This window comes from Rhizobium sp. TAL182 (genome assembly GCF_002117725.1).
GTDB lineage: Bacteria > Pseudomonadota > Alphaproteobacteria > Rhizobiales > Rhizobiaceae > Rhizobium > Rhizobium esperanzae.
In genome coordinates, this window is the sequence record NZ_CP021024.1 from 176913 (window position 1) to 290179 (window position 113267).

Annotated in this window: 111 protein-coding genes, 2 tRNA genes and 1 pseudogene (2 of these 114 cut by a window edge); 44 read left to right on the top strand and 70 right to left on the bottom strand. The window is 61.8% G+C overall.

Annotated features, from left to right (window positions below; all coding sequences use genetic code 11):
* The 4 genes from dnaK to Tal182_RS00910 all read right to left on the bottom strand — a co-directional run.
* Positions 1-317, bottom strand: partial view of a molecular chaperone DnaK gene (gene dnaK / locus Tal182_RS00895; RefSeq protein ID WP_064800244.1) — the 5' end (the start) only. The gene continues 1600 nt to the left of window position 1, outside the view; 317 of the gene's 1917 nt are visible here — the first part of the coding sequence; the start codon lies at positions 315-317; its stop codon lies beyond the left edge, outside the window.
* Between the two features lie 280 nt (positions 318-597).
* Positions 598-2925 carry a transglycosylase domain-containing protein gene (locus tag Tal182_RS00900; RefSeq protein WP_085857777.1) on the bottom strand — a complete coding sequence of 776 codons (2328 nt, stop codon included), beginning with the start codon at positions 2923-2925 and terminating at the stop codon, positions 598-600.
* A 530-nt stretch (positions 2926-3455) separates the two neighbouring features.
* Positions 3456-4142, bottom strand: coding sequence for an SH3 domain-containing protein (locus Tal182_RS00905; RefSeq protein WP_064800246.1), 687 nt, complete (start codon positions 4140-4142; stop codon positions 3456-3458).
* Between the two features lie 399 nt (positions 4143-4541).
* Entirely contained in the window at positions 4542-5930 is a 1389-nt protein-coding gene (locus tag Tal182_RS00910; protein ID WP_085857778.1) for a dipeptidase, read from the bottom strand.
* 210 nt (positions 5931-6140) lie between these two features.
* On the opposite strand from Tal182_RS00910, the gene Tal182_RS00915 reads away from it, so the two are divergent.
* A complete protein-coding gene (locus Tal182_RS00915; RefSeq protein WP_085857779.1) occupies positions 6141-8528 on the top strand; it encodes an EAL domain-containing protein in 2388 nt (795 codons plus the stop codon).
* A 6-nt stretch (positions 8529-8534) separates the two neighbouring features.
* Here Tal182_RS00915 and Tal182_RS00920 read toward each other — a convergent pair whose 3' ends face one another.
* Positions 8535-8951, bottom strand: coding sequence for a MarR family transcriptional regulator (locus tag Tal182_RS00920; RefSeq protein WP_011423544.1), 417 nt, complete (start codon positions 8949-8951; stop codon positions 8535-8537).
* 407 nt (positions 8952-9358) lie between these two features.
* Between Tal182_RS00920 and polA the strand changes: the two genes are divergently transcribed.
* Positions 9359-12358 (top strand): DNA polymerase I, encoded by a 3000-nt coding sequence (polA, locus tag Tal182_RS00925; RefSeq protein WP_085857780.1) that lies wholly within the window; start codon positions 9359-9361, stop codon positions 12356-12358.
* A gap of 170 nt (positions 12359-12528) precedes the next feature.
* Positions 12529-14877, top strand: a complete 2349-nt coding sequence (locus Tal182_RS00930) for a DNA translocase FtsK (protein WP_085857781.1) — start codon at positions 12529-12531, stop codon at positions 14875-14877.
* 36 nt (positions 14878-14913) lie between these two features.
* Here Tal182_RS00930 and Tal182_RS00935 read toward each other — a convergent pair whose 3' ends face one another.
* The 15 genes from Tal182_RS00935 to phnG form a co-directional block, all read right to left on the bottom strand.
* Positions 14914-15363, bottom strand: a complete 450-nt coding sequence (locus Tal182_RS00935; protein WP_245344849.1) for a GrpB family protein — start codon at positions 15361-15363, stop codon at positions 14914-14916.
* Positions 15364-15438: 75 nt separating this feature from the next.
* On the bottom strand, positions 15439-16035 hold the full coding sequence (gene phnN, locus Tal182_RS00940; protein ID WP_064800251.1) for a phosphonate metabolism protein/1,5-bisphosphokinase (PRPP-forming) PhnN: 597 nt from the start codon (positions 16033-16035) through the stop codon (positions 15439-15441).
* Positions 16032-17171, bottom strand: a complete 1140-nt coding sequence (locus Tal182_RS00945; protein ID WP_085857782.1) for an alpha-D-ribose 1-methylphosphonate 5-triphosphate diphosphatase — start codon at positions 17169-17171, stop codon at positions 16032-16034. The genes phnN and Tal182_RS00945 overlap by 4 nt, the downstream gene beginning before the upstream one ends.
* Before the next feature lie 13 nt (positions 17172-17184).
* Positions 17185-17880 (bottom strand): DUF1045 domain-containing protein, encoded by a 696-nt coding sequence (locus tag Tal182_RS00950; RefSeq protein WP_064805822.1) that lies wholly within the window; start codon positions 17878-17880, stop codon positions 17185-17187.
* A gap of 141 nt (positions 17881-18021) precedes the next feature.
* Positions 18022-19365 (bottom strand): phosphonate ABC transporter, permease protein PhnE, encoded by a 1344-nt coding sequence (gene phnE, locus Tal182_RS00955; RefSeq protein WP_085857783.1) that lies wholly within the window; start codon positions 19363-19365, stop codon positions 18022-18024.
* 7 nt (positions 19366-19372) lie between these two features.
* On the bottom strand, positions 19373-20332 hold the full coding sequence (gene phnE, locus Tal182_RS00960; RefSeq protein ID WP_085857784.1) for a phosphonate ABC transporter, permease protein PhnE: 960 nt from the start codon (positions 20330-20332) through the stop codon (positions 19373-19375).
* A 172-nt stretch (positions 20333-20504) separates the two neighbouring features.
* The gene (gene phnD / locus Tal182_RS00965; RefSeq protein WP_064800255.1) at positions 20505-21410 is read right to left on the bottom strand and encodes a phosphonate ABC transporter substrate-binding protein; all 906 of its coding nucleotides are present in this window, start codon (positions 21408-21410) and stop codon (positions 20505-20507) included.
* A gap of 88 nt (positions 21411-21498) precedes the next feature.
* Entirely contained in the window at positions 21499-22344 is an 846-nt protein-coding gene (phnC, locus tag Tal182_RS00970; protein WP_170965916.1) for a phosphonate ABC transporter ATP-binding protein, read from the bottom strand.
* Between the two features lie 117 nt (positions 22345-22461).
* Positions 22462-23079 carry an acetyltransferase gene (locus tag Tal182_RS00975; protein ID WP_085857786.1) on the bottom strand — a complete coding sequence of 206 codons (618 nt, stop codon included), beginning with the start codon at positions 23077-23079 and terminating at the stop codon, positions 22462-22464.
* Positions 23076-23783, bottom strand: coding sequence for a phosphonate C-P lyase system protein PhnL (phnL, locus tag Tal182_RS00980; RefSeq protein ID WP_064800258.1), 708 nt, complete (start codon positions 23781-23783; stop codon positions 23076-23078). Before phnL ends, Tal182_RS00975 begins: the two co-directional genes overlap by 4 nt.
* A 27-nt stretch (positions 23784-23810) precedes the next feature.
* A complete protein-coding gene (gene phnK, locus Tal182_RS00985; protein ID WP_085857787.1) occupies positions 23811-24587 on the bottom strand; it encodes a phosphonate C-P lyase system protein PhnK in 777 nt (258 codons plus the stop codon).
* Complete coding sequence (locus Tal182_RS00990; RefSeq protein WP_085857788.1) at positions 24584-25459, bottom strand: alpha-D-ribose 1-methylphosphonate 5-phosphate C-P-lyase PhnJ; 876 nt, start codon at positions 25457-25459, stop codon at positions 24584-24586. Before Tal182_RS00990 ends, phnK begins: the two co-directional genes overlap by 4 nt.
* Positions 25456-26562: a carbon-phosphorus lyase complex subunit PhnI gene (locus Tal182_RS00995; RefSeq protein ID WP_085857789.1), complete on the bottom strand. Its 1107-nt coding sequence runs from the start codon at positions 26560-26562 to the stop codon at positions 25456-25458. Before Tal182_RS00995 ends, Tal182_RS00990 begins: the two co-directional genes overlap by 4 nt.
* A gap of 4 nt (positions 26563-26566) precedes the next feature.
* Entirely contained in the window at positions 26567-27175 is a 609-nt protein-coding gene (gene phnH / locus Tal182_RS01000; RefSeq protein ID WP_085857790.1) for a phosphonate C-P lyase system protein PhnH, read from the bottom strand.
* Positions 27175-27651: a phosphonate C-P lyase system protein PhnG gene (gene phnG, locus Tal182_RS01005; RefSeq protein WP_085857791.1), complete on the bottom strand. Its 477-nt coding sequence runs from the start codon at positions 27649-27651 to the stop codon at positions 27175-27177. The genes phnH and phnG overlap by 1 nt, the downstream gene beginning before the upstream one ends.
* A gap of 110 nt (positions 27652-27761) precedes the next feature.
* Between phnG and phnF the strand changes: the two genes are divergently transcribed.
* Positions 27762-28499, top strand: coding sequence for a phosphonate metabolism transcriptional regulator PhnF (gene phnF / locus Tal182_RS01010; RefSeq protein ID WP_085857792.1), 738 nt, complete (start codon positions 27762-27764; stop codon positions 28497-28499).
* Positions 28500-28559: 60 nt separating this feature from the next.
* On the opposite strand, the gene Tal182_RS01015 is transcribed toward phnF, so the two are convergent.
* The 6 genes from Tal182_RS01015 to mepA form a co-directional block, all read right to left on the bottom strand.
* Positions 28560-29195 carry a 2,3-bisphosphoglycerate-dependent phosphoglycerate mutase gene (locus Tal182_RS01015; RefSeq protein WP_085857793.1) on the bottom strand — a complete coding sequence of 212 codons (636 nt, stop codon included), beginning with the start codon at positions 29193-29195 and terminating at the stop codon, positions 28560-28562.
* A 21-nt stretch (positions 29196-29216) separates the two neighbouring features.
* Positions 29217-30041, bottom strand: a complete 825-nt coding sequence (dapB, locus tag Tal182_RS01020; RefSeq protein ID WP_085857794.1) for a 4-hydroxy-tetrahydrodipicolinate reductase — start codon at positions 30039-30041, stop codon at positions 29217-29219.
* A gap of 15 nt (positions 30042-30056) precedes the next feature.
* Positions 30057-31844: an ABC transporter ATP-binding protein gene (locus tag Tal182_RS01025; RefSeq protein ID WP_085857795.1), complete on the bottom strand. Its 1788-nt coding sequence runs from the start codon at positions 31842-31844 to the stop codon at positions 30057-30059.
* 123 nt (positions 31845-31967) lie between these two features.
* A complete protein-coding gene (locus tag Tal182_RS01030) occupies positions 31968-32993 on the bottom strand; it encodes a glucokinase (RefSeq protein ID WP_064809259.1) in 1026 nt (341 codons plus the stop codon).
* Positions 32994-33010: 17 nt separating this feature from the next.
* On the bottom strand, positions 33011-33391 hold the full coding sequence (locus Tal182_RS01035; RefSeq protein WP_064707596.1) for a methylglyoxal synthase: 381 nt from the start codon (positions 33389-33391) through the stop codon (positions 33011-33013).
* 86 nt (positions 33392-33477) lie between these two features.
* The gene (gene mepA / locus Tal182_RS01040; RefSeq protein ID WP_085857796.1) at positions 33478-34551 is read right to left on the bottom strand and encodes a penicillin-insensitive murein endopeptidase; all 1074 of its coding nucleotides are present in this window, start codon (positions 34549-34551) and stop codon (positions 33478-33480) included.
* Between the two features lie 273 nt (positions 34552-34824).
* On the opposite strand from mepA, the gene Tal182_RS01045 reads away from it, so the two are divergent.
* The 7 genes from Tal182_RS01045 to pncB all read left to right on the top strand — a co-directional run bounded on the left by Tal182_RS01045 (position 34825) and on the right by pncB (position 43623).
* Positions 34825-36657, top strand: a complete 1833-nt coding sequence (locus Tal182_RS01045) for an extracellular solute-binding protein (protein WP_064800270.1) — start codon at positions 34825-34827, stop codon at positions 36655-36657.
* 150 nt (positions 36658-36807) lie between these two features.
* On the top strand, positions 36808-37896 hold the full coding sequence (locus tag Tal182_RS01050) for a microcin C ABC transporter permease YejB (protein WP_064800271.1): 1089 nt from the start codon (positions 36808-36810) through the stop codon (positions 37894-37896).
* Positions 37896-39044, top strand: a complete 1149-nt coding sequence (locus tag Tal182_RS01055; RefSeq protein ID WP_085857797.1) for an ABC transporter permease — start codon at positions 37896-37898, stop codon at positions 39042-39044. Before Tal182_RS01050 ends, Tal182_RS01055 begins: the two co-directional genes overlap by 1 nt.
* Positions 39041-40678 (top strand): ABC transporter ATP-binding protein, encoded by a 1638-nt coding sequence (locus Tal182_RS01060; RefSeq protein WP_064800273.1) that lies wholly within the window; start codon positions 39041-39043, stop codon positions 40676-40678. Before Tal182_RS01055 ends, Tal182_RS01060 begins: the two co-directional genes overlap by 4 nt.
* An 8-nt stretch (positions 40679-40686) precedes the next feature.
* Entirely contained in the window at positions 40687-41646 is a 960-nt protein-coding gene (locus tag Tal182_RS01065) for a glyoxylate/hydroxypyruvate reductase A (protein ID WP_064809264.1), read from the top strand.
* A 149-nt stretch (positions 41647-41795) separates the two neighbouring features.
* Positions 41796-42149 (top strand): hypothetical protein, encoded by a 354-nt coding sequence (locus Tal182_RS01070; protein ID WP_085857798.1) that lies wholly within the window; start codon positions 41796-41798, stop codon positions 42147-42149.
* 169 nt (positions 42150-42318) lie between these two features.
* Positions 42319-43623 (top strand): nicotinate phosphoribosyltransferase, encoded by a 1305-nt coding sequence (pncB, locus tag Tal182_RS01075; protein WP_085857799.1) that lies wholly within the window; start codon positions 42319-42321, stop codon positions 43621-43623.
* Here pncB and Tal182_RS01080 read toward each other — a convergent pair.
* Positions 43605-43844 (bottom strand): CrpP-related protein, encoded by a 240-nt coding sequence (locus Tal182_RS01080; protein WP_085860763.1) that lies wholly within the window; start codon positions 43842-43844, stop codon positions 43605-43607. The two genes, pncB and Tal182_RS01080, sit on opposite strands and share 19 nt — an antisense overlap.
* 360 nt (positions 43845-44204) lie before the next feature.
* Positions 44205-44414: a KTSC domain-containing protein gene (locus Tal182_RS01085; RefSeq protein WP_085857800.1), complete on the bottom strand. Its 210-nt coding sequence runs from the start codon at positions 44412-44414 to the stop codon at positions 44205-44207.
* Between the two features lie 150 nt (positions 44415-44564).
* On the opposite strand from Tal182_RS01085, the pseudogene Tal182_RS01090 reads away from it, so the two are divergent.
* Positions 44565-44772: pseudogene (locus Tal182_RS01090) on the top strand (type II toxin-antitoxin system RelE/ParE family toxin); the annotation flags it as partial.
* Between the two features lie 31 nt (positions 44773-44803).
* Here Tal182_RS01090 and Tal182_RS01095 read toward each other — a convergent pair.
* A tRNA-Ser gene (locus Tal182_RS01095) sits at positions 44804-44893 on the bottom strand.
* Between the two features lie 227 nt (positions 44894-45120).
* Here Tal182_RS01095 and Tal182_RS01100 point away from each other — a divergent pair.
* From Tal182_RS01100 to deoA, 9 genes are all read left to right on the top strand, one after another.
* A complete protein-coding gene (locus Tal182_RS01100) occupies positions 45121-45438 on the top strand; it encodes a hypothetical protein (protein WP_064800276.1) in 318 nt (105 codons plus the stop codon).
* A 309-nt stretch (positions 45439-45747) separates the two neighbouring features.
* On the top strand, positions 45748-46740 hold the full coding sequence (locus tag Tal182_RS01105; protein ID WP_064800277.1) for a BMP family ABC transporter substrate-binding protein: 993 nt from the start codon (positions 45748-45750) through the stop codon (positions 46738-46740).
* Between the two features lie 88 nt (positions 46741-46828).
* Entirely contained in the window at positions 46829-48340 is a 1512-nt protein-coding gene (locus Tal182_RS01110) for an ABC transporter ATP-binding protein (RefSeq protein ID WP_064800278.1), read from the top strand.
* A 7-nt stretch (positions 48341-48347) separates the two neighbouring features.
* Positions 48348-49451 carry an ABC transporter permease gene (locus tag Tal182_RS01115; protein ID WP_064800279.1) on the top strand — a complete coding sequence of 368 codons (1104 nt, stop codon included), beginning with the start codon at positions 48348-48350 and terminating at the stop codon, positions 49449-49451.
* 10 nt (positions 49452-49461) lie between these two features.
* Positions 49462-50433, top strand: coding sequence for an ABC transporter permease (locus Tal182_RS01120; RefSeq protein WP_064800280.1), 972 nt, complete (start codon positions 49462-49464; stop codon positions 50431-50433).
* A gap of 2 nt (positions 50434-50435) precedes the next feature.
* Positions 50436-50825: a cytidine deaminase gene (locus Tal182_RS01125; protein ID WP_085857801.1), complete on the top strand. Its 390-nt coding sequence runs from the start codon at positions 50436-50438 to the stop codon at positions 50823-50825.
* Entirely contained in the window at positions 50822-51628 is an 807-nt protein-coding gene (locus Tal182_RS01130; RefSeq protein WP_085857802.1) for a purine-nucleoside phosphorylase, read from the top strand. The genes Tal182_RS01125 and Tal182_RS01130 overlap by 4 nt, the downstream gene beginning before the upstream one ends.
* Positions 51625-52401 (top strand): deoxyribose-phosphate aldolase, encoded by a 777-nt coding sequence (gene deoC / locus Tal182_RS01135; protein ID WP_064800283.1) that lies wholly within the window; start codon positions 51625-51627, stop codon positions 52399-52401. Before Tal182_RS01130 ends, deoC begins: the two co-directional genes overlap by 4 nt.
* A 1-nt stretch (position 52402) precedes the next feature.
* Complete coding sequence (deoA, locus tag Tal182_RS01140) at positions 52403-53710, top strand: thymidine phosphorylase (protein ID WP_064800284.1); 1308 nt, start codon at positions 52403-52405, stop codon at positions 53708-53710.
* A gap of 6 nt (positions 53711-53716) precedes the next feature.
* On the opposite strand, the gene Tal182_RS01145 is transcribed toward deoA, so the two are convergent.
* The 7 genes from Tal182_RS01145 to Tal182_RS01175 form a co-directional block, all read right to left on the bottom strand.
* Positions 53717-54250, bottom strand: a complete 534-nt coding sequence (locus tag Tal182_RS01145; protein ID WP_085857803.1) for a TIGR02281 family clan AA aspartic protease — start codon at positions 54248-54250, stop codon at positions 53717-53719.
* A 163-nt stretch (positions 54251-54413) separates the two neighbouring features.
* Complete coding sequence (upp, locus tag Tal182_RS01150) at positions 54414-55043, bottom strand: uracil phosphoribosyltransferase (RefSeq protein ID WP_020920114.1); 630 nt, start codon at positions 55041-55043, stop codon at positions 54414-54416.
* Between the two features lie 131 nt (positions 55044-55174).
* A complete protein-coding gene (locus tag Tal182_RS01155) occupies positions 55175-56143 on the bottom strand; it encodes an adenosine deaminase (RefSeq protein ID WP_085857804.1) in 969 nt (322 codons plus the stop codon).
* Positions 56140-57360, bottom strand: a complete 1221-nt coding sequence (locus tag Tal182_RS01160) for a phosphopentomutase (RefSeq protein WP_085857805.1) — start codon at positions 57358-57360, stop codon at positions 56140-56142. Before Tal182_RS01160 ends, Tal182_RS01155 begins: the two co-directional genes overlap by 4 nt.
* Before the next feature lie 103 nt (positions 57361-57463).
* Positions 57464-58045, bottom strand: a complete 582-nt coding sequence (locus Tal182_RS01165) for a TadE/TadG family type IV pilus assembly protein (RefSeq protein ID WP_064800288.1) — start codon at positions 58043-58045, stop codon at positions 57464-57466.
* Positions 58045-58680, bottom strand: coding sequence for a TadE/TadG family type IV pilus assembly protein (locus tag Tal182_RS01170; RefSeq protein WP_064800289.1), 636 nt, complete (start codon positions 58678-58680; stop codon positions 58045-58047). Before Tal182_RS01170 ends, Tal182_RS01165 begins: the two co-directional genes overlap by 1 nt.
* Before the next feature lie 113 nt (positions 58681-58793).
* Positions 58794-59204: a pilus assembly protein N-terminal domain-containing protein gene (locus Tal182_RS01175; RefSeq protein ID WP_064809269.1), complete on the bottom strand. Its 411-nt coding sequence runs from the start codon at positions 59202-59204 to the stop codon at positions 58794-58796.
* 380 nt (positions 59205-59584) lie between these two features.
* Here Tal182_RS01175 and Tal182_RS01180 point away from each other — a divergent pair, with 380 nt between their 5' ends.
* From Tal182_RS01180 to Tal182_RS01225, 10 genes are all read left to right on the top strand, one after another.
* The gene (locus Tal182_RS01180; protein WP_085857806.1) at positions 59585-59770 is read left to right on the top strand and encodes a Flp family type IVb pilin; all 186 of its coding nucleotides are present in this window, start codon (positions 59585-59587) and stop codon (positions 59768-59770) included.
* 124 nt (positions 59771-59894) lie between these two features.
* A complete protein-coding gene (locus tag Tal182_RS01185; RefSeq protein WP_085857807.1) occupies positions 59895-60407 on the top strand; it encodes a prepilin peptidase in 513 nt (170 codons plus the stop codon).
* A gap of 109 nt (positions 60408-60516) precedes the next feature.
* Positions 60517-61332: a Flp pilus assembly protein CpaB gene (gene cpaB, locus Tal182_RS01190; RefSeq protein ID WP_064800292.1), complete on the top strand. Its 816-nt coding sequence runs from the start codon at positions 60517-60519 to the stop codon at positions 61330-61332.
* A 12-nt stretch (positions 61333-61344) separates the two neighbouring features.
* Positions 61345-62841, top strand: a complete 1497-nt coding sequence (locus Tal182_RS01195) for a type II and III secretion system protein family protein (RefSeq protein WP_085857808.1) — start codon at positions 61345-61347, stop codon at positions 62839-62841.
* Complete coding sequence (locus tag Tal182_RS01200; protein ID WP_085857809.1) at positions 62838-63596, top strand: CpaD family pilus assembly lipoprotein; 759 nt, start codon at positions 62838-62840, stop codon at positions 63594-63596. The genes Tal182_RS01195 and Tal182_RS01200 overlap by 4 nt, the downstream gene beginning before the upstream one ends.
* 14 nt (positions 63597-63610) lie before the next feature.
* Positions 63611-64888, top strand: coding sequence for a CpaE family protein (locus Tal182_RS01205; RefSeq protein ID WP_085857810.1), 1278 nt, complete (start codon positions 63611-63613; stop codon positions 64886-64888).
* 32 nt (positions 64889-64920) lie between these two features.
* Positions 64921-66396, top strand: coding sequence for a CpaF family protein (locus Tal182_RS01210; RefSeq protein WP_064800296.1), 1476 nt, complete (start codon positions 64921-64923; stop codon positions 66394-66396).
* A gap of 4 nt (positions 66397-66400) precedes the next feature.
* Positions 66401-67408 (top strand): type II secretion system F family protein, encoded by a 1008-nt coding sequence (locus Tal182_RS01215; RefSeq protein WP_011423602.1) that lies wholly within the window; start codon positions 66401-66403, stop codon positions 67406-67408.
* A 15-nt stretch (positions 67409-67423) separates the two neighbouring features.
* Positions 67424-68410 (top strand): type II secretion system F family protein, encoded by a 987-nt coding sequence (locus Tal182_RS01220; RefSeq protein ID WP_085857811.1) that lies wholly within the window; start codon positions 67424-67426, stop codon positions 68408-68410.
* A 126-nt stretch (positions 68411-68536) separates the two neighbouring features.
* Entirely contained in the window at positions 68537-69169 is a 633-nt protein-coding gene (locus Tal182_RS01225; RefSeq protein WP_085857812.1) for a LysE family translocator, read from the top strand.
* Positions 69170-69210: 41 nt separating this feature from the next.
* Here the strand turns inward: Tal182_RS01225 and Tal182_RS01230 are convergent, their stop codons facing one another.
* The gene (locus Tal182_RS01230; RefSeq protein WP_064809274.1) at positions 69211-70050 is read right to left on the bottom strand and encodes a tetratricopeptide repeat protein; all 840 of its coding nucleotides are present in this window, start codon (positions 70048-70050) and stop codon (positions 69211-69213) included.
* A gap of 141 nt (positions 70051-70191) precedes the next feature.
* On the opposite strand from Tal182_RS01230, the gene Tal182_RS01235 reads away from it, so the two are divergent.
* The 3 genes from Tal182_RS01235 (at position 70192) to Tal182_RS01245 (ending at position 72962) form a co-directional block, all read left to right on the top strand.
* A complete protein-coding gene (locus tag Tal182_RS01235; protein WP_085857813.1) occupies positions 70192-71583 on the top strand; it encodes a M17 family metallopeptidase in 1392 nt (463 codons plus the stop codon).
* 159 nt (positions 71584-71742) lie between these two features.
* The gene (locus tag Tal182_RS01240; protein WP_011423607.1) at positions 71743-72093 is read left to right on the top strand and encodes a MarR family winged helix-turn-helix transcriptional regulator; all 351 of its coding nucleotides are present in this window, start codon (positions 71743-71745) and stop codon (positions 72091-72093) included.
* Positions 72094-72104: 11 nt separating this feature from the next.
* Positions 72105-72962 (top strand): NlpC/P60 family protein, encoded by an 858-nt coding sequence (locus tag Tal182_RS01245; RefSeq protein ID WP_085857814.1) that lies wholly within the window; start codon positions 72105-72107, stop codon positions 72960-72962.
* Here Tal182_RS01245 and Tal182_RS01250 read toward each other — a convergent pair.
* The 11 genes from Tal182_RS01250 to Tal182_RS01300 form a co-directional block, all read right to left on the bottom strand.
* Positions 72959-74350, bottom strand: coding sequence for an amidase (locus Tal182_RS01250; protein ID WP_085860764.1), 1392 nt, complete (start codon positions 74348-74350; stop codon positions 72959-72961). The genes Tal182_RS01245 and Tal182_RS01250 overlap by 4 nt on opposite strands.
* Before the next feature lie 23 nt (positions 74351-74373).
* Positions 74374-75234: an ABC transporter permease gene (locus tag Tal182_RS01255; protein WP_085857815.1), complete on the bottom strand. Its 861-nt coding sequence runs from the start codon at positions 75232-75234 to the stop codon at positions 74374-74376.
* Between the two features lie 3 nt (positions 75235-75237).
* Entirely contained in the window at positions 75238-76185 is a 948-nt protein-coding gene (locus Tal182_RS01260; RefSeq protein ID WP_085857816.1) for an ABC transporter permease, read from the bottom strand.
* Positions 76186-76543: 358 nt separating this feature from the next.
* Positions 76544-78073: an ABC transporter substrate-binding protein gene (locus Tal182_RS01265; protein ID WP_170965928.1), complete on the bottom strand. Its 1530-nt coding sequence runs from the start codon at positions 78071-78073 to the stop codon at positions 76544-76546.
* Between the two features lie 110 nt (positions 78074-78183).
* A complete protein-coding gene (locus tag Tal182_RS01270; RefSeq protein WP_085860765.1) occupies positions 78184-79179 on the bottom strand; it encodes a P1 family peptidase in 996 nt (331 codons plus the stop codon).
* A 126-nt stretch (positions 79180-79305) separates the two neighbouring features.
* The gene (locus Tal182_RS01275; RefSeq protein WP_003544544.1) at positions 79306-79500 is read right to left on the bottom strand and encodes a hypothetical protein; all 195 of its coding nucleotides are present in this window, start codon (positions 79498-79500) and stop codon (positions 79306-79308) included.
* Positions 79501-80021: 521 nt separating this feature from the next.
* The gene (locus Tal182_RS01280) at positions 80022-82949 is read right to left on the bottom strand and encodes an aminotransferase (RefSeq protein WP_085857818.1); all 2928 of its coding nucleotides are present in this window, start codon (positions 82947-82949) and stop codon (positions 80022-80024) included.
* A gap of 119 nt (positions 82950-83068) precedes the next feature.
* A complete protein-coding gene (gene purU, locus Tal182_RS01285; RefSeq protein WP_085857819.1) occupies positions 83069-83953 on the bottom strand; it encodes a formyltetrahydrofolate deformylase in 885 nt (294 codons plus the stop codon).
* Positions 83954-84261: 308 nt separating this feature from the next.
* Positions 84262-85278, bottom strand: coding sequence for an acyltransferase (locus tag Tal182_RS01290; RefSeq protein WP_085857820.1), 1017 nt, complete (start codon positions 85276-85278; stop codon positions 84262-84264).
* 53 nt (positions 85279-85331) lie between these two features.
* Positions 85332-86612, bottom strand: a complete 1281-nt coding sequence (locus Tal182_RS01295) for a hypothetical protein (RefSeq protein ID WP_085857821.1) — start codon at positions 86610-86612, stop codon at positions 85332-85334.
* A 2-nt stretch (positions 86613-86614) separates the two neighbouring features.
* Complete coding sequence (locus tag Tal182_RS01300) at positions 86615-87664, bottom strand: glycoside hydrolase family 5 protein (RefSeq protein ID WP_085857822.1); 1050 nt, start codon at positions 87662-87664, stop codon at positions 86615-86617.
* A 136-nt stretch (positions 87665-87800) separates the two neighbouring features.
* Here Tal182_RS01300 and Tal182_RS01305 point away from each other — a divergent pair, with 136 nt between their 5' ends.
* Positions 87801-89465 carry a GumC family protein gene (locus Tal182_RS01305; RefSeq protein WP_085857823.1) on the top strand — a complete coding sequence of 555 codons (1665 nt, stop codon included), beginning with the start codon at positions 87801-87803 and terminating at the stop codon, positions 89463-89465.
* 60 nt (positions 89466-89525) lie between these two features.
* Positions 89526-89858, top strand: a complete 333-nt coding sequence (locus Tal182_RS01310; RefSeq protein ID WP_085857824.1) for a hypothetical protein — start codon at positions 89526-89528, stop codon at positions 89856-89858.
* A gap of 35 nt (positions 89859-89893) precedes the next feature.
* Here the strand turns inward: Tal182_RS01310 and Tal182_RS01315 are convergent, their stop codons facing one another.
* The 14 genes from Tal182_RS01315 to Tal182_RS01380 form a co-directional block, all read right to left on the bottom strand.
* Positions 89894-91009 carry a DegT/DnrJ/EryC1/StrS family aminotransferase gene (locus tag Tal182_RS01315; protein WP_085857825.1) on the bottom strand — a complete coding sequence of 372 codons (1116 nt, stop codon included), beginning with the start codon at positions 91007-91009 and terminating at the stop codon, positions 89894-89896.
* Between the two features lie 81 nt (positions 91010-91090).
* On the bottom strand, positions 91091-92329 hold the full coding sequence (locus Tal182_RS01320; RefSeq protein WP_085857826.1) for a glycosyltransferase family 2 protein: 1239 nt from the start codon (positions 92327-92329) through the stop codon (positions 91091-91093).
* Positions 92326-92868 (bottom strand): dTDP-4-dehydrorhamnose 3,5-epimerase family protein, encoded by a 543-nt coding sequence (locus Tal182_RS01325; RefSeq protein ID WP_064800314.1) that lies wholly within the window; start codon positions 92866-92868, stop codon positions 92326-92328. Before Tal182_RS01325 ends, Tal182_RS01320 begins: the two co-directional genes overlap by 4 nt.
* A complete protein-coding gene (locus Tal182_RS01330) occupies positions 92865-94100 on the bottom strand; it encodes a class I SAM-dependent methyltransferase (protein WP_064800315.1) in 1236 nt (411 codons plus the stop codon). The genes Tal182_RS01325 and Tal182_RS01330 overlap by 4 nt, the downstream gene beginning before the upstream one ends.
* A complete protein-coding gene (gene rfbG / locus Tal182_RS01335) occupies positions 94097-95161 on the bottom strand; it encodes a CDP-glucose 4,6-dehydratase (RefSeq protein WP_085857827.1) in 1065 nt (354 codons plus the stop codon). The genes Tal182_RS01330 and rfbG overlap by 4 nt, the downstream gene beginning before the upstream one ends.
* On the bottom strand, positions 95152-95925 hold the full coding sequence (gene rfbF, locus Tal182_RS01340; RefSeq protein ID WP_064800317.1) for a glucose-1-phosphate cytidylyltransferase: 774 nt from the start codon (positions 95923-95925) through the stop codon (positions 95152-95154). Before rfbF ends, rfbG begins: the two co-directional genes overlap by 10 nt.
* A 150-nt stretch (positions 95926-96075) precedes the next feature.
* Positions 96076-96714 (bottom strand): GNAT family N-acetyltransferase, encoded by a 639-nt coding sequence (locus Tal182_RS01345; RefSeq protein ID WP_064800318.1) that lies wholly within the window; start codon positions 96712-96714, stop codon positions 96076-96078.
* A gap of 15 nt (positions 96715-96729) precedes the next feature.
* A complete protein-coding gene (locus tag Tal182_RS01350) occupies positions 96730-97761 on the bottom strand; it encodes an N-acetylneuraminate synthase family protein (protein ID WP_085857828.1) in 1032 nt (343 codons plus the stop codon).
* An 11-nt stretch (positions 97762-97772) separates the two neighbouring features.
* Positions 97773-99533: a thiamine pyrophosphate-binding protein gene (locus tag Tal182_RS01355; RefSeq protein WP_206426543.1), complete on the bottom strand. Its 1761-nt coding sequence runs from the start codon at positions 99531-99533 to the stop codon at positions 97773-97775.
* A 33-nt stretch (positions 99534-99566) separates the two neighbouring features.
* Positions 99567-100046, bottom strand: coding sequence for a 3-hydroxyacyl-ACP dehydratase FabZ family protein (locus tag Tal182_RS01360; RefSeq protein WP_064800321.1), 480 nt, complete (start codon positions 100044-100046; stop codon positions 99567-99569).
* The gene (locus tag Tal182_RS01365; protein ID WP_064800322.1) at positions 100043-100291 is read right to left on the bottom strand and encodes an acyl carrier protein; all 249 of its coding nucleotides are present in this window, start codon (positions 100289-100291) and stop codon (positions 100043-100045) included. Before Tal182_RS01365 ends, Tal182_RS01360 begins: the two co-directional genes overlap by 4 nt.
* 91 nt (positions 100292-100382) lie before the next feature.
* Positions 100383-101591, bottom strand: a complete 1209-nt coding sequence (locus Tal182_RS01370) for an acyl-CoA reductase (protein ID WP_164517752.1) — start codon at positions 101589-101591, stop codon at positions 100383-100385.
* Entirely contained in the window at positions 101575-102663 is a 1089-nt protein-coding gene (locus tag Tal182_RS01375; protein ID WP_085857830.1) for an acyl-protein synthetase, read from the bottom strand. The genes Tal182_RS01370 and Tal182_RS01375 overlap by 17 nt, the downstream gene beginning before the upstream one ends.
* Complete coding sequence (locus Tal182_RS01380) at positions 102660-104114, bottom strand: AMP-binding protein (protein WP_085857831.1); 1455 nt, start codon at positions 104112-104114, stop codon at positions 102660-102662. The genes Tal182_RS01375 and Tal182_RS01380 overlap by 4 nt, the downstream gene beginning before the upstream one ends.
* Before the next feature lie 310 nt (positions 104115-104424).
* On the opposite strand from Tal182_RS01380, the gene Tal182_RS01385 reads away from it, so the two are divergent.
* Positions 104425-104715: a DUF982 domain-containing protein gene (locus Tal182_RS01385; RefSeq protein WP_064800326.1), complete on the top strand. Its 291-nt coding sequence runs from the start codon at positions 104425-104427 to the stop codon at positions 104713-104715.
* A 129-nt stretch (positions 104716-104844) separates the two neighbouring features.
* On the opposite strand, the gene Tal182_RS01390 is transcribed toward Tal182_RS01385, so the two are convergent.
* Positions 104845-104929, bottom strand: a tRNA-Leu gene (locus Tal182_RS01390).
* Positions 104930-105097: 168 nt separating this feature from the next.
* On the opposite strand from Tal182_RS01390, the gene Tal182_RS01395 reads away from it, so the two are divergent.
* Positions 105098-105505 (top strand): BA14K family protein, encoded by a 408-nt coding sequence (locus Tal182_RS01395; protein ID WP_085857832.1) that lies wholly within the window; start codon positions 105098-105100, stop codon positions 105503-105505.
* Positions 105506-105515: 10 nt separating this feature from the next.
* Here the strand turns inward: Tal182_RS01395 and Tal182_RS01400 are convergent, their stop codons facing one another.
* Positions 105516-105809, bottom strand: coding sequence for a SelT/SelW/SelH family protein (locus tag Tal182_RS01400; protein WP_011423629.1), 294 nt, complete (start codon positions 105807-105809; stop codon positions 105516-105518).
* 125 nt (positions 105810-105934) lie between these two features.
* On the opposite strand from Tal182_RS01400, the gene Tal182_RS01405 reads away from it, so the two are divergent.
* From Tal182_RS01405 to Tal182_RS01415, 3 genes are all read left to right on the top strand, one after another.
* A complete protein-coding gene (locus Tal182_RS01405) occupies positions 105935-106672 on the top strand; it encodes a type 1 glutamine amidotransferase (RefSeq protein WP_085857833.1) in 738 nt (245 codons plus the stop codon).
* Between the two features lie 11 nt (positions 106673-106683).
* Positions 106684-107241 carry a sugar O-acetyltransferase gene (locus Tal182_RS01410; protein WP_085860766.1) on the top strand — a complete coding sequence of 186 codons (558 nt, stop codon included), beginning with the start codon at positions 106684-106686 and terminating at the stop codon, positions 107239-107241.
* Between the two features lie 73 nt (positions 107242-107314).
* Positions 107315-107767, top strand: a complete 453-nt coding sequence (locus tag Tal182_RS01415; protein ID WP_064800329.1) for a GFA family protein — start codon at positions 107315-107317, stop codon at positions 107765-107767.
* 4 nt (positions 107768-107771) lie between these two features.
* On the opposite strand, the gene Tal182_RS01420 is transcribed toward Tal182_RS01415, so the two are convergent.
* The 4 genes from Tal182_RS01420 to tenA form a co-directional block, all read right to left on the bottom strand.
* A complete protein-coding gene (locus tag Tal182_RS01420; protein WP_064800330.1) occupies positions 107772-108071 on the bottom strand; it encodes a CcdB family protein in 300 nt (99 codons plus the stop codon).
* Entirely contained in the window at positions 108071-108301 is a 231-nt protein-coding gene (locus Tal182_RS01425; protein WP_085857834.1) for a type II toxin-antitoxin system CcdA family antitoxin, read from the bottom strand. The genes Tal182_RS01420 and Tal182_RS01425 overlap by 1 nt, the downstream gene beginning before the upstream one ends.
* A gap of 57 nt (positions 108302-108358) precedes the next feature.
* Positions 108359-110191 carry a translation elongation factor 4 gene (gene lepA / locus Tal182_RS01430; RefSeq protein ID WP_064800332.1) on the bottom strand — a complete coding sequence of 611 codons (1833 nt, stop codon included), beginning with the start codon at positions 110189-110191 and terminating at the stop codon, positions 108359-108361.
* 77 nt (positions 110192-110268) lie between these two features.
* Complete coding sequence (tenA, locus tag Tal182_RS01435) at positions 110269-110967, bottom strand: thiaminase II (protein WP_085857835.1); 699 nt, start codon at positions 110965-110967, stop codon at positions 110269-110271.
* Between the two features lie 137 nt (positions 110968-111104).
* Between tenA and Tal182_RS01440 the strand changes: the two genes are divergently transcribed.
* Together Tal182_RS01440 and Tal182_RS01445 are read left to right on the top strand one after the other, a co-directional pair.
* Positions 111105-111674 carry an XRE family transcriptional regulator gene (locus Tal182_RS01440; RefSeq protein WP_085857836.1) on the top strand — a complete coding sequence of 190 codons (570 nt, stop codon included), beginning with the start codon at positions 111105-111107 and terminating at the stop codon, positions 111672-111674.
* A 24-nt stretch (positions 111675-111698) separates the two neighbouring features.
* Positions 111699-112217, top strand: coding sequence for a GNAT family N-acetyltransferase (locus tag Tal182_RS01445; RefSeq protein WP_064800335.1), 519 nt, complete (start codon positions 111699-111701; stop codon positions 112215-112217).
* Positions 112218-112232: 15 nt separating this feature from the next.
* Here the strand turns inward: Tal182_RS01445 and Tal182_RS01450 are convergent, their stop codons facing one another.
* Both Tal182_RS01450 and Tal182_RS32065 read right to left on the bottom strand, forming a co-directional pair.
* Positions 112233-112844 (bottom strand): HAD-IA family hydrolase, encoded by a 612-nt coding sequence (locus tag Tal182_RS01450; RefSeq protein WP_085857837.1) that lies wholly within the window; start codon positions 112842-112844, stop codon positions 112233-112235.
* A complete protein-coding gene (locus Tal182_RS32065; protein ID WP_164517753.1) occupies positions 112841-113002 on the bottom strand; it encodes a hypothetical protein in 162 nt (53 codons plus the stop codon). The genes Tal182_RS01450 and Tal182_RS32065 overlap by 4 nt, the downstream gene beginning before the upstream one ends.
* Here Tal182_RS32065 and Tal182_RS01455 point away from each other — a divergent pair.
* Positions 112992-113267 carry the 5' end (the start) of a histone deacetylase family protein gene (locus tag Tal182_RS01455; protein ID WP_085857838.1) on the top strand. 750 nt of this gene lie beyond the right edge of the window, so only the first 276 of its 1026 coding nucleotides appear in the window; the start codon lies at positions 112992-112994; its stop codon lies off the right edge, out of view. The genes Tal182_RS32065 and Tal182_RS01455 overlap by 11 nt on opposite strands.

The following is a 113267-nucleotide window of genomic DNA, read 5'->3' on the forward strand; positions in this document are numbered from 1 at the left end:
TTGGCTTCGACCCAGGCGTCGCCATTGTCGCCCTTGACGATGGTGAAGGGAACGAGATGCTTGTCCTTCTCGACGGTCGGATCTTCGTAACGGCGGCCGATCAGGCGCTTGACCGCAAAGAGCGTGTTCGTCGGGTTGGTGACCGCCTGGCGCTTGGCCGGCTGGCCGACGAGGCGTTCGCCGTCATCGGAAAAGGCCACCATGGAAGGGGTCGTGCGCGCACCTTCCGCATTCTCGATGACCTTTGCGTCCTTGCCGTCCATGACTGCGACGCAGGAATTCGTCGTTCCGAGGTCGATACCAATTACTTTTGCCATGTTATTCTCTCCTTGAAGCAAGCTGTCGGAACCCCCAGAAGGCATTTCCCTGACAGCCCCTTACGGGATGGGTCTACGTGATTACGCAATCGTGATTGCGGTGATGCGGCGTATATAAGGAGCGGTTTTCTCGACTGCAAGGCGGGAAATAGCCCGGAATCCAGCAAAACGAATGTGTTGCCTTCAATTTTCGCAGCAGCCCGGAAAGAGGTCGCCCGATCCCCGGAAAGCGTGCGATTTCTAGGATATATGGCTTGCGCCGGGCATGCAGCACGGAATCTCATTGACCCATGATCAGGTCGAGCAGGGTCGTGCGCCGAGGCTGCACCGAAGAGGTCGTCTGCGGCCCACCGACATCGCCGGGCGGCACGACGCCGTCGTAGCCTGAACCGCCGCCTTCGGCAACGTCTGCAGGCGGAACAGGGCCGTTTCCGGGGCTTGCCCGCTGTTGCCGGACAGGCGCCTGCGGATAACGCTCGGCATTCTCGCTGCCGCCGAAGACGCCTGATATGATGCCGCCGATCGTCGTCGGTGGCGGCACTTCGGCCGTGACCGGCTGCCCGCCGTCGGGCGCTGCCTGCGCCATCGGCTGACCGCTGTTCGGATTGTCGATCAGCTGGCCGTTGCCGAAGAGCGGCGCCGGCGAAAGGCCCTTGTGGGCGGCGATCATGAATTCCTTCCAGGCCTTGGCTGGAAGACCGCCGCCGGTCACCTTCTTCATCGGCTTGCCGTCGTCATTGCCGAACCAGACGCCTGTCGTGAGGTTGCTGGTGAAGCCGACGAACAGCGCGTCGCGCGAATTCTGCGTCGTGCCGGTCTTGCCCGCCGCCTGCCAGCCGGGAATCTTGGCACTCTTGCCGGTGCCGTTTTCGATGACGCCCATCATCATCGTATCCATCTGCGCGGCGATCTGCTCGGAAAGCACGCGCGGCGGACTGTCATAGGTATTTTCGTAGAGAACCTTGCCCTCGGCGGTCGTCACCCGGCGGATGACGTGCGGCGTCGCCTTGTAGCCACCGTTCATGAAGGCGGCATAGGAGGCGGTCAGTTCCATCAGCGACACCTCGGACGTCCCGAGCGCAATCGAGGCGTTCGGCTGCAGCTCGCTTTCGATCCCGAGCCGGTGGGCGAGTTTGATCACCTGATCCGGGCCGTCATACATCACCAGCTGCGCGGCCACAGTGTTCAGCGACTTGGCGAGCGCAGTGGCGAGCGTCACTTCGCCATTGTATTTCTTCTCGTAATTCTCCGGCGTCCAGTCGCCGATGCGGATCGGCGCGTCGTTGAACACCGAAAAAGGCGTCAGCCCTTTTTCCAGCGCCGCGGTATAGACGAAGGGTTTGAACGAAGATCCCGGCTGGCGCTTGGCCTTGACGGCGCGGTTGAACTGGCTCGTCGCATAGTCCCTGCCGCCGACGAGTGCCCGGATCGCCCCGGTGCCGTCGATCGAGACCAGCGCCGCCTGCGAGGCGTCGAGCTTGCCGCCCTCCTTGTCGAGCACGTCGACCAGCGACTGCTCGGCCTTCTTCTCCAGCGATTTGTCGATCGTCGTATCGACGACGATATCTTCCTTGACGTCGCCGATCAGGCCCGGCAATTCGTCCATGACCATATCGGCCACATAATGCCCGGCGCCTGACCAGTAGCTCTTGGCCGAAGCCGGGGTCTGCGACATCGCTGTTTTGACCTCGGAATCGGTGATGAAACCCTGCTCGCGCATCGCCGCGAGCACGAGCTGGGCGCGCGCATTCGCCGCTTCCGCGTCGCGGGCCGGCGAAAGCCGCGACGGCGCCTTGAGCAGGCCGGCCAGCACCGCGGCCTCGCCAAGGTTCACATCCCGCGCCGATTTGTTGAAATAGCGGCGTGAGGCCGCCTCGACGCCATAGGCGTTCGATCCAAAAAACACCCGGTTGAGATACATCGCAAGGATCTGGTCCTTGGTGTATTTCTGCTCCAGCCAGAGCGCCAGCAGCACCTCCTGCACCTTGCGTTCCAGCGTTCTCTCGGGAGAGAGGAAGAGATTCTTGGCAAGCTGTTGCGTCAGCGTCGAACCGCCCTGCACCATATGGCCGGCCGTAAAATTGGTGACGATCGCCCGCCCGAGGCCGAGCGGATCGACGCCGAAATGCGAATAAAAACGCCGGTCTTCGATGGCGATGACGGCTTCGGGAATATAGGGCGACATGTTTTCGAGCGACAGGGCCTCGCCGCCGGTGGCGCCGCGATTGGCAATGACGCTGCCGTCGACGGCGGTGATCTTGACGTTCGGCGGCCGCTCGGGGATCGCCCATGTGCTGGCGCTCGGCATGCGCGAGCCGTAATAGAGGACAAGCCCTGCAACGCCGATGCCGGCCCAGATGAAAAGCACGACGCACCAGTAGACCACGCCGCGCAGGAAGCCGAAAAGGCCGCCGCCTTCACGCTCCCGCGGCTCACGCCGCCGCTGGCGGGCGGCACGCTGCGGCGGGGGCTTGGAGCCGCCACGCCGCGCGGATCTGCTTCCGATGACGCGGTCATCGGCGTCGAGCGAAAATTCATCATCGTCGCGGACCGGGCGGCCGCTGAAGGACGGTTCGATTCTGTCGCCTGATTTGCCTCTGCCTGCCATCGCGGACCGGTCGCATCCCCTGTTCGATCGCGAAACCCACTTCGCATAACGGCGTCCTATAGCGCCGGGTGTCTCTTCAGACGCGCGAAGGACGCTGTAGCACCTTTGAAGTGCTGCATAATTTTGTCCTTAAACTGATTTCCATTTAAGGAACTATGCAGCGGGCGACGTGATCATCCGACTGAACTGTAATTGCGGCGATTTAACGGGGTGTTAAAGGACAACGAGTGAGGTGGGTCGCGCTGTCGAGCCGCGCAGGTCATGACCACAGACCCCGGAGGCGTTGCAGCAATCAAATAGAATGCTGATTTAAAGAATTATGCAGCGAGCGGAACCAATAGGCTCGACGGCTGTTTACGGAGAAGCGGGACAGCCCCTCACGTCCCGCGAATGATCGGCCGTCTCCCCTCAACGCGTGCCGATCGACATCAGGCCCGGTGCATCCCCCCAAGGAGCGCCGGGCTTTTTCGTGGCTCTGCTTTCCAGCGATTCTGTGCAGAAAGGGCGGCACTGCCGCCGCCCACGATATTTCAGTCGCCGCAGGAGGGATCGCCCGGGCGGCAGACGAAAGGCGAAGCCCTTGGATCCGGATGATTGTAGGTGTCGGCCTTCCCGCCTCTGAACTGCGGCAGATCGCGGAAATCCGAACTCCTGTTGCCGTCATCCCTGCGGACCTCTCTGCGGCGTTCCTCCCTTCGGGCGTCGTCGCGCCGGTCGCGGTCACGATCCCGGTACTCGCGGACCTGATAATCCCGATCCCGATACTCCCGCCGGTAATCCCGATCCCGGTAGTCCCGGTCGCGATAATAATAGTCCGGGCCGCGGCTCCAGCGGTCACGCTCGCGATAGAAATCGCGGCCGCGGTAGTAGCGGTCCCAATAATTGCCGACGCTGAAGGTAACCATGGGAATGCCGAGCGGACGGTAATATTGCGGACCGACATAGACACGGCGTTGCTGGTAGACGGCCTGCACGTACTGGCCGGAGACCCAGCCGCGGCCGCCGTAGAATTCGACGTCGCACCAGTTGACGTTGGAAAGGCATCCACGGATTTCGACGGACGAACCGGCGGGTATGACGGCGACGGCCGGGTACCGGGTGCTTGGACCCGCGCGCATGTTGACGTTGGCCGTCGAGTATCCCTCGGCGGCCTGCGCTATTGCCGGAGCCAGCACAAGCAGCGCGGCCGCGGCTATTTTGACGATGAGGTTTCTCACGCTTCTCACTCCTCGTTGGCGTGTTTTTCAGGCAGCGCTCGGCTGCGTTTCCTTGGCATATGCCATCTGGAACAAAAGATAGAGCGATCGCCGGCATTTGTTAGGGCGTCATCATTCGCTTTGTCTTTCAACATCTTATAGATCGAGCGCGATGAACGCAGCTTGAACGGGGGGAGATTTGTGCGCCACATTCGGGTGCGCGCTCTCATGGTCCATCGAGAGTACCTCATGAGAGCACCGTTAACCGCCTGTTAACCTTCGGGCGGCAATCTGACGGCATACCCGCTTTGCTCCTTGACCACGGATGAACTGGCACCGAGCCGAGCGGATGACGAAAGGCCGGGCGACCGGCCTTTTGTTTTAATTTTGACGGGCCGGCCACAAGGCCTGCCATCGCGTTTAGCCGGCGAGCGCCCGAAGGATCCGCACCCAGGAGCGGATGCCCTTGTGGTAGGAGACAAGCTCGTACTTCTCGTTCGGCGAATGGATACGGTCATCGGCGAGGCCGAAGCCGACGAGCAGCGATTCCATGCCGAGCATCTTCTGGAAATCTCCGACAATCGGGATCGAGCCGCCCATGCCGATGACGATGGCAGGTTTCGGCCACTCGTCGGAAAGCGCCGTCTTCGCCTTGGTCAGAACAGGCGAATCATAGGAGAGATGAATCGCCGGCGAGCCGCCATGCGGATGGAATTCCACCGAGCAGTCGGCCGGAATTTTCGACCTGACATAGCTGCGGAAAGCCTCGCGGATAGCGGCCGGGTCCTGGGTACCGACGAGCCGGAACGAAACCTTGGCCGAGGCCTTGGCAGCGATGACCGTCTTGAAGCCTTCGCCCGTATATCCGCCCCAGATGCCGTTGATTTCGGCCGTCGGCCGCGCCCAGGTGAGTTCCAGCACCGACCGGCCCTTTTCGCCGGAGGGAATGGAAAGGCCGACTTCACCGAGGAAGCTCTCGGCCGTTTTGCCGAGCGTCTCCCATGACGCCTTGATGTTGTCGGGCGTTTCCTCGACGCCGTCGTAAAAGCCCTCGAGCGTGATGCGCCCGGTCTCGTCATGCAGGCCGGCAAGCGCCTCGACGAGAATATGGATCGGATTGGCCGCAGCACCGCCGAAGAGGCCGGAATGCAAGTCGCGGTCGGCCGCCGTCACGACCACCTCCTCGCCGACGAGGCCGCGGAGTGCCGCGGCGATTGCCGGCGTGTCGCGGTCCCACATGCCGGTATCGCAGACAAGCGCATAATCGGCCTTGAGTTCGGCGGCGTTGGCTTCGAGGAAAGGCTTCAGGGACGGTGAGCCCGATTCCTCCTCGCCCTCGAACAGAATGGTGATGCGGCAGGGAAGTGCGCCGTTGATCTCCTTATAGGCGCGGCAGGCTTCGACGAAGGTCATCAGCTGGCCCTTGTCGTCGGAGGTGCCGCGCCCGGTCAGGATCTTGCGGCCATCACCGACATGCTTGATCGATGGCTCGAAGGGATCGTTTTCCCAGAGCTCGATCGGGTCGACCGGCTGCACGTCGTAATGGCCGTAGAAAAGCACATGGGGCGCGTCGGCGGAAGCGCCGGCGTGGTGGGCGACCACCATCGGGTGGCCCGGTGTGTCACGCACCGAGGCGGTAAAGCCGAGGCCTTCGAGATAGGCGACCAGCCATTCGGCCGCCTTCCGGCATTCGGTCTTGTAGACGGGATCAGTGGAAATCGACTGGATGCGCAGAAGCTCGAACAGCTTGTCGAGGCTTGAGGAAAGGTTCTGATCCGCGCGCGCAAGCACCTGTTGTAGATCCGTCATTTTCGACTCCTTTTTGAAATTTGGCCGGACGATAGACCAAACGAGGAAGGCAGGCGAGGCGGAAAAGCAAAATGGGCGGCGCGAAAGTGGCCATATCCAGATCGGGTGCAAGAAGATTGCCGGATAATATAGAAGAAGCTTCTAATTCAATTTACAGTTATTTAGTACAACCTAAATAACCTGACAGAATTCAGCTGTTCGGGGGGACGGATGTTTTCGGTCATTACATGTATTCGGGAAGATCACGATTGGCGGCTGGTGCTGGCAGCGGCGGCGGTTTGCCTGGTCGGCGCGATGGCAGCGATGCTGCCGCTTTCGCGCGCTCAAGGATGCGATGCCGGGCGCCGCAAGCTCTGGATCGGCGCCTCGGCTTTCGCCTTCGGCACAGGCGTATGGGCAACGCACTTCATCGCGATGCTGGCCTATGACGGCGGCATGCCGATCAGCTACCAACTGGGGCTGACGGCGCTTTCCTTCCTCCTGTCGGTTGTCGGTTCGTGGGCGGCGATCGTCGTCGCGTCGGAGAGCCGCGGCAGGTTTTCGCGCATCCGCGGCGGCGTCCTGATGGCGCTCGGCATCGCCTCGATGCACCTGACCGGTATGCAGGCGATCGAGACACAGGCGGTCATCGTTTACGATCCCTACATGACGCTGAGTGCGGTTCTGGCGGGAGCGCTGCTGTCGAGCGCTGCCTTCTACGCTTTCTTCCAATGGAGCGGCCTGAGGCGGCTCCTCACCTCGTCCGTCATCTTCGTTCTTGCAATCTGCGCTCTCCACTTCATTTCGATGGCAAGCATCACGCTTGTGCCGGATCCCGGCAAAGAGGTCCCGGCGATGGTGCTCGATACCAGCCTGCTGGCAGCGATCGTCGTGGTAGCGGCGACAGCTCTCATTCTGACCGCTATCGCGGTAGTCTTTATCGACAGCCATCTGACGGATCTGAGAGGGCTCGCCAATGCCTCGCAGGAAGGGCTGCTGATCCTGCGCGAAGGCAGGGTCATCGATGCCAATGAACGGTTCCAAACTCTTTTCGGCTGGAAGCTTGCCGATCTTGTCGGCAAGGCGCCGTCCGCTGCTTTGACCGCCATCCAGGGGCAGAACAGGCCCGGCGAGACCTTGCTCAGTACCAGCAGCGGCAAGGAGATCGCCGTCGAAGTGAACACGAGCAGGATCGTCTATCGCGGGCACAATTGTGACGTGCTGGCGGTGCGCGATCTGACGGAGCGCAGGCAGGCCGAGGAGATGATCGAACATCTCGCCCACCACGATGTTCTGACCGATCTTCCGAACCGGTCGTTGTTCGATACGCGCGTCCGCCAGGCACTGCAGATGGCCGAACGAAAGAACAGCAAGATGGCCCTCTTCTATATCGATCTCGATCGGTTCAAGAGCGTCAACGATATTTTCGGCCATGCCGAGGGCGACCGAATTCTTCGCAAGGTTGCCTCGATTCTCCGGCGGGTCGCCGATGAAAGCGATACGATCGCCCGTCTCGGTGGCGATGAATTTGCCATCATTCAGCCCGCCGGACAGCAACCGGCGGCCGCGCAGAAGCTCGCAGCCGCGATCCTCGACGAATTCGCCGCCGAGATGGATACGGCACGCGACCCCACGGCCGTCGGCGTCAGCCTCGGCATTGCCCTTTATCCGGCCGACGGACGAGATGTGGACGAGATCTGCAACAATGCCGATATCGCACTTTATCGGGTCAAGCACGGCGGCCGCGGCAAGGCCTGTTTCTTCGATGCGGAAATGGACGAGGCCACGCGAGCCCGCCGCCAGATCGAAAGCGAACTGCGCCACGCCATCACCCGCAATCAGATCCATGTCAGCTATCAGCCGATTTACGGTGCACTTAGTGGCGAGGTCAGCGGTTACGAGGCCTTGATGCGCTGGAACCGGCCGGGGCACGGCATCAGCGAGCCGGATGTCTTCATTCCGATCGCCGAGGAAAGCGGGTCGATCGTCCAGCTCGGCGAATGGGTGCTGCGCGAGGCCTGTACAGAGGCTGCGCGCTGGCCGCATCCGCTGACGATCGCCGTCAATGTCTCGCCGGTGCAGTTCATGCTGCCGAACCTTTGCGAGCGGATCGAGGCAATCCTCGAGGAAACAGGGCTCGCGCCCGACCGGCTGGAAATCGAAATCACCGAGGCCGCTCTCATCCGTGACCGCGATCGGGTGATGGCCACGCTGCAGCGCCTGCGCAGTCTGGGTGTTCACATCGTCATGGACGACTTCGGCACCGGCTTTTCCTCGCTTTCCAACCTGCGAACCTTCCCGTTCGACAAGATCAAGGTCGACCGCAGCTTCACCGGCATGCTGGAACATGACGCAGCGTCACGTTCGATCGTGCGCGCGATCATCGGCCTCGGCCACAGCCTCGGCATGCCTGTCGTGACGGAGGGCGTCGAAACCGAGACGCAGCGCCAGATCGTCGTCGAAGAAGGCTGCGCCCAGGTACAGGGCTTTTTGCTCGGCAAGCCGGATATCGAACCGAGCATCAAGCTCGCCGCCCGTAAAGACCTCTTGTCCTCAACGGCTGACGCCGACGCACTGCCGATAGCGCGGCGGCGACCGACGCGTCTTGCCTGGGAGTAGGCTCGGTCAGAGCGCCTTGGCGTTTTCCAGCAGCCGGCGGATATATTCGAGCGTCAGCTCGCGCTCGAATCCGCGAAAGCCTTTGAACAGCGCCAGATCCGCCTCACGCGCGGTCTCGATCGCCTCAGCCTCCATGGCACGGGCCTTCGGCGTCAGGAAAATCAGCTGCGCCCGCTTGTCGGACGGATGCGGCCGGCGTTCGATCAGCCCGTCGCGGACCATGCGCGAAAGCGTATTGGCCATGGTCGCCTGCTCGATAGCGACTCGGTCGAGAAGCTGTTTCTGGGTCAGGCCATCCTCGGCCCAGAGTTCCAGCAGGATGGGAAACTGGCCTGGAGAGAAACCAAGCCCTACCGCGCGCTGGTGCAGCGAGCGGGCAAAACCCTTCGCCAGCTGGCTGGCAAGGTAAGCTCCCGAATCCATGCGGTTAAATCCCATGATTGCAAGTTAGGCTCAAAACCGTGCCGGAGACAATGCAGCAAATCGCAGAGGATGCCCCAAAAAATGCAAGCCGCGATCGGAACTGCGCAGACCTGGAAAACAAAAGTCGCCATGACCTGGAGGTTGGCCATGGCGACTTTAAAATGGGGACAAAGGCCCGGAGAGGGGGATAAGGCCTTTGTCCAAGCCTGATGCGGCGGGGGACAAGCCGGTAATCAGACCCGCGACGCAATCAACAGCGCCGGTGACATCGATTTGTAGCTACGAATGTGGTTTTTCAAGGGTCACGGTACGTTACAAATCGGTAACAGTTTGGTGAGCAGAAATCCTTCCGCTCTTGGCCGAACTTTATATGGACCTGGTTTCCTGCCCGCGCTATCCATGCGCACATGAAAAAAGGCGATCACCTCTTCCTAGTCGATGGTTCCGGCTTCATCTTTCGGGCCTTTCACGCACTGCCGCCGCTGACGCGCAAATCGGACGGCCTGCCGGTCGGCGCCGTTTCCGGTTTCTGCAACATGCTGTGGAAGCTCTTGCGGGATGCGCGCAACACCGATGTCGGGGTAACGCCGACCCATCTCGCCGTCATATTCGATTATTCCGCCAAGACCTTTCGTAAGGATCTCTACGACGCCTATAAGGCGAATCGTTCGGCCCCGCCCGAAGAGCTCATTCCCCAATTCGGCCTCATCAGAGAGGCGACCCGCGCCTTCAACCTGCCCTGCATCGAGACCGAAGGCTTCGAGGCCGACGACATCATCGCCACCTATGCCCGCCAGGCCGAGGCGGCAGGTGCCGACGTCACCATCGTCTCCTCCGACAAGGATCTGATGCAGCTCGTCACTCCCAATGTCCACATGTACGACAGCATGAAGGACAAGCAGATCGGCATTCCCGACGTTGTCGAGAAATGGGGCGTGCCGCCGGAAAAGATGATCGACCTGCAGGCGATGACCGGCGATTCTGTCGACAACGTTCCAGGCATTCCCGGCATCGGCCCTAAAACGGCTGCCCAGCTGCTTGAGGAATACGGCGACCTCGACACGCTGCTCGAACGCGCCACCGAGATCAAGCAGGTCAAGCGCCGCGAGACGATCCTTGCCAATATCGAGATGGCGCGGCTTTCGCGCGAACTCGTGCGGCTGCGCACCGACGTGCCGCTTGATCTCGATCTCGACGCGCTGGTGCTGGAACCGCAGAACGGCCCGAAGCTCGTCGGTTTCCTGAAGACGATGGAATTCACATCGCTGACCCGACGCGTCGCCGAAGTCTGCGATTGCGATGCGAGCGCCATCGAACCGGCGGTCGTCGCTATCGAATGGGGCAAGGCGGCCCATGGTCCCGATCTGGACGCGGCCGAGCCCGAAGCCGTCGCCGGCGGCATCCCAGACGTTTCGGGCGAAGCGGTGCCCGTGCCGCCTCGCGCGAAGGCGAAGGCCGGCGTCGAAGGCGCTTTTTCGCCGGCCGATCTCGCCAAAGCGCGGGCCGAGGCTTTTGCGGCGCTGCCTTTCGATCATTCGACCTATGTGACGATCCGCGATCTGGCGACGCTCGACAGATGGATCGCTGATGCCCGCGACACCGGCCTCGTGGCTTTCGATACCGAGACCACGTCGTTGGATGCGATGCAGGCCGAGCTTGTCGGCTTTGCGATGGCGATCGCCGACAATGTCAGCGATCCCACCGGCACGAAGATCCGTGCCGCCTATGTGCCGCTCGCCCATAAGAACGGCGTCGGCGATCTGCTCGGCGGCGGCCTTGCTGAAAACCAGATCCCCATGCGCGATGCCTTGCCGCGGCTGAAGGCATTGCTGGAGGACGAATCGGTTCTCAAGGTCGCCCAGAACCTGAAATACGACTACCTCCTGATGAAGCGCTACGGCATCGAGACGAAGAGTTTCGACGACACGATGCTGATCTCCTACGTGCTCGACGCCGGCACCGGAGCGCACGGCATGGACCCGCTCTCGGAAAAATTCCTCGGCCATACGCCGATCCCCTACAAGGATGTGGCGGGCAGCGGCAAGGCGAACGTCACCTTCGACCTCGTCGATATCGACCGCGCCACCCATTATGCCGCCGAAGACGCCGACGTGACACTGCGCCTCTGGCTGGTGCTGAAGCCGCGACTGGCGGCGGCGGGGCTGACCAGCGTCTACGAGCGGCTGGAGCGGCCGCTGCTGCCGGTGCTGGCGCATATGGAAGCGCGCGGCATCACCGTCGACCGGCAGATCCTGTCGCGGCTGTCCGGCGAACTGGCGCAGGGTGCGGCGCGCCTGGAAGACGAGATCTACCAGCTCGCCGGCGAGCGTTTCAACATCGGTTCGCCGAAGCAGCTGGGCGACATCCTGTTCGGCAAGATGGGCCTTGCCGGCGGCAGCAAGACGAAGACCGGACAATGGTCGACCTCCGCCTCGGTGCTCGAGGATCTCGCCGCAGCCGGTTTCGAGCTGCCGCGCAAGATCGTCGACTGGCGCCAAGTCACCAAGCTGAAATCCACCTATACCGACGCGCTTCCGGGCTATGTCCATCCGGAGACCAGGCGGGTCCACACCTCCTATTCGCTGGCTTCGACGACCACGGGGCGCCTGTCCTCGTCAGAACCGAACCTGCAGAATATTCCGGTGCGCACCGCAGAAGGCCGCAAGATCCGCACCGCCTTCATCTCGACGCCGGGTCACAAGCTGATCTCCGCCGACTACAGCCAGATCGAACTGCGGGTGCTTGCCCATGTGGCCGAGATCCCGCAGCTGACCAAGGCCTTCGAGGACGGCGTCGACATTCACGCCATGACCGCGTCGGAAATGTTCGGCGTGCCGGTCGAAGGCATGCCGGGCGAGGTGCGCCGCCGGGCCAAGGCGATCAATTTCGGCATCATCTACGGCATCTCCGCCTTCGGCCTCGCCAACCAGCTTTCGATCGAGCGTTCGGAAGCCGGCGACTACATCAAGAAATATTTCGAACGCTTCCCCGGGATCCGCGACTATATGGAGAGCCGCAAGGCGATGGCCCGCGACAAGGGTTATGTCGAAACGATCTTCGGCCGCCGCATCAACTATCCGGAAATCCGCTCCTCCAACCCTTCGGTGCGCGCCTTCAACGAACGGGCGGCGATCAACGCGCCGATCCAGGGCTCTGCGGCCGACGTCATCCGCCGGGCGATGATCAAGATGGAGCCGGCGCTCGCCGAAGCCGGTCTTGCCGAGCGCGTGCGCATGCTGCTGCAGGTGCATGACGAGCTGATTTTCGAGGTCGAGGACGAGGACGTCGAAAAGGCGATGCCGGTCATCGTCTCGGTCATGGAAAACGCTACGATGCCGGCGCTCGAAATGCGCGTGCCGCTCAAGGTCGATGCCCGCGCCGCCACCAATTGGGACGAGGCGCATTAACCGCCTCCCCAAAACGAAAAAGATTTTTCCGCCTTCCCTAACCCACTGAATTCACGACGATGTGCCGCCCTGGGCCGTATCGGAACGATACGGCTGGAAGGAACTTATTAACCTTCCTTTTCTATCCCGGTAGGGTCGTAATTTGTTAGGCATGAGTGAGTAGCGGACGCATGCGTTTTCCCAGAACCAATTTGACGGATGCCGCAGATTTTTCCAGCGGCATTGAAACGGAGCTTCCGGAGGAAAATCCAGGCGAGAGGCCGCCGGCGCCGATCTGGCAGAGCAACTTCTCGCTCGCGCCGAATGTTCGCTTCACCCGCACGCCCGAAACGCTGATCAGCCGCCGCCGCCCATCGAACGAGCCCGTTCGCTGCGAATCGGAAGCGGAGCAGCAGGCGATACGGATAGAACCGGTGGCGGTCGACGTGCCCTTCGATATCTACCTGCCGGAGCCCGCTGAACCTGCCGTAGCGCAGGCGGAGATCGAGGCGCTGCAGCCGCCGGCCGCCGCGGTGGAGGCTCCTACCCTGCGCGTCGCTTCCGAACTGTCTTCGATTTCCGATTTTGCCTTCTGGGAAGTCATGGCCTTCGAGGAAGGCGAACCGGTGCGCGCGCCCTCGATCATTCTTCCGAAGATCGAGACCGCGCCCGAATCAATCACCTCGCTGTTTCGCATCATGGAATGGCGTCCGGGCGCGCTGAAGCCCGCTCAGACCGCTTCCCGACCGGTCCAGCCACCGGCTGCAGCGCCCGCGCCGGTAGCTCCGCGCCCGCCGGCGGCGATTTCTCTGGAAAGGCCCGTGCGTACCCGCGAGGCGGCGATTGCACCGGCGCCGCAGGTCGCGCCCCAGACTGCGCCGATGCCTCAGGTCACGCCGGTGCCTCAGCCCCCCATCGTGCCTCAGCCCGCCGCCGTACCTCGGCCTACACCCCCGGTCGCCGCGGTCCTGCCGTCGCCGCGCCTTGCGGCGAGGCCTGAAAGGGTCGATGCATCGGGTTATGAATTCCCGCCGCGCGCGCTGTTGCAGGAGCCGCCTGAGCGTCTCGGCGAGATCATGTCGCAGGAGACGCTGGAGCAGAATGCCGGTCTTCTGGAAAGCGTGCTTGAGGATTTCGGCATCAAGGGCGAGATCATCCATGTCCGCCCCGGCCCCGTCGTCACCCTTTATGAATTCGAGCCGGCGCCCGGCGTGAAATCCTCGCGCGTTATCGGCCTGGCCGACGATATCGCCCGCTCGATGTCGGCGCTGTCGGCTCGCGTCGCCGTCGTCCCTGGCCGCAACGTCATCGGCATCGAGCTGCCGAACGTTACCCGTGAAACCGTCTATTTCCGCGAGATGATCGAGAGCCAGGATTTCGACAAGAGCGGCTATAAGCTGGCGCTCGGCCTCGGCAAGACCATCGGCGGTGAGCCTGTGATCGCCGAACTCGCAAAGATGCCGCACCTGCTCGTCGCCGGCACCACCGGCTCGGGGAAATCGGTTGCCATCAATACGATGATCCTGTCGCTGCTCTACCGCATGACGCCGGAACAGTGCCGGCTGATCATGGTCGACCCGAAGATGCTCGAACTTTCCGTTTATGACGGGATTCCGCATCTGCTGACGCCCGTCGTCACCGACCCGAAGAAGGCCGTCATGGCATTGAAATGGGCGGTGCGCGAGATGGAGGAGCGTTATCGCAAGATGTCGCGCCTCGGCGTGCGCAACATCGACGGTTACAACGGCCGCGTCTCCCAGGCGCGCGAAAAGGGCGAGACCATCCACATCATGGTCCAGGTCGGCTTCGACCGGCAGACCGGCGCGCCGATCGAGGAAAGCCAAGAGCTGGATCTTGCGCCGATGCCTTATATCGTCGTCATCGTCGACGAGATGGCTGATCTGATGATGGTCGCTGGCAAGGAGATCGAGGGTGCGATCCAGCGTCTGGCGCAGATGGCGCGCGCCGCAGGCATTCACCTGATCATGGCGACCCAGCGTCCGTCGGTCGATGTCATCACCGGCACGATCAAGGCGAATTTCCCGACCCGCATTTCCTTCCAGGTGACCTCGAAGATCGACAGCCGCACCATCCTCGGCGAGCAGGGGGCCGAGCAGCTGCTCGGCCAGGGCGACATGCTGCATATGCAGGGCGGCGGACGTATCGCCCGCGTCCACGGTCCCTTCGTCTCCGATGCCGAAGTGGAAAAGGTCGTTGCGCACCTGAAGACGCAGGGTCGCCCCGAATATCTCGACACTGTGACCGCCGACGAGGAGGAAGAGCCGGAAGAGGAAGACGCCGGCGCCGTTTTCGACAAAAGCGCCATGGCCTCAGAGGACGGCAACGAGCTTTACGAGCAGGCGGTCAAGGTCGTCATGCGCGACAAGAAGTGCTCGACCTCCTATATCCAGCGCCGCCTCGGCATCGGCTATAACCGCGCTGCTTCACTGGTCGAGCGCATGGAGAAGGAAGGTCTCGTCGGTCCGGCAAATCATGTCGGCAAGCGCGAGATCGTTTCCGGGCGAAGCGACGGCGATTGATAGACAATGACCGAAGTGCGCAACGCCTCTTCGGTCTCATCTTCTCAACGCGGCCAACTCTACTGTTTCATTGACGAAGGCTGATTTTCCGCCGGTATAGAAATCCCAATCGCCGTCTGCCTCCGCCGCCAGCCGGCGTTTCAGGTCGGCATAGGCTTTGGCCCTGTCGGGATGGTCTCTGAGATAATCGCGAAACAGGATGCGTTCTTGATGCGCGCGATTGTCGGGACCGCAAAGATAGAGTCTGAAACCATAACACTCGCGATTCCGGGTAAAGACCCAGCGGCCGTCGCCATGAGGGTCGCCGTGAAAGATGAAGTGGGCGGCGCGTACCAATTCGATTGCTGGCGGTAGCGCTTCATCGGATATCGCGATGACATCGAGGTCGATCTTCGGCTTGGCCGCAAGGCCGGGCACCGATGTACTGCCGATATGGTCGATGGACAGCACGAGATCACCGAGCAGGATGGAGACTTCGACGCTGATTTAAGCAAACAGCAGCGGCCAGGAAGGGTCGTAATCGACGACTTTGATGGCGCGCATCCTGCTTCTCTACCGTCGTCAGCGCACTTCGGCCAGCAATCCGTCCAGGATCGCGATCATCTTCTGCTCGGCCTCTTCGAGCGAGCCGCTATTGTCGAGCTCCGTCACATCGTAGTCCCCACGCACGGTCAGCGGGCCGCGAGCGAGCCTGGCCATGATGTCCTCGTGTGTCTCGCGGCCGCGCGCTTCGAGCCGGCTGGCGAGCACGTCGGGGCTGGCCGTGACATTGATGACCTTCAGCCGCGGGAAAGCGGCCTGGAAGCGGTGAAGCGCCGAGCGCGAGCCGTTGGCCACGACGACGTGGCCTCGCGACAGCGCCACCGAGACTTCGGCCGGAATGCCGTATCTCAGGCCATGCGCTTCCCACCAGACGGCGAAGGAGCCTGACTGCTCCATGGCGGCAAAGCCTTGGAGAGAGACGGAAAGATGATCCTCGCCGCCGGCATCACGGTGGCGGGTTATGACGCGGCGGGCGAAATGCACGTTGTCGCGGCCGGCAAAACGCCGCGCAGCGAGATTCATCAGCGTGTCCTTGCCGGCGCCGCTCGGCCCGACGACGACGACCATGATGCCGCGTTCGGCTCCGGCTGCTGCATGGGGTTCGTGCGGGGTCATGCGACACGGCGTCCCTGGCGCCAGACGGAGCGTGTGACCGGCACGCCGTGCGAGCGGTGGACACGGACGAGATCGGCGCGCAACCCGGTCGCGATCCGGCCGCGATCGTGGAGGCTGACGGTGCGGGCAGGCGTCGACGTCACCATCGCGATCGCTTTCGGAAGGGTGATGCTCTCCACCTCGTCGGCAAGGATGAAGGGTGCATGCAGCAAGCTGAGCGGCACGTAGTCGGAGGACAGCACGTCGAGCACGCCCATTTCGGCGAGATCGCGCGCGGCGATGTTGCCGGAGTGGGATTTGCCGCGCACGATATTCGGCGCGCCCATCAGTACGCTCATGCCGTGCTCGTGCGATGCCCGGGCGGCATCGAAGCTGGTCGGAAACTCGGCAAGGCGCACGCCATTGTCGATTGCCTCGTCGACATGGGAGAGCGTGGCGTCGTCGTGGCTTGCGACCGTGATGCCGCGCTCGGCGCAAACCTTGGCGATGGCATTGCGATGCGGGGTTGAATTGCGCGCCGATTCCGCCTGGCGCTTGGCGACGAAACGGGCGAAGGCCTCGTCGCTCAGGCCCCGCTTCTTCTGATAGTAGAAGATGTATTGATCCATCGTCTGGAACTGTCGCTGGCCGGGCGCATGATCCATCAGCGAGACCAGCCGCACATGCGGATCGTTTTCGAAATCGGCGAAATGTTCGAGTACGTTGTCGGCCGAAACCTCGCAGCGAAGATGGATGAGGTGCTCGGCGCGCAGCCGGCCTTCCTTCTCCGCTGATTGAATGGCGTCGGCCATCTCGCGCATCTCGCCATGTTCGAAACCGCCGTCCTCGTCCGCGCCCATGCGCAGGCAGTCGAAGACCGTCGTGATGCCCGATGTGACGATCTGGGCGTCATGCGCCTGGACGGCAGCGGTCTTGTGCCAGCGGATGCCCGGGCGCGGCTGGTAATGGCCTTCGAGATGGTCGGTATGCAGTTCGACAAGGCCGGGAATGACGTAATCGCCCTCGAAATCTTCGCCGGCTACCGAATTGCCTTCGGAGACGTCGGCGATCTTGCCGTCGCGGATGAGGATCGATCCTGAAAGGATGTCGTCCTCCAGAACGATGCGGGCGTTGGAAAAGACGGTCTCTTTGCTCATATCGTCAGGTCTTTCAGCTTTTGGCGCCGGAAAGCGGCAGCCAGGAATGAACTTTGAACGGGGCGCCGCGCCTCTCCTCGATGAAGACGGCGAGGCCGGAAATCGAAAGCGGCCGGCCGGTGAAACCGGAAAAACGCTCCGCCAGGACCGTTTTCATCGTCTCGGCACGTGTCTCGGGCACCTGGCCGCTCAGCGTCATGTGGAAACCGAAATCCTCCATGACGTAAGGATAACCCCAGCGTTGCAGATTGGCGCGCTGGCTGTCGCTGAGCCTCTCCGGATTGCGGCGCGCGATATCGGCCTCGGAAAGCGTCGCGCGGAACGGCTCGAAGGATTTTACCACCTTCGCGGCGAAATCCTGAAGAGGTTGATGAAGAGAAGCCGGAACAAGGGCAAAAAAACGGCCGAGCTGCCCGAGCACGAGTTGAGGAATCTCGAAGGCGGGGGTCCGGGCGGCAAACTCCTCCGCGAAGGCCATGAGATCCTTTTCGGTGACGGAAGCGGCAAGCGAAAACGGCGCCTTGATCGTCGCGTGAAAGCCGTAGCGGCGTGGGTCGGCGGTCAGCTCGAACTGCTCTGCCGCACCGAGTGTCTCATGGTCGGGTGCAGGATAGGTTTCGCCGGTGAAAGCATCGCGGCCGAGCCAGCGCGAAGCCGCGCCGGTCAGGGGATCTTCCTTCGGCGGCGAGAAATAGAGGGCGTAGCGCAAGGCTTTTATCCTGGGGATCATCGAAACGGGGAGGGCAATGTGCAGTGATTTGGCGGCGAACCGCAAGCAGGCTCCCGGCTAAAAGATTTCCGTGACAGAATGATGATGGCGGCAGCGCCGCCACCGCCCCTCATCGATCGATCAGTGCGTCTTCGTGCCCATCAACCGGTGGCGCAGCGCGTTCGAAGCGGCGTCGAACAGGAAGACGACGATCAGGATCAGAATGACCATATAGGCGACGTTTTCCCAGTTGGCGTTGGTGCGCATCGCCTCCCAGAGCTTGAGGCCGATGCCGCCCGCGCCGACGGCGCCGATGATCGTGGCGCCGCGCACATTCGATTCCCACTGGTAGAGCGTCTGGCTGACGAAGATGGGAACGATCTGCGGCATGATGCCGTAACGATGGACGAGCACCGTCTGGGCGCCGGTCGATTTGATGCCTTCCCGCGGCTTGTTGTCGATGTTCTCGAGTCCCTCGGAATAGAGCTTGCCGAGCGTGCCGGTCTCGGTGAGGAAGATCGCGCCGCTGCCGGCAAGCGGCCCGGGGCCGAAGGCACGCGTCAGGAACAGCGCCCAGATCAGCATGTCGACCGAGCGCAGGAAATCGAAGAAGCGCTTGAGGATCTGATTCAGAAGGCGGTTCGGTGTGATGTTGCGCGCCGCCAGGAAGGCGAGCGGGAAGGCGGCGAGCGCGCCGAGCAGTGTTCCGAGAAAGGCCATGACGATCGTCTGGAACAGCTTGGTCCAGACGTCGCCATGCTGCCATTCGCTGTTGTTCCAGATGTCATCGAAGGCGAGCGACAGATTGGTCTGGTCGGGCTTGATGCGCGGGCCGGAGACGATGAGGCCGATGATTTCGCCGACCGGCTTGTCGAAGAAGGAGGATTGCGTGTCGAAGAGGAAATTCGCCCAGCCGAGGAAGCGTTTGCGAACCTTGACGCGATCGACGGAAATGCTGACGTCGCCGGCAAAGCCGAGCTCCGCGAGCACGTTGTCGTCATAGACCGTCATCCAGCTCGGCACCGGCCCGACCACCTCAGGCGCGCCGCTCGAAACGTCGACGGGGACGCTGATGCCGTGTGCAGTCACGATCGTTTCGCTCTTCGAGACGGTGACGCTACGGCCGGTGCCGCTGACGGAAACGGTGATGCTGCCGTCGGGATTGTTGACCACCCAGTCCGGATGCGGATTATCGCCGAGCGGCGAGAAGCGGGGATAACGCACCTCGATCGAGCCGTCCTCCTGGATGCGGAGGTCCGGCTGGACATCGTAGCTCACCCATTGGCTGAGATAGATGCCGACGCGCTCCCAGTGGGCTTCGGCAAGAAGCTTTGGCAGGTCGAAGAACCAGACGGCGTAAAGACCGTAGAGCAGCGTCGCAATGAGGATCATCAGCCCCCCGAAACGCTGGCGGAACGACCGGTGGAAATATTCCGGATAGCGCGCTTCGATCTCATGCATGCGGTTTGCGTCGATCACCGTCATGGCGGCCTCAATGTTGCAGAAGGAAAGCGTGCTCGCCGACGAGACGGCGTCGCAGCCATGCGGAGAACTGGTCGACGGCGACGATCGTCACGAACAGCAGCAGAACGAGCGCCATCGTCTTGGCGCCGAAGCCGCGTGAGATCGAAAGCTTCAGCTCCTCGCCGATGCCGCCGCCGCCGACGGCGCCGATGATGGTCGAGGCGCGCACGTTGACCTCCAGGCGCAGCAGCGCATAAGAGGTGAAATTCGGCAGCACCTGCGGCAGCGCGGCGAAGCGCACGCGCTCCCACCAGTTGGCGCCGACGGCCTTCATCCCCTCATGCGGCTTCATGTCGATATTTTCGGCGACTTCGTAGAAGAGTTTGCCGAGCGCGCCAATCGTGTGCAGGGTGATGGCGATGATGGCGGCGACCGGCCCAATCGACAGGATCGCCGAAAAAAGGCCGGCGATCACGATTTCGGGGAAGGCGCGCAGGAACTCCATCAGCCGCTTGGTGAAGATGCGCAGCGGCCATGAACTCGTGAGGTTGCGCGCGGCAAAGAAGCTCAAGGGAACAGCAAAGATGAAGGCGATAATTGTCGAGATCAGCGCCACGTTGATCGTCACGATCATCAGCTCGAGATATTCCGGAATGTAGAAGGCGCCCCAGACGTAGACACGGCCCTTGTCGAAATTGAATTCCTCGCCGCCTTTGTCGTTGACGCTTGTTATGTCGAAAAGCGCGCGCCAGACGTCGTTCCAATCCTTGGGGATGAGCCAGCTCAGGAAGTCGAAGAGATGTGGCAGGCGGTCGAAGAAATGGCCGGCATTGCTCTCGTCGGCGAATCGGACGGAACTGACGAAAGCCACAGTGAGGATCATCAGGCCGAGGACGGTGTAAAATCGGCGCCTGGCGACCATCCGCTCCCAGGCGGTGCGGATATCCTGCGTGCTCTGGATGTGCGGCTGTGTATCGGCAATAGTCATGGATGCCCCGCCTGCTACATAATTCCATCCTCAAATCGAGTTCGATTTGAGGATGGAATTATGTAGCAATTCAAAGTTCGACAGCGTCCTTTACGCGTCTGAAAAGACGCGCGGCGCTGTAGTCACAAAAGAAGGGGCGGCCGTTGCCGGCCGCCCCGTATTCAAAAGACGATCAGCCGCCGATGGCCGCCTTGCGAACTTCGACGACAGCATTGTAGAAGTCGTGCTTGACGGGGGCGTAGCCCTTGTAGTCGCCGCCTTCGACAGCCGAGAAGCACTTGTGATCCTTTTCCGGCAGGGCCGTGAAGAAGGCTGCGAGCTTCGTCTGCCACTCTTCGCCGAGGGCGTTGCGCACGACGAGCGGGCCGTTCGGGATCAGCGGCGAACGCCAGACTTCAACGAGCTTGTTCGGATCCACGGCGCCCTTGTCGACTTCTTTGCGGAAGGTGCCGGAGGTGTAGCCGTCCTTGAAATCGCCGATGCCCGACGAATCGTCGACGGCAACGTCGACCTTGCCGTCATAGGCGGCAAGCAGGTTGTTTTCATGACCGCCGTTGAACTGGGTCGAGGCAAAGAACTTGTCGTTGGGCATGCCGGTGTCCTTCGGGATCTGCGTCAGCGGCACGAGGTAACCGGAGGTGGAGTCCGGATCGGCGTAGCCGAGCTTCTTGCCCTTGGCGTCCTTGATGGTCTTGATGCCGGAGGACTTCAGTGCGAGGCCGATCGAGTGATAACCCGTCGAACCATCTTTCTGCTGCGTCGTCAGGATCGGCGTAACAGCCTTCGGGTCCTTGAGGTAGACGGAGGCGTAGCCCGAAGCGCCGAGTTCGGCGAAGTCGAGCGTGCCGCCGAGCAGACCCTGGATCACGCCGTCATAATCGGCGGCCGGGAAGAGCGAGACCTTCTCGAAGCCGAACTCCTGCTTCAGATGGTCGGCGAGGCAGGCATAATTGCGCAGGCGGTCGGTTTCGTTTTCGCCGCCAAGGATGCCGATGCGGAATTCTTTAAGGTCTGCGGCATTGGCGGCGCCGGCGAGCGCGAACAGCGCCGTTGCCGCAAAGAGTGCTTTCTTCAACATGCGTTCTCTCCTATCGACCGGTGTCCCCGGCCTTCCCGTTACGAAGAAATGTGCCCTTGACGCGGGCGTTCGATCGCGGCCGTCCCGCTCAAAGGCCGGCCAATGCCAGCGGTTGGGCGCCGGCGGATTGATTGTCTGCCCGCTCGGCAGCGATAGTGATGGACGTCGACGTCATGGTTTCGTCGATGCCGGCGCCATCCTTGTCCGTTCCGTAGATTGCCTTCACTGCTTCGGCCGTCAGCTCCGACGGTTTGCCGTCGAAGACGACGCGGCCGCCGGCCATGCCGACGATGCGCTCACAATAGTTGCGGGCGGTGTCGAGCGTATGCAGATTGGTGATGACGGTGATGCCCTCACGCTCGTTGATGTCGCGCAGCGCATCCATGACGATCTTGGCGTTCAGCGGGTCGAGCGAGGCGATCGGCTCGTCGGCGAGGACCATCTTCGGGTTCTGCATCAGGGCGCGGGCGATCGCCACGCGCTGCTGCTGGCCGCCGGAAAGCGTGCCGGCCGGCTGCAGCGCCGTCTGCTCGATGCCGAGGCGTTCGAGCGCGGCGATCGCATGCACGCGTTCCTCGCGGGTGAAGATGTTGAGGAGGCTCAGAAGCGTCGAGCGGTGATTGAGGCGGCCGAGCATGACATTGGTGAGAACGTCGAGGCGCGGCACCAGGTTGAACTGCTGGAAGATCATCGCGCAGTCGCGCTGCCAGTTGCGCAGCGCCCGGCCGCGAAGCCCGGAAACCTCGACGCCGGCGAAATGGATGGAGCCGGAGCTCGGCTCCTGCAGCCGGTTGATCATGCGCAAGAGCGTCGACTTGCCGGCGCCGGAGCGGCCGATGACGCCGACCATCTGGCCTTGGGGAATGGTGAGGGTGACGGTGTCGACGGCGAGCTTCTTTCCGAAACGACGGGTGACATCCTTCAGCTCGAACATCATGCTCTTCCCTTGCGCTCCAGACCTTAGTCAGCATCGCATTAGTCCCGCTTCATGAACCTCACGTGTCATATTTGTGTAGTTCGTGTCACAATTCACCGCGCCTATATCGGAGGTTCAGCCACCATATCTCGCCAGAAAATCTTCCGCGCTAAGGTTGCGAAAATCCTGCAAGGCTTGGCGCAGCCGGTCGTGCTCCCAGTCCCACCAGGCGAGCCGGTCCATGTGTTCGCCGACCGGTTTCGAAAACCGTTCGCGGATCAGTTTCGCCGGCACGCCGCCGACGATCGTGTATGGCGCGACGTCCTTCGATACGACCGCGCCGGCGCCGATCACCGCGCCGTTGCCGACATTGACGCCCGGCAGGATCGTTGCGCCATGGCCGATCCAGATGTCGTGGCCGATCGTCACCCGGTTCGAGCGCCGCCAGGCGAAAAAGTCCGTCTCCATGTCGGCGTCCGGCCAATAATCGGCGGCGCGATAAGTGAAATGATGCAGCGTCGCGCGCCAGGTCGGATGGTTGGTGGCGTTGATGCGCACGGCGGCAGCGATATTGACGAACTTGCCGATCGTCGCACACCAGACGGAGCCGTCCTGCATGATGTAGGAATAGTCGCCGAAAGTGGCTTCGCTGATGCGGCAGCGTTCGGAGACCTCCGTATAGCGCCCGAAAGTGGAGCCGCTGACATCGGCCGTTTCGTGGATATAGGGCTCGATGCCCAACTGGCGGCTCATGCGGCGATCTTCCTCGGCGAGAATTGCTGGACGTCGAGGATGCGGTCGGCGACGGCCTCGCGCACCTCCTCGTCGTGGAAGATGCCGAGAAGGGCGACGCCTGCCTTTTTCTTCTCCGCGATCATGCCGACGACAACGGCGCGGTTTTTCGCATCGAGCGAGGCTGTGGGTTCATCGAGAAGCAGGATCGTATGCTCGGTGATGAAGCCGCGGGCGATGTTGACGCGCTGCTGCTCGCCGCCGGAGAAGGTGGCGGGCGGAAGCTGCCACAGCGCCTCCGGCAGGTTGAGCTCGGCGAGCAGCGCGCCTGCTTTTTCGCGTGCAACGACGATTTCTTCGCCGCGCGCCACGAGCGGTTCGGCCACCACGTCGATCGCCGCCACGCGCGGTACGGTGCGCAGGAACTGGCTGACATAGCCGAGTGTATCGCGGCGAACTTTGAGCACGGTGCGCGGATCGGCGGCGGCGAGATCGACGATCCGTCCATCGTGGCGGATGAGGATCTGGCCGGTATCGACGGCATAATTGCCGTAGATCATCTTGAGCAGCGAGCTCTTGCCGATGCCCGAGGGGCCTCCGAGCACGACGCATTCGCCTGACGACACGGAGAAGGCGACGTCGGAGACGACGGGCAGCCTGATGCCGTCGCGCAGGTGCATGGTGAAGCTCTTCGAGACTTCGGAAACGACGAGGGGCGTTGGCATTGTTTCTTCCTATTTTCTAACGACGGCTCAGACCTGCAGGATCGAGGAGACGAGCAGTTGCGTGTAAGGCTCCCTGGGATCGTCGAGCACGCGGTCGGTGAGACCCTGTTCGATGACGGAGCCGTCCTTCATCACCATCATGCGGTGCGAAAGCAGACGGGCGACGGCAAGATCATGGGTGACGATGATGGCCGAAAGGCCGAGATCGTTGACGAGGCCGCGCACCAGATCGAGCAGACGCGCCTGCACCGAAACGTCGAGGCCGCCGGTCGGCTCGTCCATGAAGACCAGACGCGGACCGGTGACGAGATTGCGGGCGATCTGCAGGCGTTGGCGCATGCCGCCGGAAAAGGCGCGCGGCTGATCGTCGATGCGATCGGCATCGATCTCGACGCGTTCGAGCCAGTCGATGGCGGTGGAGCGGATCTTGCCGTAGTGCCGGTCGCCGATCGCCATCAGCCGTTCGCCGACATTGGCGCCGGCCGAGACGGTCATGCGCAGCCCGTCGGCCGGGTTCTGGTGCACGAAGCCCCAGTCGGTGCGCATCAGGAAGCGGCGTTCGGCCTCGTTCATATGATAGAGGTCGCGGTAGCTGTCATCGCGCATATGGTATTCGACGCTGCCGGTCGTCGGCATCAGCCGGGTGGAGATGCAGTTGAGCAGCGTCGTCTTGCCCGAACCGGATTCGCCGACGATGGCCAGCACCTCGCCGGGCCAGAGCTCGAAGGAGACGTTCCGGCAGCCGATGCGCTTGCCGTAGAACTTCGAGAGGTCGTTGACCTTGAGAAGCGGTGTGTCGGTCATTCTGCAGCCTCCCGGGCCAGCATTTCGCCGGCATGCCCCTGGGCCCGGCGGTCTTCGCAATGGTCGGTGTCGGAGCAGACGAACATGCGCCCGCCCTTGTCGTCGAGGATGACCTCATCGAGGTAGACATCCTCTGCGCCACAGAGCGCGCAGGGCCTGTCGAAGCGCTGGATCTCGAAGGGATGGTCTTCAAAGTCCAGGCTGACGACATCGGTATAGGGCGGCACGGCATAGATACGCTTTTCGCGGCCGGCCCCGAAAAGCTGCAGCGCTTCCGATCTGTGCATCTTCGGATTATCGAACTTCGGCGTCGGCGACGGGTCCATGACGTAGCGGCCAAACACCTTGACCGGATAGGCATAGGTCGTGGCGATGCGGCCGTTGCGGGCGATATCCTCATAGAGCTTCACATGCATGAGGCCATATTCCTCGAGCGCATGCATTTTGCGCGTCTCGGTCTCGCGCGGTTCGAGGAAACGCAGCGGCTCGGGGATCGGCACCTGATAGACGAGCACCTGGCCGGGCCCGAGCTTCTCTTCCGGGATGCGGTGGCGCGTCTGGATGATCGTCGCCTCGCTGGTGCGCGTTGTCACCGCGACATTGGCGACCTTCTGGAAGAAGGCGCGGATCGAGACGGCGTTGGTCGTGTCGTCGGCGCCCTGGTCGATCACCTTCAGCACGTCATCGGGCCCGATGATCGAAGCCGTCACCTGCACACCGCCGGTGCCCCAGCCATAGGGCATCGGCATTTCTCTGCTGGCGAAGGGCACCTGGTAGCCGGGAATGGCGATCGCCTTCAAAATGGCGCGGCGGATCATCCGCTTGGTCTGTTCGTCGAGATAGGCGAAGTTGTAGCTGGCGAGATCGCTCATTCGGCCGCTTCCTTCATGTCTTCGCCACCGTTGCGGGCGGCTTCGAATTCGCGGCGCATGCGGCGGACGAGATCGAGTTCCGCCTGGAAATCCACATAATGCGGCAGCTTCAGGTGCTCGACGAAGCCCGTTGCTTGGACATTGTCGGAATGGGAGATGACGAATTCCTCGTCCTGGGCCGGCGCGGTGATGTCCTCGCCGAGCTCTTCGGCGCGAAGCGCCCGATCAACAAGCGACATTGCCATCGCCTTGCGCTCGCTCTGGCCGAAGACCAGGCCGTAGCCGCGGGTGAATTGCGGCGGCGCCTTGGCCGAGCCCTTGAACTGGTTGACCATCTGGCATTCGGTGATCTGGACGACGCCGAGCGAGACGGCGAAACCGAGCTCCGGCACGTCGAACTCCACCTCGACCGCGCCGATGCGGATCTCGCCGGTGAAGGGGTGGTTGCGGCCATAGCCGCGCTGCGTGGAATAACCGAGCGCCAGCAGGAAGCCTTCATCGCCGCGGGAAAGCGCCTGCAAGCGCAGATCGCGGGACATCGGGAATTCCATCGGCTCGCGGGTCAGATCGCCGATCTCGTGATCTTCGGGCATGTCGCCGTCAGCCTCGATCAGGCCCTCCTCGCCGAGGATTTCGGAGACGCACATGACGCGGCCGGTCTCGGCTGTGCGCTGCGCGGGCGCCTCGACCGCTTCGTCCTGAAGCAGTGAGGGATCGAGCAGCCGGTGAGTATAATCGAAAGTAGGACCAAGAAGCTGGCCCCCCGGCAGGTCCTTGTAGGTCGCCGAGATGCGCCGTTCGATCGTCATCTCAGCCGTGTCGAGCGGTTTGGAATAGCCGAAGCGCGGCAGCGTCGTGCGGTAAGCGCGCAGCAGGAAGATCGCCTCGATCATGTCTCCGCGCGACTGACGCACGGCCAGCGCGGCGAGGGTGCGGTCGAAAAGCGAGGCCTCGGCCATGACGCGGTCGACGGCGAGGGCGAGTTGTTCGACGATCTGCTCGATGCCGATCGCCGGCAGCGAACGGTCGCCGCGGCGGCGGTCGGCAAGCAGACGGTGGGCATTGGCGATGGCGGCCTCGCCACCCTTGACGGCAACATACATGAGCTCAGATCTCCGTTGCTGTGATCTTGGTGGTGCGCGGCAGACAGACGAAGCGCGTGCCCGACGTCAGCACGATGTCGATGCCGCGCGGGAAGAGCGCACGGTTCTCGGTCCAGAGCCTGAGGAAGGTCTCCGGCAGCCCCGCCGGCGCGATCTCCACGACGCTCTGGATGCCCGGACCCATCAGCGCCAGCCTGCGTCCGCCTTCGAGTTCGGGAAGTTCGATGACGACAGTCGTCGAGCGGTCGGGATATTCCTGCGTGCCTGATGCGAACAGGCCGAAGGAGCAAAGCGCAGTGCCCGCCTCAATGAAGGCAAAACGCGCATCGGCCTTTTCGGCTGTCAGGGGCGCGCCGGTGTGGAAGCCGAGCCACTCCGGCATGGCGGATTTCGCCAGTCCCGAGGTAAGCCAGACTGATGTGTCGTGGTCGCAAAGGGTGAGCGCGATCGCGCCGGCGGCAATGCCGAGCGGCGCCGGCGGAGCGATATCGGGCGCAACTGTCTGGATGGCGCCGGGACGGGCCATGCCGTCCATCAGCATCTTGAAGACGCTCTGCGCATGGAAAACCGGGTCGGCAAAACCGCCGGTCAAGGCTTCTGTCGCAAGACCCATCAGTTGTCTCCCCGTACCATGGTGAAGAAATCGACGCGGGTTGCCGCCGTCTCGTCCGCCTTGCGGCACTCAGCGACGGCGATGCGTGCGGCAATCGGCGAAAGCAGCGCCTGTTCGACGAAATCCCTGGTCGCCTCCTCCTGCCAGAGCGCATCGAAGATCGCCGCAAGGCGGGCCTTCTCCCGGTCGGTGCCGAGCGCCTGCGCATGGCCGATGGAGCCGGTCTCGAGCCGCACCGTTGCGCGCGTCACCGTCACCTCGCCGAGATTGAAAGGAGCTCCGCCGCCGCCGATGCGGCCGCGCACCATCACCAGTCCCGTCTCCGGTCCGCGCACCGGATAAGCCACGGGCTTCTGCGGCAACGCATCCCAGGCTACCTGGAGTTCGCTCCGTTCCGCACGCGCCAGCAGATCGGCGGCGCGTTTGCGCTCCGAGACCGTCTGTGACGCGGCGTCTTTCTTGTCCGCTGATATCATCGCTGCTTTCCCCGAAATGTCTATTGATATAGACAACCATACAAGCTATACCTAGCCTTAAATCGGTGTCGTGACAAGCGTGTGACATCGTGGGGCAAGGCAGGGGCAGAATGGCAGGACTGAAGCAGGTGCAGAGGCAGACAGGTGTGGCGCTCTGGCGTCAGATCGCCGATCGAATTCGCGAGTCGATCGGCAATGGAACCTATGACGAAACGGGAATGGTGCCGCCGGAAACGGTGCTGGCGCTGCAATTCGGCGTTAACAGGCATACGGTGCGCAGTGCGCTGGCGGCGCTGGCGCAGGAGGGAATCGTGCGCGCGGTGCAAGGTCGCGGCACGTTGATCGAGCGTAAGGAGCGCTTGAACTTCCCGATCACCCGGCGCACGCGCTTCACCGCCGGCATCGGCGATCAGGCGCGTGAGACGCGTGGTCTTCTGCTCGATGAGGCGCAGGAGGAGGCGAGTGCCGAGGTTGCCCGCTGGTTGGGCCTGAAACAGGGCGAGCAGGTGATCCGGCTGGAAACATTGCGCCATGCCGACAGGCGGCCGGTTTCAAAGGCGACGAGCTGGTTTCCCGCTGAACGCTTCGCGGGGATCGGCGAGGCCTACCGAAAGCATGAATCGATCACCAAGGCTTTCGCCGAGCTCGGGCTGGCGGACTACGTCCGGGCGACGACCGAGGTGACGGCCGCCCATGCTGCTACAGCCGACCTTGCCGATCTGGAACTCACCCCCGGCGCGATCCTGCTGATCGCCAAGGCAATGAACACCGATCTCGACGGCGTGCCGGTGCAATATTCGATCAGCCGTTTCGCCGCCGACCGGGTGCAGTTCACGATCGAGAACTGAGGCCAATAATTGAGGCAAGGCGTGCCGACCGCTTCCGACGGCACGCCTCATCGAATTAGACTAGTGTGCGCCGGACATATCGCCCAGAACTTCCTTGGACGCGACGGTGGAATCCGCCTTCAGCGTGTAGACCATCGGAACGCCGGTCGCGAGATTGAGGGCGAGCACGCCTTCTTTGCTCAGCTTGTCGAGCACCATGACCAGCGAGCGCAGCGAATTGCCATGGGCGGCGACCAGCACCTTTTCGCCGCGCAGCACGCGCGGCAGGATTTCCGTGAGGTAGTAAGGCCAGACACGGGCGCCGGTGTCGCGCAGGCTCTCGCCGCCCGGCGGCGGCACGTCATAGGAACGGCGCCAGATATGCACCTGTTCCTCGCCCCATTTGGCGCGCGCGTCATCCTTGTTGAGACCGGAGAGATCGCCGTAGTCGCGCTCGTTCAGCGCCTGGTCGCGGATCGTTTCGAGATCGGGCTGGCCGACCTTGTCGAGGATGAGCTTCAGCGTGTGCTGCGCGCGCACCAGCGCCGAGGTATAGGCGACGTCGAATTTGATCCCGTATTCGGCAAGTGCGGCGCCTCCCGTGTTGGCTTCCTGAATGCCGAGTTCCGTCAGATCCGGGTCCTTCCAGCCGGTGAAGAGATTCTTCAGATTCCAGTCGCTCTGGCCGTGGCGAACGAGGACGAGGGTACCGCTCATGAATATGCCTCCGTAGTATCCTTATTGGGAAGAAAGCCCGAGCACGTCGAGCATGGAATAGAGCCCCGGCTTCTTGTCGCGCGCCCAGAGCGCCGCCTTGATTGCGCCGCGCGCGAAGATCGAACGGTCGGCCGCACTGTGCGAAAGGCTGACGATTTCGCCTTCGCCGGCAAAAAGAACGGAATGTTCGCCGATGACCGAGCCGCCGCGCATCGTCGCAAAACCGATCATGCCCGCCTCGCGGGGGCCGATATGGCCGTCGCGCACCCTGACCGATTTCGACGCGAGATCGATATTGCGGCCTTTTGCAACGGCCTCGCCGAAGAGAAGGGCGGTTCCGGAAGGGGCATCCACCTTGCGCTTGTGGTGCATTTCCAGGATTTCGATGTCCCAGTCTGCAGGATCGAGCGCCCGCGCTGCCTGCTCGGCCAGCACGCTGAGCAGATTGACGCCGAGGCTCATATTGCCTGACTTGACGATGCGGGCATGGCGGGCCGCTGCGGCGATCTTCGCATTGTCCTCGGTCGAGCAGCCCGTCGTGCCGACCACGTGAACGATGCGGGCCTGAGCGGCGAGGCCGGAGAATTCCACGGTTGCGGCAGGCGCGGTGAAGTCGAGCACGCCCTCGGCATGCAGGAAGGCCTGGAGCGGATCGTCGCCGATGATGACGCCGGTCGGCCCGAGCCCGGCAATTTCGCCGGCATCCTTGCCGACAAAGGGCGAGCCGGCGCGCTCGACCGCGGCATGCAGCACCACGTCCTCGATGGAATGAATGAGCCGGATCAGCGTCTGCCCCATGCGCCCAGCTGCGCCGACCACCACCAGTTTCATCGCAGCATCGCTCATGTCAGTCTCACCAGGTTAGTATGAATCCGAGGCCGAGGGCCTCTGCAGGTTGTTGAGGCGAGCGTAAAGACCGTCGCTGACCTTCGCAAGCGTCTCATGATTGCCTTCCTCGACCACCCGACCCTGCTGCATGACGACGATCTTGTCGGCGCGCACGACGGTCGAAAGCCGATGGGCGATGACGACGACGGTGCGCCCGGTCATCGCCTCGTCGAGCGCCTTCTGCACGGCAGCCTCGGATTCGGTGTCCAGCGCGGAGGTCGCTTCGTCGAGCAGCAGGATCGGCGCGTTGCGCACCAAAGCCCGCGCGATCGACAGCCGCTGCCGCTGGCCGCCCGAAAGCGTCACGCCGTTTTCGCCGACCGGCGTATCGTAACCCTGCGGCTGCGCCGAGATGAAATCATGCGCATAGGCAAGCCGGGCCGCCTCTTCCACCTCGGCATCGGTCGCTTCCGGCCGGCCATAGCGGATATTGTCGCGGATCGTGCCTTCGAACAGGTAGGGCTGCTGCGAAACATAGGCGAGCTGCTGGCGCAGCGACTTCTTGGTGATGTGGGCGATATCCTGCCCATCGATCAGTATCTCGCCTTCGCGCGGATCGTAGAAGCGCGGAATGAGGCTGATGACGGTGGATTTGCCGGCACCCGAGGGGCCGACGAGCGCCGTGGTGGTTCCGCCCTCGGCGACGAAGCTGACGCCGTTCAGCACGCTTTCATTGCCGTAGGCGAAGGAAACATTGCGGAATTCGATCCTGGCCTGCGTCACCGTCAGCGGCTGGGCATCCGGCAGGTCGCGCTGGCGCGGCTCCATGTCGAGCAGTTCGTAGATCATCCGTGCATTGACGACGGCGCGTTCCATCTGCACCTGCAGCCGGGCAAGGCGGCGGGCCGGGTCATAGGCAAGCAGCAGCGCCGTCACGAAGGAGAAGAAGGCGCCTGGGGCGACATTGTAATAGATCGAACGATAGGCGGCATAGGCAAGCACGCTGGCGACGGCAAAGCCTGCGAAGCTCTCCGTCAGCGGCGAGGTGCGCTCGGAAAGCCGGGCAATCCGGTTCGCCCGGTTCTCGGCGGCCGTGATGAGTTTGTTGACCTTGTTCTCCAGTTCCTCTTCCATCGTGAAGGCTTTGACGATGGCAATACCCTGGATCGTCTCCTGCATGGCCCCCAGCACGTGGCTGTTCAGATGCACGGCCTCGCGGGTTGCCGAGCGAAGGCGTTTGGAAACATAACGCAGTGCATAGAGCAGCGGCGGCGCCATGATGAAGACGGCGAGGCTGAGCAGCGGGTCCTGCAGGACCATCACGCCGATCAGCGAAACGAAGGTCAGGAGGTCGCGCACCGTCGAGGTGATCGTCAGGTTGAGCACGTCACGGATGCCGCTGACGTTCTGGCTCACCTGCGCGGCGATATGAGCCGAGCGTGCCTCGCTAAAAAAGCCAACGGAAAGCGTCATCAGATGCGCATAGAGGCGGCGCTGATAGCGGGCGACGATATTGTTGCCGACCTTGGAAAGCGCCACGGCCTGGCCGTAGCTGGCAAAGCCGCGCAGCACGAAGGCGACGAAGATCGAAAGACAGATGATCCAGACGACGTCGGCGCGGCGATTGGCGAAGGCCTCGTCGATGATCGCCCGCATGATCCAGGCGGTGAACGCCGTCGAAAGCGCCACGACCACGAGGCAGGCGATTGCGAAGACATAACCCCAGAGATGGTCGCGGCCGTTTTCAGCGATGATGCGCTTCAGGATGCCGGTGACGGTATCACTGCTGACGCTCTGCTTTCTGCTTTCCACGGCTTCCAAATATCAAGCTTCCTGTCCGAGACTGAGCGCGTCGTGAACGTGGCGCGCACTTTGGCCGGCTCTATAAAGAGTTGGGACTGGTTTGGCTAGACCGCGGCGCGGCCCGGAGGGACACGCGCTGGCTCAGCGCCGCCAGCGGCGGCCTTCCGTCGATACGCCGAAATTGGCCGGCATGCGCGCATAGGACGAAAGCCCGGCGAGCGCCGCCAGCGGATGCGTCACGACATAGGTGGGGATGGTGCGAAGCAGCGCGCTATGCGGCGCCTTGTCCTCGAAAGCCTGCCGGAATTCCGGTTTCTTCAGCGCCGGGAGGATCTTTTGCGAGATACCGCCGGAGAGATAGACACCGCCGCGCGCCATGAACACCATCGCCATGTCGCCCGCCACGCGGCCGAGATAGGTGGCAAACAGCGAAACGGTCTCGACGGCGGCCTTGTCGCTGCCATCAAGCGCATGTGAGGTGATCTCGGCCGGATCCTTCATCGTCGGCTGGATGCCGTCGACCACGCAGATGGCGTTGTAGAGATTGACGAGGCCGCGTCCGCAGAGGATCTGTTCGGCCGAAACACGTCCTTCGATCGTCTCGACATGCGGAAAGATCTCATAATCGCGCTTGCTGCGTGGCCCGAGATCGATATGGCCGCCTTCGCCGGGGACCGGGATCCAAGTATGCTGGGCATGCACGAGCCCGCCGACGCCGAGGCCGGTGCCAGGTCCGAGCACGACGCGCGAGGCGACCATGTCGCCGGTGGCGCTGCCGATACGTTCGCGGTTTTCATCCGACAGGGCGGCGATCGCCAGCGCCTGCGCCTCGAAATCATTGACGACGAGCACGTCCTCGATGCCGAGGCCCTCGATCATCGTCTTTGGCCGCACCACCCAGTCGCAATTGGTCAGGGGGATCTCGTCGTCGTTGATCGGGCCGGCGACAGCGAGGATCGCCGAGCGCGGCTGCACCGCTGTTTTGTCGAGCACGCCCTTTTGGATCGCTTCGTCGATCGTGGCGAAATCCGCCGTGCGCACGTTCGGAAACTGCTTCGGTTCGGCATAGGCGTCGGTCAGGATGGAGAAGCGGGCATTGGTGCCGCCGATATCGCCGATCAGGATCGGGAAGGGAAGCGGAGCGGTGCTGTGGCTGGGTTTGGGCATGGCCGGTTCCGTGCTGATCAGGCTTCGAGTGTGGGAAGGAGCTTTATAGCGGTCGCGTGGTTGAGTGCCATCGGAATGTCGTAGACGATGGCGAGCCGCATCAGCGCCTTCACGTCGACATCATGCGGCATCGGCGTCAGCGGGTCGACGAAGAAAATCAGCGCGTCGACCTCGCCGGTCGAGATCAGCGCGCCGATCTGCTGGTCGCCGCCGAGCGGCCCGCTTTTCAGCCTGGTGACGTCGAGATCGGGAGCGGCATCGAGCACGCGACCGCCGGTGGTACCTGTCGCGACGATCTTCCAGCGCGAAAGAAGGTCCTGATTGGCGCGGGCGAACGCCGCCATGTCGTCCTTCTTCTGGTCATGCGCGATCAGCGCAAGGCACTTGCTGCCGGCCATGAAGTGATTCTCCGCCCCAACAATTCAATCGATTTGATCGCTTTATACCAAGTATTTGCGATTTGAAAGACAATGCGTCCGCCCCTTCATTGGATCGCCGGCTTGTCGTTCGGGACCGGGCCGACATCTGGCAACCCCTCGTCGTCATCAGCCGGCGCGGCTGCCGGAGCGGCGGCGAACGCGCTTACGGCGGAAGGCCCGCCATAGGTGGCAGCCTGCATCGAAGCGACGGAAGCGGCATCGAGCACGGCAGAGCAGGCCTTCGGCAGGTCGGAGACCATCATCTCACGCGGCGGCTTCGGCGGCTTGGCGCCGGGCTTGGGCGGTTTCGGCGGCGCCCAAGGTGCCGGGGTGAACCAATAGGCGAGCGACTTGTCGCAGCCGTCTCCTGAGGCGACGGGAGCTTGCGGCGTGCATCCGGCAGCACCGGGCGGGCATTTGATGCGGATGTGGAAATGCGAGTCGTGGCCGTATATCGGCCGCAGCTTACCAAGGTTGGTGCGGTCACCGGTCCAGGTGTCGCACATCTTCTTCTTGATCGCCGGATTGACGAAGATGCGCTCCACTTCGGGATAGCTCGCCGCCAGCATCAAAAGCCGCGCCCGCGATTCCGTCCATACTTTGGGGTTGACGGTGAGGAACTTGTCCTTCTGCAGCATGCTGGTGAAGGGCAGGTCCTCGCGCTCTTGCGCGGTCATGCGGCGCGCCGGCATCGGGGTGAACCAGATATCGGCATCGAGGCCGATCTGGTGCGAGGAATGGCCGTTGAGCATCGGCCCGCCGCGCGGCTGGGCGACATCACCGACGAGGATGCCCGGCCAGCCGGCATATTTGACCGCATCCTGCGAAAACCGTTCCAGGAGCGCGATCATCGCCGGGTTGCCCCAGCGGCGGTTGCGCGAAAGCCGCATCGCCTGCCAGGTCGGCCCGTCGGTCGGCAGTGCCACCGCGCCGGTCATGCAGCCCTTTGCATAAAAGCCGATCGGCTGCGCCGGCCCCTGCGTCGGCAGGCTGACGCCTGCGAACAGCGCCTTGGCGCTGCCGGGGCTCGGCGTTTTCTGCTCGGCGACGACATCGCCGGCGGCAAGGCCGGCTCCAATCGCGCCGGCAAGCGCCAGTCTGCCGAATGTTCTGAAAGCCTGAACGAAGCCGAAAGCCATACTGTTTCCTTGAAGCGCTGCCGAAGTGATTTGCCGCGAATCTATCGTGAAAAGCGATTTTGGTGAATCGATGTTTTGGCTAGCGGCGACAGGCGGCGGCGGTGACGGATCGCCGCAGCGTTGCGGCCGCCTGCAATTCCGATGAGGTCTTCAACCTTGGCGCGGCAAAGCAAGGTCAAAATTTCGCGAGCCCGGCAAAAACCAAACTCTCTCCTGTTTTTCGCCTGTATTTTTCGTATTGTCGAACCCACCAATAATTAGGGGAAAGCGTGAATGGCGGCTTTGTGGTCGAAGATCGGTTTGTTTTTGACGCTTGCGGGAGCCTTAGCGCCCATGACGGCAACAGCTCAGGACCAGCCCTTTCAGATTGGCAGCTCGGTCATCAGCGAGATGAAGTACAAGCCGGGCTTTGCGCATTTCGACTACGTCAATCCCGATGCTCCAAAAGGTGGAGATCTGCGTCTTTCCGCCAGCGGCGCCTTCGACACCTTCAACCCTCTGCTGGCAAAAGGCCAAACGGCGATAGGCCTGTCTCTTGCTTACGACACGCTGATGAAGCCGGCCGATGACGAACTTCTCGTCTCTTACGGTCTGCTTGCCGAGGGGCTATCCTATCCCGATGACGTCTCCAGCGCGACCTTTCGCCTGCGCAAGGAAGCAAAATGGGCGGACGGTCAGCCGGTAACTCCGGAAGATGTCATTTTCAGCCTGGACAAGACTAAGGAATTGAACCCCGTCGCCGGGAACTACTACCATCACGTCGTCAAAGCGGAAAAGACCGGCGAGCGGGATGTGACCTTCACCTTTGATGAGAAGAACAACCGCGAATTGCCCAACATTCTCGGCCAGTTAATGATTGTGCCGAAACATTGGTGGGAAGCGCCCGGAGCGGATGGCAAGCCGCGTGACATTACCAAAACGACGCTGGAGCCCGTAATGGGGTCCGGGCCTTACAAGATTGCTTCCTTCTCGCCCGGCGCAACGATCCGCTATGAGCTGCGTAACGACTATTGGGGCAAGGACCTCAATGTGAATGTCGGCCAGAACAATTTCCGCAATGTCATCTACACCTATTTCGGTGACCGCGATGTTGAGTTCGAAGCCTTTCGCGCCGGCAATAGCGACTATTGGCAGGAGACAACGGCTGCCCGCTGGGCAACTGGATATGATTTTCCTGCAGTGAAGGAAGGACGCGTCAAGAAGGAAGAGGTTGCAAATCCCCTGCGCTCCACCGGCATTCTGCAGGCTCTTGTGCCGAATATGCGGCGTGACCTCTTCAAGGATATCAGGGTCCGCGAGGCGCTGAACTACGGCCTCGATTTCGAGGAGTTGAACCGCACCGTTGCCTTTAACAGTTACAAGCGCATCGACAGCTATTTCTGGAATACCGAGCTCGCCTCCTCCGGTCTGCCGCAGGGGCGGGAGCTGGAAATTCTGCAAGGCATGAAGGACAAGGTTCCGCCCGAGGTCTTCACGACGCCGTATACCAATCCCGTTGGCGGCGATCCGCAGAAGAGCCGCGACAACCTCCGAAAGGCGATTGCTCTTCTGAAAGAAGCCGGCTGGGAGCTGAAGGGCAATCGCATGGTCAATACCAAGACCGGCCAGCCAATGAGTTTCGAGATATTATTGTCGAGTCCCATGTTGGAGCGCTGGGCAGTGCCTTATGCCAGCAATCTCAAGAAAATTGGCATAGATGCGCGAGTTCGGACAGTCGACGCTTCGCAAGCTGTCAACCGCGAACGCAGCTTTGACTTCGATATGATCTGGAATGTCTGGGCGGAGACAATGAATCCGGGCAACGAGCAAGCCGACTATTGGGGATCCGGCTCTGTCAACCAGCAGGGTTCTCGCAACTACGCCGGCATTGCCAACCCAGCCGTCGATGAGCTCATCCGCATGATTATCTTCGCGCCGAACCGCGATGAACAGGTCGCTGCGATCAAGGCAATGGACCGGGTCTTGCTGGCAAATCACTACGTCATCCCGCTGTTCTACCGCGATACCGTTAATATTGCCTATTGGAACACAGTCACGCATCCTGCCGAATTTCCGGCCTACAGCCTTGGTTTCCCCGATGCCTGGTGGTCGGCCTCGGCAAAATGAGCGGGCTTGCATTAACGGGGCCCTGGGCTCCAAATGGCACGAGCGAATCACGACAAGCCGGCGGGGCCGGCAAGGGAAGGCTGGCGGATTGAGCGGCATTGGACTGAACGGCGTGCAGACAAGAAATACTTTCCCGGAGGCTGAAGGCTGATGGGTGCCTATGTCATTCGCCGCCTGCTTTTGATGATCCCGACCATTATCGGCATCATGGCAATTTCCTTCATCGTCGTTCAATTTGCACCCGGCGGCCCGGTCGAGCAGGTGATTGCCCAGCTGACCGGCCAGGCCGACAGCGCCGATCAGCGCCTGTCCGGCGGCGGCGATCTCCTCGGTGGCGGCGGCAGCGACGAAGGTTCGAAGTATCGCGGCGCCCAAGGGCTTGATCCGGAGCTGATCGCCAAGCTCGAAAAACAGTTCGGCTTCGACAAGCCGCCGCTGACGCGCTTTGGCGAGATGATGTGGAATTACATCCGCTTCGATTTCGGCGAGAGCTTCTTCCGCAACACCTCCGTGCTCGACCTCATCAAGGAGAAGCTACCGGTATCGATCTCGCTCGGCATCTGGATCCTGATCTTCTCCTACGCCATCTCCATCCCGCTCGGCATCCGCAAGGCGGTCAAGGACGGATCGACCTTCGACGTCTGGACCTCGGGCGTCATCGTCATTGGCTATGCCGTTCCGAGCTTTCTCTTCGGCATCCTGCTGATCGTGCTTTTCGCCGGCGGTTCCTTCTACGACTGGTTTCCGCTGCGCGGCCTCGTTTCCGACAATTTCGGTGAGCTCGCCTGGTGGCAGAAGCCACTCGATTATTTCTGGCACCTCACTCTGCCGCTGATCTCGCTTTCGCTAGCCGCCTTTGCTACCACGACGCTCTTGACCAAGAATTCCTTCATCGAGGAGATCAAGAAGCAATATGTCGTCACCGCCCGCGCCAAAGGCTTGAACGAGCGGCAGGTGCTCTACGGCCATGTTTTCCGCAACGCCATGCTGATCATCATCGCCGGTTTTCCCGGCGCCTTCATCTCCGCCTTCTTCACCGGCTCGCTGCTGATCGAAAACATCTTCTCGCTCGATGGCCTCGGCCGCCTCGGCTATCTCTCGGTGGTCAACCGGGATTATCCGATCGTCTTCGCGACACTCTATATCTTCTCGCTGCTCGGTCTCTTCGTCAGCCTGATTTCCGACCTGATCTACACCTGGATCGATCCGCGCATCGATTTCGAGCGGAGGGATGTCTGATGGACGCCGCCGCAAACCCCGCCACCGCAACCCCGGTCAAACCGCCGCGCAAGGGCCTGCTGTCGCCGACCAACATCCGCCGCTGGAAGAATTTCCGGGCGAACGGCCGCGGCTACTGGTCGCTGTGGCTGTTCCTGCTGCTGTTCGTGCTCAGCCTCTTTGCCGAGTTCCTCGCCAACGACCGGCCGATCATCGCCTCCTACAAGGGCGAAATCCTGTTTCCCGTCCTGATCGACTATCCCGAGGAAAAATTCGGCGGCTTCCTCGCCGAAACCGACTACCGCTCCTCGGTGATATCGGACGAGATCAACGCCAATGGCTGGATGATCTGGCCGCCGATCCGCTATTCCTACCGCTCGGTCAACTCGAACATTCCGCATTCGGCGCCGACCGCCCCCTTCTGGCTGATGACCAAGGAGGAACGCTGCTCCGGTTATCCGCAAGGGGCGAATGATCCCGGCTGCACGCTCGGCAATCTCAACTGGCTCGGCACCGATGACCAGGCGCGTGACGTGCTGGCGCGCGTCATCTACGGCTTCCGCATATCGGTGCTGTTCGGCCTGGCGCTGACCATCTGCTCGGCAATCATCGGCGTGACGGCAGGGGCGGTGCAGGGCTATTTCGGCGGCTTGACCGATCTCCTGCTGCAGCGCTTCATCGAGATCTGGTCGTCGATGCCGGTGCTTTACATCCTGCTGATCATCGCCGCGATCCTGCCGCCCGGCTTCTTCGTGCTGCTCGGCATCATGCTGCTCTTCTCCTGGGTCAGCTTCGTCGGCGTGGTGCGCGCCGAATTCCTGCGCGCCCGCAATTTCGAATATGTCCGCGCCGCCCGCGCGCTCGGCGTCAACAACCGCACCATCATGTGGCGCCACCTGCTGCCGAACGCCATGGTGGCGACACTCACCTTTCTGCCCTTCATCCTCTCCGGCTCGATCACGACGCTGACCTCGCTCGATTTCCTCGGCTTCGGCATGCCGCCGGGCTCGCCTTCGCTCGGCGAAATGATCGCCCAGGGCAAGACCAACCTGCAGGCGCCCTGGCTCGGGCTGACGGCCTTCTTCGCCATGTCGATCATGCTTTCCCTTTTGATCTTCATCGGCGAAGCCGTGCGCGACGCCTTCGATCCGAGGAAGACGTTTCAATGAGTGACATGACAGAACCGCTCCTTTCCGTCCGCGATCTCTCGGTTGCCTTTCATCAGGGCGGCGAAGCCTCGCTTGCCGTCGATCGGATCTCCTTCGATATCGCCAAAGGCGAGGTCGTGGCGCTCGTCGGCGAATCCGGCTCCGGCAAATCGGTGTCGGCCAACTCGATCCTGCGGCTTCTGCCTTATCCCTCGGCAAGCCATCCCTCCGGCGAAATCCTGTTCAAGGGCAAGGATCTCTTGAAGGCATCGGAGCGGGCGCTGCGCGAGGTGCGCGGCAACGACATCACCATGATCTTCCAGGAGCCGATGACCTCGCTCAATCCGCTTCACACGATCGAGAAGCAGATCGCCGAGATCCTCGCCCTGCACCAAGGGCTTACCGGCCAGCCGGCGCGCGAACGGGTGCTGGAATTGTTGAACCAGGTCGGCATCCGCGAGCCTGAGAAGCGGTTGAAGGCCTATCCGCACGAACTCTCCGGCGGTCAGCGCCAGCGCGTCATGATCGCCATGGCGCTTGCCAACCGGCCGGAACTACTGATCGCCGACGAGCCGACCACGGCGCTCGACGTCACAGTGCAGGCGCAGATCCTCGAGCTTCTCCGGCAGTTGAAGACGGCACACGGCATGTCGCTGCTGTTCATCACCCACGATCTCGGCATCGTGCGCAAATTCGCCGACCGCGTCTGCGTCATGACCAAGGGCCGGATTGTTGAAACCGGGACGGTCGAGGAAGTCTTCGCCAATCCGAAGCACGATTATACCCGCCATCTGCTCGCTTCCGAACCGCGCGGCGAGCCGCCGCTCGCCGACCCGTCGAAACCGGTGGTGATGGAAGGTTCGGATATCCGCGTCTGGTTCCCGATCAAGGCGGGGCTGATGCGCCGCGTCGTCGATCATGTGAAGGCCGTCGACGGCATCGATCTTTCGTTGCGCGCCGGCCAGACGCTCGGCGTCGTCGGCGAATCCGGCTCCGGGAAGACCACGCTCGGCCTGGCGCTCACCCGGCTGATCTCTTCACAGGGCCGGATCGCCTTTATCGGCAAGGATATAGCCGGCTATTCGTTCAATGAGATGCGACCGCTGCGCAATCAGTTGCAGATCGTCTTCCAGGATCCCTACGGTTCGCTCAGCCCCCGCATGTCGGTCGGCGATATCATCGCCGAAGGCCTGAAGGTGCATGAGCGCGCCTTGAGCGCCGAAGAGCGCGACCAGCGCGTCTGCTGGGCGCTGGAGGAGGTTGGCCTCGATCCCCTGACCCGCTGGCGCTATCCGCATGAATTCTCCGGCGGCCAGCGCCAGCGCATCGCCATTGCACGGGCCATGGTGCTGAAGCCGCGTTTCGTCATGCTCGACGAACCGACCTCCGCGCTCGACATGAGCGTACAGGCCCAGGTGGTAGATCTGCTGCGCGATCTGCAAAAGAAGCACGACCTCGCCTATCTCTTCATCAGCCATGACCTGAAAGTAGTGAAGGCGCTTGCCAACGACGTCATCGTCATGCGGTTCGGCAAGGTGGTGGAGCAGGGACCGTCCGCGGAAATCTTCCGCGCGCCGAAGGACGATTACACCAAAGCGCTGATGGCGGCGGCCTTCAACATCGAGGCGGTGCCGACGCCCGCCGTACAGCAGTAAAGAAGATCATGTCCGCACTTTCTCCCGTTCTCGTCGATCTCAAATTCAACCCCGAAGGTGTTGCCCGCGCGCTGAAGACGGCTTTTCCCGATCGCGGCAGCATCAATGTCGCCGATACGGTCGATCGCGCGCGTGATCTCCGTGCCGTCGAATATGCTCTTCTCTGGAAGCCAGATGCCGATCTTTTCAGCCGGGCGCCAAACCTCAAGGTCATCTTCTCGGGCGGCGCCGGTGTCGATCACATCATCGGCATGGCCGGTCTGCCTGACATTCCGATCGTCCGTTTCGTCGACCGCAGCCTGACAACCCGGATGACCGAATGGGTCGTCATGCAGTGCCTGATGCATCTGCGCGCGCAATATGCCCATGACATCAAGCAGCGGCGGCGCGAATGGGCCAAACTGATTGCGCCGGAAGCGGCGGAGGTGACCGTCGGCGTCATGGGGCTCGGTATTCTGGGCCAGGATGCGGTCGCCAAGCTGAAAGTGATGGGTTTCAACGTCATCGGCTGGTCGCGCACCCGCAAGACAATCGAGGGCGTTGAGACCTTCGACGCGGGCGAACTGGACCGGTTTCTCGCCAAGACCGACATTCTGGTCGGCCTGCTGCCACTGACGCCTGAGACGACGGGCTTCTATGATAGCGGGCTATTTAAGAAGCTCCGCCGCGACGGTGCGCTGGGACAGCCGGTCTTCATCAATGCCGGCCGCGGCAAGAGCCAGATCGAGGCCGACATCGTCTCGGCCGTCGGGGAGGGGACCCTCGGCGGCGCTTCTCTCGACGTTTTCGAAGTGGAGCCGCTCGCCACCGACAGCCCGTTGTGGGCATTGGAGAACGTCTTCATCACCCCGCACGACGCGGCGGTCTCCGAAGAGAACGCGCTGTTCCGCCATGTCGAGACGCAGATCGCCCGTTTTGAGCGCGGCGAGCCGCTGCAGTTCGTGATCGATCGCGCCGCCGGTTATTAGATTTAAGCGGCATCTCGCGCCAAAGCTGCGGCGGTTTGGCTATTCCCAAGACCGCGGCGCGTTTGAGCCCGGAACCTTCCAGACGGCCACCCGTTTTCCTTGCGAAGTTCTTTGCGGTCGGATCGGCCGCCAAGGCAGTGAAGGAGACGATGATGGCGCATCAGACCGAAACACGCTGGGAAAAATCCGACGGAAAGCTTCACAAGGAACAGCAAATCCCGCCGGTCAAGGCAAAGCAGGGGCGTATGGGTTATCGTATCCTGACCGTGCTGCTCGTGGCGCTGATCCTTGCTTTCGTGGTCTGGATTCCAGTCGAGATCTGGGGCCGCCGCGAGGCGAACGAGGTGGCGCCGCAGCAGCCCGGCCAACAGCTCCAGCAGCAGTCGGACGCAGCACGCGCGCCGACCATGCAGAATGGCAATGCGGTCCCGACCGAGGCGCCGCAAACGGCACCGGCCCCGAATACCGCTCCTGTGGCCCCGGCTCAACCTCCGGCCCAATAGGCGTTCGACAGATGATCTCCCGCATCCCGTCGCCGCCATGCGGCGGGATGTTTATGTTTTGTCTGGACTTTCTTCGCCGATTTTTCGATAAGAAGGCGCACGAGCCGGTTTCGTGCGCCGGCTCGGAACTTGGCAGCACCTGACCGGAGTGGACAGGGGCAGGAATCTCATGGCCAAGACCGATATCGCGAGACGCGTCTACAATCACGCCTGGAAACTCGACCCGATCATCCGCAGCCTGATCGATACCGACTTCTATAAGCTGCTGATGCTGCAGATGATCTGGAAGCTCTATCCTGATGTGAACGCCTCCTTCACCCTGATCAACCGCACCAAGCGCGTACATCTCGCCGAAGAGATCGATGCGGGCGAATTGCGGGAGCAGCTCGATCATGCGCGCACGCTGCGGCTCTCCAAGAAGGAGATGATCTGGCTGGCGGGTAACAGTTTCTACGGCCGCGCGCAGATCTTCGAGCCGGAATTCCTGGCCTGGCTGTCCAATTTCCAGCTCCCTGAATACGAGCTGTCGAAGAAGGACGGGCAATATGTGCTGGACTTCCATGGGTCCTGGAAGGAAACCACCATGTGGGAGATCCCGGCGCTCGCCATCGTCAACGAACTGCGTTCGCGTTCGGCGATGAAGGCGCTCGGCCCTTTCACGCTGGATGTGCTCTACGCCCGCGCCAAGGCGAAGATGTGGTCGAAGGTCGAGCGGCTGAAGGAATTGCCCGGCCTGCGCATCTCCGATTTCGGCACCCGCCGCCGCCACAGCTTTCTCTGGCAGCGCTGGTGCGTCGAGGCGCTGAAGGAAGGTATCGGTCCGGCCTTCACCGGCACCAGCAATGTATTGCTGGCGATGGATTCCGATCTCGAGGCGGTCGGCACCAATGCCCACGAACTGCCGATGGTGGCAGCCGCCCTGGCGCAGACCGATGAGCAACTGCGCAATGCCCCTTACAAGATCCTGCGCGACTGGAACAAGCTCTATGGCGGCAACCTGCTGATCGTCCTGCCGGACGCCTTCGGCACTGCGGCCTTCCTGCGCGACGCCCCCGAATGGGTCGCCGACTGGACCGGCTTCCGCCCGGACAGCGCGCCGCCGATCGAAGGCGGTGAAAAGATCATCGACTGGTGGAAGAAGATGGGCCGCGATCCGCGCCAGAAGCTGTTGATCTTCTCCGACGGTCTCGATGTCGACGCCATCATCGACACTTACCGGCATTTCGAAGGCCGCGTGCGCATGAGCTTCGGCTGGGGAACCAACCTGACGAATGATTTTGCCGGCTGCGCGCCGACGGAAATCTCAGGCCTCAATCCGATCTCGATCGTCTGCAAGGTCAGCGACGCCAACGGCCGTCCGGCGGTAAAACTCTCCGACAATCCGCAGAAGGCTACCGGCGAACCGGCGGAGGTCGAACGCTACCTGAAATTCTTCGGCGCCGAGGATCGGGTCGATCAGACCGTCCTGGTATAGGCACGAGGTGAGGCGCAGCCATGACGGGGCGCATCGATATGCCCCGCCATCGCATCCTCGATCGACCAGCCGAAGCGCCAGGCGTCAAACATCGCATACCATTCCTGAAAATCGGTGATCGGCAGCACATCCGGCTTCGACATCGGATTGTCCGCCAGGCTGCGGCCGCGAGCACGATCGCGCACGCCACGCTCCTGCATCTCAAGCAGATTCTCGAACATCATCACCCGGCCTCCCGTTCCATGGGTTTATGCAATCATGCTAATGAAGCATTGTCGAGTCCGGATGTGGGCATTCCGGTTTTTCACAGGATTAGCCCCATTTCGCTATTTCAGGGCGATCGCAGCCGACTTCGGATCGATCTGGCGAAACGGATAGGGCGTGACGGGGAGGCCCGGCTTCTTGGCTGGGGTCCGCCACCGAGCCTCCCGGCTGACCGAATCTCTGAAAGCGGCAGCACTGACAATTGCCGCTTTCCGCTCGCGCCGATCCAACGGTGATGAAGGCGAAAGTTAACTAGTGGTTAATATCCACCGGCCCCGTCTCAATCCGGCGCAATCCCCAGCTGAACCCGACGGATTTCAGGCGGCCAGTCTGCGAAACCGCGTTCTGATCCGGTCGAGGTAATAATGTCCGGGAGACGCCGCCGCCGTCATCGCATGGGCTTCCGAAGAGGGCACGCCTTCGAACAGACGCTCCTCGCCGTTCTTGAAGCAGATCCTGAGCCGGCCGTCTTCCTGGCTGAAATAGACGGATTTGATGATCTTCGACTTCACCGAAAGTTCTTCCACCTGTTTTACCTCTGTTTTTGGTTTGGCAGAACCTAAACCCAAACGTGCAAAGACGCGGTGAAGCAGCGTGGTAAAAATTCAGGAATCTTTCTGGTCAGCGCTACACTTCGTTTAATGAGATCGAGCCTTCGCTTCCTTGCAGACTGTGGAAGAGCGTGCCAATATCACGATGAACTTTACGCCATCTTCGATCTGATTGCCGCCAATCCCCGTGGCGCGTGAACGGCATGAAATTTCTCCTCCGATGCGCATTCATCCGTTCAAGGCCCATCTCGTCGTCTATATGGTTACAGAGAGCGAGGATGTTCTCATTGTCCGTATTCGCCATGGACACGAAGCTTGGGCCGCCCAGGCTTAAAATTCAATCTTGGAAGATCCAGATGTGAAAATGGCGGACAGGGAGGGATTCGAACCCTCGGTACGCTTTCACGTACACACGCGTTCCAGGCGTGCGCCTTAAACCACTCGGCCACCTGTCCTTTGGCGTTCGCGCCCGGATAGGTGCAAATCGTCGGAACGGCGCGATATATACCGATGAATTTTTGCCGATCAACCCAAATCTAACAGTTTTTTGACTTCTTCCGATAAAACTCCGCTCGGCCCATCCCATTGTGCTTCACCTCAGCGATGACTATGTAATTCTCAAGGTGGAGAATGGCGCGGGCTCGCCGGAATTATCCGGCATATCGAAGCGTCGGAGGGATTGATGCGTTTCCTGTTGCGTCTGGCGAGTCTTGTCGCGCTTGCGGCAGCCGTTATTGCCGGGACCATCGATTCGATCCAGTCGGTTGCCGCCTCCGCCGTGATCATGACGCCGATGTCGGATGCCTGGCAGGATGTGAGCCCGGACACGCTGACGTCGCTGCAATCCGCGCTTTCCTACTATATCCACCCGCGCTTCTATGCCTTCATCTTTCAGTGGCTGATGCTGCAGCCGGCCTTTGCGGTTTTTCTGGTGATCGCGCTGCTTCTTTGGATGGTCGGCTACAAGAAACCGCAAGTGTCCGGCCGCTTCATCGCATAGCCGATCGGTTTGAGCCGGTGCGATGCGGCGAAGGCTGATACGGCCCTCCGCGGCTTTGGCATCTGCCGGCGGATTGGCTAGAAAAACCGCAGCCTTGATGGGGAAATGTCCAAAAAACAGCCGGGAAGAACTGATTTTCAGCAATCGCTGCAAATCTTTACCGCCTGAAAAATTTCTGGTGAATTTTTCCGTGAGCCATGCAAGGATGCGCGCAGCCAGGCCTCCGGGGGGAGGTCGGTGGTTCCGCAGACATGTCCGAAAAGGGCTTGCGGGAGGACCCCTAACGAATAGCAACAACAGGGCTGCACAATGAAAAAATCCCTTCTCACTCTCCTTGCCGTGGCTGCCATGTCGACGACGGCGCTTGCCGCCGATGTCAAGCCGGCGCTGGTTTACGGCACCGGCGGGAAGTTCGATAAGTCTTTCAACGAAGCGGCCTATAACGGCGCCGAGAAGTTCAAGGCCGAGACCGGCATTGCCTATCGCGACTTCGAGCCGACCGGCGACACCCAGGGCGAACAGGCCATCCGCAACTTCGCAAGCCGCGGCTTCAACCCCGTGGTCGCCGTTTCCTTCGCCTGGACTTCGGCCATTGAGAAGGTCGCAGCCGAATTCCCCGATACCAAATTCATCATCGTCGACTCCGTCGTGGACAAGCCGAACGTCCGCTCGGTCGTCTACAAGGAAGAAGAAGGCTCCTATCTCGTCGGCATTCTCGCCGGCATGGCCTCCAAGACCGGCAAGGTCGGCTTCGTCGGCGGCATGGACATTCCGCTGATCCGCAAATTCGAATGCGGCTATGAGCAGGGCGCTCGCGCCGCCAAGGCCGATATCCAGGTTTTCCAGAACATGACCGGCACGACGGGCGCTGCCTGGAATGACCCGGTTCGTGGCGGTGAGCTCACCAAGAACCAGATCGACCAGGGCGCGGATGTCATTTACGCGGCGGCCGGCGCCACCGGCCTCGGCGTGCTGCAGACCGCGGCCGACAACAAGAAGCTCTCGATCGGCGTCGACTCCAACCAGAACCATCTGCATCCGGGCTCGGTGCTGACCTCGATGGTCAAGCGCGTCGACCTCGCCGTCTACAACGCCTACACCGACACCAAGAACGACAAGTTCACCGGCGGCGTCCAGGCGCTCGGGGTCAAGGAAGATGGTGTTGGCGCGGCGATCGACGACAACAACAAGTCGCTGATCACGCCGGAAATGCAGGCGGCCGTCGACAAGGCCAAGGCTGACATCATTGCGGGAACCGTGAAAGTTCACGATTATACCTCGGACAACGCTTGCCCGAAGTGATCCGCGCCCTGATGTAATCGACGATTGAGATCGGGCGTATGGCGGAGGGGATTTTCGCCATACGCCCTTTTCTTATTTGGAGCCTGCAGTGACAGATAAGCCCGCTATCGAGCTTGTCGGCATCGATAAGAAATTCGGTGCCGTCCACGCCAACAAGGACATCAACCTCACCGTTGCCAAGGGGACGATCCACGGCATCATCGGTGAAAACGGCGCCGGCAAATCGACGCTGATGTCGATCATCTATGGTTTCTACCACGCCGACAGCGGCGAGATCCGCGTCAACGGCAATCCGGTCACCATCCGTGACAGCCAGGCGGCGATCGCCGCCGGCATCGGCATGGTGCACCAGCATTTCATGCTGGTCGACAATTTCACGGTGCTCGAGAACGTCATGCTCGGCGCCGAAGGCGGCTCGCTACTGGCCAGAGGCGTCGCATCGGCCCGCGCCGAGCTCAAGCGGCTGGAAACCGAATACGGCCTCGAGGTCGATCCGGACGCACTGATCGAAGAGCTCCCGGTCGGCCTGCAGCAGCGCGTCGAAATTCTGAAAGCCATGTATCGCGGCGCCGAGATCCTGATCCTCGACGAACCCACAGGCGTGCTGACGCCGGCTGAAGCCGACCACCTCTTCCGCATCCTCAAGGTGCTGCGCGACCAGGGCAAGACAATCATACTCATCACTCATAAGCTGCGCGAGATCATGGCGATCACCGATACGGTCTCCGTCATGCGCCGCGGCGAGATGGTCGCCACCCGCAAGACGGCGGAAACGACGGTGGAGGAGCTTGCCGAGCTGATGGTCGGCCGTCGCGTGCTGCTGCGCGTGCAGAAGGGCGAAGCCAATCCAGGCGCCGCCGTGCTCTCCGTCCGCAACCTGACGGTCAAAGACAATCGCGGCGTCACCATGGTCGATAACGTCTCCTTCGACGTGCGCGCCGGCGAGATCGTCGGCATCGCCGGTGTGGCCGGCAACGGCCAGTCGGAATTGCTGGAGGCGATTGCCGGAATCCGCAAGCCTGTCTCCGGCGAAATCCTTCTCGATGGCCAGACGATCGACAAGGCCGACCCCGCCCGCCTGCGCGATCTCGGCCTCGCCCATATTCCCGAGGACCGGCACCATATGGGGCTGGTGCTGAAGTTCGAGGAATATGAAAACGCCGTCCTCGGCTATCACCGCCGTCCGGACTACAGCAAAGGGCCGCTGCTCGATCTCGAAGCGATCCGCAAGGATGCGATGGAGAAGATCGAAAAATACGATATCCGCCCGCCGAACCCGCGGCTGAAGACGGCGAATTTCTCCGGCGGCAATCAGCAGAAGATCGTCGTCGCCCGCGAAATCGAACGCGATCCGAAGATGCTGATCATCGGCCAGCCGACCCGCGGCGTCGATATCGGCGCCATCGAATTCATCCACCGCCGGATCATCGAAATGCGCGATGCGGGCAAGGCGATCCTGCTCGTCTCCGTCGAACTCGATGAGATCCGCGCCCTATCAGACCGTATCCTTGTCATGTTCGCCGGCCAGGTCGTCGGCGAGAAGACGCCCGATGCCGGTGAACAGACCCTCGGCCTGATGATGGCCGGCATTGCTGCGTGAGGCCTTTATGAGCACTGCTTCCGTACCGCTACCGAGATGGATCAATTACGGTCTGATCCCGCTTTTAAACCTGGTCGTCGCCTTCCTGATCTCGGGTTTCGTCGTCTGGCTGATCGGCGAAAGCCCGCTCGCCGCCCTTTCGCTGCTGATCGAGGGTGCCTTCGGCAGCGGCGAAGGCATAGGCTTCACGCTCTACTATGCAACGAGTTTCATCTTCACCGGCCTTTCCGTGGCCGTCGCCATCCATGCCGGTCTCTTTAACATCGGCTCTGAAGGCCAGGCCTACGTCGGCGGGCTCGGCTGTGCGCTGGTAGCGCTTGCGCTCGATCATTACGTGCCCTGGTATGTAACGATGCCGATCGCCATTGTCGGCGCCGGTATTTTCGGCGCGGCCTGGGCCTTCGTTCCCGCTTTCCTGCAGGCCAAACGCGGCAGTCATATCGTTATCACGACAATCATGTTCAACTACATTGCAGCCGCCCTTATGGTCTATCTGCTGGTGCACGTGCTGATCGTGCCGGGCAAGATGGCGCCGGAAACCCGCACCTTCTTCGAGGGTGGGCAGCTTCCCAAGCTTGGCTGGGTCATGAGCATCTTCGGAGCCAAATTAGGCGCAGCACCCTTCAACGTCTCCTTCATCATCGCCCTTCTTGCCGCCTGGTTTGTCTGGATCCTCATCTGGCGCACCAAGCTCGGCTTTGAGATGCGTACACTCGGCGTGAGCTCGACCGCGGCTGCCTATGCCGGCATACCCTATGCACGTATCGTCATCATCGCCATGCTGATTTCTGGCGCGCTCGCCGGCATGATGGCGCTCAATCCCGTCATGGGCTCTTCCGCCCGTCTGCAGGTCGAGTTCGTTGGTGGCGCCGGCTTCGTCGGCATTGCAGTGTCGCTGATGGGCCGCAACCATCCGCTCGGTATCATCTTTTCCGCAATCCTTTTCGGCACCCTTTACCAGGGCGGCGATTGGATCTCTTTCGAGATGCCGAATATCACCCGCGAAATGATTCTGGTCATCCAGGGACTGGTGATCCTCTTTGCCGGCGCGCTGGAATACATGTTCCGGCCGGCAATGGTGCACGTCTACCAGCAACTGAAGCGAGCCTGAGGAGCGGACGATGGATTACTACGACATCTTCATCAACGTCCTGAGCTCGACGGTCAGGCTCTCTATTCCGCTGATCTTTACCGCGCTCGCGGGGCTGTTTTCCGAGCGCGCCGGCATCTTCGATATCGGCCTGGAAGGCAAGATGCTGGGCTCGGCCTTCGCCGCCGCCTGTGTGGCCTATCTTACCGGTTCGGCCTGGCTGGGGCTTGGCGCAGGCGTTGTTTGCTCGGTGGCGCTCAGCCTGGTGCATGGCTTTGCCTCGATCACCAATCGCGGCAACCAGATCGTCTCGGGCGTCGCGATCAACTTCTTCATCGCCGGCATCACCATCGTGCTCGGCCAGGCCTGGTTCGGCCAGGGCGGGCGCACGCCGCAGCTTTCGCCGGAAGCGCGCTTCGCGCCGATCATCCTGCCGGGCGCAGATGCCATCCATAGTGTGCCGATCCTCGGCCCGCTCTATGCCAATGTCATCTCGGGCAACAACATCCTCACCTACCTCGCCTTCCTCGCGGTGCCCTTCTCCTGGTGGGTGCTTTACCGCACACGCTTCGGCCTCAGGCTGCGCGCCGTCGGCGAAAATCCGGGCGCGGTCGATACGGCAGGTATTTCGGTTGCCTGGCTGCGCTACCGCGCCGTCATGTGCGCCGGTATCCTCTGTGGCTTTTCCGGCACGTACCTCGCGATCGCCCAGTCCGCCGCCTTCATCAAGGACATGTCGGCCGGCAAGGGCTATATCGCGCTTGCGGCGCTGGTTTTCGCCAAGTGGAAGCCGGTACCGGTGATGTTCGCCTGCCTGCTCTTCGGCTTCCTCGATGCTTTGGCGAACTTCATGCAGGGCAAGCAGGTGCCGCTGGTCGGTGAAGTGCCGGTCCAGGTGTTCCAGGCGCTGCCCTATATCCTGACCTGCATTCTGCTTGCCGGCTTCATCGGCGTCGCAATCCCGCCGAAGGCCGGCGGCGTGCCCTATACGAAGGAACGTTGATCATGTCCCACGACTTGTTCGAAGCCGCCCGCGGCGCCATGGCCTTTGCGCATGCGCCCTATTCGAAATTCCCGGTCGGCGCGGCGATCCGCGCCGAGGATGGCAAGGTCTATACCGGCGCCAACATCGAAAACCTGTCCTTCCCGCAGGGGTGGTGCGCCGAGCCCACGGCGATCAGCGCCATGATCATGGGCGGCGCCAGGAAGATCGTCGAAATGGCCGTGATCGCCGAGAAGCTGCCGCTCTGCCCTCCCTGCGGTGGCTGCCGCCAGAAGATCTCCGAATTCGCCGCCAAGGACACGAAGATCTATCTCTGCGATGAGGCGGGCGTGAAGAAGACCATGACGATGGAAGAGCTTCTTCCCTTCGGCTTCGAGACGGAACTCGGATGAGGGCGACGGTCGACCTGCTCGCCGCATTGCTCGGCGCGATCAAGCCGCGTAACGGCATCGTGCTCGGCTCCGGTCTCGGCTCCCTGGTTGGCCAGCTGGACGGCGCCGTCCGTATTCCCTATCGCGACCTGCCGGGCTTTCCCGTCAGCGCCGTCTCCGGCCACGCCGGCGAAGTCGTCGCCGGCCGCCTCGGTGGAAAGCCGGTCATCATGCTTTCCGGCCGCGTGCATTATTATGAGAAGGGCGATGCCAGCGCCATGCGCCTGCCGATCGAGGTGCTGAAGGCGCTCGGCGTCGAGGCGCTGATCCTGACCAATTCGGCCGGATCGCTGCGCGACGACATGCCGCCCGGCTCGGTGATGCAGATCACCGATCACATCAACTATTCCGGCATGAACCCGCTGATCGGCGAGGAAAGCGACCATCGCTTCGTCGGCATGACCAATGCCTATGATGCCGGTCTTGCCGCGGCGATGCGGAAGGCGGCGGCAAAGCTCAAGATCGAGCTGGGGCAGGGCGTCTATATGTGGTTTTCCGGTCCGAGCTTCGAAACGCCGGCCGAAATCCGCATGGCGCGCATTCTCGGCGCCGATGCCGTCGGCATGTCGACAGTGCCCGAAGTGATCATCGCAAGAATGCTGGGTCTGAGGGTTGCGGCCGCTTCCGTTATCACCAACTATGGAGCAGGCATGACCGGCAATGAGCTCAGCCATGAAGAAACCAAGGACATGGCGCCCGTCGGCGGCGCCCGTCTTGCCGACATATTGAGAGAGATGATTGCGGCCGAAGGAAGCGAAAAATGAATAGCCATTCCATCCGGGAAACGGCGGCGGTCGCCCTTTCCCTTCTCGACCTCACCAATCTGAAGGACGACTGCACCGAGGCGCAGATCGACACGCTCTGCGTCCGCGCGCAGACACCCTACGGCAACAGCGCCGCGATCTGCATCTGGCCGCGTTTCGTCGCCTATGCCCGCAATATCCTCGGCGCCGGCCATCCCGTGCGGATCGCAACGGTCGTCAATTTCCCGGCGGGCGATATGGAAGTGGCCGATGTCGCCGCCGAAACCCGTGAGGCGATTGCCGACGGCGCCGATGAGATCGATCTGGTCATTCCCTACCGCAAGCTCATATCAGGCAACGAGAAGGCGGTGACCGACATGGTCAAGGCGGTGCGCGCCGAATGCGCCGGCCCCGTCCTGCTGAAGGTGATCATCGAGACCGGCGAGTTGAAGGATGCCGTCTTGATCCGCCGTGCCTCCGAACTTGCGATCGATGCCGGCGCCGATTTCATCAAGACCTCGACGGGCAAGGTCGCCGTCAACGCGACGCTTGAAGCCGCCGACATCATGATCCGGGCCATTCGTGAAAGCGGGCGCAAGGTCGGCTTCAAGCCGGCTGGCGGCATCGGCTCGGTGACCGATGCGGCGCTCTATCTCAGCCTTGCCGAAACCATCATGGCGCCGGACTGGGCCATGCCTTCGACCTTCCGCTTCGGCGCTTCCGGCCTGCTCGACGACATACTGGCGGTTCTGAGCGGAGCGCAGCCGGCACCGGCTGCGGCGTCGAGCTATTGAGATGATTCCGCAGGAGATCATCCGGCGTAAACGCGATGGCGAGGAACTCGACGCCGCCGATATCAGCTCCTTCATCGCAGCGCTCGCCGCCGGGCAGCTGTCCGAAGGCCAGATCGGCGCCTTCGCCATGGCCGTCTGGTTCAAAGGCATGTCAGGCGAGGAAATCGTGGCCCTGACGCTGGCAATGGCCAATTCCGGCGACAGGCTGCAATGGGCTGGCATCGACCGTCCGATCGCCGACAAACATTCGACCGGCGGCGTCGGCGATAATGTCTCGCTGATGCTGGCGCCGATCGCCGCTGCCTGCGGCCTCGCCGTCCCGATGATCTCGGGGCGCGGCCTCGGCCATACCGGCGGCACGCTCGACAAGCTCGAATCCATTCCGGGCTATAGGATCACCCCCGATGCGGAGCTCTTCGGCAAGGTGGTGAAGGAGGCGGGATGCGCCATCATCGGCCAGACCGGAAGCTTGGCGCCCGCCGACGGCAGGCTTTATGCCGTGCGCGACGTCACTGCCACCGTCGATTCCATTCCGCTCATCACTGCCTCCATCCTGTCGAAGAAGCTCGCGGCCGGGCTCGAGACGCTGGTGCTCGACGTCAAGCTCGGCAACGGCGCCTTCATGGCCGACCGCCGTCAGGCGAAGATGCTGGCGCATTCCCTGGTCGAAGTGGCCAACGGCGCGGGCGTGCAGACCTCCGCCTTGATCACCGACATGAATGAGCCGCTCGCCGATTGCGCCGGCAATGCCGTCGAGATGCGCAACTGCCTGGACTTCCTGGCGGGCAGGAAGACCGGCACGCGGCTCGAGACCGTGGTTTTTGCCTTTGCCGCCGAGATGCTGGTGAAATCGGGCATTGCCGCTTCCGCTGAAGAAGCCGATGCGATGGCGCGCCGAGCGCTGTCATCGGGACAGGCGGCCGAAACCTTCGGGCGTATGATATCCATGCTCGGCGGACCGGCCGATCTCGTCGAAAATCCGGAGAGATACCTGGCCAGGGCGCCGGTCGAAAAAGAAGTCCCGGCCGCCCGATCCGGCTGGCTTGCCGCCTGCGACGCGCGGGGTATCGGCATCAGCGTCATCGATCTCGGCGGCGGCCGCCATCATCCGGCAGATCGGATCGATCACCGCGTCGGTTTCTCCGGTCTCCTGCCGCTTGGCACCCGGGTCAATGCGGGCGATCCGATCGCTGTCGTCCACGCTGCTGACGAAGCCGCGGCGGAAAAAGCAGCTGCGGCCCTTGCCGTGCATTATCGCATTGCTGACGAGAAGCCGGAATTGGCCTCCGTCATTGCAGGCCGGGTCTGATGCGGTTTACTGTTTGAGGCTGAGCGAGCCGTCGGCGACGGAATAAGAGGCGAGTTTCTGCAGGAAGCTCATGCCGACCAGCGTGGTCGTCAGCGCGTCGTCCCTGAGCACGAAGGCCTCGACATTCCGGACGCGGATGCCGCCGATTTCGACGCGATCGAGGATCACGTGCGCGGCCTTCGTCTGGCCGTTCGCCGTGTTCACACCATAGCGGAAGTCGAGCTGATTTGCGGTGTAGCCGAGCCGGCGCGCGAGTGTCTCGTTGAGGGCGACATAGGTGGCGCCGGTATCGATCAGCCCTGGCACCGGCTTGCCGTTGATCTTGAAGCTGCCGGTATAGTGCCCCTGCGCATCCGCCTGCAGGCGGATCGTACCAGTGCCGGAAGCGGGCGCCGGTGCAGCGGGTTGGCCGGCGTCGGCCGATACGAAATTGGCGGAGAGACCGTCGGCAGGTTGCTGGCTGACACTTCCAACGAAGGAAGGTACCTGTGTGGCCAGCACCGCGGCGATGCTGGCGAAAATGACGGTACGCGCGAGCATGAAACAGAAATCCTTCCTGTATTAACCCCGCTTCATGCAGGGCCTCATGCTTCCAGCTTGCTAACCCTCAAATCCTGATAACTTGCTAATATCGATAATAAAAAGGCCCGGAGCGAACCGTCCGGGCCACAAAGTCTTGCGATTTGGTAAAGGAAGGCTGAAATTATTTGGTTCCGTACATGCGGTCGCCGGCATCGCCGAGGCCCGGCATAATGTAGCCCTTCTCGTTGAGATGGCTGTCGATCGCCGCGGTGAAGACCGGAACATCCGGATGCGCCGCGCGGAAGTTGCGGATGCCTTCCGGGGCGGCGAGCAGGCAGAGGAAGCGGATATTGTGGGCGCCGCGTTCCTTGAGCTTGTCGATCGCAGCAATCGAGGAATTGCCAGTCGCCAGCATTGGGTCGACGACGATGATCAGGCGCTCGGCCACGTCTTCCGGTGCCTTGAAGTAATACTCGACCGGCTGCAGCGTCTCGTGATCGCGATAGACGCCGATATGCGAGACGCGGGCGGAAGGCACGAGATCGAGCATGCCTTCGAGCAGCCCGTTGCCGGCGCGCAGGATCGAGGCGAAGACCAGCTTCTTGCCTTCCAGGATCGGCGAGTCCATCGTCTGCAGCGGCGTTTCGATCGTTGCCATGGTCAATTCGAGATCGCGGGTGACCTCGTAACAGAGCAGCGTGGAGATTTCGCGCAGCAGGCGCCGGAAACTTCCCGTCGATGTCTCCTTGCGTCGCATGATGGTGAGCTTGTGCTGCACAAGCGGGTGATCGATGACCGTGACGCCGTCCATGGGGAAGCCTTTCATTCTTTCTATCGAATGTTTCTTTCACGGAAATTGGCCCGACCGCAAGAGTGCAGCCGAATTTGCGCCGATCTTCCCCAACCTCCGGAGCCTTTCCCGGTCAGGAAGGGCTCTCACCCTCAAACGCGGGCGAGCAGCGTCTTCCGCGTCTCCTCGTCGACGAAGGCCGCTTCGATTGCGGTGCGCGTCATGGCGTCGATCTCCGCATCGCTGAAGCCGAAAGCTTCAGCGGCGAGCGCATACTCCCGCTCGAGCGACGTGTGGAAGAAAGGCGGATCATCCGAGCTGATCGTCACCGGCACCCCCGCTTCCTTCAGCCGGCGCAGCGGATGCGAAGCGAAATCGGGAAAGACCCGAAGAGCGATATTGGAGCCGGGACAGACCTCGAGCACGGTGCCGAGATCGGCAAGCCGCTTCACCAGGTCGAGATCCTCGATGGCGCGCACGCCATGGCCGATGCGCGCCGGGCGCACCGCATCGAGCGCATCGGCGACGCTGAAGGCGCCGCAGACCTCGCCGGCATGGATGGTAAGCCCGAGGCCGGCATCGCGGGCAATATCGAAGGCTCTGATATAATCGGCGACACGGCCCATGCGCTCTTCACCGGCCAGGTTGAAGCCGGTGATCAAGGGATTGCCGGCCTTTGCCGCATATTCGGCCGCACCGATCACGCTCTCCGGACCGAAATGCCGTTCGCCGGTGACGATCAGGCGGGCCTCGATGCCGCTTTTGGCCTTGGCCCTCCGGATGCCTTCACAGACGCCGGATATATACGCATCTGCGCCGAGCCCGATGCGCTTGCCATGGTCGGGCGACACGATGAGTTCGCTGTAGATCGTGTTGATGGCGGCGAGTTCATCGAGATAGGTTTGGGTCAGAAGCGCATAGTCCTCCTCGGTCTTGTAGACTTCCGAAACCTTGTCGTAACATTCGAGGAAACTTGCGAAATCATGCCAGACATAGGCGCCGTCGCGAAGCTGCCCGCTGATGTCGATGCCGTATTTGCGCGCCTGCGCCTCGGTCAAGGCTGGCGGTGCCGCACCCTCCAGATGGCAGTGCAGCTCGACCTTCTTCAAATGCGATGTCACAGAAAACTCCTTCCGTGCGGCCCGGCCGGAATGCCGAGATGCCGTGCAATGCTTTCGCCGATATCTGCATAGGTGCGGCGCACCCCGATCGAACGCGACCGGATGCCGGGGCCGAAGGCGATAATCGGCACGCGCTCGCGCGTATGGTCCGTGCCGCGCCAGGTCGGATCACAGCCATGATCGGCGGTGAGCACGACCAGGTCGCCGGGTTTCAGCTTCTTGTGGACTTCGGGCAGGCGCGCGTCGAAGGCTTCCAGGGCTGCGGCATAGCCCGGCACATCACGGCGATGGCCGTAGTTCATGTCGAAATCGACGAAATTGGTGAAGACGAGATCGCCGTCGTTCGCCGCGTCGATCGCTGACAGCGACGCATCCATCAGCGCCTCGTTACCTGTCGCTTTGATGACGCGCGAAATTCCCTGATGGGCGAAGATATCGCCGATCTTCCCGACCGCATGCACGTGCCGGCCGTGCTGAAGGAGCCTGTCGAGCAATGTCGGTTCCGGCGGCAGCACCGAAAAGTCGCGCCGGTTGCCGGTGCGCTGGAAGGTGGACGCCGACTGGCCGATGAAGGGCCGGGCGATGACGCGGCCAATATTGTAGGGATCGAGCAGCCCGCGGGCGATACGGCAGAAGGCGAGCAGCCGATCGAGGCCGAAATGCGCTTCGTGCGCGGCGACCTGGAAGACGGAATCCGAAGAGGTATAGCAGATCGGTTTACCGGTGCGGATATGCTCCTCACCGAGACGGGCGATGATCTCAGTTCCCGAGGCATGGCAGTTGCCGAGAATGCCGGGCACATCGCCGGCTCGGCACAACGCTTCTATCAGTTCCGGCGGGAAGGCGTCGCCCTCCGTCGGGAAATAACCCCAATCGAAATTGACCGGTGTCCCCGCGATCTCCCAATGGCCCGAGGGCGTGTCCTTGCCGCGAGAGATTTCGCTGGCCGCGCCATAAATGCCGTAGACCTTTTCCGGCAGGGGCATGCCGGCCGGAAATTGGCCGGAGGCGGCGCGCGCGATGTGCAGAAGCCCAAGCTCCGACATGTTGGGCAGGGAAAGCGGCCCGCTACGCAGCCCAGCGCGGTCTCCGGCACCGGCCGCGCAGAATTCGGCGATATGGCCAAGCGTGTCGGCGCCCTCGTCGCCATAGGCTGCCGCATCCGGCGCCCCGCCGACGCCGAAGGAATCGAGAACGAAAAGAAAGGCGCGCGCCATTTTACCCCCGAAAGGACCGATCGCCGGCCTCCGGACCGTCGGAGGCTGAAGCCCACGCATATAGTGCCGCGCCTGGCTTGGCAAATTCGAGACGGGGAAGGGGTCAGCAGTCGCCGCAGGAGATCGAGTCGCCTTGCCGCTGGCGGTAGAAGTAACTGCGCCTGATGGTAATCGTGCGCATCCCATCCGGCATGAAGTTCGGAGCGAACAGAAACATCGTATAAGGGATGCTGAGTTCGGTCCGAACGAGGAAGCTGTTTGCCGTCTTCATATCGGCCGGCACGTCGCTCACCGTCACATTCTTGGCATAAGGCGTCGTTCCGTCCTGCGCCCAGGACCAGAGTACTTTCGCATTGGCGCCGGCGTCGATTGAAATTCCGGTGATTTTCAGCGTCAGCGATGTTGAATTGTAGGGCACGAACATCGCCGTTGCGACCGACGGCATCTGCGCGAGTGCGCTCTTCGTAACGGATTGCTGCTGGGTGACGAGGTCGGCGATCGAACCAGCGGCGCGTGTCGCGCGCTTGCTGACGCTGAGGCCGATCGTAATCTCGAAAGCGCCGATATAGAGCATGACGAGCACGGGAAAGAGGATCGCGAATTCGATCGCTCCGGCGCCCTCGCGCTCTCGCGCCAGCCGACGCGCCTGCTGTACCAGTCTGGTGAACGGGTTGCGCATCGCCATTATGGATACTGCTCGTTCTGGAAGGCGGAGGTGGCGATAATCAGATATTGCGTCGGCATCGAACCGTCCGACGGACGGATCGTCGTGATATAGGGCCGGACCAGATCCGTGATGATTTCCCATCGATAGTAGGCGCGCAGCATGTTGATCGTGCCGGCACCGCCAGGCGTATATTTGAAGGCGGCGGTATTGATGTCGGCATATCGGTCACTGGAAACCTTGGGGATCGTCGTCGGAATCGCCGAGAAGGAGCCGAACGTCTGCACATCCACGTAAAGCTTGCTCGGCGTGGCGGCTTCGCTGGTCGAGCAGCTGATCAGGATCGAGATCTCGTTGCAGAACGCCTGGCGGAATTGCGTCCGGCTCATATCGGTCGTACGGCCGAGATTGTAGGTGATCTGCCCGGTCCGCATCCGGCGGCTCATCGTATCGACGGCGTTGGAGACGAGTTCTTCGGCGGCGAAGGCGATGAAGGTTTCGAGGATCGCGAAGATCACCAGGAAGTAGGGGATGGCAAGCAAGGCAAATTCGATTGCCGCTGCGCCGTCGCGCGACCGGGCGACAGCGCGAAACTGGGAGAAACGGTTCGGCGCAAAGGCGCGCTTTCTATCCGTCTTCTGATCAACTACCGTCATTGCCTGGACCCGAGCGACATCTCTGCCTGCCACACTAGGGTCCGTTCGTTGATTTTCCGTTTCAGGCCGATACGACGATTTTAACGAATGGCAGAAGATCCGAACCGGGCCGATCAGGGTGACGTGGTGCCGGCGGCCGCTTGCTGCGCATGCTGCTCGCAATTGGGCGTGCAGGACAGCACGGAGCGCTCGGTCTGCCGGTAGACGCGCACCGTGTTGCCCTCGTCTATCGACACAAGGATGCGCTCGTCGAGGATCGCATTGCCGTCGGCATCCAGAAGAACCAGATTGGTGGTGCCGAAGCTGCGGCCTGTCAGCACGATCGTCTTGGCATCGGCTACGGTCGCGTCGGCGACCTGGGCGTTGCCGACGATGACCTTGCTGACGGGGCGGTCGAGCTTCAAGACGCGCGCGTGATCCATATAGACGCGCAGCATGTCATCGTCTGCGGCCGAGGAAACTCCCGAAATACCGGAAACGGCGATCATGCCGGCAAAGAAAATGGTTTTGCCGCTCGATGACATCTGGTCCTCTTTCACGATCACAGCGCAATAGGCACATAGAATGGAAAAAAATGGTGAATGAAGCCTTAAACTCACCATGCTGTTTCGCGGTGAAGCAGGATGATCTGATTTGGCACTGGTTCCGGGCAGTGTAGGTTGCGGCTGGATGCAATGCCTGTGTTATTTCAAGATGAATCCCGTCGTTAACCTTTGAATATCATTAAATATTGAGTGAAATGAATAAGGTAAAGCTTACCCTGCAGGAGCCTCCGGCGGCTTTCACATGCCGTTAACTCTTTTTCTTAAGCCGATGGAAACGCCCATTCATTAGATTGCGGTTCATCCGATCAACGGCAACAGTTGGCGGACGTGCTGAACATCAACTGGAGTTAGGAGTACCCATGACCAAGCTTTTTAGCCGTTTTCTGAAGGACGAATCCGGCGCGACCGCAATCGAATACGGCCTGATCGCAGCCCTCATTTCCGTAGCGCTCATCGCCGGCGCCACAACCCTCGGCGAGAAGATCGGCAACACGTTCAATGGTCTGAGCACCAAGATGGACGACGCCACCACGGCGGTCAACTAAGCGAGGCGCCGCGAGGCGGCACCTCCCTGATTCTGGCCGGATCTGATCTGGCTGGTCTATCGAGCGGGCTCACGCGCTGAACGGCCGTGAGCCTTTTCGCATCTTGCTATGATCGGGTATACGCATGATCGCAGCTACAGTCTTTGTCATACTGCCACTCTGCCTCGCCATGGCGGCCTTCTCGGATCTGTTCACCATGACGATCCCGAACCGTATTTCCCTGATCCTTGTTGTCTCTTTCCTCGCACTGGCGCCGTTTTTTGGTCTCGGCCTGCAGGCGATCGGCACGCATCTTGCCGCCGGCGCGATCGTCTTTACCGCATGCTTCGCTCTTTTTGCCTTTAATGTGATGGGCGGCGGAGACGCAAAACTGTTGACCGCCACCGCGCTCTGGTTCGGCTTGAACGAATCCTTGCTTTTCCTGATGACCGATGTTGCCATCATCGGCGGCCTCCTTACCCTGCTCATCCTGCTGGTGAGGGGACAGTCGAATACCATCCTTGCGATCGGACTGCCGGTGCCGAACTCTTTGCTGCTCGCCAAGAAGATCCCATACGGCATCGCCATCGCGATCGGCGGCTACATGGCCTTCCCGTCCTCGCCGCTCTTTATCGCTGCACTGGAAAGCCTGAAATAACGCATTTTAAATGCCCGTTAACTTAAAATGTAAGCATTCCATTAACCATAATTACACCAATTGCTGAGCATTCTGCAGGGCGAACATATCGTGCCCTGGGGAATGATCGATGAAACCGGCCCGCCTTATAATTCTCGCTGTCGCCGTGGCGGCAGCCGGCCTCGCCGGGCTCCTGGCAATGCGCATGAGCGGCAGTGGTGGCGTCGTCACGCGGGTGCAGTCGGTTATCGAGAAAGAACCCACCGTTAACATCCTCGTTTCGAGCAAAAATCTGCCGGTCGGAGCAAGGCTGGGCGACGACACGGTGCATTGGATGGCCTGGCCGCAGGGCGGCGTGGTCCAGGGCTTCATCACCGAGGCTGACAAGCCGGATGCAATCAAGGATCTGCAGGGCGCCGTCGTGCGTCTGCCGATTTTCGAAGGCGAGCCGATCCGGCCTGAAAAAGTCGCCGATTCCAGCAGCCGCATCCTGTCCTCGCTGTTGCCGGCCGGCAAACGCGCCGTTGCGACCGAGATATCTGTGGCAACGGGCGCCGGCGGTTTCATCCTGCCGAACGATCGCGTCGATGTCATCATGGTCCGCAAGGGTACCGAGGCCAACAAGCTCATCACCGAGACGGTGCTGAGCAATGTGCGCGTTCTCGCCATCGACCAGCAGATCCAGGAAAAGGACGATGGCTCGAAGACGGTGGTCGGCACGACCGCAACGCTCGAGCTGACCCCGGACCAGACGAAAGTTCTCGCCGTTGCCCAGCAGATGGCTGACCGGCTTTCGCTCGCTCTGCGCTCCGTCGCCGATGCGCAGGAGCAGGATACCAGTGCGGCGGACTATCTGCTGAGCGGCGACAACGGCAGCGCGATCATTCAGGTCATCAAGTCGGGCTCCATCGTGACGGATGCCGGCGCAGCGCCGAAGGCGGAGTAAAGGGACGTGCAAATGGGTAATTCAACACGGCGCGCCAAGCTTCTCCTGACAGGCTGCCTCTCGCTGGCAGTCGGCGCGACCGGCATGGCACCGGCCTCTTTCGGACCGCTTCTCGTTGTCAGTGAGGCGCGTGCCGCGGAAAGCCTTGTCCGCATCTCGCAAACTGGCCCCGACGCCCATCGCCGGCTGAAGCTCGGGCTGAACAAGGCCGTCGTCGTCGATCTGCCGGAGGATGCCCATGATATCCTCGTCTCCGACCCGACAATGGCCGATGCCGTGACCCGCACTTCGCGGCGCATCTACCTATTCGGCAAGAAGGTCGGCCAGACGAATATCTTTGTCTTCGGCGCCGGCGGGCAGGAGGTCGTCAATCTCGACATCGAGATCGAGCGCGATGTCTCCGGTCTTGAAACCAATCTCCGCCGTTTCATTCCCGACTCCAACATCAAAGTCGAAATCGTCTCCGACAATATCGTGCTGACCGGCACCGTTCGCACCCCGCAGGATGCCACCCAGGCGGCCGATCTAGCGCAGGTCTTCCTGAAGGGCGGCGAAGCGACGACGAGAACCGAGACGGCATCCGGCACCGGCGGCGACAGCTCGGTGGCGCTCTTTGCCGAAGGCCGCCAGACGTCGCAGGTCGTCAACCTCCTGCAGATCCAGGGCGAGGACCAGGTCACCCTCAAGGTGACGATCGCCGAGGTTCGCCGCGAGGTGCTGAAGCAACTCGGCTTCGACAATCTCGTCTCCAATTCTTCCGGCATGACGGTTGCTCAGCTTGGCGCTCCGAGCGCTGACAGCGCCACAGCCACCGTCGGCGGCGGCCTGGCGGCTCTCTTCAAGAGCTCGATCGGCAAATATGACATTTCGACTTATCTCAACGCGCTGGAGCAGGCCAAGGTGGTCAGGACCCTGGCCGAGCCGACATTGACGGCGATATCAGGCCAGGCGGCAACCTTCAATTCCGGCGGCCAGCAACTCTATTCGACGACCGACAATGACGGCAACATCACCGTCGTTCCCTTCAACTACGGTATCAACCTTGCCTTTAAACCGGTGGTGCTGTCGTCTGGACGCATCAGCCTGGAGATCAAGACCAACGTCTCCGAGCCGGTGGCCGGCAGCGGCAACGCCACCTATCAGCGCCGCTCGGCGGAGACCTCGGTGGAACTCCCCTCCGGCGGCTCGATCGCGCTGGCCGGCCTGATCCGCGACAATGTTTCCCAGACGATGGGCGGCACGCCCGGCGTCTCGAAGATCCCGCTGCTCGGCACGCTGTTCCGCCAGAAGGGCTTCGAACGTCAGGAAACCGAGCTTGTCATCATCGCCACGCCCTACCTGGTGCGTCCGGTGGCGCGCAATCAGCTCAACCGGCCGGATGACAATTTCAGCCCTGAGAATGACGGCGCAACCTTCTTCCTCAACCGTGTGAACAAGGTCTATGGCCGCCGCGAGGCACCCGTCGCCGACGCGCAGTTCCACGGCTCGATCGGGTTCATCTACAAATGAGCGGGGCACGATCGGCAGCAATGGCACAAAACAGAGATCAGGCGATGGCCCACATCAATGCGACGACACACCAGCTCGGTTACTCCAGGGCGCTTTTTACCACGGCGGTCATGTCGGTGGCGATCCTCTCCGGATGTGCCGGTCCGCATGACCAGCTGACGACAGGCGGGATTCCTGACGACTACCGCGCCCGCCATCCGATCATCGTCACCGAGGCCGAGCAGACGGTGGATATACCCGTCGCCTCGACCGACCGCCGCCTGACCATCGCCCAGCGCGACCTCATCCGCGGCTTTGCTGCCAATTACATTTCACGCGCGTCGGGCCCAGTTTACGTCCTGTCGCCGGAAGGTTCGCCCAATTCCGCGGCCGCCTATCAGCTGCGCAATCAGGTGCGTGCCGAACTGACGACAAGAGGGATCGCGAGCTCGAAAATCATCAATACCTCCTATGCCGCTGCCGGTGCCGGCGATGCAGCGCCGATCCGGTTGAGCTTTACCGGTACGACCGCGATCACCACGCAATGCGGCCAGTGGCCGAAGGATATCTCGAACGATCTCGCCAATCAGAACTATTATAATTTTGGCTGCGCCTCGCAGAACAACCTCGCCGCCCAGATCGCCAATCCGGAGGACCTGGTGGCGCCTCGCGGCATGACCCCGATCGATGCACAGCGGCGCAACAACGCCATCCAGGAATACCGGACGACGACAACGACGATCGAGGATGTCGCCGGCAGCGACAGCAGCTTCTGAGGCGGAACGGGACGATGAGCGCGATCGAATACGAAATCAGGAACCCCAGCGAACTTCACCACGCCGAAGAGGCGGTGCGGATGGCGGATTTGGAAGCTATGCGGCCGTTGCCGCGCATCTCCGTTCACGCCTTCTGCGAGAGCGAGGCCCTGCAGCATGTCATGGAACGCTGCGCCAATGATCGGCGCATGGCGAAGGTAAGCATGCGCATCACCAGCGGCGGCATAGCCGCTGCCGCCAATATGTTCGCCGCCGCGCCGACGCCGAACCTGATCATCCTCGAGACCAAAGCCAATTCCGGAAGCCTGCTCGGCGAACTTGCGCCGCTCGCCGCCGTCTGCGACCCGACCACTAAGGTCGTGATCGTCGGCTACTACAATGATATCGGGCTCTATCGCGAACTCATCCGCAACGGCATTTCCGAATATATGGTTCAGCCGGTCGCCATGCCCGACATTCTGACGGCAATGGCCTCGATCTTCGTTGATCCGGAAGCCGAGCCGCTCGGCCGCAGCATCGCCTTCATCGGCTCGAAAGGCGGTACCGGCGCCTCGACCATCGCGCATAATTGCGCTTTCGGCATTTCCAATCTTTTCTCCACCGAGACTATACTCGCCGATCTCGACCTGCCCTATGGCACGGCGAATATCGATTTCGATCAGGACCCGGCTCAAGGAATCGCCGAAGCGGTCTTTGCGCCTGATCGGCTCGACGAGGTCTTTCTCGACCGCCTGCTGACGAAATGCTCCGAGCACCTTTCCCTGCTTGCCGCACCCTCGCTGCTCGACCGCGCCTATGATTTCGATGGCCAGGCTTTCCAGCCGGTGCTCGACGTCCTGCAGCGCAGCGCGCCCGTCACCGTGCTCGACGTTCCGCACGCGTGGTCGGAATGGACGCGCTCGGTTCTGGCGAGCGTCGACGAGGTGGTCATCACGGCGGTTCCCGACCTTGCCAACCTGCGCAACACCAAAAACATGCTGGACGCGCTGCGCAAGATGCGGCCGAATGACAAGCCGCCGCATCTGATCCTCAATCAGGTCGGCATGCCGAAACGTCCGGAGATCTCGCCGTCGGATTTCTGTGAGCCGCTGGAGGCCGATCCGATCGCGATCATTCCCTTTGACATCAACCTCTTCGGCAACGCCGCCAACAGCGGCCGGATGATCTCGGAAGTCGATCCGAAGTCGCCGACGGCCGAAACCTTTTCGCAGATATCGCACATCGTCACCGGCCGGGTCGCCATCAAGAAGGCGAAGAAGGGCGGCCTGCTCGGCCTCCTGAAGCGGAAATAGATCACCAGAATGAAGAGATCGGATTAAGCGGCATGTTTGGAAAACGCGGAAACGAAGGTTTCGGAAAGGCCGGAGGCGCGATTGCTCCTCCGCCGCCGGCCCCGGCCGCCGCCGCCGTGGCCTCTTCTCCTGCCGTCCTCGTCGAACCCCAGCGCGAATCCTCGCGCCAGCAGGTGACGCCGCCGCCGATGCAGGCGCCGCAGCGCAAGCGACCGGTTCGCACCGACGAATATTACGACACCAAACAGCAGGTCTTTTCCGCGCTGATCGACACGATCGATCTCTCGCAGCTCTCCAAGCTCGATGGCGAAAGCGCGCGCGAGGAAATCCGCGACATCGTCAACGACATCATCACCATCAAGAACTTCGCGATGTCGATCTCCGAGCAGGAGGAACTGCTCGAGGATATCTGCAACGACGTTCTGGGCTACGGTCCGCTGGAGCCGTTGCTGGCGCGCGACGACATCGCCGACATCATGGTCAACGGCGCCGGCCAGACCTTCATCGAAGTCGGCGGCAAGACGATCGAATCGGAAATCCGCTTCCGCGACAATGCGCAGCTTCTCTCCATCTGCCAGCGCATTGTCAGCCAGGTCGGCCGCCGCGTCGATGAATCGAGCCCGATCTGCGACGCGCGCCTGCCCGATGGCTCGCGCGTTAACGTCATCGCGCCGCCGCTGTCGATCGACGGGCCGGCGCTCACCATCCGCAAGTTCAAGAAGGACAAGCTGACGCTCGATCAGCTCGTCCGTTTCGGCGCGATCACGCCGGAAGGCGCGACCGTGCTGCAGATCATCGGGCGCGTGCGCTGCAACGTCATCATCTCGGGCGGCACGGGTTCGGGTAAAACGACCCTGCTGAACTGCCTCACCAACTATATCGACCGGGACGAGCGCGTCATCACCTGCGAGGACACGGCCGAACTGCAGCTGCAGCAGCCGCATGTCGTGCGTCTCGAAACGCGCCCGCCGAATATCGAAGGCGAGGGCGAGATCACCATGCGCGATCTCGTCAAGAACTGCCTGCGCATGCGTCCCGAACGCATCATCGTCGGCGAAGTGCGCGGACCTGAAGTCTTCGACCTCTTGCAGGCGATGAACACCGGTCACGACGGCTCGATGGGCACGATCCACGCCAACACGCCGCGCGAATGCCTGAGCCGCATCGAATCGATGATCGCCATGGGCGGCTTCTCGCTACCGGCAAAGACGGTCCGAGAGATCATCTCTACCTCCGTCGACGTCATTATCCAGGCGGCGCGCCTGCGCGACGGTTCGCGCCGCATTACCCAGATTACCGAGGTGATCGGCATGGAAGGCGACGTCATCATCACCCAGGATCTGATGCGCTACGAGATCGATGGCGAGGATGCGGGCGGCCGACTGATCGGCCGGCACATGTCGACCGGCGTCGGCAAACCGCATTTCTGGGATCGGGCTCGTTACTTCAACGAGGAAAAGCGCCTGGCCGGCGCCCTCGACGCGATGGAAGCGAAATCGAAGGAATAGGGTGATGTTCGGATTCGATCCGGTAGTCCTGGCAATCGTCATCCTCGCCGCTGTCTCCGCCGCGGCGGTCGCCTATGCCCTGTTGTTTTCCCGGATCGAGGCCGACAAGAAATCGGCAAGCCGCATCAACCGTGTCAAATCGGCCGAGGTCGACCGCGCCAAGGTCAAGGCTGCCCGCGACCGGGTGCAGGAGATGTCGAAGCGGCGCAAATCGGTGCAGGACAATCTGAAGGATCTGGAAAAGCGCCAGAACGAAAAGACCAAGAAGACCCTGTCGATGAAATCGCGGCTGGTGCAGGCCGGCCTGACGGTCACGCTGACGCAGTTCTATCTCTTCAGCGCCATTTTCGCTTCGGTGCTGCTGTTCATGGCTTTCATCATCGGCGCTTCGTGGCTGGTCATGATCGGCATCGCTTTCGTGGCCGGACTCGGTCTGCCGCGTTGGGTCATTGGTTTCCTGATCAAGCGCCGCCAGAATAAGTTCCTCAACGAATTCCCCAATGCGCTCGATGTCATCACCCGTTCGATCAAATCGGGATTGCCGCTCAACGATGCGATCCGCCTCATCGCCACTGAGGGCACTGAGCCGGTGAAGAGCGAGTTCCGCCGCGTGATCGAAGCTCAGCAGGTTGGCCTCAGCATTCCCGACGCCTGCGCCCGCATGACGCTCCATATGCCGCTCCAGGAAGTCAACTTCTTCGCGATTGTCATCGCTATCCAGTCACAGGCTGGCGGCAATCTCTCCGAAGCGATCGGCAACCTGTCAAAGGTGCTGCGCGAGCGCAGGAAGATGAAGGCCAAGGTCTCGGCGCTGTCGATGGAAGCCAAGGCGTCCGCCGTCATCATCGGCGCTCTGCCCTTTATCGTCGCGACCCTCGTTTACCTCACGTCGCCGAACTACATGATCGTCCTTTTCACCGATCCGCGCGGCCATTTCATCATGGGCGCCTCGGCGGTCTGGATGTCGATCGGCATCCTCGTCATGCGCAACATGGTCAATTTCGACATCTAGCGGGAGAGAAGCACCGTGTCGCAGGATCTTGCCGCAACGCTGACCAATCCGAGCATGCTGATCGCTGTCTTCGTCGCGATCGCCGTCTTCGCGACTTTTTACACGATCGCCGTCCCCTTCTTCGAGCGCGGCGATCTCAACAAGCGCATGAAAGCCGTCTCGACCGAGCGCGAGCAGATCCGCGCCCGCGAACGCGCCCGCATGAACACGGAACCGGGTGCCGGCAAGACTTCGCTCAGGAATCAGAACAACCGCTCGGTCCGCCAGATCGTCGAACGCTTCAACCTGCGTAAGGCGCTCGTCGACGAAAACACGGTCAACAAGCTGCGCGCCGCCGGTTTTCGCTCGGAAAATGCGTTGAATACCTTTCTCGTCGCGCGCTTCCTGCTGCCATTTCTCTTCCTCGCGCTCGCCTGCTTCTGGGTCTTCGGTCTCGGCGGCCTTGCTGATCGCGGCATGCCCATGCGCATGCTCGCCGTCATCGGCATCGCCTATCTCGGCTTTTATGCGCCGAATATCTATATCTCCAACCGCATGAGCAAGCGTCAGCACTCGATCAAGCGCGCCTGGCCGGATGCGCTGGACCTGATGTTGATCTGCGTCGAATCCGGCGTCTCGATGGAGGCGGCGATGCGTCGCGTGTCGGAGGAACTCGGCGAGCAGTCGCCGCCGCTTGCCGAGGAGATGGTGTTAACCACCGCCGAACTCTCCTTCCTGCCGGATCGCCGTGTGGCGCTCGATAATCTCGCCGCACGCACGCAGCTCGAGCTCGTGCGCTCGGTGACCCAGGCGCTGATCCAGGCGGACCGCTACGGCACGCCGGTTGCACAGGCCCTGCGCGTTCTGGCTCAGGAAGGACGCGACGAGCGGATGAACGAAGCGGAAAAGAAGGCGGCCGCCCTGCCGCCGAAACTGACGGTGCCGATGATCCTGTTCTTCCTGCCGGTGCTGATCGCCGTCATCCTCGGCCCGGCCGGCATCCAGGTGGCGGATAGGTTCTGAACCGCAGGGGGCCTTCGACCCGCGTGACCGGCGCTGGCATAGCTGGTAAACGGGATGGGGCGGTCGGGAGCACGGAAGTGGCCGCTGCTTTTTCCAGCGCAATCCGATCCCGAAAGAGAGGTTTCGATGTCTTCCGCAGGCATTTTCATCAGCATCATGGCAGCCTTGGTCGTCGGCGCGATGAGTCCCGGCCCGAGCTTCGTCGTCGTCTCCAGGATCGCCATCTCGCGTTCGCGGCTGGATGGACTTGCGGCCGCATTCGGCATGGGCGCCGGCGGCGTCGTTTTCGCCGGCCTGGCGCTCGCCGGTCTGACGGCATTGCTGTCGCAATTCGAATGGCTCTATGTGCTGCTCAAGGTAGCGGGCGGGGCTTATCTCCTCTACATCGCCGTCAATATCTGGCGAGGCGCCGCAAAGCCGATCGAGCTTTCCGATGCCGACAATGGCTATCGTGCGCCCATGCGCAGCTTCATCACCGCATTGCTGACGCAGCTCAGCAACCCGAAGACGATCATCGTCTACGCCAGTCTCTTTGCGGCGCTTCTGCCGAGAACGGTGCCGCTCGATCTCCTCGTGGCGCTGCCGGTCGGCGTTTTCGCGGTGGAGGCGGGGTGGTATTCGATTGTGGCGCTCGCCTTTTCGGCCCGCCACCCGCGGCGGCTCTATCTCCATGCCAAGGGCTGGATCGACAGGGCCGCCAGTGCGGTGATGGGCGGCCTTGGTCTGCGGCTCATTCTCTCGGGCCTCAGCGTCAGGTAGAACAGGCGGAGAAGGCCTGGTCATCCGGCAAAATGACGAGATCAGTTGGTGTTGCTGCCATCGGCTGCGCCCGGCGGCTTGTCCTTGGCAGCGAGCTTCTGCCAGGAATTCTGCTGCGAGAGCATGCCCCTGAGATAGGCGACATTGGCATCGGCCTGCTGCGGCGAAAGCTCCCGCCGCGCGATCTGTTCCGCTTCCGCAAAACGCCCTTGCAGGCCGACGACGAGGGCAAGATTCTGCCGGACGCGGCTGTCGGCGGTCGGCTGGCCGGCGGCGGAGCGCAGGTAGGTTTCGGCCGTGCGCAGATCGCCGGTCAGCACATAGGACATGCCGAGATTGGAAAGGATGGAAGGTTCGTTCGGCTGAATGTCGAGCGCGTCGCGGTAGCGCTGCCGGGCCTCGCTTGCCCGGCCCATCTGGTCGAGGATTGCGCCTTCGGCCGAGATCAGCCTCCAGTCGGGACGATCGGGTGTCTGGGCGCGGCCGATCGTGTCGAGCGCCTGCTGGAACTGCCCGGCCGCCGCCTGCGCCTTGCCGTAAGCCGCCAGCACATTGCGGTCGCCCGGATTGGCGATTGCCACCTGCTGCATGACGGCGAGCGCCTGCGCGTCGCGGCCGCTCATGCGCAGCAGGTTGGCATAGTTGACGCCGTTGACGGGATCGCGTGGATTCTTTTCATAGGCCTGGCCGATCCGGTCCGTCGCCGAGCGCAGCTCGGTCGCATCCATCTCTTCGACCGGCTTGGTAAGCTTCGGCACCGAGCCTGTCGTCATCCGGTCCTTGGCCGTCGTCGAGCAGCCGGCAAGCGCGAGGATGATCAGCGAAGCTGCTGCGCCGCGCAGGATATGGTTCATAGATATGGTGATGCGCGAGGCAGGCATGTTGCGTTCCTGATTCCGAAATCGGCGCCTGACCTAGAAGCGGAACAGGGAAAGGTTTGACGCAATCTTCGCTCCAGCAATAGTCTGTTAACCCTAACAGACCGTTAAGGAACGATTCCTGGCGACCGCCGAAGGACAATCATGGCCCCCTATCAGTTCATCGAAAGACCGACTCCTTTCAACACGAAGGGCGGCTCGACGCTGCCGATCTTTGCCGTCACGCCTGCCCACATCGAGACCGGCACGATCGATCCGATTGCGCTCGATTGGGCGCGCAAGGCGGGCTACAAGGCCGAAAGCGGCTCGCTCTTGCTGATCCCGACGGCCGACGGCCATCTCGGCGGCGCGCTTTTCGGCCTCGGCACCAACCCGTCGGAACAGCCCTACATCACCGGCAGGCTGGCCCGTGCGCTGCCCGCCGGCGACTGGCACATCGAGACCGCGCCGCTGACGGCGAATCGCCTCGCCCTCGGCTTCGGGCTCGGCAGCTACCGTTTCGATCGCTACAAATCGGAAAAGTCGCCGGCAGCGACCTTGATGATTCCCCGCGATGCCGACGGCGCCGACATCAAGCGCCAGCTCGCCGGCGTCTTTCTTGCCCGCGACCTCATCAATACGCCGACGAACGATATGGGGCCGGACCAGCTCGAGGCCGCCTTCCGCGCCCTGGCCGGGCACTATAAGGCGGAACTATCGGTCATCACGGGCGATGAACTGCTTACGCAGAATTTCCCGCTGGTCCATACCGTCGGCCGCGCCAGCGTTGACGCGCCGCGCCTTCTCGAACTGCGCTGGGGCAAGAAGGGTCATCGCAAGGTGACGCTCGTCGGCAAGGGTGTCTGCTTCGATACCGGCGGTCTCGATATCAAGCCTGCCGCCTCGATGCTGCTGATGAAGAAGGACATGGGCGGCGCGGCGAATGTCATGGGGCTCGCCCTGATGATCATGGACGCCAAGCTGAAGGTCGATCTGCGCGTCATCGTCCCGGTGGTCGAAAACGCCATCTCCGCTAATGCCTTCCGCCCCGGCGACATCTACCGCAGCCGAAAGGGCCTGACCGTCCAGATCGACAATACCGACGCCGAAGGCCGTTTGATCCTGGCCGATGCGCTTGCCTATGCCGACGAGGAAGAGCCCGACCTTTTGATCGACATGGCGACGCTGACAGGGGCTGCCCGCGTTGCCCTCGGTCCGGATCTTCCGCCCTTCTTCACCGATGATGCCAATCTGGCCCATGATCTGACCGAAGCAAGCCTGGAGACGGACGATCCGATCTGGCGCCTGCCTCTCTATGCCGGCTACGAAAGGGATATCCGCGCCAAATTCGCCGACCTGACCAATGCCCCGGCCGGTGGCATGGCGGGGTCGATCACCGCCGCGCTTTTCCTCAAGCGCTTCGTCAGCAAGACCAAGAGCTGGGCGCATTTCGACATTTACGGCTGGGCTCCGTCCGAACGCCCGCATTCGCCGGGCGGCGGCGAGGCACAGGCGATCCGCGCGCTCTTCCATCATATTCGCGGGAGCCTGCGCTGACGGATGCAAGAGATGTCGCGCCGCCGCTTCACGCGGTGGCCTCGCGGCCAATCGTTAAAATTTTATTCACCCTGCCGGGCGGCAGTTCCCGCCGCCTCTTGCATGTCCATTGCAACTGCCGGAAAATGAAACGCTAGCGTAACGATTTCCGGAGGGGCCGTGCCGATCGAACTGACCGCCTCGCAGGCGCTGGGGCTTTGGCATGGCGTGGCGCTCGATCAGGTTCGTCATGACGACCGCGATTTGACATTGCGCCAGATGGCGATCCTGCTGCATATTTATCTCGTGCCGCCGCCCCACACGGTGCGCGGGCTTGCCGCCACGCTCAACGTCACCAAGCCTGTCATTACCCGCGCCTTGGATACGATGGGTGAGATGGGCCTGGTTGATCGCGTGCGCGACGATGCCGACCGCCGCAATGTGATCATCAAACGCACCGTCGGCGGTGCGCTTTATCTGGAAAAGCTCGGCGATCTCGTGCGGGATCAGGGCCGCCGGCTGCCGATCTGAAAGGAAGATAAATGACGATGCTCGACCGCCGCCTGCATGCCTATCGGCCGGATCTCGCGGAAGCGGGGCTCGAGGGCAAGGTGGAGGCGTCGCGATTTGTGGAAGGCGCCGCAGCGCGTGTTGCCCTTCCCGTCGCCGCCCTGCGCCCTGAGCCGGACCTTGCCCGCGGCATCGATACGGAACTGCTCCTCGGCGAGGATGTGAGCGTTTTCGATCGAGCCGACGGCTGGTGCTGGGTGAAAGCTGTCTCCGACGGCTATGTCGGCTATCTCAAGGCGGAGGCGCTCTCGCAAACCGGGCCGGCGCCGACCCACATCGTCACCGTCCAGCGCACCTTCCTCTATCCGGAGCCGGAGCTGCGCAAGCCGCACCGGGCCATCCTGTCGATGGGAAGCCGCGTACACGTCGCCGGCGAGGCGGAGGTGCGCGGCAATCACTACGTCGTGCTGACGGACGGCACGGCGATCTTCGCCAGGCACGTGCAGCCGATCGGCGCTCTCGAGGGTGCCGATTATGTCGGTATCGCCGCCCGTTTCCTCGAGACACCCTATCTCTGGGGCGGCCGATCCGGCCTTGGCATCGATTGCTCCGGCCTCGTCCAGCTGGCGATGCTGATGACCGGCAGACAGGCGCCGCGTGATGCCGACATGCAGGCGGCCGGACTCGGCGAGCCGATCGACCGCTCGGAGATCCGCCGCGGCGACCTGGTGTTCTGGAAGGGCCATGTCGCCATTTTCGAGGATCCCCAAACCATTCTCCACGCCAACGGCCATAGCATGACGGTGGCGCGTGAGAATTTCGAGGCGGCCGTCGAGCGCATCGGCTCGCTATACCAACGGCCGACCGGCTATCGCCGCCCATTTAGCTAAGTAATCGGCCGCTGCGGCCAGACGCTCACGCCGCCGGTCCAATCCTCGAAAGCTTTCGACAGTCTGAGCACCCGCATGTCGTCGAAACGCGGTCCGACGATCTGCAGCCCGATTGGCATGCCCGACCGTGAGAAGCCGCAATTGATCGAGGCGGCCGGCTGTTCCGACATGTTCCACGCTACGGTGAAGGCGATATGTTCGAACGGCCTCGTCGGATCGTTGGTCGGCGATGCCCATTCGGCCGGATAGGAGATGATGGGATTGGTCGGCGAAAGCAGGGCGTCGACCGTGGTGAACAGCCGTCCGCAGCTCCTGCGCATTTCGATCGTCTGATTGAAGCCTCTGACGGCATCGACGCCGCTAATATCGGCGCCGACCTTCGCCCAATCCCGGATATAGGGCAGGATGCTGTCGCGCCGCTCTTCGTTAAGCCCTGCGATATCGCTCCACAGACGGGCGCGCCAGAACGTGTCGAGCCCGTCAAGCATCGCGCGCGTCAGCACCGGTTGAACGGAGACGATGGTCACGCCGGCTTTCTCGAAACGTTTCGCCGCCGATTCGACCGCGACCCTGATCTCATCATCGACAGCAAACCCGCAGCCGGCATCGAGCATCAGGCCGATCTTCATGCCTGACATGTCGACAGCGAAATCCATCCAGTCGAAATCGTTGGGCGGCAGGCTGGTGCCGTCGCGCCAGTCGGGTCGCGACAGCGTCGCCATGGAAAAAGCGGCGTCCTCGACGGTGCGCGTCATCGGGCCGAGACAGCGCCCGACATAATAGGGATCGGCCGGAATGCGCCCATGGCTCGGCTTGAAGCCGAAGATGCCGGTCCAGCCGGCAGGAAGCCGCACCGAACCGCCGATATCCGTGCCGATGTGCAGCGGCCCGTAACCGGCCGCCGCCGCGGCCGCGGCGCCGGCGCTCGATCCGCCGGGATTCTGCGCGATGTTCCAGGGATTGCGGCTGAGAGGATGAAAGCTCGACAGGCCGGAGGAAAGCATGCCGTAGTCGGGACAGGTGGTCTTGGCGAAGATCACCGCGCCGTCCTCGCGCAGCCGCGCGGCAGCCGGCGCGTCGGCCTCCGCCGGCTTTGGTTCCACCGCCCTGGTGCCGAGCGGCACCGGCTGGCCCTTCGTCGCGATCAGTTCTTTCAGCGTGACCGGGATGCCGTCGAGCGTGCCGAGCGTTTGTCCCTTCGCCCAGCGCTCCGTCGAAGCTTTCGCCTGCACGCGCGCCGCCTCCGGGTCGTAGAGGTAGAGTGCGGAGATCGACGGCTCCCAGGCGGCGATATGGTCTTCGAGGAAGAGCCAGTATTCGAGCGGCGAGAGGCTCTTATCGGCGAAGCGTCGCCTGAGTTCACGGATGGTAAGGTCGGTTTCGGCCATCGGAGCTTTGTTTCGGAAGGACATCAGCGGCTCGCTTCACGTGGATCGAGACGATCGCGCAAGCCGTCGCCGAGCATGTTGAAGCCAAGGACGGTGAGCGCGATGGCAAGGCCGGGCAGGACCGCCAGCCAGGGGGCCAGCGCCAGATAGGTTTGCGCATCCGCAAGCATCCGGCCCCATGTCGGCGCCGGCGGCGCCATGCCGAGCCCGAGAAAGCTGAGGCCGGCCTCGGTCAGGATCGCCAGTCCGAGCTGGATGGTCCCATGCACGATGATCTGGCCAATGATGTTCGGCAGCACATGGTGCAGCGAAATGGTCAGGCGCGTATTGCCGATCGCGCGCGCCGCCGTCACATAATCGCGGCTCCAGGCCTGCAGCGAGGTTGCCAGCGTTACCCGGGCAAAGACCGGAATCATGAAGACGGCGATCGCTGTGATCGCGGTGAACCGCCCCGGCCCGAGAAAGGCGCCGAGCACCATGGCCGACAGGATCGGCGGCAAGGCGAAGATGACGTCGCAGATGCGCATCAGCAGCGCTTCGGCTGGACCCCGGATCGCCGCGGCGGAGATGCCTGATATCGAGCCAAGCGTCCCGCCGATCGCAACCGCGGTGATGGCGACCGACAGGGAGTTCCAGCATCCCGCCATCAGCATCGAGGCCACGTCGCGGCCGAACTGATCCGTGCCAAGCAGGCCGAAGGCGAGCGGCGGCTGCAGTTTATGGATGATCTGCATCTTCGCCGGCGGCAAGGGTGTCCAGACGAGCGACAGCAGCGCAACGGCGACCAGCAGGCCAATGATCACCGCTCCGGATATCAAGTTAATTCGCCGGCTAAGTTTTAAAGCCCGGCGACTGATGATGGTGGCGGAAATGACGGAAGTCATGCTTCAGGCCGCCTTCCTCATCCTGGGATCGATCGCCAGATAGGAGAGATCGACGATGAAATTCACCACGATGACCAAGCCCGCGAAGAACAGCACGACGTCCTGCATCACGATGACATCGCGCTGGGAGAGTGCCTGAAGGGCGAGCCTCCCGAGACCCGGCAGGTAGAAGACGTTTTCCACCAGCACCGCGCCGGCGACAAGAAAGGTGAACTGCAGCCCGATCATCGTCAGAATCGGGATCAGCGCATTCGGCACGACATGCCGCCACAGCACCGCACTGCGTGACAGTCCTTTGGCGACGGCGGTCCGGGCAAAATCCTCATGCATCGTTTCGAGCACCGCCGAACGTGCGACGCGCGTCAACACCCCCGCCTGCGGCAGCGCCAGCGCGACGGCCGGCATGACAAGCGCCTGCAACGCCGGCAGAAGACCGGCGCCCCACCCCGGAAAGCCGCCGGCCGGCATCAGTCCGAGCATCGTCGAAAAAAGGATGATCAAGAGCAGCGCCACCCAGAAGGCGGGCACGGCGATGCTGATCTGCGAAAACAGCGTTGCGATGACAGCGAAGACACCGCCGCGGCGCGAAGCGGCCAGCACACCGAGCGGCAGCGCAATCGCCACCGACAGCACGATTGCCATCAGCGCCAGCGGCAGCGTCACCGCCAGCCGCTCGACGATCAGTCCCGCAACGGGAACGCCATAGGTATAGGATTGGCCGAGATTGCCCGACACCACACCGGCCAGCCATCGCCCGTAACGCAGGATGAGCGTCTGGTCGAGACCGAGCTCGTGACGCAGCGCCGCCAGCGTCTCCGGACTTGCCGAGGTGCCGAGCATGATCGAGGCAGGGTCGCCCGGCAGGAGATCCATGACGGTGAAGATCAGCAGTGAGACGATCAGGAGGGTGACGAGGAGACCGGCTAAGCGGCGGGCGAGGAGGGCGATCATGTGGGCTGCGCTGCCGAGGTGGCACGGCGGCTCTCCCATGGGCTGACGTTGAGTTTGGCGAGAAGGTCAACCCCAGTCTCCGTCATCCTCGGCCTTGAGCCGAGGATCCATGTCGCGGCTGCTGGTGGATGCCGTGTGGATGCTCGGCTCAAGGCCGAGCATGACGGAAGGCGGGGTGGGTGGAAGGAGTCATCGAAGGCGCTGACGCCAGGAGTGCCATCCAGCGAAATCAAACCATGTCGGTCCCGGCTGAACGGGCTTAGCGAGCCAGGGAAAGGGCTGCGCGCTCTATCGGCCAAATACATCTCGGATCTGTCCAAGGCCATCCTCTTTTTCGCGTCCCCACCAGGCCCGCCGCTCACTCCTCCCAATAAACCCCCGACAGCACATTCGACGGAATCGGCTCGTTCTCCCACAGCCCCTTCAGCTTCCTGTCCCAGACGCCGAGTTTCGGCATGACGAAGAGGTAGAGCGCCGGCACGTCCTCAGCGAGAATCTTCTGCGCCTCGCCGTAAACCGCATTTTGTGCGGCAGGATCGGCGGTCTCCTGGACCTTCTTCATCAGCGCATCGAAGGCCGGGTTCCTGTAGTTGAAATAATAGGGATCGCGTGCGTAGATGTCGATGTCGAGCGGTTCGGCATGAGCGACGATCGTCATGTCGAAGTTGCGATCCTTCATGACGTCCTGGACCCATTTCGCCGGAAATTCGGTCGGCTCGATCTTCATCGTCACGCCGATTTCGGCAAACATTGCCTGCATCACCTGGGCGCTGCGCGGCGCATAGGCCATCTGCGGCGATTTGATCGTGAAGGTGAAGCCGTTGGGATAGCCGGCTTCGGCCAGCAGCGCCTTCGCCTTTTCGACATCATAGGGCAGGACGCCGGTCATGTCCTGGTAGCCCGGATCGTTCGGCGTGTAATGGCTGCCGATCGGCGTGCCGAGGCCGGACCATGCGCCGTCGATCACCGTCTGCCGGTCGATCGCCATCATCAGCGCCTGGCGGACGCGCTTGTCGTCGAAGGGCTTCTTGGCATTGTTCATGCCGGCGATGACCTTGAGTTCGGTATTACCGACCTTGGTGATGAGCCTGGCATCGCCGTCGAAGGAACTCATCAGCTCGGGCGCGGCAAATTCCGGAAAGGCATCGAGATCGCCCGATTTCAGCGCGGCCGCCTGCGCCTGCGGATCGGGAATGAAACGGAAGGTCACCTTCTCGAGCTTGGCAGACGCATCCTTGTTCCAGTAGTCGCCATTCCTGATGAGTTCGACCTTGTCGCCCTTCGTCCAGCTGACGAACTTGAAGGGACCGGTGCCGATCGGCATGACCTTGTCGTTGTCGGCCGTCTTCGGGGCGACGATGACAGATGCCGGCCAGCCCAGCCAGTAGATCAGGCTGCCGGTCGGCGCCGAGAGATGCAGCACCAGCGTTTCGGCGTCCGGCGCCTGGATCGAGGCGATCGAGGCGAAGAAGCGCTTCTGCGGATTGACCGAATCCGTCCCGCGGGCGCGGTCGAGCGCAAATTTGGCGGCGGCGGCATCGAAGGCTTCGCCGTCATGAAATTTCACGCCGGTCCGCAGCTTGAAGGTATAGATCAGGCCATCGGCCGAAATCTCCCAGCTCTTCGCCAGCTGCGGCTGGACCTTGCCGGTCTGATCGATCGCCACCAGCCCCTCGAATACATTCTGCCAGGTGACCTGGCCGATCGCGACCGGTGCGGCGATCGTCGGGTCGAGGCCCGTTGGTTCGACGCTCATGCCGAGATTGAGGGTAGTCTTGGCCGCTTCCGCCGGTGTCATTGCCGTCACTACGAGACCGGCCGATAACGCAGCAACGAGGGAAAGCCGCTTGATGAAGCGCGCCGAAGACGCAAACGAAACTTTGTTCATCATATCCCCCGGCACATGATTTGGTTCTCACCAGCTCGTCGAAAATACATCAGCGCCAGGATCTGCATTCACGTGTCTCCGCCATTCTATCAGGTTGCGACCCTATTCAATCAATGGCGTTCAGCATAGCGGTCTTGCCATGCTATTTGTCCGCCTCCGGCCGGAAGGGCGCTTGCCATATAGACGCCGCGCGCGATCGCCCGCGCCATGACGATAGTGGCGAGGTGGCAAAGCTCCATCAGGCTTGCCATGTCGTTTCTTGAATGTTTGGCCGTCGAAGCGGCAAAGACGGTATCGCCGTCGAGCGGCAGATGGGCCGGCAGCAGCGCCCGGGCAAGGCCGTCATGACCGGCAAGTGAAAGCCGATGCGCTTCCGCCTTCGTCAGCTGCGCGTCGGTGACGACCGCGCCGATCGTCGTTGCCGGCGTGGTCATCCCCTTGAGCCGCATCCGGTGATCGGTCGTCGCAGGCATGCCGAGCCCGCCGAATTCGCCATCTTTCTCGAAGGGTGCCGCCCAGAAATGCGGCCCGTCGCCGATCGTTGCCGAACCGAGCGCATTGACGGCGACGATCGCAGCGATGCGATGACCGGCGCTGCTGACGGCACTGGCCGAGCCGAGCCCGCCCTTGAAGGTGGCCGTCGTCGCCCCGGTGCCGGCGCCGGCGGTGCCGAGCGCAAATACCCCCTTCGTCGCGGCCTTCAATGCCGCATAACCCATCTCACAATAGGGGGAGTGAAGGCCCCAATCCTTGTCGCCGCCGTTCAGCAAGTCCATCAGGATCGCTTGCGGCACGATCGGTATTCGCACGGTACCCACGGCAAAGCCGCGGCCGGCTTCGCGCAAGCCGGCCTGCACGCCGCCGGCTGCATCGAGCCCGAAGGCCGAGCCGCCCGAGAGCACGAAGGCATCGACGGCACTGACAGTCATCGACGGGTCGAGCAGATCGGTGTCGCGTCCGCCCGGCGCGCCGCCGAGCACCGTGCCGGATGCGACCGCCGGCTCGTCGAAGACGATGACCGTGACGCCGGATCCCAGCGCGAGGTTGGTCGCATGGCCGACGGAAACGCCTTCGATATCGGTGAGCAGATTGAGAAGATCGGGCAAGGGCTGATCCTGGTGGCGCTGATCCGGCCGATAGGACTGCAATTGCCCGCAAAAAACAAGACCGGCCCTTTTGGCAGGACCGGTCACATCAGAAAAGCCGCGAAAGTCGCTAGCGGCCGCATGCCGTCAGGCATGAAGCGGCTTCGGATGACGGCGGGTCATCAGGTCGTGGATGGCCAGCCGCACCTCGTCGGGCGAACCGAACCGCTGCTCATCGAGGTCGTGGACATGGAATTTCACGGCGATGAACTTCAGCCGGTCTTCGTCGGGGATAACGATGCCGACGGGAACGCCAGCATATTCGATAACTTGCTTCTTCATAGATAGAACTCCTGCCGCGCGGGCATGCGCAGCCATGGCGAATTGACTTGTCTGGTACCGTTGAAAGGAGGACGAACGTCACATTCGACAGTTCGGGCGGGAGAGGGCGCCCGGACGGTCATTGCCAAGCACAGATCGCCCAAGGAGAGTGGCGAGAATTTCGATGTCTATCATGTCTCGTTCCTTTCGTTGGCGTTGCGCTCGATGGTCCCGGAAGAGCCCGGGGGCGGTGATGGCTGTCTTCAATATCTACTAACTTAGTAGAAATTACCCGACAGCCTGTCGGAAACATATTCCGAAACGTGTCAAAATATCGACGATCCGAAAAAATTCATTCCATCCTGGCCCGAACTTACAGAAGGAAACATATCAGCTCTTCGTAAAATTCGCATGACAGAATCGACACTCTTTCGATCGCCGCAGCAGAAATAGGAAGTCTGTCTGATTCCGACAATGGGCCTCGTCGGTAAAAATCGAGATGCCTCGAAATGATCGATTTGGTTAACGCCCGAAAGCATGGATCACCAGCCTTCCTGGAGCACCTTTTCCAGCATGTCTGCGAAGAAATCCGCGCTTTCGATGCTGAGGCAGAGCGGCGGCTTGATCTTCAGCACATTTTGGTGATCGCCGGTCGGCTGCATAATGATACCGAGGTCGAGAAGCCGGTCGCAGATCGCCGCCGTCTCTTCCGTCGCCGGCTCCAGCGTCGTTCTGTCGCGGACGAATTCCAGGCCGAGATAGAGACCCATGCCGTGGACGGCGCCGGCGATCGGGTGCCGGTCGATCAGCGCGGCAAGTCGCGCCTTCAGATGGTCGCCGACCGTTCGGGCATTTTCCTGCAGCTTCTCCTCGGCCATGATATCGAGCACCGTCATGCCGGCGACGCAGCTGACTGGGCTGCCGCCGGTGGAGGAGAAGAAAGGCCCTTCTTTCTCCAGCGACTGCGCAATCTCCCGTCTGGTGATGACGGCGCCGAGCGGATGGCCATTGCCCATGCCTTTGGCGATGGTGATGATATCGGGCACGACCCCCTGCTGTTCGAAGCCCCAGAAATAATGGCCGAGCCTGCCGTAACCGACCTGCACCTCGTCGGCGATGCAGAGCCCGCTGCGGGCGCGCACCTCGGCATAGATCTCCTTCAGATACCCTTCCGGCAACGGAATGCCGCCGGCATTGCCGTAGACCGATTCGCAGATGAAGCCGGCAAGGCCCTGGCCGCCGGCGTCGATCGTCTCGAGCATCGGCTTGACGGCGGCCAGATAGCTCGCCGCTGTGTCGGGTCCGCGAAACGCGCCGCGATAGGTATTCGGCGAAACGGCCGCATGCACCCAATCCGGTCGGGTGGTCAGCGCCAGCGGATTGTCGGCGATCGAAGTGGAGACGGCGTCGCTCGCCGCCGACCAGCCATGATAGGCTTCGAGCAGGCAGAGCATGTTGCGGGCGCCGCTATGGGCCCGCGCCAACCGAATCGCCAGATCGTTCGCCTCAGAGCCGCTGTTGACGAGGAAGACGGCGTCGAGGCCATCAGGCGCGAGCGCCGCGAGCCGTTCGCAAAATTCCGTAATCGCCGCGTAGTGGAAGCGTGAATTCGTATTGAGCCGCAGCCATTGGGCGCTGATTGCCGCCGCCATCCTGGGATGGCCGTGGCCGAGGATTGTGACATTGTTGACCATGTCGAGATAGGCGCGGCCCTCGACATCGAACAGGTGCTCCTTCCAGCCGCGCTCGATCTGCGGCGGCGCGGCATAATAGTTCTTCTGGGCGCTGGCGAGATGGGCCTGCCGCCTGACGAGCAGTTCAATGGTCGCCGGTCGCGGCGCATCCGCGCCCGGGCTGAGAAGGGATGAAGGCGAAGGGCAGAGCACCGACCAGGCCGGCGCCTTGCGCGGCATGGCAAAGAGCGGTGGTTCGAGGCCTGCGACGCTGCAGAGCTGGAGGCGCAGGCCGCCGAGCGACGACGCTTCACCGAAAACCGAACCGAGCGGATCGCCGGCGGCAAGCACGACGCCATCCTCGACCAAAGGGTTGAGTCCATCGAGATGCAGGGTCATGCTGTCATCCGTCAGTGTCAGATGCTGGTCCTTCCAGCCGATGCGGCCGGCAAAGGGTGCCGCGACCGCGCTTCCTGCGGCAAGGCAGATGTCGACATGCAGGGCGAAGGTCGCCTGTCCCGCGTCGTTTCCGAGCGCAGTGCGGGAAAGCCGATATTCACCATAGCGCGTCGCCGCCGTGCCGCTTTCGGTTGCAGCCCGGGCAAGCAGCCGCCAGTCCATATCGGCGCCCAGCCAGTTGCCGGCGGAAAAATGCGCACTTCGTACGCCAAGGTCGACATAGGCGATCGTGGCGGGATCGATATCTGGCAGCAAGGGCAGCCATGCTGACGCCGACGGGGCGGCGACATCTGCGCCGGCCGCCTTGAGGATCGCGGCTTCCATGAGTTCGAACGGAACCGACATCACCGTATCGAAGATCGCCCGCTCGCGGTCGAGATTGCTGCGGACGTAATCGTTATCAGGATCGATCGACATCTGCTGTTCGCTGCTGGCGACGAGGATGACCGCGCGCGCGACGATCAACGGCCAGAGCGCCTTCAGCTCGTCGTCGCTCAGGGGATAGATCGCCTGATAGGCGGTGACGGCGGGCAGGATATGAAAGGGATCGCCATTCGCCTGATGCAGCAGCGAAGCGCAGGTAACGGCAAGGTCGCCGACCAGCCAGCCGCGGATGATGTCGCCGAAATCGATCACGCCATCGGGGATCGTGTGGCCATGGGCGTCGCGATGGCCGACGACATTGTCGCCGGTGACGTCGTGATGGACGGCCTGGAGCCGAAGCGACGGCGCCAGGGGCTGGATGCGGCGAACTGCCATCACCATGGTTTTGGCGATCCGGTCACGGGCAGCACTGTCGGTGATGGCGGACAGCAGCTGTACGGCGACAGGGCCGGCGCGTCGCAAATCCCACTGCAGGCTGCGGTCGAGGCCCGGATGGTCGAAATCGGCAAGCGCCTGCGCCAGCCTCGCGCAGAGCGCGCCAAGCGCCGCGACGGACGCCGGCGCCAGATATCTCATCTCCGTCAGTCCCTGGCCTTCCAGATATTCCAGCAGCCGGACCTGATAGCCCCGCCCGCGCACGGTAAGGACGACAATTTCCCGGCCGTCATTCGTGGCGATCACCTTCGGAACGCGTGGCGCATCCTCTCGGCTCTTGAGATGATTGAGCGCGGCATTCTGCGCTTCGAGCTCGCGGACCTCGTAGGCGGCATGGCAGATCTTCAGGACGTATCGACCGCGATCGCTGTCGACGCGGTAGTTCCGATCCTGCTGGCTGCCGAGTTCGGCGAGCGTGCCGGTCAGGCTGTAATGGGCAAGAAGGATTTCTTCCGCGTCAGCAACGGTGACGTCGGGACGCGGCAGCGTCATGTGATCCACAAGCGCCTCGTCGGTCATGACACCCCTCCCGCAGCATGATTCGATTACCCATTAAGCGCGATAATCAAATACTTGCCGCTGGCAGGCAACGGGAGATTGTTGTCTGCCAGCAAAAGAGATGCGCGGCCTCGGCCGGCTCACCCCATGCGTTCGGAGGCGTAGCTTCCGGGGCTGGCCGGGAAGACGACGGTGCGGTTGCCGTTGATGAAGGTGCGGTGATGGATATGAGCGTGGATGGCGCGCGCCAGCACCTGGCTTTCGACGTCGCGGCCGATCGAGACATAGTCGTCGGGCGACTGCGCATGGGTGATGCGGGCGGTGTCCTGCTCGATGATCGGGCCTTCGTCGAGGTCGGCGGTGACGTAATGGGCGGTCGCGCCGATCAGCTTGACGCCGCGCTGATAGGCCTGCTTGTAAGGGTTGGCGCCCTTGAAGCTCGGCAGGAAGGAATGGTGGATGTTGATGATCTTGCCCGACATCTGCTTGCAGAGCTGGTCGGAGAGAACCTGCATGTAGCGGGCGAGCACGATCAGTTCGGTGCCGGTCTGATCGACGAGATCGACGAGCTGGGCTTCCGCCTGCGGTTTGTTCTCCTTCGTCACCTTGATGTGGTGGAAGGGGATGTCGTGATTGACCACGACCTTCTGGTAGTCGAAATGGTTGGAGACGACGCCGACGATATCGATCGGCAGGGCGCCGATCTTCCAGCGGTAGAGCAGGTCGTTGAGGCAATGGCCGAAGCGCGACACCATCAAGAGCACCTTCATGCGGCTCTCGCTGTCGTGGAATTCGTACTCCATCTCGAAGGGCGCGGCGACGGCAGCAAAATCGGCGCTGATCGCGGAACCGGAAAGTCCTTCCTCGGAAATGAAGCTGACGCGCATGAAGAACCTGCCGGTATCGAGGTCATCGAACTGCGAGCTGTCGATGATGTTGCAGCCCTTCTCGGCCAGATAGCTCGAAATCGCCGCAACGATGCCGCGCGTCGATTTGCAGGATACCGTCAATACATAGCTTTTCATGTCTCTCCCTCTTCCCTCTTGGAGGCCGCAGCCCGTGCTTAGATCAAAGCCCGTGCCGCGAATAGGCCGGCGCACTTTCATTTATGCGACAAATTGCAAGATAAACCATCACGTTCCTGCAAGTTCTCTCATCGCCGGATCAGCTTAAAAGAAGTTGCTCAAAACGCTGTGCCGCCAGCGCCGCACGGATGTGTATTCTCGCCTTCAGTGAATGAAATTAAAGCATGTCGCTGAAAGCTGATGAGCAATTTGCGACATCGGGAGGCGGGAAACCAAGCATGTGAAGGACGGAAAGTGGATCCGAAGGGTTAGGCCGGCGGACGGCTTGCCACGGCGATCTTCCGGCGCGGCGTGGTGATTTCATGAATGATTGCGCCGCCGATTGACGACAGCACCAGCGACAGGATCACGAAGAGCACCGGCTGCTGCAGGATGCCGAGCGGCAGGCGGTCCGAAGCCACCCTCAGGAAAGCGAGCGTGAAAGCGTGGGTGATATAGATGCTGTAGGAGCAGTCGCCGAGATAGTTCAGCCATCCCAGAACGGGCAGCCGGGAAAAGTCGATGGAAACTGCTCCGTAGATGATGAAGATCGCCGGAATTCCCCAGGCGTAGAACCGGCTCTCCGGCGGCATCAGCGCTTCGTTGATGAAGAGGAACACAAAACCCGTGGCCAGTGCCGCCCATGCCCAGCGGTTCGGAAGAAGCACCTTCTGCCCGTAAAGCCAGCCGAGCACGACGCCGGCGAGGAACTCCAGCATGATCGGTTCGCCGTAGAACCGGGTGGCCGTCGTTTCCGGCAGCACCGGGCAGGCAATCAGGATCACCGCAAAGACGGCAAACATCGCTGGAATCCGGCGGGTTTCCGAGAGCGGCAGCAGCAGCGCAAAGATGAAATAGAAGAACATCTCGTAATTCAGTGTCCAGCCCGGCACAACGACGGGGGTGATCGTGCTTGGATCGGCGGCATTGGCCCATGGCAGAAAGAGCAGCGAGGCGATGAGATGCGGAAGGTCGAACACCGTCGATTTCAACAATGACGGGGCCGCCAGCGCCACGACAGCCGAAAACAATGTTGCCAGCCAATAAAGCGGGACGATCCTCCTGATGCGGCGGCGGGCGAAATCGATGCGGCTGATCGCGCGCCCGCTCGTCGTCAGCCACATCACGAAACCGCTGAGGACGAAGAAGATGTCGACGCCGGTTTCGCCATAAAGAAAAGCCGTGGCATCGACGGCGGGATTGACCTTGGCAAGCTGCAATATCGCATGGAAATAAACAACCATCAGCGCCGCAACCGCGCGCAGATATTGAAGCTGGACAAGCATCTGATGTCTTGCTCCTCGGGCTCGCGCGGTCGCCATTTACCGTGCCGCTGCGGTCAACTCAGTACATCTACCGCACGACCCTGTCGGATGCGCGGGCTGTCGTGGAAGCGCATATATCCGACGACGAACCACAAGAGGCCGGCAATCTTCATCGAGAAAACGGCGGTCCCTCCGATCATCATATTCAGAAAAATGAAAAGAGAAAGTGAATGGGCGCAGCGCCGCTGCGCCGCCGTACGGCCGGCGGGGAAGAGGCAGACGAACAGCCAAAGAGCGACGACGCCGAAGATCGTCGCCGCGTAGATCAGATAGACATAGCCGCTGTCGGCGAACTCGGCGACCCTGTCGACCGAAAGCCCGAGCACGGCGAGAGGATCGAGCTCCATGATCTTCTTCATCGTCAGATTGATGCGGCCGGTGAAATTGTCACCGGTCGCATTCGGTTTGAGGGTATAGACGACGAAACCTGCGACGACGATCAGCGGCATCAGCGCCAGATTGAAACTCCGCGGGATCTTCGGAAAGACGAAATAGCCGACGATACAGGCAAAACAGAAGATCAGCATGGTGCGTGTATCGTTCGTCACCAGGATCAGCACCGCCGTGCTGATGAAGAGCAGCCGGTCCCAGCACCCCAATCTTTCCCACATGGAAATCAGGTAGATCGCGATCACGCCGCAAAAATTGGCAAGCGACACCTGTTCGAGGAAAATCGACGACGAGCGATGGTCGATGATGCCGAAGGAAAAGCGCTCGGGAAAGCCGAGCGCATTCTGGAAAAGGCCCGTCTTGTTGTAGCTCAGCGGCAGCAGCCCGCGCGTATTGGCGAAATAATCGGACGGATGCACGATGCTGACATAGAAAGGCACGCTGATGATCTCGAAGATCAGGAAGATCAGCACGACGAGGCTTGCCCAGCGGAAGGCCAGCTTCATCGTTCTCTCGTTGCTCCAGCCGCCGAGGCCGGTAAAGCAGAAGATGATCAGCACGTTGCGGAAATGATCGACGAACGGCATGCGGTTGAGCACGCTGACATAGACGGTCACGACAAGCGTGAACAGCAGGAACAGGAAGGCCGGCAGATCCGTCTCGTAGATCCCCTTATGGAGGATGTAGATGATGGCGCCTGCCAGAATCAGGCCTTCGCTGGCGGCGACATGCGTCATCGACAGCGGCATGATGTTGTGGTTGATGAAGGCAAGAATGCCGTTATAGAGCATCGAAAGCAGGCCGAGCCAGAGCACCGGATGGTCGATGCGCGACGTTCCCCCGGCCGCATGGAGGCGGCTGCCCGCTGCCGTGAAAGTCGCTGCCTTCCGATCGACTGTCGCCAAGGTCAATTCCCCGCAGGCTTGACAGCGGTGCAGGCGCCGGCATCCGCTTTCACCGACGCGGCGAGAAGCCGCATCTGCGGTCGCTCGGTACCCTTGCCCGGCTGAACGTTGAAAGGTTCGTCCGCCGGCCACCATTCGCCCGCCGCCCAATAGGACCAGCCGAGCCAGACATCGCTGTTGTCGGACATGGTGGCGTAGATCTTGGTCAGGCCGCTCATGCAGTCCTTATCGGCGGAGCCGCCGAATTCGCCAAGAAAACCGCGTTTATGGTTTCGCTTCAGCCAGGCGGTGACGCCGGCGATGGCCTCGACCGCGTTGGTGGCGCCTTCGCAGCTGGCATGAGTTCCCGACGAATCGACGTCGAGATATTGGTGGACCTCGTAAGCGTAGAAATCGAGCGGATCGCGCACACCGAGCATCACCGTGCCGTTGGCACCGCCGATCACATCCTCCTCCCAACTGTGAGCGCCGCTCCAGGCGGTACCCGGCACGAGGATGAGGTTGCGAGCGCCGACGGCGCGGATGGCGCGGATCGCCGCGTTGGCGGCATCGAGCCAGTCCGTCGCCTTGACGTCGTGCGGCTCGTTCATCAGGCCGAAGAGAACGCCGTCCTCATTAGCGAATTCGACCGCGAGCCTTGCCCAGAAGTCGGCGAATGCGGCGTCCGTCGCCGGCGCGGTGCCGACCTGCGCCTTATCGTAATAGCCGAAATTATGCGGGTCGAGCAGAACGGCCATGCCCTGCTTTCGGATCAGGCCGACCGTTTCCTTGATTCGCTTGAATTCGTCCTCGTCCAGCCGCCCGCCGAGCGCCGGCTGCAGCCGCTCCCAGCGGAAGGGCAGCCGAATGATCGTCATGCCCTTTTCGGCGAAATAGCGGATCGTCTGCTCGCTCGGATAGATGTAGTTCGTGCCGTAGATGGCGCCGCGCTCGCTATATTCGCCGCCGGAAAGATTGACGCCGCGATAACACGGCGCGCCGGCCGCAAAGACCGGCGACGGCATGAGGGCGGCCGCAAGCAGCAGCGCCACCAGATGTCGTGTCGTCCTCATGGCTATCCTCGCAATCACGGCAAAATCGCAACATCGACTTCGCTGCACCTATCTTAACGGTCCGTTAGCTAAGAATTTCTAAAGTCTCGGCACCTTGGCTTCAGTCTTTCACGCTGGGCGGGATGCGAGTGCGCGTATGAGTCAGTATGACAGGAACAGGGTAAGCCGGCTGCCCGGCTGGCGGAGTTACGAGCCGTCTCCGACTGCGTCGGAAGGCGTGCGCTCGCGCAGTCCCGTTGTTCGTCCGGATGATTTCGCCCGTCCCGAGCCCCAACCCGCCCCACCGCCTTTCGTGCCGCCGTCGGCACGGGTTGCAGAAATCCGTCGATCCGAGCCGCCGCCGGCCGCTGCCGTCGAGCCGCCCGCGGCCCCAGAACCGCCTGCGGCCCCAGAACCGCCTGCGGCCCCAGAACCGCCTGCGGCCAATGTGCCGCAGCAGAGCACATCCGCGCCCGCCGCCCCGCTTCTCGACCTCCGCTCCAGCATCGCGGCGATCTGGAGCCGCCGACTGGTGGTGTTTGTGCTGGCCCTTTTTGGAGCCGTCGGGGGCGGCGTGGTGGCGCCGCTGATCGGCCAGAAATTCACTGCCGTCAGCAGCCTTTATTTCGATCCGCGTCAGATCGGCCTTGCCGAGGCGGGCGCGCAATCTTCAGGCCCATCGCCGGAAATGATCTCGGCCCTGATCGACAGCCAGGTGCAGATTCTGACCTCGGGCAATGTGCTGCGCCGCGTCGTAGAGGCGATGAAGCTCGACCAGGATCCGGAATTTAACGGCGGCAGGACGGATGGCGCGGCCGTGATCGGCGCCCTGCAGAAAGCGCTTGTCATCACCCGCCAGACCGGCACCTATGTCGTTTCGCTCGCCGCGACGACGAATGACCCCGAGAAATCCGCGAAGCTTGCCAACCAGGTGGTCACCTCCTTTACCGAGGAGGAAAACAGCGCCTCGAACGGCCTCTACGAAAATACCTCCTCGACGCTGGACGGACGCCTTGCCGACCTGCGTCAGAAGGTGCTGGAGGCCGAGCAGGCGGTCGAAACCTTTCGGGCCGACAACGACATGGCCGCGACCGAAGGCAACCTGATCTCCGACCAGCGCCTCGTCTCGCTGAACACGCTCTTGGTGACGGCGCAGGAAAAGACCATCCAGGCGAAGGCCCGCGCCGATGCCGTCGCCAATCTGCGCGTCGAAGACATCGTGGCCGGCAACCAGGCGGAGGGCGGCGTCAACTCGCCGCTCGTCAGCTTGCGTCAGCAATATGCCGCCCAGGCCGCCGCCGTCGGCAGCCTCGAAAGCCAGATGGGCACGCGTCATCCGCGCCTGCAGGCGGCGCGCTCCTCGCTGCAGAGCATAGCAGGCGAAATCAGGGGCGAATTGCAGCGCCTCGCCACCTCGGCAAAGGGCGAATACGAGCAGGCCAAGGCTGCCGAGGACAGCGTCGCCAAGGAACTCGTCGTTCAGAAGGCGCTGCAGGCGACGACCTCGGACAAGCAGGTGGAGCTGAACGAATTGCAGCGCAAGGCGACGGCGGCGCGCGATATCTACGAAACGGTGCTCAAGCGCTCGAGCCAGACGAGCGAGGAGCAGAACCTCAGCCAGAGCAACATCCGCGTCATCTCTCCGGCCGAACCGCCGGTCAAGGCCGATGGTCCGGGGAAGAAGATCTTGATGGTCGCCGGCATCATCGGCGGCTTCCTCGCCGGGTTCTTCCTGGGTGCCGCCTTTGCCATCCTCGCCGGTCTCTTCGGCCACTCCGTCATCAGAGGCTATTTCAGGAAATCCCCCGCCGCGGCGGCTTGATGCGGGCCATCGGTTTTCCTACATGCGGGAGAAGCGGTTTGTCGCCGCAGGAGAATTCCCATGCGGCTGTTGATGACGCTTCTGATATCGCTCGGCGCCCTGTCCAGCCTCGCCCCGGCGTCAGCCTTCGCTGTCGACTGGACGAAATCCGTGGATTCGACTGTTCAACCCCTCTATCCCTACAAGGGCCTTCCCGGCGTCAAGGCGCAGCCGGACAAGAAGGAAGAGGAATCCTATAATTGCCGCACCGAGACCGTCCAGATCCGCCGTCGCTATGACGAAATCTTCCGCTCTGGCGGCATGCCGACGCTGATGTACGTCTGCGACCGCGACGGCTTCGTGACCATGGGCGAAAAGGTTCCGCTCCGCGGCCACTATCAGCCGGTGCGGTAAGGCCTTTTCAGGCCTGCTGCCGCAATGTCATGCTGTTACATTCGAGTCGAGGCGAGATTGACCAGCGTTGCCGCCACTCGCTCGATATCGGCCTCGCTCATGTCATGATAGCTCGGCAGGTTGATCGCCCGTCCTGGAATGCTCCAGGCGTTGAGGTTTTCCGGTCGGTCCTCGAACATCGCGAGGCTGGAGAGCGGATAGAAGAAGACGCGTGCGTCGGTATTCGCCGCATCAAAAGCCTGCTGCAGCATCTCGCGGGTGATGCCGGTCGAGGGATGGAAGACTGCTGTTGGCATCCAAGCGCCGTTGATCGTGCCGGTATATTCCGGGTTCATTGTGATGCCGGGCAGGGTCGAAAGCCGGATCATATAGGAAGCCAGAATTTCGCGCTTGCGATTGACGAGTTCATCGATACGCTCGAGCTGGGCGCAGCCGATGGCCGCCTGAATATTCGACATCTTGTATTTGAAGCCGATCGCATCCGGCCAGAATTGCTTCGTCTGGCCGCGGGCGCGTCCATGATTGCTGAGCGTCAGCACGCGCTCGTAAAGGGCGGCGTCATTGGTGACGAACATGCCGCCTTCGCCCGTCGTCAGCGTCTTGGTGCCGTGGAAAGAGAAGGTACCGAAGGCGCCCATCGAGCCGGCGCGGCGGCCGTGCCAGACGGAGCCGATCGCTTCGGCGGCGTCTTCGATGACGGGAATGCCGGTGCGTTTGCTGATCTGCAGCAGCGCATCCATGTCGCAAAGGTTGCCGTAGAGATGTGTCGCGATGATCGCCTTGGTCTTCGGCGTAATATGGCGCTCGACCTGCTCAGGATCGATGCACCACGTGTCGGCAAGCACATCGACGAAGACAGGTGTGGCACCGAGATGAACGATCGGCGAAACGGTCGCGACCCAGTTCGTATCGGCAAGGATCACTTCGTCGCCGGCGCCGACGCCGAGCGCTGCAAGCCCCATATGCATGGCGCCGGTGCAGCTCGACGTGGCGATTGCAAAGCCGCTGCCGAGATAGGTTTTGAAGTCGTCCTCGAAGCGGTTGAGATAATCGTAGCAGCGCGCGCCCCAGCCGGTGGCGGCGGCATCCGCCGCGTAGTCCGTTTCGAGCTGGGTGATGGATGGCTTGGTGTAGAAGATCCTGTTGCTCATGCCGCTGCTTCTTCTGAGTGAAATGGAGATCGGATAAACTTGGCGCCTGAAACTCGTCCCGGGGCTCACGTGACTTGAGGCTTACATGATCACATGCCGGGCGAGGTCGTGTTCGTGCAGGACGATGCCAGGCAGGTAGCCGAGCGAGACAAAATAGTCTCGGTCGCTGCCGTCGGCGACGAAGACCGCCGTCGTCTCGATCGGATCGGCACCGATTTCCGTCGTCACTTTCACGCGCGGCTTGAGGCCGAGTTCGCGCATCAGTGCCTCTAGAGCGGGCGTTTCCGTGAAACCGGCGAGCAGCAGTGCGTTGACGCCGATCGCGCCGTTCACTTCACCGACGAGTGTCTGGATCACGACCATCAGCGGCAGGCGGTCGCGGAAGGGCCGGATCTCGGGGTGATCGATAATGCCGCCCCAGACGATCCGGACGTAGAGTTCATATGCTTTGAGGAAGTTCTTGCGCATCGCCCAGAAGCGGAAGGCGACAGCCATGCGGTTGAGCGTGAAGATCTTGCACTTTTCTTCATATTGAAGCCGCGTCTCCGCCGTGAGGTGGATCGCGCCACGCTTGGCTCCGGTAAAGAGGAAATATTCGAGGCCCGCGCGGTAGCGGTCCCAGCTCGTCATCACCTCGTCGGTGCCCGCTTGCGGCCGGTCGCGTTCGATCACCGTGTTGGAGACCGAGCGGTAGAATGGCCGCTTGAGGAAGCTGACGGCGCCCTGGTCGAGGAAATGGGCGAGGAACGAGAACGGGTAGAAACAGAATTCCCGGGGAACCCAGGCCGAGCGAAGTGCGGAGGCGCGGTAGACCGCGATCTCGGGAAAGATGTGGCGTTCGTAGATGAACTGGAAGACTTCGGTGAAACCGCCCCGCTGAAACTTCACGTCGGATTCAAGATTGAAGAACTGCCCGAGATCGGTCTTGTTGACCTCGTCATAAAGGAACCATGGCGCCTGAACGGCGGTCACGTCCGGGTTCCGGTCGAGATATTCGACGGTTTCGGCCACGGCGTCGGGGATCAGTATGTCGTCGTCGGCGAGATAGATGAGATATTCGCCCTTGCCGAGGCGGAAGGCGCTGGCAAAGTTCGGTCCGCCGCCGGCATTCTCGTCACGGCGGAAGTAGCGGATCGGCAGACGGCGGGCGATGAATTCCTCGACCACCTGCTGTGTGCCGTCGGTGGAGGCGTTGTCGCAGATGACGATCTCGAAGGGGAAATCGAACTTGTAGTCGTTTTCGCAATAGGTCAGGCAATGGCGAAGGAAAGGTTCGCGATTATAGGTCGGAATGCAGATGCTGAGTTTGATGCCGCTCAAGTGAGTGTCCCCCTGACATAGCTTTCGAGCGCGGCGTCGCGCTCACTGATGATGACTGGCGCGAATGGCCAGGCGATGCCGAATTCAGGGTCGTCGTACCGCACACCCCTCGCGAGTTCGGCAACGTAGACTTCGGACATCTGGTAAAAGAGTTCGCAATTGTCCTCGAGAGTGAGGAACCCGTGGGCGCAGCCCGCCGGAATGTAGAAGGCGTTGCGCTTTTCGCCGTCGAGTTCGACCGCGGCCCATTTGAGGTAGGTCTCGGATGCCGGACGAAGGTCGAGCGCCACGTCGAAGACCCGACCGCGTATTGCCCTGACGAGCTTTGACTCCGGTTTCGGATCGGCCTGGTAGTGCATACCGCGCAGCGTTCCGCGCTTGTGATTCTGCGAGACGTTGCACTGCGGATAGACCGAGGCGAGCCGGTGGGCGGCAAAGCTTTCCGCACAGAAGGTTCGCGCAAACACCCCGCGGTTGTCGGCGCGTTCCTCGACGTCGACGACGAAGGCTCCTGCAACCGCGGTTGGCGAAAACCTCATCCGAGCACCGTCAATTCAGGCACGGCGACGGCAAAACGTCCGCCCCAGGCGGCGACCTTTCTGTTGCCGGAAACCACCTCATTCTTGATGTTCCAGGGCAGGATCAGCACGTAGTCGGGCCGGGTTTCTTCCATCTTCTCCGGCGCATAGATCGGCAGCTTGCTGCCCGGCAGGTAGTGGCCCTGCTTGTGCGGATTGCGATCGACGACATAGTCGATGAGGTCGGTGCCGACGCCACAGAAGTTCAAAAGCGTATTGCCCTTGGCGGCCGCGCCATAGGCGGCCACACTCTTGCCGTTCCGCTTGGCTTCGTTGAGGAAGGCGAGCAGGCCTTGCTTGATTGGCGCGACACGGCTCTGGAAGGCTTCGTAGGTTTCGGTCCTGTTGAAGCCGGCGGCCTTTTCGTCGGCCCGTACCTTGGTAAGGGCAGGACCGGTGGCGTGGGCGGTCGAGGTCGTGCGGCAGGCGAGGATGCGCAGGCTGCCGCCATGAGTCGGCAGTTCCTCGACGTCGAAGACCTTCAGGCCGTGGGCGGCAAAGACCTTTTCGACGGCGAGCAGAGAAAGATAATAGAAATGCTCGTGGTACACGGTGTCGAACTGGATGCTCTCCATCAGCCGCAGCAGATGCGGAAATTCGACGCTGACGACGCCGTCGGGCTTCAGCACGGCCGAAAGCCCGCCGACGAAGTCGTTGATGTCAGGCACATGGGCAAGCACATTATTGCCGATGACGATATCAGCGGCATGCCCGCGCGAAACGAGATCGGCGGCCGTCGCCTTGCCGAAGAAGCGCGCCTCCGTCGGCACGCCGATGGCGCGGGCGACTTCGGCTACGTTTTCGGCCGGTTCGATGCCGAGCACCGGCACGGCGGCCTCGACAAAATGCTTCAGGAGATAACCGTCATTGCTCGCCACCTCGATGACCTGCGAGGTCGGACCGAGGCCGAAGCGCTCCCGCACCATGATGGTGAACCGGCGCGCATGCTCCACCCAGCTGTCGCTGTAAGAGGAAAAATAGGCGTAGTGGCTGAAGATATCTTCCGGCGGAACAAAGGCATCGGCCTGCACCAGCCAGCATTCGGAGCAGACGAAGGCGCGCAGCGGATAGGACGGTTCCGGCTGGTTGAGCTGCTCTTCCGTCAGGTAGGCATTGGCGAGCGGCGTCGAGCCGAGATCGACGAAACGATGCTTCAACGGAGCGTCGCAAAACCGGCAATTATGCGCTGTCATGATACTGCTTCCTCATATGCCGCGATCTGGCCGAGCGAGAAGGCGCGCATGTCTTCGCCTTCGCGGTTGGCCTTGTACCAGGCGGCAGTCCAGTCGATGGTCTGTTGCAGGCTGAGGCGCGGGCGCCAGCCGATGGTGTCGAACGCAAGGGCCGAACTCAGCGTCAGCGCCGGCGCTTCAGGCAGATGTTCGCCCGGCGCAAGCCGCCATACATTTTCGACGTCATGCGCGCGCCCGAGCGCTTCTGCGAGTTCGGAAACCGTGGCGAAGCTTTCCGGATTCGGACCGAAATTCAGCGCGTCCGGCAGATTCTTGCCGCGCTCCTCCGTCAGCACCTCGGCGAAGCCGAGATAGCCGCCGAGCGGCTCCAGCACATGCTGCCAGGGGCGAATCGCCTCGGGATAACGCAGCATGATCGGCTCGCCGCCCTCGAAGGCCCGGATGAAGTCCGGAATCAACCGGTCCCTGGACCAGTCGCCGCCGCCGATGACATTGCCGGCGCGCACGGTCGCGAGTCTGAGATCGCGTGCCTTGAAGAAACTATCGCGATAGCTCTGGCAGACGAGTTCTGTGCAGGCCTTGGAGTTGCTATAGGGATCCTTGCCGCCGAGCGTATCTGTTTCGACGAACGGTATGCCGCTGCCGTTATTGGCGTAGACTTTGTCCGAAGTGATGACCAGCACCGTCTTGACGGATGGCGTATGCCGGATCGCGTCAAGGATATTTGCCGTTCCCATCACGTTGGTCGAGAAGGTTTCGGCCGGGTTCTCATAGGAGCGCCGCACCAGCGCCTGCGCAGCCATATGAATGACGATCTCCGGCTCGAAGCCCTTGAAGATGGCGAGAAGTGCCGCGGCATCGCGGATATCGACGATATGGTGGCGGCGATCGTCCCAGGGGGCGAGCTTCCGATAGAGCGACGGTCCGGTCTCGGGCGCCAGAGACACCGCAGTCACCGCGGCGCCGAGCCGTTCCAGCCACAGGGAGAGCCAGGATCCCTTGAAGCCAGTATGTCCGGTCAGAAAGACCCGCCGTCCTTTCCAGAAGTTGGTCAGGCCCATAGCTTCCACGGCGCCTTTCCGGTGTTCCAGAGTTCTTCCAGATGGTTGCGCTCTCGAAGCGTATCCATCGGCTGCCAGAAGCCGTCATGTTTGAAGGCGGCGAGTTGGTTGTTGGCGGCGAGCCATTCCAGCGGCCCTGCTTCCCAAATCGTGTCATCGCTCGGAATGAGATCGACCACGGAGGGGTCGAGCACGAAAAATCCGCCATTGATACGCTGGCCGTCGCCTTTCGGTTTCTCCACGAAGGAGGTGATGAACTTTCCTTCGATGTTTGTGGCGCCGTAGCGGCCGGGAGGGGAGACTGCGCACATCGTCGCCTTTAAGCCGTGGCTGCGATGGAAGGCGACTTCAGAGGCGATGTCGATGTCGCCGACGCCGTCGCCATAGGTCATGCAGAAGGGTTCGCCGGGGTTGAGATAGTCGCGTACGCGGCCGATACGGCCACCGGTCATCGAATGCACGCCGGTATCGACGACGGTGACGCGCCAGTTCGGGCGCTTGCCGCCGTGATAATCGATGCTGTTGGAGGCGAGATCGACGGTGACGTCGCTGTGATGGAGAACAAGGTTTACGAAGTATTCCTTGATCATGTAGCCCTTGTAGCCGGCGCAGATGATGAAATCATTGAGCCCGTGATGGGCATAGATGTTCATGATGTGCCAGAGGATCGGCATGCCGCCGACTTCGACCAGAGGCTTGGGGCGGATACTGGTTTCCTCGGCAAGACGAGAGCCAAGGCCACCGGCGAGAATTACGACTTTCATCCCAAGCGAACTCCAGAGTATCTAATCAAGTCCGCCCGCCCGTCCTGCGACGCGCCGGGCTTTCAACAGGCGGAAAAGCCCGCATTTCATCCTGTTCCGGTATCCGATTTCGTTCTTGTGCGAGGCTTACCGTAGTGCCTGGGGATCGCATCAGGCGCCGCTTCGGACGACCTCGACGCGATAGCAGTATGAATTGTCGTCGCTGTTTCCGCCTTTTGGTCCCATGTCCCAGCGAGCCTCGCCATTCGTCACGGACTTGTTGAGCGGATATTTGTCCCAGAGGCCAAAGCCCATCGCCCGGTTAAGCATGATCGCTGCCGCATTTGTCGTCAGCACATATCCATAGACCGTTTTGACATTGGTCTTTTCGAACAGCCAGTCGATCAGGGCGCGGCCGGCGGCCTGGAGCAATTTCGGATGGCCGCCGCGCTCGCCGCGCATGGCGTTGTCGAGCAGCACGTCCTTCTCCGTCAGGTCCTTGAAGCCGAAATGGCCGATCAGCTGGTCGGACGAATAGATCAGGAACATCAGCTGCGTCGGGTTCTTGAAGACGACATTGGCAAGCCAGCTTCTCGTCCGCTCGATGGTCGCGGTGAAATGCGTCAGGAAGAAATTCATATTGGCGTTACGCCAGTCGGTCAGCTTACCGAGGATGACTTCGTCGTCGAGATGGCTGACAGTCAATGGAACGAGTCTTCCGATCGGAGTGCCGCTCTCGTCGACGAGATCGATGACCGCCGAAATTTTCTCCTGCACGATATCGTGGATATATTGCTGTATCGGGGTCATCGGCTGACTTTCCAGTTACTCGAAATGTTCCGGAAGGATGATCTCGTCGGCATCGATGTCGACTTTCAGCCGCTTGCCGACGACGATACCGATTTCGGTCGGCGCAATGCCCGTCCCCGGCCGCTTCGCATCGAGATCGTCTGCTCCGATGACGCTGCCCGCCTTCAAGGCGCGTGCAGTGATGATGCTCCGCCGCATCTTCGCTATCTGGTCTCGCTCGGAAGGATCGAGGATCCGTCCCGTGCCGCCGAGCGCCGTATGCACCTTATGGCAGGCTGAGATCATCGCCTTCATTTCCTCGGGCTCCGTCGCCATCTGGTTGTCCATGCCGATGCGCGAGCTGTCGAGCGTGAAGTGTTTTTCGATGACGCATGCGCCGAGCGCGATCGACGCGGCCGGAATCTCGATACCCGTGCTGTGGTCGGAATATCCGATCGGATAGGCCGGGAATTCGCTGCGCAGGCCGAGGATATTCTGAAGGCGGATGGTCTCCGGCGGCGCCGGATAGACCGAGGTGCAGTGCAGGATGATGATCTGCCGATTGCCGGTCTCTTCGATGGCCTCGACTGCGCGGATGATTTCCTCCAGCGAACCCATGCCGGTCGAGAGCACCAGCGGAGCACCGAGACTGCCGAGACGGCGGAGATAAGGCAGATTGTTCAGCTCCATCGAGGCGATTTTGATGAAGGGAACCTCGCAGACCTTCACCAGGAACTCGGCTTCGTAACGCGAATAGGGCGTTGAGGCGAAGTCGATGCCAATCTCCCGGCAGTAGGCCGCGAGCTCTTCAAGCTTCGCATCCGCAAGTGAGAACTTGTTGACGATGCGCTTCGCGATCGCGTTCTCGCGGTAATAACCGGCGGAATAAAGAGACTCCGTGCTCCACGATTGAAATTTCACGCAATCGCAGCCGGCCTCTTTCGCCTGAGCGATCATGGTTCGCGCCGTGGCCATCTCGCCGAAATGGCTCGTATTCAGCTCGGCGATGAGGTAGGGCGCGAGATAATCACCGATCAGCCGGCCGTTGCGAAGTGTGACAGTTGCCATGATGAGTTTGCCTATTGGTCGATGGGCTCGATGACCATTTCCGAAAGGAAAAGATCGCGGTCGAGGAAGGGGGCCTGATCTTCGAGTGGACGGCGTACGAAACGCCGGTCGATCGCGCTACGTGTCTGCCCCAGCTCGATATATTCCTGATCCTCGCGGCCCATGATCTCGCAGAGAACCGGTCCATCCCGGCTGAGAAGATCCTCAAGACCGCTCCGCAGCTGATCCGGGGCGTCGATCCTGATGTAATCGAGCTCGAAGCAGGCGGCGACTTTGGAGAAATCGGGCGCGCTCACGCCGTTGGCGGGATCGACACCGATCACGCGCTTCCGGAACAGCTCCTGCTGGCGTCTGCGGATGATCGAATAGACGTTGTTGTTGATGACGATGACCTTGACCGGCAGGTTGCGGTAGCGGATCGTCTCGAATTCCTGCAGGTTCATCATGATCGAACCGTCACCGATGACGGCGATGACAGGCTGCGGCTTTGCATAATAGGCGCCGATCGCCGCCGGCAGGGCAAAGCCCATCGCCCCTTGCATGGCCGGATGAACAGCGGTCATGCCGTCGGAAAACTGGATGTTGGTCGGCAGGATCACCTCGTTCAATCCGGAATCGGTGACCAGTGTCGAGGACGGCGGCATCAGCTCGGTCAGGCATTCGGCCAATTCATAGAGGTCGACCCGCTCCGCGTGCCTGAAGTCGGGCTCGGGGCCTGAGAAGATTGCCTTCCAGTGCTGACACTTGGCCATCCAGGCGGCATTCGCCGGCTCGCAGTCGGCTGCATTGATCCGTTCGAGGAAGTTGGCTAGCTCCGCATGCACGAATCGGTCGATTTGCACGGTTTCCTTGCTGTGCTCGACCTGATCGATATCGACGACCACGATCTTTGCCGCCCGGGCGAATTTGCAGAAGTCCGGTCCCGTCGTCAGCGAGGTCAGCCGGCAGCCGAGGACGAGCAGCAGATCGGCATTCTGCACCGCGAAATTTCCGGCGCGCGAACACCCCATCGAACCGACGGAGCCGATTGACCTGGCATTGGCGCTGCCATAGGCGTCCGGAGCCGAGGCGGCGAAGGTCACCGGGACGTTCCAGCGCTCCACGAACTGCCGAAAAGCGTCCGCCGCACCGCTGGAACGCAGGCCATTGCCGATCAGCACGACGGGGCGTTTGGCCGCCGACAACGCCGCGACGACAGCATCCATATCTTGCTGCGTTGCTATGGGCAGCACCGGCGCCTGACTTGCCCGCGCGATCGTTTCGGGATCGATCTGGGCGCTCTGCAAGTCCAGCGGCACATCGATCCAGACAGGGCCTTTCCGGCCGGTATTAGCGAGCGTCAGCGCCGTGTCCATGGCTTCGACGATCTCTTCGGCCGAGGTGATCATTTTCGCATATTTGGTAATCGGTTGAACGATCGAGATGATGTCGGCTTCCTGCTGGCCGTAGGTGCGCAGCGGAATGCCGGTATAGCGGCTGGTTTCTTTCAGCGTATTCTGGCCGGAGATGAAAATGCAGGGAATGCCGTCCTGCCAGGCCGACAGCACGCCCGTGATCGTGTTGGTCGAGGCGCAGCCGGTGGAGACGAGGCACGCGCCCAGTCCGCCGGTCTGATGGGCGTAGGCGGCAGCCGCGAAAGAAGCCGACTGTTCGTGATGGACCGATATGCCCTGCAGCTCAGCATGTTTGGCCAGCGCGTCGGTCAGGAACAAGGCGCCACGTCCGGTGACCAGGAATACGTGTCCGATCCCGGCCTCAGCGAGACGCTGCATTATATAGTCGGCAACTCTCATCGATCGTCTATCTCATGGGGTTTTCGGCTTGAAGCGATCCAGGATGTCGGGCACGGCCACGATGAAATCGCCGCTGCAGGCAGGTTCGCCTCTCACCGCGCTGCTGACCGAGCCGATTGCAATTCCGCGCTTGAAGGAGACGAGGACTGCATCGATCTCCAAGACGTCGCCCGGAACGATCTTGCGCTTGAACTTCACATTGTTGAGCGAAACGAAATTGGTCTTCATGCCCTTGTATTCCTCCATACAGAGGAAGGTCATGATGAAGGTCTGCGTCAGCGATTCGATCTGGATGAAACCCGGCACATTCGGCTCATCATCGAAATGGCCGGGGAAGAACCATTCATTATAGGTAAAGCACTTCACCGCCGAGGCGCTCCTGCCGGGATCGACCGCTGTGACGCGATCGATCAGCAGAACAGGATAGCGATTTCTCTGATGGCTGATAATGCCGTTGATATCGAAAGCGACGGCGTTCGTTGCGTCGCTCATGCGGCCTTCTCGATGCTCACATTGTACTTTGCCAGGATCTCCTGTCCGGCTTCGTAGCTGGAGAATTCGATGATGTCGTCGATGTCCATTTCGATACCGAAGGCTTCCTCCAGCGCGGCCATGAGCGCCATATGCCCGACGCTGTCCCAGGCCGCGGCTTCCTGATATTTCAGGTTAGGCAGGTCCTTGGCGTCCAGCATGAAGGTTTCCGCAAAAGCGGCCTGATATTTCTCACGGTTGCTCATAGTCTGATGTCCTCACTCGATGTCAAAAGCGGTCCGAATCGCAGCAGCTGCGCCTGAACATGAACACCGACAATGCGCCGCCGTCCTTGCGCTAGGCTGTACTGACGATCCGCGAAAGCTCCTGGACGAGATTGTAGCCGTCCCAGATGGCGCCCATATCGAGCGCTCTGCCGACCGGCACCACCCGGTCGATGCCCGTCAGCCCTTCATCGATGATGAAACGGACCAGTGCGTCCCGGTCGATGCCGAAGCTGGTCAGCGTCTGGTAACGTTCGCCGACGATCCCGGCGAGGCAGCCGAGATCTGCGGTCACATATTCGTAGAAGAAGCCGTATTGGCCGCGATGCCGCTCGATATCGGAGGGCAGGGCATCCAGGCTGACGCGGTAGATCAGATTGTCGTGCCGCGTGCTCCCGCTTGCCTGCGGCAGCCTGTCTGCTGTCCGGCAAAGATTGACGAACTTGTCGACGGCATAGATCGGCGCGATCTCGTAACGCTGCTGGAGATACGACGCCATTGTCGGCCAGAACCGGTCCTGCGCCTTTGCGGCCTGCTCTTCATCGCCTTGCCAAATCACCAGATGCGGAGACGAGCAGGCATTCTGGTCAAGAAGGAAGACATCGTTGAAGAAACCCCTCGCGAGTTCCGCGATCGCCCGCTCGTCGGCCCTGAGCACGGCCTCGGCCTGCATCAGGCAGAAGGAATAACGGTCGGCGAAGGCGATATCGACGCTGCGCGGATGGGCGGGAAGCTTGCGCAGATGAGCGATCGTCGAATCGCCCCCCCAGAGCATGCGCGCCTGGCAATGAACCGACAAAGCGCCGGTGATCTCGTCATCGCGCGGATATTTTATCAGCCGGTTCATTGCGGCCAGCCGGCTGTGCACTGGCAGGGCGAACAGCCTCGCGATCTCGTCGCAGATGATCTCGACCTGCGGAAAATCCCGTTCAGGAATACGAACGATGTTGGCATTGCCGGCCAGCAGCCCGAAGGCGAAGGAAAAGGCGAAGTTGACCGGGACGTTGGCCGGCGCGATGTGAAGCACGAGGCCTCGGCCGATACGGGGATATTGCGTGCCGAATTCGCGCGCGAGTTTGGCAAGGTTCGCGGCTCGGCACCAATAGCCGAAGGCGGCGATATCGGGATACTGTCGCGCTGCCGGCAGCGCGAGCAACGCCTTCGAAAGGGCCGCCATAAATTCCATCGCCTGAGTGGAGTAGGGCGCCAGCGGCTTGCATTCCAGCGTGTTGAGCGCGCCGCCGACGCGAAGGGTGACGGGCAGTTCAGGAATTTGCTTCATAGGTGTCGCTGCAGCCTCTGACCTCGGCCTTGGCGACGCGTCCGGCCACCGAGAAATACTTGCCATGCCGCCCGCAGGGGCAGTCGTCTTCGCCGTCGATCCGGCCGATATCCTCGGTCAGCAGCGCATGCCCGGGATAACTGCGCGGTATCAGCGACATGACTTCGATCAGCCCGGTCTTTCCGACTTCGAGCGTCCGAAAATCCTTCGGATCGCGGATAATGACATCGGCATAAATCGGCGCATGCAGATGCCCCTCTTCGCATTCCAGGAAGATTGATCCCGTCTGCTCGACCATGCCGTAATAATTGACGACGCGCTTGATCCCGGCGCATTCGGTCATCGCCGCCCGGAATTCAACATTGCCGACCGCCTGATCCTGCAGCTTTTTCCAGCCCCCGCCATGCAGCAGGATGCCCCTGTCGATCGGCAGACGTCTACCCATCGCCTTCAGCGGCGCATAGAAATGCTGCCAGATCATGAAGGTGAAGCCGAACAGGAAAATCGGCTGGTCCGGGTGCCGCTCGAGAAAGGCCTCGATGGCCGGTATGTCCAGGTTCATTTCGTCGTCGAGGGCATAGGTGACGTCCTGCCCGAAGAAGGAAAAGCCGAGAATGCCGGCACCCCGCGCCGAGAAGGCGTTGCGGTTCCGCAGCACGCTCGGTGAATCGATGACTAGCATCGGCAGCCGCTTCTTGCCGAGTACTTCCGCCATCAGCCGGGCGAGGATCTTGCTTTGCAGCGCCGCGGTTTCCTTGTCGAGGTAGATTCGCGACACCTGCTGGCCGCTGGTGCCGGATGAGGTCATCGTCTTGAACACCTGACCTCTCTCGATGCTCAACAGATCCAATTCCTTGAACAGCCGAACCGGAATGAACGGCACGTCGTCCAATCCGTCCACCGCTGCCGCCCTATCGCTGACGAGGTCGAGAATGCCGCTATATTCGGCGCAATGGTCGCGATGCCATTCGGTCAGATTGCGCATGACTTCAGTCAGCGCCCCCGATTTTTCCGCGGCTTTCATCGAATAGGGCTCGCGATCGAGCCATTGGGAGGGATCAAAAACGCTCATGCGAGGCTATCCCCGGCAGATGATTTCAGTTGATTATATTGGATCTTGCCGGAATCATTCCGCGGCAGCTCGGCAATCGCATAGACGCTGATCGCTTTCGGGCTGATCTTCAGATCCGAAATGAGTTTGGCCTTGATGAGCTTACCGGCCTCGCCGGAGCCTTGAGGGAGGTAAATTTCCAGCTGATCGTCCTGGCCAGCGCAGACGACGGTGTGACCGGCCGCCAGCAACTGCGCCTCGACATCCTGCAGATTGATGCGATGGCCGAACATTTTGAGGAAACGCTTCAGGCGCCCGACGATGTAATAATCGCCTTCGGCGTCCCGGCGGGCGATATCGCCTGTGCGCAGAACGCCGCCTCGCTCGTCGCCGAGCGCCAGATCCCGATAGCCCTCCGCATAGCCCATCGAGACGTTGCGGCCGTAATATACGAGCTCGCCCGCTGCGTCGTTGCCCTCGATCTTCTGCCCGTGCTCGTCCTCGAGCCAAAAAGCGCCGCCCGGGATCGGCCGGCCGATGCTGCCGGCCTTCTCGATCGCCCTGTCGGGAGAGAGATAGGACATCCGCGCGGTGGCTTCGGTCTGCCCGTACATGCTGAAATAGCGGATACCCTTGTTGGCGCAAAGCTCGGCGAAGTCGCGCGTCAGTTCGGGCTCCATCCGCGCGCCCGCTTGCGTCAGGCTCCTGAGGCTCGGAAGATCCATGGATGGAAAGCGCAGTTTCTTCAGCATTTCGTAATGATAGGGCACGCCGCCGAAACTCGTCGCCTTCGACGATTTCAGAAAGTCCCAAAATGCCCGATCGAAGAAGGTCTTGTTGGTCAGCGCGATCGTGGCTCCCGCCAGAAGATGGCTGTGGATGATTGAAAGGCCGTAGGAATAGCTCGGCGGCAGCGTCGTGATCGGCCGCTCCTCGCCGGTCAAGACCAGATAGGTGCTGATGGCCTCGGCATTGGCGAGGATATTGTCGTGCGAAAGCCGCACGAACTTCGGCGTTCCCGTGCTTCCCGAGGTGCTGAGCAGCAGCGCCAACGAATCGTCGATCGGATAAGCTTCATCTGCCGCGGCGGCGACGAGACTATATCCCATGTGAGAGAGCAGCACATGCCCGTCGCCGAATTCACCGGCTCGGTGGTCCGGCAGCCACGCAAAACCCGGACGATAGGCCGACACCAGCTTCTCAAATTGCGCCGCCGCCAGGCTAGCGCTCAGCATCAGCGGAACGGCATCGAGTTTGAGTAGGCTGAGATAGCCCAGCAAACCGCCCGGATCGTTCTCGCACATGCAGAAGACCAGCCGCCGGGGCGTCTGTCGAAATGCGCGCTGCGCGCTGAATTCCAGCAGGCTCGAACTTGAAATGCTGGTTCCGTCGTCACATGCGAACAGAATGTGATCGATATGAGAGGAGACGGCGTCCATCAGCCGGGTGGAATTTGCAATGGGTGCTACCATCGAGACTTGGCCTGGAATTGCTATTAGCGTGTTTCACACATTTGCAATGCGCTGACATCCATCGCCAGGCCTCCTCATGAAGACCGCTGATCTCGGCGGTCATAGAAGAGATGGGGTCAACGATTCTGGAACAGTCGAATCAGTTGATGTCCTTTCAGCTTAATATGTCCGGGCCGCGATGCCAAAGGCGGTGAGTGCGAGACCCGCCGGCGATCTCGCGAAAATGGCTCAGAACTTCCAGGAGCGCCTTCCGCTCCCCGGCATGCTTCTTGCATCATTACTAATATTCTAACCTTTGGGAGAAAGTGTCATGCAATGGAACGCATCTCCGAATTTTGCACCTCTTGTCCTCTTTCTTGGCGGTCGGCGAAGGATCGTCAAGACGCTCCGAGACGCAGCCGAAGTTCTGATAATTGATTGGCCGTTCGACGATGGAGAGGAATATGTCGCGGCTGTGAAGGCTTGCGACGATGCGGTCGCGGGAGAGGCCGGGATGGAGGAATTGAGGGAATTGCTTCTTCGCGCCGCCAGAGAAGCCGGCATTACAGCTTTGTCGGTCGTATCGGAAAGCGGGAAGACGACATCCCACATGGCGGCGTGACCGGCTTCAACCTGCGCCGCTCACGGAGCGGTATCCAGGCAAGCACGTCAATGGCCTCTGTCAACAGAGCCAAGTGCGTAATTTTTGGAAGGGTTCGAATATTTGATCTTGGCAGCGATCAAAAGGAAATGGTGCCCAGAAGAGGACTCGAACCTCCACGCCTCGCGGCACAGGTACCTGAAACCTGCGCGTCTACCAATTCCGCCATCTGGGCGACGGAGAGCGATGTAAGGGGGTGGCTCGTGACTGTCAACTGGGTTTTTGAAGTTTTCCTGACAGTCTGCAAAAAACAGCCGATCACATGCGAGGGAGCGGCTGGAGGGGAGACATAGCGGTTCGCTCGGGGCGCCCTATATAGAGGGGGTCTCGAAAGGAACGCCTCATGCCCGCTGCCCGCACGCTTCTGCTCGCCGGCCTTTTTGCCGTTTTCGCGCCTGTCGTGGCCGGTGCTGATTCGCCGAAGCCGGGTCTCGGGCCGGTCAACACGGGATCGACGCTCTGCGATTTTCGCGGCTGCTTCGGTTTTGGGCCGCAGCAATGGCATCGCCCGGCCTATGTCCAGCCGAATTACCGCCCGCGCGGCGCGGGGCCGACCTATTATCTGCCGGGCGCGGCGGGGCGGCCGCAGCTGACCTATGACCCGCCGCCGGTGCGCCAGCTGCAGCCGGCACGGGATATGAACAAGCACATCGCCTGGTGCACCAATGAATACCGTTCCTATAATCCGCGGACGGATCACTTCCTCACCTATGAAGGCGTCTACAGGGTCTGCCGCTCGCCCTATCGCTGAGCGGGTTTGGTCAGCTTTCGTGCGAGACGCGGTCGACATGGCCGAGATCGCGGCCGGGCTCGATGATGTCGCGGACGCGTTGCTTCAGCTCCTTCGGCCCGGGAAAGCCGCCGTCGCGCTTACGCTCCCAGATAAGATCTCCATTGACGCGGATTTCGAAATTGCCGCCGGTGCCGGGGATCAGCGCCACCTCGCCGAGACTGTCGGAAAAGGTGCTCAGCAGCTCCTGCGCCATCCAGGCGGCGCGCAGCAGCCAGTTGCACTGGGTGCAGTAGAGGATCGAGACGCGGGCTTTTTCGGTCATGGCGTTTTCCCTTCATTTGGCGTGATTTAAGCCCTTGCAGCCTGCGGGCGCAATCGCGCATGCGCAAGCATCTTGCATGCCGTTCTTTGGCATGGTCTCTTCCTGCCGACCATCGGGGAGAACGTATGCGAGTCGCAGTCGTCGAAAATATGCGCAACACCGGCCTCGGCGCGCTTGCGACGGCGCTCGACGAGGCGGGTGCTGAGATCGAGTGGTTCCGGGTCTGGCGGAATGGCATCCTGCCGCCAGACATAGCCGGCCATGACGCGCTGGTCGTTCTCGGCGGCGAGCAGAGCGCGCTGGATGACGAGACGCATCCCTATCTGCTGGAGCTCGCCCGGCTCGCGCGCCGCTTCGGCGATGCCGGCAAGGCCGTGCTCGGCATCTGCCTGGGCAGCCAGATCCTTGCCCGCGCCTATGGCGCCGACAACCATCTCGGAACCGCCCGCGAATTCGGCTGGCACAGCATCGGCGTCACCGATGAAGGCCGTGCCGATCCGCTGCTCTCGGCGCTTGGCGGCGAATTCACCATCTTCGAGTGGCATGCCGACACCTTTTCCCTGCCTGCAGGCGCCGTTCGTCTCGCGAGCAGCCCTGTCGCTGAAAACCAAGCTTTCCGCATCGGCCGCGCCGTCTATGGCACGCAGTTTCATTTCGAGGCTGATAGAACGGTGATCGAGCAGTGGAAGGCGGAATTCCCCGATACGATCGAGCGAATCGCGCCCGGCTGGCTGGAAAGCTATGCCGAGCTGACTGCGCAGCATGCTGGTGGCGCCGATGCCGCCGGCCTTGCCATCGCCCGCGCCTGGGTCGGGCAGATCGAACGGCAAGAGGTCGAGATGCTGTCGCAGGTCCCGGCTTGAAGGGCGATGCGCTGATGGCAAGCGAACGCGAGAAGATGGTGGCGGGTCAGTGGTATTGCTGCCTTGACGACGAGCTCGATCACCTGCGCCGGCAGGCGCGGCTCGCCGTCCACGCCCACAATACGCTGCCGCCGGACGAGCGCGGCCCCGCAGCCCCCGCCCTCAGGGCGCTTTTTGCACAGGCCGCCTCCGATATCTTTATCGAAGCGCCGTTTCACTGCTCCTACGGCATCAATATCGTTCTCGGCGAGCGCGTCTATGTCAATGCCGGCTGCACCATCCTTGATTCCGGCAGCGTGACGATCGGCGATCGCACCATGTTCGGCCCGGGCGTGCAGATCTATTGCGCCGAGCATCACAAGGATCCGGCGCTTCGCAGTAGGGGAATCGAGATTGCCCGGCCGGTCGCAATCGGCAGCGACGTCTGGATCGGCGGCGCCGCCATCATCCTCGGCGGCGTGACGATCGGCGATGGCGCGATCGTGGGTGCGGGCGCCGTCGTCACGAAGGATGTGCCGGCGGGCGCAACGGTGGTCGGCAATCCCGCGCGTCCGATAAACCGCTTTTGAGATTTGCACCGGTGCGCTCCCTCGACAATGACGCCGCCTCCTCTAGATCAGAGGACGGAAGGGGAGAGATATCATGACATCACCGAATTTGCCCATGGAGGGCGGCTGCCGCTGCGGCCGGGTGCGCTTGAAGATCAGCGCTCCGCCGCTGCTGGCCATGGCCTGCCATTGCACAGGCTGCCAGAAGATGACGGCGAGCGCCTATTCGCTGAGTGCCGCCATCCCCAGCGAAGGCTTCGAGGTTGCCAAGGGCGAGCCTGTTATCGGCGGCCTGCACGGCGCCACCAAGCACTATTTCTGCCCGCACTGCATGAGCTGGATGTTCACCCGGCCGGAAGGCATGGACTGGTTCGTCAACCTACGCGTCACCATGCTCGACGACCCCAGCTGGTTCAAGCCCTTCATCGAGACATGGACGAGCGAGAAGCTGTCGTTTGCCGAGACCGGCGCGGTGTATAGTTACGAAGCGCTACCCGAGATGGACGCCTATGAGGGGCTGGTGAAGGAGTATATGGGCAGGAGGTGAGGGCTTAGAAGCCTTGGAAAAGAAAATCGACGGCAGCGACGATGCGATCGCTATCGGAGGTGAGATCCGCGGCAACGACGCCGATCTCCTTAGTGGAAACCGCACCGATAAACTGGGTCGCCATCACGTATGGCACGTCATTGATGACGAATTGCGGATTGAGCTGACGCATGATTTTGGGAAGAGCTTCCAGCGGAAGCATCGGCGCCATGATTCGCGTCGTCAGCTCGCCGTGTAGGTCTGACTGCAGATCGAGGGCGAACGCATCGCTATGCATCAGATTGTAAACATGAAACCGAGCCATCAGAACTGTCGATATTTCTGAAAAGGCAGGCCGTGCTTCTCGACATAAGCATTGGAAGCGGCGATAGCCTCGGCGTTCTCGATCCGCCACAGCCGCTCGCGTTCCGCCTTTATCGCTTTCGCGATACCTTCTTCCGCCGCCCTGGATATGTTGATCTTGAGCTCGCGGGCCTGGGAAACGAGGCTTTCATCAAGTGAAAGATTCGCTGCTTTTCTCGCCTGATGACCCATAAGGATCTCCTCGTCTTATGCGCAGATCATATGCGCATAAGACGTCATTGAGAAGCGTTATTCATCGCCCATCTTGAGCGCGGCGATGAAGGCTTCCTGCGGAATCTCCACCTTGCCGAACTGGCGCATGCGCTTCTTGCCTTCCTTCTGCTTGTCGAGCAGCTTGCGCTTGCGGGTGGCGTCGCCGCCATAGCACTTGGCCGTCACGTCCTTGCGCAACGCCGAGATGGTTTCGCGGGCAATGACGTTGCCGCCGATCGCCGCCTGGATCGGGATCTTGAACATGTGCTTCGGAATCAGCTCCTTCAGCCGCTCGCACATGTCGCGGCCGCGCTTTTCAGCTGCCATGCGATGCACGAGCATCGAGAGTGCATCGACCGGCTCGCCATTGACGAGGATCGACATCTTCACGAGGTTGCCGGCGCGGTAGCCTTCGAGGTGATAGTCGAAGGATGCGTAGCCCTTCGAGATCGATTTCAGCCGGTCGTAGAAGTCGAAGACGACTTCGTTGAGCGGCAGTTCATAGGTCACCATCGCCCGGGTGCCGACATAGGTCAGCTCGGTCTGGATGCCGCGGCGGTCCTGGCAGAGTTTCAGAATGCCCCCGAGATAATCGTCCGGCGTCATGATCGTCGCCTTGATCCAGGGCTCGCGGATTTCGGCAATCTTGACGACATCGGGCATATCGGCCGGATTGTGCAGTTCGCGCTCGCTGCCGTCGGTCATCGTCAGCTGATAGACGACGGAAGGGGCCGTGGCGATGAGGTCGAGGTCGAACTCACGTTCCAGGCGCTCCTGGATAATTTCGAGATGCAAGAGGCCGAGGAAGCCGCAGCGGAAGCCGAAGCCGAGAGCGGCAGATGATTCCATTTCGAAGGAGAAGGACGCGTCATTGAGGCGAAGCTTGCCCATCGCGGCGCGCAGATCCTCGAAATCGGCGGCATCGACCGGGAACAGGCCGCAGAACACCACCGGCTGCGCCGGCTTGAAGCCCGGCAAGGCTTCCGCGGTCGGGCGCTTGTCTTCGGTAATCGTATCGCCGACGCGCGTATCGGCGACTTCCTTGATCGAGGCGGTGATAAAACCGATCTCGCCGGGGCCGAGGCTGTCGACATTGACCATCTTCGGCGTCAGCACGCCGACGCGCTCAACCTGGTATTTCGCATCCGTGCCCATCATGCGGATCGTCTGGCCCTTGGTCAGCACGCCGTCGATGACGCGCACGAGAACCATGACGCCGAGATAGGTGTCGTACCAGCTGTCGACGAGCAGCGCCTTCAGTGGCGCCTTGTCGCCGCCCGGGCTCTTCGGCGCCGGCAGCTTGTGGACGATCGCTTCCAGCACGTCGGGAATGCCGAGGCCGGTCTTGGCCGAAATCAGCACGGCCTCGGAAGCGTCGATGCCGATCACTTCCTCGATCTGTTCCTTGATCCGGTCGGGTTCGGCGGCCGGCAGGTCGATCTTGTTGAGCACGGTGACGAGCTCGTGGTTGTTGTCGATCGCCTGGTAGACATTGGCGAGCGTCTGCGCTTCCACGCCCTGGCTGGCGTCGACGACCAGCAGCGAGCCCTCGCAGGCCGACAGCGACCGCGAGACTTCATAGGCGAAGTCGACGTGGCCGGGCGTGTCGATCAGGTTGAGAATATATTTCTCGCCATTGTTCGCCTGGTAGTGCAGGCGCACGGTCTGGGCCTTGATGGTGATGCCGCGTTCGCGCTCGATCTCCATATTGTCGAGCACTTGCTCGGACATTTCGCGCTCGGCAAGTCCGCCCGTCGTCTGGATCAGGCGGTCGGCCAGCGTCGATTTGCCGTGGTCGATATGGGCCACGATCGAGAAGTTGCGGATATGGGACAGCGGAGTGGTCGAATTGGTGCTCATGCGCGCCATATAGCAGCGCCGCCCCCTGCCGCAAAGCGGTAATTATCCCGGATTTTACGCTATTTTGCGGGTCTGCCCAGCGTGCGTCAGACCGGCCAGGTCTCCAGCCGCCAGGCCGAATCCCAGAACATCCATTCATACTGCGAGGCGCGCACGAAAACGTCCATCATCGCGGCACGCTCCGTCTCCGATGCCGCGCGGGCGGCGATATCGGTCAGTGCGATCACCTCGCGGGCGCCGGCTGCAAATTGCGGATCGCCATAGGTGTTGATCCAGGCCTGAAAAACATTGCCGTCGATCGCCGGCCTGCCTTTGATGCCTTCGCCGACATGCATGTAGATCCAGAAGCAGGGCAGGATGGCCGAAAGCGCAACGGCATAGGAGCTGTGATAGGCGGTCGCCAGAAGGAAATTCGTATAGGCGAAACAGGAAGGCGAGGGCTCGGCGGCCGTCACATCCGCGCTCGAAATGCCGAATTGCGAGAGGAAGCCCGCATGCAGGCCCTGCTCGACGGTGATGGCCTTCTGCGCCGAACCGAGGAAGCGCAGCACCTGTGCATTGTCGGGCGCCTTGGCCGCGACGATGGCGAGGCACCGGGCATAATGCTTCAGATAGATTGCGTCTTGCAGGATGTAGTGACGGAAAACCTCCGGCGGCAGCGTGCCGTCCGAAAGCCGTTCCAAGAGCGGCAATCGCTCGATCTCGGCCATAAGAGGTTTGATCTGCTCCCAGGCGGCGGCCGTGAAGCTTCCCGTGATTTCGGTGTTCTGCATGCTGCCGTCCATGATGTCCTCCGCTCTGCAAGGGCCGCTGCCATATATCGGCGGCGCGGGGGTGAAGGCAAGCGAGATGAAGCATCGAGGGAGGCTTGATTCTATCATGAGATAATGTAGTTCTCATATAGTAGAATCATGGATCGGCGATGGAACAGGAACTCGAACAGGCGATCGGCAGCCGCATTCGCACCTTGCGGCTGGAAAAGGGCCTGACGCTGGATGAGCTTGCCGAGGCGTCGGGCGTCAGCCGCGCAATGATTTCGCGCATCGAGCGGGCGGAGGCGAGCCCGACCGCCTCGCTGCTGGCAAGGGTCTGCGCCGCGCTCGGCCTGTCGCTCTCAGCCTTCTTTGCAGAGGAGGGGCAGCAGGCCTCGCCGCTGGCGCGGCGGCAGGAGCAGCAGGTCTGGCGCGATCCGGAGACCGGTTATCTCAGGCGCGCGGTATCGGCGCCCGGCACCGGCTCCGCCGTCGATATCGTCGAAGTCGAATTTCCACCCGGCGCCCGCGTCAGCTTCCCACCGCATGCGGCATCCCATGACATGACGCAGCATGTCTGGCTCTTCGACGGCGAGTTGGAGATGACGGCGGGTGAGACGGTCTACCGGCTGCGTCCAGGCGATTGCCTTTTCATGCCGGTCGGCGAGGGCCATTCCTTTTATAATCCCGGCGATGCGCCGGCGCGCTATTGCGTCGTGCTCGATCGCGGCGGCCGATGACGACCTTCATTTCAGGAGAAGAACATGCCTGACATTCGCATCCTTTCTGCCGAGGAGGCCCGCGCTGCCATTCCGGCCCTCTCGGAGGTGCTGGCCGATTGCGTCACGGGCGGCGCCTCCGTCGGCTTCATGCAGCCCTATGGACCTGAAGATGCCGAGCCCTATTGGCTGGACGTTGCCGATGCGGTTGCCGGCGGCGGCAGCCTGCTTGTTGTCGCCGAACTCGATGGCCGGATCGTCGGCACGGTGCAGGTGGGCGCCGCGCAGATGCCGAACCAGCCGCATCGCGGCGATCTGAAGAAGCTCCTGGTGCATCGTTCCGCCCGCGGGCGCGGCCTTGCCCGGCTGCTGATGGAAGCCGCCGAACGCGAGGCGGCCGCCCGCGGCAAGACCCTGCTCGTGCTCGATACGGCAACCGGCAGCGATGCCGAGGCGATCTATCCCCGCCTGGGCTGGCAGCGCGTCGGCGTCATTCCCGATTATGCTCTGTGGCCGGAAGGCGGCTTTTGCGACACCACCTTGTTCTACAAGCGGCTCGCCTGATTGCACCAGATCGACTCAAGCCAACCGGCCGAATACCGGAAACGCACCCGCAACTGTAGCGCCCGCTGTCCACACGGCCGCATTCCAGCCGAACTGTCGCGCCGCTTCGACATTTTCCGCCATATCATCGATGAAGGCGATGTCACCGGGCGGGACGCCCGCGCGCTCGGTTGCAAGCCTGAAGAAGTCCAGAGAAGGTTTCCGGTGCCCGAGGGCTGCGGAATAGAGGATGTCGTCGAAATGCACGCCAAGGCCGGCCTGTTCCATCAGATAGCGCGCTCGCCTATGCTCCTGGTTGGTCGCCAGGAAGAGCGTGACACCGCTATGTCGAAGCGCGACGAGCTCTTCCAAGAGATAGCGGTCGATGCGGGAATCGTTTTCAAACCAGTAATCGATCAGCGTCGCGGCGCTGAGATGAGGCGCGATTTTTGCCAACACCTGGGCGAGCTTCGGTTCCAGCGCCTCGCGCCCAACGATGATCTCGCCCCAGTGAGTCTGGAAGAATTCCCGCTGCAGCAGCTCGAGACTAAGTCCCAGATCGCGTTCCAGAAATGTGAAGAGAGGGAGGCCGTCGGCCGGACGCCCATGAACCAGCACGCCATCGACATCGACCATCAACACTTTCATGCGGCAGATTCCCTCGCTCCGGAACGGCGGCCGAAGGTGGCTTCGTTTGCTTGGGCAATCAAGAGCGCCATGCCGCTTTTTTGTTGGCCCCGCTCCATGTAAGTGTCGATCTCGCCGATCGATTTTTGTTCAAGGACAGGATCTGAAATGCGCGTCATTTATTCCGAAGACCACAAGCTGCGCGATGCCAGGACCGAGCTCTATGCCGGCCAGCTGGTGACGCCCTTCGAGGCGCCGTTTCGCGCCGAGTGGATCCTGACGGCGGTCACTGAAGCCGGTTTCCGGGATGTCGTGGCGCCGGATGCGCATGGGCTGGATACGGCCCGAAAGGTGCATGATCCCGCCTATCTCGATTTTCTCGCCACCGTCTGGGATCGCTGGGTCGCGGCCGGCTTCGAGGGTGAGGCGATCGCCAATTCCTTC

What these genes read in the sequence shown, in the direction of transcription:
- Tal182_RS00900 (WP_085857777.1), bottom strand. Translation starts at nt 2,925, where the DNA reads ATGGCAGGCAGAGGCAAATCAGGCGACAGAATCGAACCGTCCTTCAGC.
- Tal182_RS00910 (WP_085857778.1), bottom strand. Translation starts at nt 5,930, where the DNA reads ATGACGGATCTACAACAGGTGCTTGCGCGCGCGGATCAGAACCTTTCC.
- Tal182_RS00915 (WP_085857779.1), top strand. Translation starts at nt 6,141, where the DNA reads ATGTTTTCGGTCATTACATGTATTCGGGAAGATCACGATTGGCGGCTG.
- Tal182_RS00920 (WP_011423544.1), bottom strand. Translation starts at nt 8,951, where the DNA reads ATGGATTCGGGAGCTTACCTTGCCAGCCAGCTGGCGAAGGGTTTTGCC.
- polA (WP_085857780.1), top strand. Translation starts at nt 9,359, where the DNA reads ATGAAAAAAGGCGATCACCTCTTCCTAGTCGATGGTTCCGGCTTCATC.
- Tal182_RS00930 (WP_085857781.1), top strand. Translation starts at nt 12,529, where the DNA reads ATGCGTTTTCCCAGAACCAATTTGACGGATGCCGCAGATTTTTCCAGC.
- phnN (WP_064800251.1), bottom strand. Translation starts at nt 16,035, where the DNA reads ATGACCCCGCACGAACCCCATGCAGCAGCCGGAGCCGAACGCGGCATC.
- Tal182_RS00945 (WP_085857782.1), bottom strand. Translation starts at nt 17,171, where the DNA reads ATGAGCAAAGAGACCGTCTTTTCCAACGCCCGCATCGTTCTGGAGGAC.
- phnE (WP_085857783.1), bottom strand. Translation starts at nt 19,365, where the DNA reads ATGACGGTGATCGACGCAAACCGCATGCATGAGATCGAAGCGCGCTAT.
- phnE (WP_085857784.1), bottom strand. Translation starts at nt 20,332, where the DNA reads ATGACTATTGCCGATACACAGCCGCACATCCAGAGCACGCAGGATATC.
- phnD (WP_064800255.1), bottom strand. Translation starts at nt 21,410, where the DNA reads ATGTTGAAGAAAGCACTCTTTGCGGCAACGGCGCTGTTCGCGCTCGCC.
- phnC (WP_170965916.1), bottom strand. Translation starts at nt 22,344, where the DNA reads ATGTTCGAGCTGAAGGATGTCACCCGTCGTTTCGGAAAGAAGCTCGCC.
- Tal182_RS00975 (WP_085857786.1), bottom strand. Translation starts at nt 23,079, where the DNA reads ATGAGCCGCCAGTTGGGCATCGAGCCCTATATCCACGAAACGGCCGAT.
- phnL (WP_064800258.1), bottom strand. Translation starts at nt 23,783, where the DNA reads ATGCCAACGCCCCTCGTCGTTTCCGAAGTCTCGAAGAGCTTCACCATG.
- phnK (WP_085857787.1), bottom strand. Translation starts at nt 24,587, where the DNA reads ATGACCGACACACCGCTTCTCAAGGTCAACGACCTCTCGAAGTTCTAC.
- Tal182_RS00990 (WP_085857788.1), bottom strand. Translation starts at nt 25,459, where the DNA reads ATGAGCGATCTCGCCAGCTACAACTTCGCCTATCTCGACGAACAGACC.
- Tal182_RS00995 (WP_085857789.1), bottom strand. Translation starts at nt 26,562, where the DNA reads ATGTATGTTGCCGTCAAGGGTGGCGAGGCCGCCATCGCCAATGCCCAC.
- phnH (WP_085857790.1), bottom strand. Translation starts at nt 27,175, where the DNA reads ATGGGTCTTGCGACAGAAGCCTTGACCGGCGGTTTTGCCGACCCGGTT.
- phnG (WP_085857791.1), bottom strand. Translation starts at nt 27,651, where the DNA reads ATGATATCAGCGGACAAGAAAGACGCCGCGTCACAGACGGTCTCGGAG.
- phnF (WP_085857792.1), top strand. Translation starts at nt 27,762, where the DNA reads ATGGCAGGACTGAAGCAGGTGCAGAGGCAGACAGGTGTGGCGCTCTGG.
- Tal182_RS01015 (WP_085857793.1), bottom strand. Translation starts at nt 29,195, where the DNA reads ATGAGCGGTACCCTCGTCCTCGTTCGCCACGGCCAGAGCGACTGGAAT.
- dapB (WP_085857794.1), bottom strand. Translation starts at nt 30,041, where the DNA reads ATGAGCGATGCTGCGATGAAACTGGTGGTGGTCGGCGCAGCTGGGCGC.
- Tal182_RS01030 (WP_064809259.1), bottom strand. Translation starts at nt 32,993, where the DNA reads ATGCCCAAACCCAGCCACAGCACCGCTCCGCTTCCCTTCCCGATCCTG.
- Tal182_RS01035 (WP_064707596.1), bottom strand. Translation starts at nt 33,391, where the DNA reads ATGGCCGGCAGCAAGTGCCTTGCGCTGATCGCGCATGACCAGAAGAAG.
- mepA (WP_085857796.1), bottom strand. Translation starts at nt 34,551, where the DNA reads ATGGCTTTCGGCTTCGTTCAGGCTTTCAGAACATTCGGCAGACTGGCG.
- Tal182_RS01045 (WP_064800270.1), top strand. Translation starts at nt 34,825, where the DNA reads ATGGCGGCTTTGTGGTCGAAGATCGGTTTGTTTTTGACGCTTGCGGGA.
- Tal182_RS01050 (WP_064800271.1), top strand. Translation starts at nt 36,808, where the DNA reads ATGGGTGCCTATGTCATTCGCCGCCTGCTTTTGATGATCCCGACCATT.
- Tal182_RS01055 (WP_085857797.1), top strand. Translation starts at nt 37,896, where the DNA reads ATGGACGCCGCCGCAAACCCCGCCACCGCAACCCCGGTCAAACCGCCG.
- Tal182_RS01060 (WP_064800273.1), top strand. Translation starts at nt 39,041, where the DNA reads ATGAGTGACATGACAGAACCGCTCCTTTCCGTCCGCGATCTCTCGGTT.
- Tal182_RS01065 (WP_064809264.1), top strand. Translation starts at nt 40,687, where the DNA reads ATGTCCGCACTTTCTCCCGTTCTCGTCGATCTCAAATTCAACCCCGAA.
- Tal182_RS01070 (WP_085857798.1), top strand. Translation starts at nt 41,796, where the DNA reads ATGATGGCGCATCAGACCGAAACACGCTGGGAAAAATCCGACGGAAAG.
- pncB (WP_085857799.1), top strand. Translation starts at nt 42,319, where the DNA reads ATGGCCAAGACCGATATCGCGAGACGCGTCTACAATCACGCCTGGAAA.
- Tal182_RS01080 (WP_085860763.1), bottom strand. Translation starts at nt 43,844, where the DNA reads ATGTTCGAGAATCTGCTTGAGATGCAGGAGCGTGGCGTGCGCGATCGT.
- Tal182_RS01100 (WP_064800276.1), top strand. Translation starts at nt 45,121, where the DNA reads ATGCGTTTCCTGTTGCGTCTGGCGAGTCTTGTCGCGCTTGCGGCAGCC.
- Tal182_RS01105 (WP_064800277.1), top strand. Translation starts at nt 45,748, where the DNA reads ATGAAAAAATCCCTTCTCACTCTCCTTGCCGTGGCTGCCATGTCGACG.
- Tal182_RS01115 (WP_064800279.1), top strand. Translation starts at nt 48,348, where the DNA reads ATGAGCACTGCTTCCGTACCGCTACCGAGATGGATCAATTACGGTCTG.
- Tal182_RS01120 (WP_064800280.1), top strand. Translation starts at nt 49,462, where the DNA reads ATGGATTACTACGACATCTTCATCAACGTCCTGAGCTCGACGGTCAGG.
- Tal182_RS01125 (WP_085857801.1), top strand. Translation starts at nt 50,436, where the DNA reads ATGTCCCACGACTTGTTCGAAGCCGCCCGCGGCGCCATGGCCTTTGCG.
- Tal182_RS01130 (WP_085857802.1), top strand. Translation starts at nt 50,822, where the DNA reads ATGAGGGCGACGGTCGACCTGCTCGCCGCATTGCTCGGCGCGATCAAG.
- deoC (WP_064800283.1), top strand. Translation starts at nt 51,625, where the DNA reads ATGAATAGCCATTCCATCCGGGAAACGGCGGCGGTCGCCCTTTCCCTT.
- deoA (WP_064800284.1), top strand. Translation starts at nt 52,403, where the DNA reads ATGATTCCGCAGGAGATCATCCGGCGTAAACGCGATGGCGAGGAACTC.
- Tal182_RS01145 (WP_085857803.1), bottom strand. Translation starts at nt 54,250, where the DNA reads ATGCTCGCGCGTACCGTCATTTTCGCCAGCATCGCCGCGGTGCTGGCC.
- upp (WP_020920114.1), bottom strand. Translation starts at nt 55,043, where the DNA reads ATGGACGGCGTCACGGTCATCGATCACCCGCTTGTGCAGCACAAGCTC.
- Tal182_RS01160 (WP_085857805.1), bottom strand. Translation starts at nt 57,360, where the DNA reads ATGGCGCGCGCCTTTCTTTTCGTTCTCGATTCCTTCGGCGTCGGCGGG.
- Tal182_RS01165 (WP_064800288.1), bottom strand. Translation starts at nt 58,045, where the DNA reads ATGGCGATGCGCAACCCGTTCACCAGACTGGTACAGCAGGCGCGTCGG.
- Tal182_RS01170 (WP_064800289.1), bottom strand. Translation starts at nt 58,680, where the DNA reads ATGACGGTAGTTGATCAGAAGACGGATAGAAAGCGCGCCTTTGCGCCG.
- Tal182_RS01175 (WP_064809269.1), bottom strand. Translation starts at nt 59,204, where the DNA reads ATGTCATCGAGCGGCAAAACCATTTTCTTTGCCGGCATGATCGCCGTT.
- Tal182_RS01180 (WP_085857806.1), top strand. Translation starts at nt 59,585, where the DNA reads ATGACCAAGCTTTTTAGCCGTTTTCTGAAGGACGAATCCGGCGCGACC.
- Tal182_RS01185 (WP_085857807.1), top strand. Translation starts at nt 59,895, where the DNA reads ATGATCGCAGCTACAGTCTTTGTCATACTGCCACTCTGCCTCGCCATG.
- cpaB (WP_064800292.1), top strand. Translation starts at nt 60,517, where the DNA reads ATGAAACCGGCCCGCCTTATAATTCTCGCTGTCGCCGTGGCGGCAGCC.
- Tal182_RS01195 (WP_085857808.1), top strand. Translation starts at nt 61,345, where the DNA reads ATGGGTAATTCAACACGGCGCGCCAAGCTTCTCCTGACAGGCTGCCTC.
- Tal182_RS01200 (WP_085857809.1), top strand. Translation starts at nt 62,838, where the DNA reads ATGAGCGGGGCACGATCGGCAGCAATGGCACAAAACAGAGATCAGGCG.
- Tal182_RS01205 (WP_085857810.1), top strand. Translation starts at nt 63,611, where the DNA reads ATGAGCGCGATCGAATACGAAATCAGGAACCCCAGCGAACTTCACCAC.
- Tal182_RS01210 (WP_064800296.1), top strand. Translation starts at nt 64,921, where the DNA reads ATGTTTGGAAAACGCGGAAACGAAGGTTTCGGAAAGGCCGGAGGCGCG.
- Tal182_RS01215 (WP_011423602.1), top strand. Translation starts at nt 66,401, where the DNA reads ATGTTCGGATTCGATCCGGTAGTCCTGGCAATCGTCATCCTCGCCGCT.
- Tal182_RS01225 (WP_085857812.1), top strand. Translation starts at nt 68,537, where the DNA reads ATGTCTTCCGCAGGCATTTTCATCAGCATCATGGCAGCCTTGGTCGTC.
- Tal182_RS01230 (WP_064809274.1), bottom strand. Translation starts at nt 70,050, where the DNA reads ATGCCTGCCTCGCGCATCACCATATCTATGAACCATATCCTGCGCGGC.
- Tal182_RS01235 (WP_085857813.1), top strand. Translation starts at nt 70,192, where the DNA reads ATGGCCCCCTATCAGTTCATCGAAAGACCGACTCCTTTCAACACGAAG.
- Tal182_RS01245 (WP_085857814.1), top strand. Translation starts at nt 72,105, where the DNA reads ATGACGATGCTCGACCGCCGCCTGCATGCCTATCGGCCGGATCTCGCG.
- Tal182_RS01250 (WP_085860764.1), bottom strand. Translation starts at nt 74,350, where the DNA reads ATGGCCGAAACCGACCTTACCATCCGTGAACTCAGGCGACGCTTCGCC.
- Tal182_RS01255 (WP_085857815.1), bottom strand. Translation starts at nt 75,234, where the DNA reads ATGACTTCCGTCATTTCCGCCACCATCATCAGTCGCCGGGCTTTAAAA.
- Tal182_RS01260 (WP_085857816.1), bottom strand. Translation starts at nt 76,185, where the DNA reads ATGATCGCCCTCCTCGCCCGCCGCTTAGCCGGTCTCCTCGTCACCCTC.
- Tal182_RS01265 (WP_170965928.1), bottom strand. Translation starts at nt 78,073, where the DNA reads ATGAACAAAGTTTCGTTTGCGTCTTCGGCGCGCTTCATCAAGCGGCTT.
- Tal182_RS01275 (WP_003544544.1), bottom strand. Translation starts at nt 79,500, where the DNA reads ATGAAGAAGCAAGTTATCGAATATGCTGGCGTTCCCGTCGGCATCGTT.
- Tal182_RS01280 (WP_085857818.1), bottom strand. Translation starts at nt 82,949, where the DNA reads ATGACCGACGAGGCGCTTGTGGATCACATGACGCTGCCGCGTCCCGAC.
- purU (WP_085857819.1), bottom strand. Translation starts at nt 83,953, where the DNA reads ATGAAAAGCTATGTATTGACGGTATCCTGCAAATCGACGCGCGGCATC.
- Tal182_RS01290 (WP_085857820.1), bottom strand. Translation starts at nt 85,278, where the DNA reads ATGCTTGTCCAGCTTCAATATCTGCGCGCGGTTGCGGCGCTGATGGTT.
- Tal182_RS01300 (WP_085857822.1), bottom strand. Translation starts at nt 87,664, where the DNA reads ATGAGGACGACACGACATCTGGTGGCGCTGCTGCTTGCGGCCGCCCTC.
- Tal182_RS01305 (WP_085857823.1), top strand. Translation starts at nt 87,801, where the DNA reads ATGAGTCAGTATGACAGGAACAGGGTAAGCCGGCTGCCCGGCTGGCGG.
- Tal182_RS01310 (WP_085857824.1), top strand. Translation starts at nt 89,526, where the DNA reads ATGCGGCTGTTGATGACGCTTCTGATATCGCTCGGCGCCCTGTCCAGC.
- Tal182_RS01315 (WP_085857825.1), bottom strand. Translation starts at nt 91,009, where the DNA reads ATGAGCAACAGGATCTTCTACACCAAGCCATCCATCACCCAGCTCGAA.
- Tal182_RS01325 (WP_064800314.1), bottom strand. Translation starts at nt 92,868, where the DNA reads ATGAGGTTTTCGCCAACCGCGGTTGCAGGAGCCTTCGTCGTCGACGTC.
- Tal182_RS01330 (WP_064800315.1), bottom strand. Translation starts at nt 94,100, where the DNA reads ATGACAGCGCATAATTGCCGGTTTTGCGACGCTCCGTTGAAGCATCGT.
- rfbG (WP_085857827.1), bottom strand. Translation starts at nt 95,161, where the DNA reads ATGGGCCTGACCAACTTCTGGAAAGGACGGCGGGTCTTTCTGACCGGA.
- rfbF (WP_064800317.1), bottom strand. Translation starts at nt 95,925, where the DNA reads ATGAAAGTCGTAATTCTCGCCGGTGGCCTTGGCTCTCGTCTTGCCGAG.
- Tal182_RS01345 (WP_064800318.1), bottom strand. Translation starts at nt 96,714, where the DNA reads ATGACCCCGATACAGCAATATATCCACGATATCGTGCAGGAGAAAATT.
- Tal182_RS01350 (WP_085857828.1), bottom strand. Translation starts at nt 97,761, where the DNA reads ATGGCAACTGTCACACTTCGCAACGGCCGGCTGATCGGTGATTATCTC.
- Tal182_RS01355 (WP_206426543.1), bottom strand. Translation starts at nt 99,533, where the DNA reads ATGCAGCGTCTCGCTGAGGCCGGGATCGGACACGTATTCCTGGTCACC.
- Tal182_RS01360 (WP_064800321.1), bottom strand. Translation starts at nt 100,046, where the DNA reads ATGAGCGACGCAACGAACGCCGTCGCTTTCGATATCAACGGCATTATC.
- Tal182_RS01365 (WP_064800322.1), bottom strand. Translation starts at nt 100,291, where the DNA reads ATGAGCAACCGTGAGAAATATCAGGCCGCTTTTGCGGAAACCTTCATG.
- Tal182_RS01370 (WP_164517752.1), bottom strand. Translation starts at nt 101,591, where the DNA reads ATGAAGCAAATTCCTGAACTGCCCGTCACCCTTCGCGTCGGCGGCGCG.
- Tal182_RS01375 (WP_085857830.1), bottom strand. Translation starts at nt 102,663, where the DNA reads ATGAGCGTTTTTGATCCCTCCCAATGGCTCGATCGCGAGCCCTATTCG.
- Tal182_RS01380 (WP_085857831.1), bottom strand. Translation starts at nt 104,114, where the DNA reads ATGGTAGCACCCATTGCAAATTCCACCCGGCTGATGGACGCCGTCTCC.
- Tal182_RS01385 (WP_064800326.1), top strand. Translation starts at nt 104,425, where the DNA reads ATGCAATGGAACGCATCTCCGAATTTTGCACCTCTTGTCCTCTTTCTT.
- Tal182_RS01395 (WP_085857832.1), top strand. Translation starts at nt 105,098, where the DNA reads ATGCCCGCTGCCCGCACGCTTCTGCTCGCCGGCCTTTTTGCCGTTTTC.
- Tal182_RS01400 (WP_011423629.1), bottom strand. Translation starts at nt 105,809, where the DNA reads ATGACCGAAAAAGCCCGCGTCTCGATCCTCTACTGCACCCAGTGCAAC.
- Tal182_RS01405 (WP_085857833.1), top strand. Translation starts at nt 105,935, where the DNA reads ATGCGAGTCGCAGTCGTCGAAAATATGCGCAACACCGGCCTCGGCGCG.
- Tal182_RS01415 (WP_064800329.1), top strand. Translation starts at nt 107,315, where the DNA reads ATGACATCACCGAATTTGCCCATGGAGGGCGGCTGCCGCTGCGGCCGG.
- Tal182_RS01420 (WP_064800330.1), bottom strand. Translation starts at nt 108,071, where the DNA reads ATGGCTCGGTTTCATGTTTACAATCTGATGCATAGCGATGCGTTCGCC.
- Tal182_RS01425 (WP_085857834.1), bottom strand. Translation starts at nt 108,301, where the DNA reads ATGGGTCATCAGGCGAGAAAAGCAGCGAATCTTTCACTTGATGAAAGC.
- lepA (WP_064800332.1), bottom strand. Translation starts at nt 110,191, where the DNA reads ATGGCGCGCATGAGCACCAATTCGACCACTCCGCTGTCCCATATCCGC.
- tenA (WP_085857835.1), bottom strand. Translation starts at nt 110,967, where the DNA reads ATGGACGGCAGCATGCAGAACACCGAAATCACGGGAAGCTTCACGGCC.
- Tal182_RS01440 (WP_085857836.1), top strand. Translation starts at nt 111,105, where the DNA reads ATGGAACAGGAACTCGAACAGGCGATCGGCAGCCGCATTCGCACCTTG.
- Tal182_RS01445 (WP_064800335.1), top strand. Translation starts at nt 111,699, where the DNA reads ATGCCTGACATTCGCATCCTTTCTGCCGAGGAGGCCCGCGCTGCCATT.
- Tal182_RS01450 (WP_085857837.1), bottom strand. Translation starts at nt 112,844, where the DNA reads ATGAAAGTGTTGATGGTCGATGTCGATGGCGTGCTGGTTCATGGGCGT.
- Tal182_RS32065 (WP_164517753.1), bottom strand. Translation starts at nt 113,002, where the DNA reads ATGACGCGCATTTCAGATCCTGTCCTTGAACAAAAATCGATCGGCGAG.